This window comes from Butyricimonas sp. BSD2780061689_150309_C8, assembly GCF_015560935.1.
GTDB classification, from domain to species: Bacteria; Bacteroidota; Bacteroidia; order Bacteroidales; family Marinifilaceae; genus Butyricimonas; species Butyricimonas paravirosa.
The window spans coordinates 1-83,734 of record NZ_JADMSV010000027.1 but is presented as its reverse complement, the minus strand read 5'-3'; the positions used below and the strand labels follow the sequence as shown (position 1 = coordinate 83,734).

Annotated in this window: 65 protein-coding genes and 1 pseudogene; 37 read left to right on the top strand and 29 right to left on the bottom strand. The window is 41.2% G+C overall.

Features of this window, described 5'->3' with window-relative positions; translation table 11 throughout:
* Nucleotides 1–117: 117 nt before the first annotated feature.
* From I2I33_RS17055 to I2I33_RS17040, 4 genes are all read left to right on the top strand, one after another.
* A complete protein-coding gene (locus I2I33_RS17055) occupies nucleotides 118–732 on the top strand; it encodes a DUF4254 domain-containing protein (protein ID WP_087421041.1) in 615 nt (204 codons plus the stop codon).
* A complete protein-coding gene (locus I2I33_RS17050) occupies nucleotides 729–1,793 on the top strand; it encodes a glycosyltransferase family 9 protein (RefSeq protein WP_087421042.1) in 1,065 nt (354 codons plus the stop codon). The genes I2I33_RS17055 and I2I33_RS17050 overlap by 4 nt, the downstream gene beginning before the upstream one ends.
* A 123-nt stretch (nucleotides 1,794–1,916) precedes the next feature.
* On the top strand, nucleotides 1,917–3,260 hold the full coding sequence (locus I2I33_RS17045) for a Gfo/Idh/MocA family oxidoreductase (protein ID WP_087421043.1): 1,344 nt from the start codon (nucleotides 1,917–1,919) through the stop codon (nucleotides 3,258–3,260).
* 9 nt (nucleotides 3,261–3,269) lie between these two features.
* Nucleotides 3,270–3,992, top strand: coding sequence for an SDR family NAD(P)-dependent oxidoreductase (locus tag I2I33_RS17040; RefSeq protein ID WP_087421044.1), 723 nt, complete (start codon nucleotides 3,270–3,272; stop codon nucleotides 3,990–3,992).
* Between the two features lie 30 nt (nucleotides 3,993–4,022).
* Here I2I33_RS17040 and I2I33_RS17035 read toward each other — a convergent pair whose 3' ends face one another.
* Nucleotides 4,023–5,108: a CDP-glycerol glycerophosphotransferase family protein gene (locus I2I33_RS17035; protein ID WP_140402584.1), complete on the bottom strand. Its 1,086-nt coding sequence runs from the start codon at nucleotides 5,106–5,108 to the stop codon at nucleotides 4,023–4,025.
* Nucleotides 5,109–5,349: 241 nt separating this feature from the next.
* Between I2I33_RS17035 and I2I33_RS17030 the strand changes: the two genes are divergently transcribed.
* The 4 genes from I2I33_RS17030 (at nucleotide 5,350) to I2I33_RS17015 (ending at nucleotide 9,754) form a co-directional block, all read left to right on the top strand.
* The gene (locus I2I33_RS17030) at nucleotides 5,350–6,153 is read left to right on the top strand and encodes a glycosyltransferase family 2 protein (protein WP_087421308.1); all 804 of its coding nucleotides are present in this window, start codon (nucleotides 5,350–5,352) and stop codon (nucleotides 6,151–6,153) included.
* Nucleotides 6,153–7,061, top strand: a complete 909-nt coding sequence (locus I2I33_RS17025) for an SP_1767 family glycosyltransferase (protein WP_087421046.1) — start codon at nucleotides 6,153–6,155, stop codon at nucleotides 7,059–7,061. Before I2I33_RS17030 ends, I2I33_RS17025 begins: the two co-directional genes overlap by 1 nt.
* The gene (locus I2I33_RS17020) at nucleotides 7,055–8,353 is read left to right on the top strand and encodes an O-antigen ligase family protein (RefSeq protein WP_087421047.1); all 1,299 of its coding nucleotides are present in this window, start codon (nucleotides 7,055–7,057) and stop codon (nucleotides 8,351–8,353) included. The genes I2I33_RS17025 and I2I33_RS17020 overlap by 7 nt, the downstream gene beginning before the upstream one ends.
* Before the next feature lie 81 nt (nucleotides 8,354–8,434).
* Complete coding sequence (locus I2I33_RS17015) at nucleotides 8,435–9,754, top strand: O-antigen ligase family protein (RefSeq protein WP_229128358.1); 1,320 nt, start codon at nucleotides 8,435–8,437, stop codon at nucleotides 9,752–9,754.
* A 507-nt stretch (nucleotides 9,755–10,261) separates the two neighbouring features.
* Here I2I33_RS17015 and I2I33_RS17010 read toward each other — a convergent pair.
* The 12 genes from I2I33_RS17010 to I2I33_RS16955 all read right to left on the bottom strand — a co-directional run bounded on the left by I2I33_RS17010 (nucleotide 10,262) and on the right by I2I33_RS16955 (nucleotide 21,229).
* On the bottom strand, nucleotides 10,262–11,689 hold the full coding sequence (locus tag I2I33_RS17010) for a capsule assembly Wzi family protein (RefSeq protein WP_229128357.1): 1,428 nt from the start codon (nucleotides 11,687–11,689) through the stop codon (nucleotides 10,262–10,264).
* 21 nt (nucleotides 11,690–11,710) lie between these two features.
* Nucleotides 11,711–12,412 carry a 2-C-methyl-D-erythritol 4-phosphate cytidylyltransferase gene (gene ispD, locus I2I33_RS17005; RefSeq protein WP_087421049.1) on the bottom strand — a complete coding sequence of 234 codons (702 nt, stop codon included), beginning with the start codon at nucleotides 12,410–12,412 and terminating at the stop codon, nucleotides 11,711–11,713.
* 24 nt (nucleotides 12,413–12,436) lie between these two features.
* Nucleotides 12,437–14,647: a GH92 family glycosyl hydrolase gene (locus I2I33_RS17000; RefSeq protein ID WP_087421050.1), complete on the bottom strand. Its 2,211-nt coding sequence runs from the start codon at nucleotides 14,645–14,647 to the stop codon at nucleotides 12,437–12,439.
* A 10-nt stretch (nucleotides 14,648–14,657) separates the two neighbouring features.
* Nucleotides 14,658–15,611, bottom strand: a complete 954-nt coding sequence (locus I2I33_RS16995) for an ROK family protein (protein ID WP_087421051.1) — start codon at nucleotides 15,609–15,611, stop codon at nucleotides 14,658–14,660.
* Between the two features lie 276 nt (nucleotides 15,612–15,887).
* A complete protein-coding gene (locus I2I33_RS16990; RefSeq protein ID WP_087421052.1) occupies nucleotides 15,888–16,595 on the bottom strand; it encodes a tRNA1(Val) (adenine(37)-N6)-methyltransferase in 708 nt (235 codons plus the stop codon).
* A 111-nt stretch (nucleotides 16,596–16,706) separates the two neighbouring features.
* Entirely contained in the window at nucleotides 16,707–17,117 is a 411-nt protein-coding gene (locus I2I33_RS16985; RefSeq protein ID WP_087421053.1) for a DUF5606 domain-containing protein, read from the bottom strand.
* A 108-nt stretch (nucleotides 17,118–17,225) separates the two neighbouring features.
* On the bottom strand, nucleotides 17,226–17,960 hold the full coding sequence (locus I2I33_RS16980) for a TerB family tellurite resistance protein (RefSeq protein WP_087421054.1): 735 nt from the start codon (nucleotides 17,958–17,960) through the stop codon (nucleotides 17,226–17,228).
* A 1-nt stretch (nucleotide 17,961) separates the two neighbouring features.
* The gene (coaE, locus tag I2I33_RS16975) at nucleotides 17,962–18,561 is read right to left on the bottom strand and encodes a dephospho-CoA kinase (protein ID WP_087421055.1); all 600 of its coding nucleotides are present in this window, start codon (nucleotides 18,559–18,561) and stop codon (nucleotides 17,962–17,964) included.
* A 4-nt stretch (nucleotides 18,562–18,565) separates the two neighbouring features.
* On the bottom strand, nucleotides 18,566–19,555 hold the full coding sequence (locus tag I2I33_RS16970) for a YbbR-like domain-containing protein (protein ID WP_140402585.1): 990 nt from the start codon (nucleotides 19,553–19,555) through the stop codon (nucleotides 18,566–18,568).
* Between the two features lie 95 nt (nucleotides 19,556–19,650).
* Complete coding sequence (gene yajC / locus I2I33_RS16965) at nucleotides 19,651–19,971, bottom strand: preprotein translocase subunit YajC (RefSeq protein WP_027202744.1); 321 nt, start codon at nucleotides 19,969–19,971, stop codon at nucleotides 19,651–19,653.
* A gap of 12 nt (nucleotides 19,972–19,983) precedes the next feature.
* Nucleotides 19,984–20,421 carry a DUF1573 domain-containing protein gene (locus I2I33_RS16960; RefSeq protein WP_087421056.1) on the bottom strand — a complete coding sequence of 146 codons (438 nt, stop codon included), beginning with the start codon at nucleotides 20,419–20,421 and terminating at the stop codon, nucleotides 19,984–19,986.
* Between the two features lie 37 nt (nucleotides 20,422–20,458).
* A complete protein-coding gene (locus tag I2I33_RS16955; RefSeq protein ID WP_087421311.1) occupies nucleotides 20,459–21,229 on the bottom strand; it encodes an AMP nucleosidase in 771 nt (256 codons plus the stop codon).
* Between the two features lie 107 nt (nucleotides 21,230–21,336).
* On the opposite strand from I2I33_RS16955, the gene I2I33_RS16950 reads away from it, so the two are divergent.
* Both I2I33_RS16950 and I2I33_RS16945 read left to right on the top strand, forming a co-directional pair.
* Nucleotides 21,337–22,596: an S-adenosylmethionine:tRNA ribosyltransferase-isomerase gene (locus I2I33_RS16950; protein ID WP_087421057.1), complete on the top strand. Its 1,260-nt coding sequence runs from the start codon at nucleotides 21,337–21,339 to the stop codon at nucleotides 22,594–22,596.
* Nucleotides 22,597–22,600: 4 nt separating this feature from the next.
* Nucleotides 22,601–23,044: a type I restriction enzyme HsdR N-terminal domain-containing protein gene (locus tag I2I33_RS16945; protein ID WP_087421058.1), complete on the top strand. Its 444-nt coding sequence runs from the start codon at nucleotides 22,601–22,603 to the stop codon at nucleotides 23,042–23,044.
* A gap of 720 nt (nucleotides 23,045–23,764) precedes the next feature.
* Here I2I33_RS16945 and meaB read toward each other — a convergent pair.
* From meaB to ppdK, 8 genes and pseudogenes are all read right to left on the bottom strand, one after another.
* Nucleotides 23,765–24,877 carry a methylmalonyl Co-A mutase-associated GTPase MeaB gene (meaB, locus tag I2I33_RS16940; protein WP_087421059.1) on the bottom strand — a complete coding sequence of 371 codons (1,113 nt, stop codon included), beginning with the start codon at nucleotides 24,875–24,877 and terminating at the stop codon, nucleotides 23,765–23,767.
* 202 nt (nucleotides 24,878–25,079) lie between these two features.
* Nucleotides 25,080–25,346 (bottom strand): annotated as a pseudogene (locus I2I33_RS16935) (HU family DNA-binding protein); the annotation flags it as partial.
* 11 nt (nucleotides 25,347–25,357) lie between these two features.
* A complete protein-coding gene (locus tag I2I33_RS16930; RefSeq protein WP_229128356.1) occupies nucleotides 25,358–28,180 on the bottom strand; it encodes a fimbrial protein in 2,823 nt (940 codons plus the stop codon).
* A 9-nt stretch (nucleotides 28,181–28,189) separates the two neighbouring features.
* Nucleotides 28,190–29,242: a fimbrillin family protein gene (locus I2I33_RS16925; RefSeq protein ID WP_087421061.1), complete on the bottom strand. Its 1,053-nt coding sequence runs from the start codon at nucleotides 29,240–29,242 to the stop codon at nucleotides 28,190–28,192.
* Between the two features lie 101 nt (nucleotides 29,243–29,343).
* Entirely contained in the window at nucleotides 29,344–30,432 is a 1,089-nt protein-coding gene (locus I2I33_RS16920) for a fimbrillin family protein (RefSeq protein ID WP_087421062.1), read from the bottom strand.
* Nucleotides 30,433–30,465: 33 nt separating this feature from the next.
* Nucleotides 30,466–31,476, bottom strand: coding sequence for a DUF5119 domain-containing protein (locus I2I33_RS16915; protein WP_087421063.1), 1,011 nt, complete (start codon nucleotides 31,474–31,476; stop codon nucleotides 30,466–30,468).
* Nucleotides 31,473–32,672, bottom strand: coding sequence for a DUF3575 domain-containing protein (locus I2I33_RS16910; RefSeq protein WP_162613769.1), 1,200 nt, complete (start codon nucleotides 32,670–32,672; stop codon nucleotides 31,473–31,475). The genes I2I33_RS16915 and I2I33_RS16910 overlap by 4 nt, the downstream gene beginning before the upstream one ends.
* A gap of 653 nt (nucleotides 32,673–33,325) precedes the next feature.
* Nucleotides 33,326–36,058 carry a pyruvate, phosphate dikinase gene (gene ppdK, locus I2I33_RS16905; protein WP_087421065.1) on the bottom strand — a complete coding sequence of 911 codons (2,733 nt, stop codon included), beginning with the start codon at nucleotides 36,056–36,058 and terminating at the stop codon, nucleotides 33,326–33,328.
* 267 nt (nucleotides 36,059–36,325) lie between these two features.
* Between ppdK and I2I33_RS16900 the strand changes: the two genes are divergently transcribed.
* The 6 genes from I2I33_RS16900 (at nucleotide 36,326) to I2I33_RS16875 (ending at nucleotide 42,601) form a co-directional block, all read left to right on the top strand.
* Nucleotides 36,326–37,264 (top strand): TIGR01212 family radical SAM protein, encoded by a 939-nt coding sequence (locus I2I33_RS16900; RefSeq protein WP_087421066.1) that lies wholly within the window; start codon nucleotides 36,326–36,328, stop codon nucleotides 37,262–37,264.
* A 287-nt stretch (nucleotides 37,265–37,551) separates the two neighbouring features.
* Nucleotides 37,552–38,043: a prolyl-tRNA synthetase associated domain-containing protein gene (locus tag I2I33_RS16895; RefSeq protein WP_087421068.1), complete on the top strand. Its 492-nt coding sequence runs from the start codon at nucleotides 37,552–37,554 to the stop codon at nucleotides 38,041–38,043.
* A gap of 48 nt (nucleotides 38,044–38,091) precedes the next feature.
* Nucleotides 38,092–38,751, top strand: coding sequence for an aspartate kinase (locus I2I33_RS16890; protein ID WP_087421069.1), 660 nt, complete (start codon nucleotides 38,092–38,094; stop codon nucleotides 38,749–38,751).
* Nucleotides 38,752–38,913: 162 nt separating this feature from the next.
* Entirely contained in the window at nucleotides 38,914–40,239 is a 1,326-nt protein-coding gene (gene ffh, locus I2I33_RS16885; protein ID WP_087421070.1) for a signal recognition particle protein, read from the top strand.
* 163 nt (nucleotides 40,240–40,402) lie between these two features.
* Entirely contained in the window at nucleotides 40,403–41,278 is an 876-nt protein-coding gene (gene folD / locus I2I33_RS16880; protein ID WP_087421071.1) for a bifunctional methylenetetrahydrofolate dehydrogenase/methenyltetrahydrofolate cyclohydrolase FolD, read from the top strand.
* Between the two features lie 90 nt (nucleotides 41,279–41,368).
* A complete protein-coding gene (locus tag I2I33_RS16875) occupies nucleotides 41,369–42,601 on the top strand; it encodes a nucleoside recognition domain-containing protein (RefSeq protein WP_087421072.1) in 1,233 nt (410 codons plus the stop codon).
* Here I2I33_RS16875 and I2I33_RS16870 read toward each other — a convergent pair.
* Nucleotides 42,561–43,127, bottom strand: coding sequence for a DUF4251 domain-containing protein (locus I2I33_RS16870; RefSeq protein WP_087421073.1), 567 nt, complete (start codon nucleotides 43,125–43,127; stop codon nucleotides 42,561–42,563). The genes I2I33_RS16875 and I2I33_RS16870 overlap by 41 nt on opposite strands.
* A 125-nt stretch (nucleotides 43,128–43,252) precedes the next feature.
* Here I2I33_RS16870 and I2I33_RS16865 point away from each other — a divergent pair, with 125 nt between their 5' ends.
* The 3 genes from I2I33_RS16865 to I2I33_RS16855 all read left to right on the top strand — a co-directional run bounded on the left by I2I33_RS16865 (nucleotide 43,253) and on the right by I2I33_RS16855 (nucleotide 46,012).
* Entirely contained in the window at nucleotides 43,253–43,609 is a 357-nt protein-coding gene (locus tag I2I33_RS16865; RefSeq protein ID WP_087421074.1) for a BlaI/MecI/CopY family transcriptional regulator, read from the top strand.
* 12 nt (nucleotides 43,610–43,621) lie between these two features.
* Nucleotides 43,622–45,160 (top strand): M56 family metallopeptidase, encoded by a 1,539-nt coding sequence (locus I2I33_RS16860; RefSeq protein ID WP_087421075.1) that lies wholly within the window; start codon nucleotides 43,622–43,624, stop codon nucleotides 45,158–45,160.
* Nucleotides 45,161–45,379: 219 nt separating this feature from the next.
* Entirely contained in the window at nucleotides 45,380–46,012 is a 633-nt protein-coding gene (locus I2I33_RS16855; RefSeq protein WP_195666857.1) for an energy transducer TonB, read from the top strand.
* A gap of 51 nt (nucleotides 46,013–46,063) precedes the next feature.
* Here I2I33_RS16855 and I2I33_RS16850 read toward each other — a convergent pair whose 3' ends face one another.
* From I2I33_RS16850 to I2I33_RS16840, 3 genes are read right to left on the bottom strand one after another with little or no spacing between them, the layout of a single operon-like run.
* Nucleotides 46,064–47,335 (bottom strand): M16 family metallopeptidase, encoded by a 1,272-nt coding sequence (locus I2I33_RS16850; RefSeq protein ID WP_087421077.1) that lies wholly within the window; start codon nucleotides 47,333–47,335, stop codon nucleotides 46,064–46,066.
* 11 nt (nucleotides 47,336–47,346) lie between these two features.
* A complete protein-coding gene (locus I2I33_RS16845; protein ID WP_087421078.1) occupies nucleotides 47,347–48,588 on the bottom strand; it encodes a M16 family metallopeptidase in 1,242 nt (413 codons plus the stop codon).
* A gap of 16 nt (nucleotides 48,589–48,604) precedes the next feature.
* Complete coding sequence (locus tag I2I33_RS16840; RefSeq protein WP_087421079.1) at nucleotides 48,605–49,552, bottom strand: NAD(P)H-dependent flavin oxidoreductase; 948 nt, start codon at nucleotides 49,550–49,552, stop codon at nucleotides 48,605–48,607.
* A 438-nt stretch (nucleotides 49,553–49,990) separates the two neighbouring features.
* Here I2I33_RS16840 and I2I33_RS16835 point away from each other — a divergent pair, with 438 nt between their 5' ends.
* Nucleotides 49,991–51,643 carry an MFS transporter gene (locus tag I2I33_RS16835; protein WP_087421080.1) on the top strand — a complete coding sequence of 551 codons (1,653 nt, stop codon included), beginning with the start codon at nucleotides 49,991–49,993 and terminating at the stop codon, nucleotides 51,641–51,643.
* 81 nt (nucleotides 51,644–51,724) lie between these two features.
* On the opposite strand, the gene I2I33_RS16830 is transcribed toward I2I33_RS16835, so the two are convergent.
* The 3 genes from I2I33_RS16830 to I2I33_RS16820 are packed head-to-tail and all read right to left on the bottom strand — an operon-like array spanning nucleotide 51,725 to nucleotide 54,143.
* Complete coding sequence (locus I2I33_RS16830; RefSeq protein WP_087421081.1) at nucleotides 51,725–52,672, bottom strand: glycosyltransferase family 2 protein; 948 nt, start codon at nucleotides 52,670–52,672, stop codon at nucleotides 51,725–51,727.
* Between the two features lie 2 nt (nucleotides 52,673–52,674).
* A complete protein-coding gene (locus I2I33_RS16825; RefSeq protein ID WP_087421082.1) occupies nucleotides 52,675–53,211 on the bottom strand; it encodes a DUF4199 domain-containing protein in 537 nt (178 codons plus the stop codon).
* A 14-nt stretch (nucleotides 53,212–53,225) separates the two neighbouring features.
* A complete protein-coding gene (locus tag I2I33_RS16820; RefSeq protein ID WP_087421083.1) occupies nucleotides 53,226–54,143 on the bottom strand; it encodes a glucosaminidase domain-containing protein in 918 nt (305 codons plus the stop codon).
* 50 nt (nucleotides 54,144–54,193) lie between these two features.
* Here I2I33_RS16820 and cdd point away from each other — a divergent pair, with 50 nt between their 5' ends.
* The 12 genes from cdd (at nucleotide 54,194) to I2I33_RS16760 (ending at nucleotide 74,165) form a co-directional block, all read left to right on the top strand.
* Nucleotides 54,194–54,658, top strand: a complete 465-nt coding sequence (gene cdd / locus I2I33_RS16815; RefSeq protein WP_229128355.1) for a cytidine deaminase — start codon at nucleotides 54,194–54,196, stop codon at nucleotides 54,656–54,658.
* A gap of 708 nt (nucleotides 54,659–55,366) precedes the next feature.
* Complete coding sequence (locus tag I2I33_RS16810; RefSeq protein WP_162613770.1) at nucleotides 55,367–55,927, top strand: RNA polymerase sigma factor; 561 nt, start codon at nucleotides 55,367–55,369, stop codon at nucleotides 55,925–55,927.
* A gap of 47 nt (nucleotides 55,928–55,974) precedes the next feature.
* Complete coding sequence (locus I2I33_RS16805; RefSeq protein WP_162613771.1) at nucleotides 55,975–57,123, top strand: FecR family protein; 1,149 nt, start codon at nucleotides 55,975–55,977, stop codon at nucleotides 57,121–57,123.
* A 105-nt stretch (nucleotides 57,124–57,228) separates the two neighbouring features.
* The gene (locus I2I33_RS16800; protein WP_087421087.1) at nucleotides 57,229–60,612 is read left to right on the top strand and encodes a SusC/RagA family TonB-linked outer membrane protein; all 3,384 of its coding nucleotides are present in this window, start codon (nucleotides 57,229–57,231) and stop codon (nucleotides 60,610–60,612) included.
* 10 nt (nucleotides 60,613–60,622) lie between these two features.
* Nucleotides 60,623–62,080 carry a RagB/SusD family nutrient uptake outer membrane protein gene (locus I2I33_RS16795; RefSeq protein ID WP_162613772.1) on the top strand — a complete coding sequence of 486 codons (1,458 nt, stop codon included), beginning with the start codon at nucleotides 60,623–60,625 and terminating at the stop codon, nucleotides 62,078–62,080.
* A 31-nt stretch (nucleotides 62,081–62,111) separates the two neighbouring features.
* Nucleotides 62,112–62,819 (top strand): DUF4843 domain-containing protein, encoded by a 708-nt coding sequence (locus I2I33_RS16790; RefSeq protein WP_162613773.1) that lies wholly within the window; start codon nucleotides 62,112–62,114, stop codon nucleotides 62,817–62,819.
* Nucleotides 62,820–62,830: 11 nt separating this feature from the next.
* Nucleotides 62,831–64,354, top strand: coding sequence for a PKD-like family lipoprotein (locus I2I33_RS16785; protein WP_162613774.1), 1,524 nt, complete (start codon nucleotides 62,831–62,833; stop codon nucleotides 64,352–64,354).
* 1 nt (nucleotide 64,355) lies between these two features.
* Nucleotides 64,356–66,332 carry an MGH1-like glycoside hydrolase domain-containing protein gene (locus tag I2I33_RS16780; RefSeq protein ID WP_087421091.1) on the top strand — a complete coding sequence of 659 codons (1,977 nt, stop codon included), beginning with the start codon at nucleotides 64,356–64,358 and terminating at the stop codon, nucleotides 66,330–66,332.
* 6 nt (nucleotides 66,333–66,338) lie between these two features.
* Nucleotides 66,339–69,431, top strand: coding sequence for a glycoside hydrolase family 2 TIM barrel-domain containing protein (locus tag I2I33_RS16775; protein ID WP_195666856.1), 3,093 nt, complete (start codon nucleotides 66,339–66,341; stop codon nucleotides 69,429–69,431).
* A gap of 11 nt (nucleotides 69,432–69,442) precedes the next feature.
* Nucleotides 69,443–70,909: a M20/M25/M40 family metallo-hydrolase gene (locus I2I33_RS16770; RefSeq protein WP_087421093.1), complete on the top strand. Its 1,467-nt coding sequence runs from the start codon at nucleotides 69,443–69,445 to the stop codon at nucleotides 70,907–70,909.
* Between the two features lie 26 nt (nucleotides 70,910–70,935).
* A complete protein-coding gene (locus I2I33_RS16765; RefSeq protein WP_087421094.1) occupies nucleotides 70,936–71,865 on the top strand; it encodes an ABC transporter ATP-binding protein in 930 nt (309 codons plus the stop codon).
* A gap of 11 nt (nucleotides 71,866–71,876) precedes the next feature.
* The gene (locus I2I33_RS16760; RefSeq protein ID WP_087421095.1) at nucleotides 71,877–74,165 is read left to right on the top strand and encodes a Gldg family protein; all 2,289 of its coding nucleotides are present in this window, start codon (nucleotides 71,877–71,879) and stop codon (nucleotides 74,163–74,165) included.
* Nucleotides 74,166–74,205: 40 nt separating this feature from the next.
* Here the strand turns inward: I2I33_RS16760 and I2I33_RS16755 are convergent, their stop codons facing one another.
* Complete coding sequence (locus I2I33_RS16755; protein WP_087421096.1) at nucleotides 74,206–75,255, bottom strand: alcohol dehydrogenase; 1,050 nt, start codon at nucleotides 75,253–75,255, stop codon at nucleotides 74,206–74,208.
* A 186-nt stretch (nucleotides 75,256–75,441) separates the two neighbouring features.
* Here I2I33_RS16755 and I2I33_RS16750 point away from each other — a divergent pair, with 186 nt between their 5' ends.
* The 5 genes from I2I33_RS16750 (at nucleotide 75,442) to I2I33_RS16730 (ending at nucleotide 82,562) form a co-directional block, all read left to right on the top strand.
* Complete coding sequence (locus I2I33_RS16750; protein ID WP_087421097.1) at nucleotides 75,442–76,059, top strand: hypothetical protein; 618 nt, start codon at nucleotides 75,442–75,444, stop codon at nucleotides 76,057–76,059.
* On the top strand, nucleotides 76,056–76,844 hold the full coding sequence (locus tag I2I33_RS16745) for a nucleotidyl transferase AbiEii/AbiGii toxin family protein (RefSeq protein ID WP_087421098.1): 789 nt from the start codon (nucleotides 76,056–76,058) through the stop codon (nucleotides 76,842–76,844). The genes I2I33_RS16750 and I2I33_RS16745 overlap by 4 nt, the downstream gene beginning before the upstream one ends.
* 696 nt (nucleotides 76,845–77,540) lie before the next feature.
* The gene (gene dndC / locus I2I33_RS16740) at nucleotides 77,541–78,875 is read left to right on the top strand and encodes a DNA phosphorothioation system sulfurtransferase DndC (RefSeq protein ID WP_087421099.1); all 1,335 of its coding nucleotides are present in this window, start codon (nucleotides 77,541–77,543) and stop codon (nucleotides 78,873–78,875) included.
* On the top strand, nucleotides 78,875–80,992 hold the full coding sequence (dndD, locus tag I2I33_RS16735; RefSeq protein ID WP_087421100.1) for a DNA sulfur modification protein DndD: 2,118 nt from the start codon (nucleotides 78,875–78,877) through the stop codon (nucleotides 80,990–80,992). Before dndC ends, dndD begins: the two co-directional genes overlap by 1 nt.
* The gene (locus I2I33_RS16730) at nucleotides 80,982–82,562 is read left to right on the top strand and encodes a DndE family protein (protein ID WP_087421101.1); all 1,581 of its coding nucleotides are present in this window, start codon (nucleotides 80,982–80,984) and stop codon (nucleotides 82,560–82,562) included. The genes dndD and I2I33_RS16730 overlap by 11 nt, the downstream gene beginning before the upstream one ends.
* The last annotated feature ends 1,172 nt before the right edge of the window (nucleotides 82,563–83,734 follow it).

The window sequence follows — 83,734 nt, the reverse complement described above, 5'->3', positions numbered from 1 at the left end:
AATAATGCTGCGTATCTCCCTGAAAGCCCAATAGTTTACATTATTCTTCCTAAATCCATCCGAAATCGGGCGAGTTTGTTTATTTTTGTAATAATAATTGGATTGAAAAAGGGTATTATGTTATTTGCAGAATTATGCTATCGTATTTTTGAGGAGAGTACTTTATGTTATCATGTACAAGATTGTGTTGATGCTGGCATGGAGAATCCATACGAGTATAAATCAATAGAATATTATTTGTTTCTCAAAAATTGGGTAGATGCAGTCCAGTGGCATTTGGAGGATGTCATTCGGGATCCGGATATAGAACCCGTGAAAGCGTTGGAAATCAAACGACGTATAGATCGGTTGAATCAACGTCGGACGGATTTGGTCGAATTGCTGGATGGATATTTCTGGGATAAATATAAAAACGTGAGAATCTTATCTTGCGCTACCGTGAACACGGAGAGTCCGGCATGGGCGATAGACCGGTTATCTATTTTGTGTTTGAAAATTTATCACATGGAACAGGAGGTGCAGCGTAGAGAGGTTGCTCAAGTACATGTAAAGGAGTGTGATGATAAGCTAAGCGTGTTGCTGGAACAGAAAAGAGATTTAATACTCGCGATCAATCAACTTTTGGAAGATATAGAAACGGGACGTAAATACATGAAAGTCTACAAACAGATGAAAATGTATAACGATCCGGAATTGAATCCCGTATTATATAGAAAAGGGCAAGGATTATGAGTGTAAAAAAAGTATTGGTGATTCGCTTTAGGAGAATAGGAGATGCGGTACTGTCAGTCGTGATCTGTAGCTCTATTCGAAAAAGTTTTCCGGAGGCGGAGATTCATTACGTGTTGAATGATCATATTGCTCCTTTGTTTGAAAATCATCCGGATATAGATAAAATTATCACCTTTTCGGATGAAGAAAATAATCATTTCTTTAAATACTTGCGAAAAGTCCGGCAGTTGATGAAAACGGAACGTTATGACGTGATCATCGATACTCGTGCCACGATAAAAACTTTATGGTTCAGTGCCTTTTCTTTAAGAACGAAATATCGTATCGGAACATCTAAATTTTATAATCATTTTTTTCATAATTACCGGGTGCGTAATCACGTGAATGATGACTTGGACGAAGTTGTGCGAAATTTGTTATTGTTACAGCCCTTGGAGCGAGAAGGGAAGTTGGTAATGACCACTGATTTCCGGTTGTACGTGACAGAACAGGAAACGGCAGAATTCAAGAGCTACATGGAACAAAAGGGAATTAATTTTTCCCGCTTTATCGTGGTATGTACTCCTTTTACCAGAGTGGCGAGGAAGGCTTGGGATATGGAGAAAATGAAGGAGATATTGTCTCGTATCATTCAGCGTTATGATGCCCAGTTGATTTTTAATTATTCTCGGGAAGAAAAGGCTGCGGCCTTGGCATTGTACGAGGATATGGGGAAAGACGAGCATATTTTTATTGATATAGAGGCCGATTCGTTACGGAAATTGGTATCCATGCTGGAAACAGCCGATTTCTTTTTTGGAAATGAAGGTGGCCCCCGGCATATCGCGCAGGCGTGTCACTTGCCGGGGCTGGCTATTTACCCGCCTTGGGTTGAACTGCCTAGATGGCTGCCTTCCAATGATCCGCGTTATCAGAGCGTGAGTTCTTTTGATATGTTTCCCGGGCAGGTAATCGAGGGAAGAACGGAAAAGGAGTTGTTCGATTTACTTACCGTGGAATACGTGTGGGAACGTCTGCAACCCATGATGGATGAGGTGTTTATTAATTGCGCTTTTGAATAAGTGGCGTGTACTATAAATTCATCGCGAAAATGTCGGTAAGACGATAAATTTCTTTAATTTTGTTTTCGATAGATGGGGTGGTAGAATTTAACAGGTATTGGAAAGAATACTAAAGATGATTTTATGAGTAAGGTTATAACATACGGCACTTATGATGTTTTGCATCAAGGTCACATAAATTTATTGAAACGGGCGAAAGAACTAGGTGATTATCTTATTGTAGGTGTGACGTCTGATCGTTTTGATCGGGAGCGGGGTAAACTCAATGTCAAAAATAATGTCTTGGAGCGTGTGGAGGCTGTCAGAAAAACAGGTTATGCCGATGAGATTATTATTGAAGATTACGTGGGGCAAAAGATAGATGATATACAAAAATATAATATAGATATTTTTACTGTCGGTTCCGACTGGGTGGGTAAATTCGATTATTTGAATGAATTTTGTAAAGTGGTGTACTTGCCTCGTACGGAAGGAGTGTCATCAACCCAAATAAGAAATGAATCTCAACAGATCGTGCAGCTGGGGGTTGTGGGAAGTGGACGAATTGCAAACAGGTTTATTCCTGAAGCGGGATTCGTGAATGGCATTTCCATTACGGCTGTTTATAATCCCATGCGAGAAGAGGCTTTGCAGTTTTGTGAAAGATTTGGCGTGACGAATTACGATTCGTATGAAGGTTTTCTAAGTGCGATTGATGCCGTGTATATTGCATCACCTCATCTCACGCATTATGAATATATAAAAATGGCATTGATGGCCGGTAAGCATGTTTTGTGTGAAATCCCAATGGTCTTGAGCGGGGAGGAGGCCAAAGAACTCTACACGCTGGCTGAAGAAAAGCGCTTGGTATTGCTTGAAGCATCTAAAACAGCCTTCTGCCCGGCATGGAATCATTTACTCACGCTTGTGAAAAGTGGGGTGATCGGGGAAGTGGTTGATGTCAAGGCTTCTTTGTCAAAACTCGTGCCCAATAACGTCAGAGAGATGGATGTTAATCAGGCTGGTGGTAGTGTTACAGAACTAGCCCCATTCCCTTTGATGGCTATCGTGAAGTTGCTTGGCAAGGATTATTTAGGGATGCATTTCTTTTCAAAAATGCAGGATGGGGTGGATATTTTCACGAAAGGTGAAATCGTTTATGGGAACGCAGTTGCTTCCATCACGCTGGGTTTGGGAGTGAAAACTGAAGGCAACTTGGTCATTTCGGGTACAAAAGGATACGTGCTTGTTCCATCCCCTTGGTGGTTGACGAATTATTTCGAGGTGAGATACGAGGATCAGAATTTGAATAAGAAATATTTTTATACTTATCAGGGTGACGGGTTACGTTATGAGATTCAGGAGTTCGTGACGATGGTGTTGAGCGGGCGGACAAGTAGCTACAAATTGAATCATAATGAATCAATCACGATCGCCAAGATTATTGGTAGTTACCGTGATTCGAATAATACAACATATTTAAAATAGGATTGTAGTATGAAGTATGCAGTTGTAACGGGAGGTACGAAAGGTATCGGGTTGGGGATTGTAAAAGTATTGTTAGAAAGAGGTTTTCACGTGTTTACGAATTACGCTCGTGATAAAGAATCGGCAGAACGGGTGGGACAAGAGTTAGAACAATGGAAGGAGCGTTTGAGTATTGTTCAAGCCGATCAAAGTGATAAGGAGTCTTTTACACGATTTGTTCAATTCGTGAAGTCTAAGGCCGAGTCCATAAGTTGTATTGTTTGTAACGCGGGGATGACCATACGGAAATCTAACATGGAAATTACGGATGAGCAATGGGAACAAGTGATGCAAGTGGCTGTTAATTCTCACTTTTATTTGATCCGGGATTGTTATGAAATGATCGAGCCTGATTCCCGGATCATTTTCATAGGCTCAATGATGGGAGTATTGCCTCATGGAACATCGTTGCCTTACGGTGTTTCTAAAGCGGCAGTTCATGCTCTTGCAAAGAATCTAGTTAAGGAATTTGAGGGAACGGGAACCACCGTTAACGCTATTGCTCCCGGCTTTGTTGAAACCGAGTGGCAAAAGAATAAGCCCCAAAACATTCGGGAAAATATTTATGGTAAGACAGCAATAAAAAGATTTGCAGCCGTTGATGAAATTGCAAACGCTGTTGCTTTTTGTCTGGATAATCAATTTGTAAATGGCTCCGTTATCGAGGTTAGTGGAGGCTATTGTTTTAAATAAATAATAAGGGGCTGAATTTGCCCCTTGTTTTTATGCTTTTATGCTATTGTTTAGCTCTAGTAATTTGTCAACGATCCTTGGTGATACTTTTCCATCCACCGCACCCATGACATAGTGGATCAATTCTTCTCGTTTGGCCTTGTTTTTATCCGTTCCGGCAAGGGCCTCTTGTGCATTTTTCACCATATTTTGATACCTTTTTGGGGTGTCCGCCACTTCCCATAGATAGAAATTTTCCGTGTCTAATCGCTTTCTCGCTTTGTGAGGAAATAAGCGATCATGCAATCTGTATCTCAAAAACATATTGACAATAGCCGGTTTGCCTATTCCGGCAAACTCGAATACGGCACTTGACATATCGGAAATCATTAAATCGGAAGCGTTTAAAAATGGCAGAATATCTGTTTCGTTAAAGTGGGCTAGGTACACGTTCGGGTATTTGGCCCACGTTTCTAGACGATGTAAATCTCTCCGGTATCTTTTCCGTAAAAATAGATGAGAGTGTGGTTTTAAAATGATATTATATTCGGCAAAGTCTTCCGGGAATTTCTTACCCATTTTCAAGATGGATGACGGGTAAAAAGTGGGAGCGTACAGTATGGTTTTTTTGTTTATGTCTAAATGACAGCTTTGGAGAAATTTGATACGATCTTCTTCTGTTAATTGAAAGTAATTATCCAGTTTAGAATATCCGGATATATAATAGATTGATTTTTTCTCCGGGAAGAGTTCGAGTAACCTGTCTTCCATGAATTTCCCATCCAAGAAACGTAAATCGACATCATTCAGATCCGGCGCATAATTGACTGTTTTCCCGCCCCACGTGCCGTGCATGATGAGGGCAGATTTTTTGAATGAGGTCGAAATGTGACGCGGGGCATTCCCGAAAACCATGATATTACACTCCCGGTGCTCTTCATCAAGACAATACGTGAATCCCTTTTCTTGGCAATACTTGATGGATTCTTCCCGTTGATTCAATTCATCCCTTCCCCTGTTTTTAGGGATAATGATGACGTATGATATGTTTCGTTTAATGATTTCTTTGATGACGGGTTCGAAGTGAGGGATATAATATAGTTTCTCAAGATAAAAGCCGATCGTGTAATTTTCCATACGTAATTGTTGGTATATCTTTTCTCCTTTGATTTCGTGTTGAAAACGATCAAAAAACGATCGTTTATTGATAGACAAAATTAGGGAATAACAATGATAAATGCAAATGAATAAGGGCCTATTATCTGTCTTGATAGCTAGATTGTTGTGCGTTTTCTTGATAAAAGACAAATGTTAAAAGATTGAATGTTAAAAAACGATCGTTTTTTATAATATTATAATGGTTATAATGCAAATGTCAATGATGAAAATATCGCTTATTATATCCACGTATAATCGACCCAGTGCGTTGAAATTGTGCTTGGAAAGCGTTAAGCGGCAAAATCGGTTACCTGATGAAGTTATTATTGGGGATGATGGTTCCGGGGATGAAACCGCAGCTTTAATTCGTGAATTTCAAAAAGATTTTCCTGTACCGTTATTACATGTGTGGCAGGAAGATAAAGGATTTCGTGTCGGGAAAATACGGAATAAATGTATTGCAAAAGCCAAGTACGATTATATCGTACAAGTGGATGGCGACATGGTTTTGCATTCAAGTTTTATAACGGATCATCTTTCGTGTGCTCGTAGGGGATATTATATAAAAGGGGGCCGGGTGAATATAACTAGAATGGAGACAGAACGATTATGTAATCGTGAATATACCCCGTTAGGATTTTTTACATGGGGCTTGACGAGAAGGGAAAATGCGATTCACTGTCTATTTTTGGCCAAGTGCTTGGCTCCGTATCGTAAAACTCGTCCGGGATTAGGATGTAATACTTCTTTTTGGCGGAAAGATGCTTTGCGAATCAATGGCTATGATGAATATTACGTTGGATGGGGTGGGGAAGATTATGATTTCAGCGTGCGTTTGTTGAACGTGGGTTGTAAAAAAATAGCATTAAAATTTGCCGCCATTGGGTTTCATTTGTGGCATGAAGATAAATACATGGAGAATCGGAAAAAGAATTTTGATTATTACAATGAGAAGGTCGAGCAAAAAGCGACATGGTGCGAAAATGGGATCGATCAATATTTAAAAGATAATAACGAAATGTGATGAAAAGCATTTTTTATTACATGGAGTGTTATATCCGTCTTTTGAAATACAGACGACGTTTCTATAAAAAACAAAAGGCGTTAGGGTTTATTCCAGATATAAGGTCAACCGACGAGACATTGGATAAAATATTACGGGAGCATTGTTCTGTCAGTCGATTTGGGGATGGAGAGTTCAATCTTTTACGTCAGAAAGGGAATGGATTTTGCGCTTTTAATCAATCCTTGGCCGAAAGATTACAAGAAGTGCTAACGGCACCCCTTCCCTGTCATATTGTTTGTTTACCTTATGCGCTTGTTTCACGAGAAAACTTGAACTTGCGTACGAAAGTTTTCTGGTTATCTTATTTTATAAAAGCGTACGATGTTTTCATTCGCTATCTGAAATCGGGATACGTGTATTACGATGCCTCGTTTACTCGATTTTATTTTGCGTACAAGGATAAACGTGTATGTGAGGGGTATTTGGAAAAGATACGACAAATATGGTTTGATCAGGATATTCTCTTGATAGAGGGTGAATATAGTCGTTTGGGAGTAAATAATGATCTTTTTATTCACGCTCGTTCATTGAAACGGATTTTATGTCCCGCGAAAGATGCTTTTGAGAGATATGTTGATATAATGTGTGCCGCTCGAAAATATGGAAGTAATAAATTGATTCTTGTTGCTTTGGGGCAAACGGCAACCGTGTTGAGCTATGATTTGGCTAAATTAGGTTATTGGGCGATTGATATAGGGCATGTTGATATTGAATACGAGTGGTTTTTACGGGGTGCGAAAGATAAACTTCCGGTAGCCGGGAAGTATGTTAATGAGGCAAAAGGTGATGTTTTTCGTGAAAAGAAAATCCAGGATGAAAATTACGAGAAAACGATTGTAGAACGCATTTCCGGTTTATCATGTTAAAAATGTTCGTGCGGGAGAAAACGTGGAGATTATTATTCCTGCTTGTCGGTTTTTTGTCGGGAGGCCTTGGAATATTATATGGGATGACTTTTCATTATATTCTTTTGAGCATGGTGTTGTTTTACGCCATCTTGGATTGGGATTCATGTGTGGAGCGGTTACATGCAGGACGAAAATATATATTGGTGTTCATCGGTTATTTCCTGTATTTAGTTCTACAAACGTTTTTCTTATTTTGGGATTCCGGTATAGAAGGAAATGCGCATTATGGCATATTCGAGACGACACTGCTTAATTTTGTTTTGGTACCCGTGTATGTTGCCATGTTAAAAGGATGGTTGACGGTTCCTTTACTGAAACGTTTCCTGTTTTTATTTTGTGCGGGGTGCGTGTTATTGAATGGGTATATCGTGTTCGATTTATTGGCAGGAGAAGCATTCTCGAATGCTCAGGAAGCTTTAGGGCGTTTATACATAAATCGTTTTGGCGAGAATAAAACCTCTCTCTTGGGAGGAAATTTATTGCTGGAACCACAAGTTTTTTACATCGTTTTGGCGGCGCTGGTTTCGTACGGGTTGATTTTTTGGAGTGGTCGGAAGCGTGTGAAGTTGGCGTGTGGCATCATGTTTCTGTTGTTACTATTATTCTTGTCATTCACCGTGTCGAAAGCCGGTATTTTGGCCTTTTCTCTCGGTTTTATAGTAATGAATATATGTTTTATGAAACAAAACGCATGGAAGTTTTGTTGGGTATTTTCTGTTTGTGTATTGTGCATAGGTTTTATGTTGTTTGCATCAGATAGTTTTGAACAGAAATATAAAGAGAGGGTGGACGAAGTTTTAACCGAAGTTATGAATGTCAGGCAAGGCATTTATGACGGGAGTACGATTGCGCCTAGAATTGGGTTTGTTCGGGAAACTTACAGGCATGCTAACGAATTTGCAGTTTGTGGGTTAGGAGTTTATGCTAAGGAGCGGGTGAAGATCTGGTTGCGGGATTCGGATGCGGGGCTTGGAGAATTTAGGAACGTGCATAATACATTTTTACATTATTGGATACAGGGTGGCATTTTAGGGATCAGTTTGGTCGTGTTTCTTTGGGGTGTACCGCTCTACTGCATGGTGAAAAATCGGAAATATTCTTATCTGATAATTTCCCTTGTGGTCGTTGTTGTCATCACGAATAGCACCTGTATTTTATTGGATTTGAATAATTCGAGATTGATAATTGTGTTATTGTCTTCCATGTTTTATTTTCATGGGGATGTTTTTTATGAATTAGAAAAAAGTTGATTGTGTCCCAAATAGATTTTTCCCGTATTTGATAATCAAGTGAATATCAAATCATGTATATTTGTGCCATAATTGAAGATTATGGATCAAATGGTAAGGTTTCAGAAGTATTTTTTTCTTGCGACAGGTTTCTTGTTGGGAAGTTTAATCCCCTTGTTTGGCAATGCGTTTAATTTTATACTCATTGTTTTCATGTTTGTGCAGATTGGCATGAATCGAAAGGAAGTATTGGCAAACTTGCGGCAAGAGCGAAAATATTTGTGGGCGATGATTATTTTCTTGGGTTATTTTTCCTTGCACACGATGATTGTGTTGTTGAAAGGGAATCCTGTTGCGGAACCAAGTTACGGTACATTCGAAATCTTGATCTTGAATTTTATACTTGTTCCCGTGTATGTTACAACTTTCAGGAGCTGGCTAACACCTGAATTATTACGACGATTTCTAACTTATTTTTGTATAGGATGTTTCTGCATAAATGTTTATATCTTTTTTGCTTTAACCGGGACAAAATTATTTTCAGATCCGGTAGGGACGTTAAATTTGATATACAATACGCGATTTGGAGAAAATCGATTCGTGTTAGGGGATAAGTTCTGGTTAGAGATTCAGGCATTAATGCTCGCCGTGTCGGCACTTATATCTTATTTCTTGATCATCAAGGAAAGACAAAATGGAAAGAAAATCATGTTCATATTTTTGTTTTTGGCCTTGCTTGTTTTTCTTTCATTTACCGTTACCAAATCTGCTATTATAGGATTTTTGGCTGGATTTTTTGTGCTTAATATTTACTTGTTTAAAAGGTCCTGGGTAAAAGTACGTTATAAACTAGCAACGGTTATATTGATCGTTTTATGTGGCTTTGTCTTGTTGGATAACGTCGCCATGTATGAAGCAAGGATGCAAGAGGTCAGGGAGGAAATCGAGAATGTTAGGAGGGGGGAGTTCTCGGGGGGAACTATCGTTCCCCGGGTTGCATTTATTCGGGAGAGTTTTAAGCATTTTGATGAATTTGGTCTGTGGGGATTGGGGGTTTCTACGAAACATCGTATAAAAGCATGGTTCGATGCCTCTGACATGAATATTGCTCGCTATAAAAATGTCGGTAATATTTTTCTACAGTATTGGGTTACAGGTGGAATACCGGGCTTGGCTTTTGTACTTTTTTTATTTGTCGCACCGGTTTACAGGATGATCCGGAAGAAAAAGATTTCTTATTTGATTATAGGCATATTGCTCCCATTTTTTGCGGTGAGTAATACATGCGTTACCCTCTCTTGGGCCAATTCCAGGTTGTTCATGTTACTCTTTCTGGCTATGTTTTGCTTTTACGGTGATCTTTTCGCCCGACTTGAAGAGTTTTCGGAGGATGAACCTGCTTTTGACAAGAGTTCGATATAACTCACCGTGTTTTTATTGAATTTGCATTAGGTCGTTTATTCGTTACCTTAAAATACCCCTAATCTCGTGTTTCTACATTTACAGGTTTAGAAATTTTCAATAAAAAATAGGTTTGAATTAATGTGAAATATTGTTATTGAGATGTTATGATGTTGGCATCATATGGTGAGCCGCTCCCATTCCGCTCCCATTCCTCCTCTATTCCGCCCCTATTGTAATAATGAAATATTAAATTAAAATAGTAGTTGTTAATGTAGGGGATAAGTCTATTATAACAATTTAGATATAGGATAATAATTTCATCAGATGGAAATTTTATCAGAATGCTCACTTTACTGGGACAAATCATCGCATACTCAAATCACTCGCTAGCGAGGTTGAGTCTTCGGGATAAAAATGTGAGATCGAAGGGACAAAAGGGAAACTTCCCTCCAAACGGGATTATAACGTGAGTTTAATACCCTAAAATGGGGCGAAGGAAAAACAATTACTTGTGTCGAACTTGTATTATTTAATAAGTTTACCCTTGCGACTAAGTTTAATCGTGAATCCGAAATTATCTTTAAACAGATCTCCTAAATCGCCGTAGATACCTGTTTCCACGGCAAACGGTAAGTTTTTGAATGGCAATGTTACTTCCAATGCTCCGGAGAATTGATTCTTTTTCATGGGACTTCCGTAAATACCGTAGTTCCTGGAATAGGAAAGCATGAGTTTATAGGGAGTGGTTTGCCACGCCATACCTTTCATCCCGATGTGGTGGGCTATAACCCGGTTGTTAATGATTCGGGTGATACCTCCGGAAAGACCGGGCGTCATGAACGGGCTACCGATAACTCTCTCGTATAAAGTCCATCCACTTCTGTATTCGCCATTGTTGAAATAGTTGTCGCATCCGCCAAGTATTTTTCGGCCATAGAAGTGACTGTTCGGGTCTTGTTTCTCCATTTCTTCCGGGGTGGCGGGACGGTCATGCCGGGAGCCGGATTGGTATTTCGTGTAATAGAATTCATAAATAACGTCCGTGATCCATTGATCCTTTTTCTTGGAACCATAATAAAAACAATAAGTTCCATCCGGGAAAGAGCGAAAATCCGTACCCGAACCATCTTCAAAAGGGATGTCGTGGTAGAAAGATAAAATATAGTTGTCTGCCAAATAATTAATGGTCAAATGTTCCCTTCCCAGGTGATTTCCTAACGCATTGATCGAATCGCTTACACTGGCCCCGGTTCCTCCTTCTTTGGCACAAATGATTCGGATATAATCCTTGAATGATGAAGGTTGTTTGCCTCTGTCGGGAGAGGTTCCTGCCCATTGAGCCCAATGTTCAAGGCCGACAATGATTTCCCAGCGTTGATGAGGCTTTATTTTTAAGAAAGCTGATTTGTTGTGTAAACGGGTGTCTTCCACGTAACGATCGTCAATCATCATGTAGTCTGCCCAGTTGAATTTAATAGATAAAACTCCTTTGGTACAGGGAACTTTCATGTATTCACTATTCAAATTATATCCCGGGAAAGTTCGGGAGTTTCCGGAACGGATGAAATTTCCGTTCGTAGAGGAAATACCGTTATATTCTTCCTTGGGATGAATCATTCCGAGGTCTAGGCGAAGATTCCGCCAGCGTGCGCTCGCGTAAAGCTGGTCTAAAATAACGTTGTTGTCCGGACGGGATAAAAATCCCGCGGCAGAAACTCCATAAGCGAATTGAATTTTATGGCGATCCGTGAAATCTGAGAAAAGACCTACTTCCAGTAAGGCTCCGTTGCCGTTGGGAATTAAACCATGTTTGTTGTTTATTGCCCAAAAGGGTAATGTATTCTGGTATGCCACGAATCCTGTAAGTGAAGTTTTGTAGTCAACACTTCGTTCTTGTCCCTGCGAGTAAAAAAATAGTAGGGACATCAAGATGGATAATGCTGTTTTTTTCATTTCGCTGTTTTACGCACGTCGTTATTTTTGCTGGGACAAAAGTAACTTTTCTATGATAGAAATATCTTCTTTGTAAGTTAATTTAATATTAAATGGTAAACCTTTGGTTATTTTAATGTGAATCTCCGGCATATATCGTTTAACAACCCCACAATCGTCCGTGCTGAAAAATTCGGGGTCCGTCAGCGCCTTGTTATAGGCTGCTGTTAAGATGTCAGAATGAAATCCCTGAGGGGTCTGAACCTGAAAGAGTGTGGAGCGATCCGGGATGTTGTTCACGAATTGGCGAGAGGTATCGCTTTGTAATATCGTGTCGGTTGAAGGTATTGCTGTGGTGCAGGCTTTGTGGTTTTCGAGTGTTTCAATGACACTATCTATGATTTGCGACGTGACTAGCAGGCGAACGGCATCATGGATGATTAAATTACATTTCTCTTCTTTATACACGTTTAAGGCGGCGAGAGTAGAGTGATAGCGTTCTTTGCCCCCCGGGACAATGTGTTTCACTTTTTGAAATCCTTCAAGGCGAACAATTTCTTCCGTTTCCTTGATGTAATCTCTGTGTACGACAATGATAATTTCATCAATGCGTTCATGTTTTTCGAATATGTGAAGCGTGTGTGCCAATACAGTTTTCCCGGCAATTACGATGAATTGTTTGGGTAACTCGCTTCCTAGCCTTCGTCCGGAACCTCCGGCTAGAATTACTCCGATATTTTTCATTCTCTTGATCCTGTTTTTAACCTTTTATTTTTGAGGAATTTCAGATGTTAACACGAATTCCAATTCTCCGCCGTTCATGATCTCGTCATGAGTAATCCAAGTACGATTGAGTTCGTCTCCATTTAGCAAGACTTCCTTCACATAGATATACTGATCATTTTCCCGGTTTGCTTTAATGACAAATTTACGGTCTTGTCCCAGCTTGATGGTTACTTTCTTAAACATGGGTGTTCCCAGTTGATATTTACCGTCACTAGGGTTCACGGGATAGAAACCCATGGCAGAGAAAACATACCATGCAGACATTTGCCCGCAATCTTCATTGCCACAAAGTCCGTCGGGACGATCCGTGTAGAGTTCCCGTCTGATTTTATCCACGTAATATTGTGTTTTGTTGGGCGTATCCGTGTAATTGAACAGGTAAGCCACGTGGTGAGAGGGTTCGTTCCCTTGGGCGTACTGCCCGATCAACCCGCTAATGTCGGGAGAAACATTGTCCCCCTCGATGGTTGAGGGTAGGGTGAACAGGCTGTCCAGTTTGTTGGCGAAAGCGGCTTTTCCCCCGTGTAACGCGATAAGTCCCTCCACGTCATGTGGTACAAACCACGAATATTGCCACGCGTTTCCTTCGGTGTAATCATCATCCCTGTGGGCCGAGGCGAAGGGGGAAAAAGGCGTTTTCCACTTCCCGTCGGAAAGCTTTGCCCGCATGAACCCGGTAGAGGAATCGAACACGTTTTTATAGTTCTTAGAGGCTTCCGTGAAATAGAGGTAGTCATCTTCTTTATTCAAAGCTTTGGCCATTTGAGCCATACACCAGTCATCGTAGGCATATTCGAGGGTTTTGGAAACAGATTCTTTTTCGAGGTCACAGGGAATATAGTTATAAGTTCTGAATAGTCCCAGTCCATTTCCTTGGGATAGAGACGTTTCTTTCATGGCCTCGTAGGCTTTTTCAACATCGAAATCCCGAATGCCTTTCAAGTAAGCCTCCGTGATGATGGGGATGGCGTGATTCCCGATCATGCAATGACTCTCGTTGCCCATCAGTTCCCAGTTCGGGAGCAAGCCGTGAGCCTCGTAATGGCGAATGAATGATTTTATCATGTCATTTACCCTGTTCTTCTGGGTGATCGTGAATAGGGGATGAGCGGCACGGAAGGTGTCCCACAATGAAAATACGGTGTATTGATTTGCTTTACCCACACTATGAATTTCTCCATCCGGTCCTTTGTAATTCCCGTGTGCGTCAGAGAAAAGATAGGGAGCCAGGTAGGCATGGTACAATGCCGTGTAAAAAACTCTCATTTCTTCTTTGCTGGCACCTTCCGCTTTAATCTTGGATAATGTTCGTTTCCATCGTTGTTTTGCCTCCCGTTTCACTTTGTCAAAACTCCAATGAGAAAGTTCTTTGTCTAGGTTTGCGGCGGCCCCCTCGCAGTTTGCGGAGGAAAGGCTTACTTTCACGAGGACCTTATTGGTGGTTGTTCCGAAATCGATGAATGCGTATCCTTGATTGGAAACCAGTTTCTGCCCGTTCTTTAATAATTTCAGCGTGTCATTTCCAGCCCAGACATCAACATCTTGAGAGAATTCCATGAAAAAGTAAACGTTATGTTCTTTTGCCCATCCGGTTGACTTCCGGTACCCTTGTATGGTCCGGTTATTGATTTTCTTGATCGAGGTCATCACGGTCCGGTCCCAGTTACGTGCGGTTGTTAGGTCGAGAGTTAATCCGTAAACCGAGTTGGTCGGGTATTGATAGGAGTGCATCCCGCAACGAGAGGTTACCGTTAACTCGGTCTTAATCCCGTTGTCGAAGGTCACGCTATAATATCCCGGTTCTGCCGTTTCATTGGCATGAGAGAATTTGGCATATCCTTTCGTGATAAAATCAATTGCTTTTTCTCCTGCTTGCGGGCGGGTCGTGACAGGCAACAGGCGAATGTCCTGTAAGTCCCCGATACCTGTTCCGCTCAAGTGCGAATGGGAAAACGAGGATATAATGCTATCGCTGTAATGATAACCGGAACACCACTCCCAGCCACTTCTTGGATTATCCGGACTAAGTTGGATACCACCAAACGGGACGGTCGCCCCCGGGAAACAATGTCCCTGACCGGCAGTGCCGATGAATGGATCAACAAAATCCGTTACTCGAGTTTCTTTTTCTCTTTGGCAAGATGTCAAAAGGCCGATAAAACAAAGCAGGAGTAGAAGGAGTCGTGTTCTCATGGTGTTTAGTCTAATTGTTTAATTCAGTCCATACAAGTGCGGATGCTCCATAAATGGCGGCATTCGTGGGAAGAGACGAACGAAGTATTTTGATTTTTTGTTTAAATATATATAGCATATTGGCTTCCATTTGTTCCTGTGTGGTTTTGAAAAGCCATTCGCCCGCGTTGGCAACCCCTCCTTGAAGGAATATCGCTTCCGGGCTGATAATGGCTACTAGGTTAGCCAAGGCTTTACCCAGTTGCTCGCCCGTGATCCGGAAGGCCTCCAAGGCGATCGGGTCTCCTTTTTGTGCCGCGTCATATACTTTTTTGGCCGTGATTTCCGTGTAAGGAATATCTCTTAATGCGCTAGGCGTATTTTCCAAGGCGAGTAATTCGCAGGCGGTGCGCTTTATTCCGGTGGCAGAGGCGTATGTTTCCAAGCACCCCCGACGTCCGCAATTGCAGTATCTATCCCCACCACAAACTAGTGTGTGGCCTACTTCACCTGCCAGCCCGTCATGCCCGTACACTAATTTCCCGTTTATCACGATGCCACTTCCCAAGCCTGTTCCCAGCGTGATCACGACGAAGTCTTTCATCCCTTTTGCCCCGCCGTACACCATTTCACCGATAGCGGCTGCTTTCGCGTCATTCGTGATAAAAGCGGGTACGCCAAATTGTTTGGTCAGAAGTTCTACCATCGGGATGGTCCCTTTCCAAGATAAGTTTGCCGCGTTTTCGATGGTTCCGTTGAAGTAGTTCCCGTTGGGAGCGCCAACCCCGATTCCAACAAGTTGTACGTCTAAGTTGTCCAGTTCTTTCTTCACTGTTTTGTACAGGTCCTGAACAAAATCTTGTGGCGTGTTATATGCAGTTGTGGGTAATGAGCCATTTGCCAGACAGTTACCGCTTTTATCAATGATGCCGAATGCGATATTGGTTCCTCCAATATCAATACCTAGTGAGACAGTTGTTTGCATAATAATATATAAATTTGACAACAAAAATAATTGCAACCTAATGCGTGGTTAAAAGTAATAAAAAAAAATAAGAGACCGATGGGGCGATCTCTTATTTAATTACTAACTACTAACCTAAACATACAAACTTATGAAAAAAAACTGTGTCTTCTATCTGTTTTCTACATTACAAAGATAGGGGGTATTCCTATATTCGATAGTTAATAGATCGTTAATCTTTTCTGTAAGGAGATTTAAATCCTGATGAAGATGTGGAACGGGATAAACCTTCGGGAATCAGAGTTTCAAGTAAAAATCTTTGGTGAGGTTCGCGTAACTCTCGTGAAGTATATGTCTCTCTATTTCAAGAGTTATTGAATCTTCTACGAAGTGTTTTTTTACTTTCGAGAGTTCGATGAGTTGACGTTTTGGTGCCTTGTCGGGAGTGGGGTAAACTGTTGATAATTTGTTAACAAACCATTTTTCCCCCTGGGTTAATTCTATAAAATGTTTGGCTTCGTTAACAGGTAGTATGACACAAAGTTTGCCTTCCGGTAAGAGTAAATTGTCGCTAACTTGGAGAAGATCCTCGTGTGATAATGTTTCGCAATGCCGGGCTAGAGTGCGATTGAGTTCCGGGTTTTTAGTAGAATTGATAAAGAAAGGCGGGTTGCAAACAATGATGTCGTATTTATACGGGGGAGCAAATGCTTGCACTTCACCTTGAAAAAGATGGATACGTTCCCGCCACGAAGTACTGTTTGCGTTCTCCCGTGCCTGTTCAAAAGCTGCCGGATCAATTTCAATAGCATCAATAATTAATTCGGGATTGCGTTGTGCTGCCATGATGGCTATAAGTCCGGTTCCCGTACCGATATCAAGCAAACGTCGTGCATGGGTTACATCAGTCCACGCTCCCAAAAGGACACCATCCGTGCCGACTTTCATGGCACATCTTTCTTGCCGAATGGTGAATTGTTTGAATTGAAAATAGTCGTTTGCCATGACGGGATAATGGGTTTGTAAAGTTTGAAAGTTTATTAGGTTTATAAAGTCTCACTATGTTGGTAGAGATATAACTTTATAAACCTTACAAACTTTATGGACTTTATAAACTTATTCTTCTTTCTTTTCTTCTTCCGGTTCGTCGAAGTTCAGAAGGTTCTTGTCTAATAATAAGTTATACCATTGGATCATTTTCCGCATGTCTGAAACGTAAACGCGATCCGCATCATATTCCGGGATGACAGATTCTATATAATTCGTGATAACGGCGGATGATTCTTTGTGATTAATAGCCGGTTTACCCTCTTCTTTTTCATACATACGTTTGAACACGGTTTTCAGAGGCATGTCTTCATCTTCCGTGTAAATTGAAATATCTTCGAGGGCGATAATTTTAGCATTAGAATATGCAGGAAAGCGTTTCCCGTCAAGTAATGATTCTACAATCAAGGCGTTTGCGGTGTTATTGATTAATTTGAATAACCCGGGTTTTCCTGATATGGATAAAATTTCTTTCAACATATTGCTTTCTTTTTGTGTTTTGTTATTGGTGGGCAAAAGTACGAATCAATGTTTAAAAGTAAAAGCAATGAAATATTTATTTTTTTAATTTCAATCCACTCTACCCGACTAATTGATGCCCCGTTGTTTTTTGATTTTCTCGTAAGCCTCGTTGATGGCCATGAATTTTTTCTCGGCAGCCTTACGAATATCTTCTCCCATGTATCCGACTTTGTCCGGGTGGTTTTCGATAGCCATTTTCCGGTAAGCTTTTTTCACTTCTTCGTCGGTGGCGGAGGAACTGATGCCTAGGATACTATAAGCAGAATCCAAATCGTCATAGTACATGGCTTTGATTGACTGGTACGTGGTTGAATCAATTCCCAGTAAATTAGCTATTTTATCCAGCAGGGAAATTTCGTGTTTACATACCGTTCCGTCGGCTTTGGCCAGTCCGAACAGGAAATATAATAATTGTGTACGGGAATAGACGTTCATGTTCATGCGGATCTGGGTACAAACTTGATCCACCTCGATGTCTTTGTTCAATAGGTCCTTGATAATCGTCAAGGCCTCTCGCTCTCCTTCCAGCCCGAAATTATCCCGGAAAAATTTTTTCACGTAGTCCAGTTCGTTGCGGGTCACTTTTCCGTCGGCTTTCATCAAGGCCGTTGCCAAGACGACAAGGCTCAGCAAAAAGTCACCTCTTCCCGTGGGGCGGGTACCCGGATCGTTCGCCGGGCCAGATGTTACAATTGTTGCCGTGTCGAATGTGGAACCGATGAAATAACCGAACAGGGCTCCGATGGGACCTCCCATGACAAAACCTAAACCTGCTCCTATCCATTTTCCGTATTTTGCCATATTATGCTTGTTTTGAATGAATATTGTTTAATTGATGAATGATGGAAAGGATTTGTTTTATTACCTTGTCATCATTATTGTTGTAAATTACGAAATTCGATTTCGATTGTTTTATTTCATCGGGCATTTGATTGTTGATACGTTCAATCACTTTCTCCCGGGTGGTAGCGTCTCTTGAGATCACCCGTTCCACGCGGGTTTCTAAGTTTGTCGAGATTAGAATAATGTAATCAAAAAGGTGTTCGAGTTTTGCTTCGAACAGAATGGCCGATTCGAAGAACAGAAACGGGCGTCGTTGTGCCGAACTCCACGTCATGAAATCCCGTGTTACGGCAGGATGAACAATGCCATTTACTTGCTTGATTGCCTCTTTATCATTGAATATGATTGTTGCCAACCGTTTTTTATCCAGGTTTCCGTCGGGCTGGTAAATGTCTTTGCCAAATAGCTCGGTTAAATGTCTCTTGATTTCTTCATCCCGGTTGATTAGCTCGGATGCCTTGGAGTCACTAATATACACGGGGTACCCCAATGTCTCGATAATTTTAGCTATCGTGGATTTTCCACTTCCGATGCCTCCTGTCAAACCAATTTTTAACATGGGATTATTTTTTCTTTTCGATAAGATACTCGACGGTTTCCGGGGTGAATACCAAGTCTTTTATGTGACGGGGAGATCGCTCGATCTGGATTTTCAAGGATGCCGGGTTGTTCTTGATTTGGTTGTAATCCACGTAGAAAGAGAAACTGGTGTCGGAAACTACTTCATAGCGGCTTAATCCCACGTCAAACGTCACGTCAATGGAGTGAGGGAACAGGCGGATCAAAAGTGAGTCCGGGAGATTTTTAACGACGAGGGGTACTGTTTTTTTAGATTCCGTGAATCGCTCCACTTCGACCTTGACTTTCGCATCATTTCCATTGATCTGGGTCCCGTAGATTTCCTCAAACGATACGGTTTTGGTCACGTCTTTCGAGAGGTTTTTTAAAGAGATCGGTTCCGTGTACACCGCTTTTAGCGTGTCAAGAATGGAGGCCGGTCCACTGATGTCCATGTAATCGGGGGTAACGGAAATATCGTTTTTCAACATGTACTGCCGTTTCAACGTGTAATCGACCCGGGGAATTACCGGAACTCTTTTACTTTCGAACCGGGAGAACTGAAACGTGATACTTTCCGGTTTAATGGAGATTAGCTGGATGTCCGTGTTTAACTGGGCGCTGATCCGGTCTTTTATCTCTGACGTGTTTACCGTGTATTCCAACTGGTCTTTTTTGTCTAGTAATGAGTTCACGTTAAGCACGATCGGTAGAAAAGAGGTGCTGATGCTGTAACGCAGTAAGGCGAAACCGTGAGCCTTTATGGCCAACGTCATCTCTTTGGGTGGTTCGGAAACGAGTAGTTTCCCTTTAGGGAAATCCGTGTATTTTATCGGGTAGGTGATTTCCGTGGTATATTCTTTATTCAACGCGTTTAAAAACCATAGCACTGTCGCGATGATAACGCATATCCCGTACGTGACTACATTACGTTTGATGTGTAATTCATGGGATGCACCGAAATAACTGAATATTTTACCGATAAGACCACGCATATAACGAAAAGTTTATAATGTTTGTAAAGTTTTTAAGGTTCATAAAGTTCGTCTTGTTACCTTGTGAACTTTATGAACCTTATGAACTTTATAAACTATTTGCTAGCCGGAACGTCCGTCATGTCTTTCACGATGGCTTCCTTGCTTACTTTTAATCTGGCTTGACTTTCTACTTCAATGATAACGGTAAAGTCGTTGATCTCGACAATTTTTCCGAAGATTCCCCCGGTTGTCATGACTTTGTCGCCTTTCTTCAATTCATCCCGGTATTTTTTCAATTCTTTTTGTCTTTTCATCTGGGGTCTGATCATGAAGAACCAGAATACAACGACAATAAGAATAAGGGGTAAGAATTGCATGAAAGCGTTACCTTGTGTAGCAGTTTGTTGTAATGTTAACATGAAAATTGTGTTCATAAATTTACTTTTTTATTTATTCTTGATATTTGCGATTATTTTTAGTTCAATCACTTTTTCCGGAACGTTTGCAAAGATATTAATTACTTTGTATTGTTTACCATATCTGCCCGAAGAGTTAAATTCAACCTCGATTTTTCCTTCTCCTCCCGGCGGGATCGGTTTTTTGTCATACTTGGGGGTCGTGCAGCCACAACTGGCCTCCACGTTTAGAATAACAAGACTTTTGGTCCCCGTGTTTTTGAAACGGAACGTGTGCGTGACGATTTCTCCTTCTTGCAGGTCGCCAAAGTTGAATGATTTTTGCGGGAATTCAATTTTGGCAATCGTGTTAGAATCATTCACGCTGGTCGGGGTGTTTACTTCCTGTTCGTTTTGTTTTTTACTTTTGCTGTCACATGAGCAGGCGAGCATGATCCCTAAAAAGATGTAAAGTAGTCCCTTCAGCATATGTAATTAATTTGACAACGAAAATACGACATAATATTTAAAAAATAAGATGCCTCATAGAATAATTTTTATCCTTGATGTATTGCATGGTTTCAATGCCTATATCGAGATGTTGCCGGACGAAATTTTGCGTGACGATTTTGTCTGATTCAGACGTTTTTATGCCGTCGGAAATCATGGGCCTGTCTGATATTAGCAGTAAGGCTCCCGTCGGTATACGGTTGGCGAACCCGACGGTGAAAATCGTGGCGGTTTCCATGTCCACGGCCAGCGCCCGTGTTTTTATCAAGTATTCTTTGAAATTCTCGTCGAATTCCCATACTCGTCGGTTGGTGGTGTACACCACTCCCGTGTAATATTGCCTGTCATGATTCGTGATTATTTTTGAACAGGCTTTCTGAACGCTGAAAGAGGGTAAGGAAGGGACTTCTTTCGGCATGTAGTCGTTGGATGTACCCTCGCCTTTAATGGCGGCAATGGGAAGGATGTAGTCCCCCTCGTGGTGTTTGGCTTTCAGTCCCCCGCATTTCCCGATAAATAGCACGGCTTCCGGTTCTATGGCGGAAAGCAAGTCCAGGACGGTGGCGGCGTTGGCGCTACCCATCCCGAAGTTAATCATGGTGATCCCGTCGTGCGAAACGTTGGGCATATTTTTATTCTCACCGATGATAGGAGCATTGTATTTTTCAGCGAACAAGTCCAGGTAGTAATCAAAGTTAGTCAGGATGATGTGTTTTGAAAAATCTTCCAAGGCCCGGCCCGTGTACCGGGGCAGCCAATCCTCCACTATATCTTTTTTTGTTTTCATGCTCATAATATGTCGGTTGGGAAATTTGAGAATGGAGTATCCCATTTCCTTTTTTTTCGTTATTTATCATTACTTTTGCAGCCTTAAAAGTAAGATATTATTGCCGAATGACAAAAAAAATAGCGATCGAAAATTCTCGTGAAATGGTAGAAAAGCTAAAAGAAATTAGGATCGAGGATTACACGTATGATTTGCCCGACGAACGGATTGCCAAGTTTCCACTGGAAAATCGGGAGGCGTCGAAGTTGTTGATTTATGATGAGGGTAGGATTGACGAGAGGCATTTTTACGAGGTACCGGAAATTCTTGATGCCGGGAAGATGTTGGTGTTTAACAACACGAAGGTGATCTATGCCCGGATTCTTTTTCAGAAGGTCACGGGAGCCGTGATCGAGGTTTTCTGTTTGGAACCTTACCAGCCTTCGGACTACGTGCAGAGCTTTGCCGCTTACGGGAAGTGCGAGTGGAAATGTATGGTCGGAAATCTGAAGAAATGGAAAGAGGGAACGATTTTTTGTCATTACCGGTTTGAGGGAAAAGAGTATCAGTTGGCTGCGACACGGAAACTTCGAGAAGAGAATGATGTTATCGTGGAATTTACCTGGGATGCCCCGGCCAGTTTCAGTGAAGTGCTGGAGTGTTGTGGGCGTATCCCGATCCCGCCATACTTGAACCGGGAGTCGGAAGAGGATGACAAGATTCGCTATCAAACGGTGTATTCCAAGAACGAAGGATCGGTGGCAGCCCCGACGGCCGGGTTGCATTTCAGCATCCCCGTGTTGAAAGCCTTGCGGGAAAAAGGGATAACGATCGAGGAACTGACCTTGCACGTGGGGGCCGGGACTTTCCGTCCCGTGAAAAGCGAGACGATCGGGGGACACGATATGCACACGGAACATATTTCCGTTCGACGGGAAGTCGTGGAGCATCTGTGTACTCACCCGGAAAATATAATTGCCGTGGGAACGACATCCGTCCGTACGCTGGAAAGCCTTTATTGGATGGGAGTGAAACGAATTTTGGGAGATGAGGATTTCAGTTCTCTGGGACAGTGGGAGGCTTACGACTTGCCTTCCGGTTACTCGTTGAAAGAGTCTATGACTGCCTTGCTGGGGTGGTTCGATGAACGAGATGCCGAATTGTTGAAGGCTAAGACCACGATTATTATTGTTCCCGGCTATTCGTACCGTGTGATCACGGCGATGTTTACTAATTTCCATCAGCCTCAGAGTACGTTATTATTATTGGTTGCGGCGGCTATCGGGGAAGATTGGCACAAAGTGTATGATTACGCCTTGGCTCATGATTTTCGTTTTTTGAGTTATGGTGATAGTAGTTTGTTGAAAGTAAGAAAAGATAAAAAGTGATCGCGTGAAAAGTTTGAACTTACCTCCTTTCGAGTACAAGGTGAAAAAGCAGAACGGGCAGATCTGGATATTTGATATGATCCGGAAAAGGTACGTCGTGTTGACTCCGGAAGAGTGGGTAAGGCAGCATTTCATTCATTTTCTGATCGAGAGTAAAGGTTATCCTGCCCAGTTGATTGCCGTCGAGAAAGAGATTCAAGTGTGCGGTATGAGGAGGCGTTTCGATCTGGTATGTTATGACCGGCAGGCGAACCCTTACTTGATCGTGGAGTGTAAAGCGCCTTCCGTGGCGTTGTCGCAAGTCGTCTTCGATCAGGCATTCCAGTATAATCTGTCCATTGCAGCTCGTTTTATCGCGATAACGAACGGGTGCTTGCATTTTTGCGGGGAGATCTCCGGGGATGGAAAATTTCAAATGTTAGCCGAAATTCCGAATTTTTGCGGGTAAACAGGATTTTTGTTTAAAAGAATTGAACATGTCCCCGGCATCGCCTAAGCGATGCCGATGGGAATGTAACATGTTCTTTCACATATAATTTGCAACCATAGAGGCGGACTCTGAATTTCTAAAGGCTACATTAATCCTTCTATATCATTAAACCAACGTTTAATGCCACTCAAATATAAACAAATTTCGCCAAATTCTCACAAATCATTTCTTTTTTTTGAATCTGTGTATCAACAATTCACAGGTTATTAAAAAATTATTATATTTGTTAGGTATGGATGAAATGAATTTTTATTAAACGTTCGTTTAATGATTCTTCTACAAAGGAATATTTGACGCTTGTACTTATCTTAAAACTGTATTTTCGGAATATGTGTTGGTATGTCCTAACATAAATCAATACTTTTATCGGGGTTTAGAATAGATAAAAGTTTGAAATTGTCTCTATGTTGACCTATTGTTGTCTTGTTTCGTGCGGATGTGTCCTATGTTACTTTTACTAATCATCTGTTAAAATGGCGGCGATAATCGGGCGATTAGGCGGCGACAATCGGGCGATGGCGCCTAATTACCTGCCAACAGTCGCCCAACAGTCAGGTAATTTACATGGAAAGCCCTGTGAGAAACTGTACTCAGGTTATATAAAACCAGAACGGGAGATCATCCAAAGGTGATTTCGGATATTCTCCCGTTCCGAGTAGGTTGGAAGTATTTTTACGATTATAGTTTCGTATCTTCCTTGAAATAGTTGTCTAACAAGCGGAAGGCCGCAGCAAAAGAACTTTCCTCGTTATGCTGCACTTTTTCTTCTGCCTCTTTTATTTGTTCTTTCTGGCTCTGGTAGAAACGATTCCTCAGTTGTTCGTCAATGGTTTCGTACATCCAGTACTTGGCTTGTTCGCTGCGACGGATGTCGAAATATTTGCTTTGTTGGGTTTCGCTGCAATAGTGCAGTATGTTTTCCCATATTTCCTTGATCCCGGTTTTCTCGTAAGCGGAGCAGGTCATGACCTTCGGTTCCACGCCTGATTCGTGAGGGGGGAAGAGGTGAAGAGCATTTTGCAACTGAACTTTAGCAAGTTCGGCACGGGTGATGTTGTTACCGTCAGCCTTGTTAATGATAATACTGTCGGCCATTTCCATGATGCCTCGCTTGATGCCTTGCAATTCATCCCCGGCTCCGGCAATTTGTACCAGCAGGAAGAAATCGACCATCGAATGTACGGCAGTTTCACTTTGACCGACCCCGACGGTTTCAATCAAGGTAATGTCAAATCCGGCAGCCTCGCAGAGCAACATGGCCTCTCTCGTTTTGCGGGCAACGCCGCCCAGCGAGCCGGCCGATGGGGAAGGGCGGATGTAGGCGTGTGGATCACAGGCTAACTCTTCCATACGGGTTTTATCTCCAAGAATACTCCCTTTTGAACGTTCACTACTCGGGTCGATGGCAAGCACGGCAATTTTATGTCCTTGTCCGGTAAGGAATTTCCCGAACGCCTCGATGAAAGTACTTTTCCCGGCCCCGGGTACTCCCGTGATCCCGATACGGACGGATTTACCCGTGTTCGGGAGGCAACGGTTGATTACTTCCTGTGCCATGGCTTGGTGGTCAACGCGGGCGCTTTCCACGAGGGTAATGGCTTGGCTTAAAATGTTAATGTCCCCGCGAAGAATACCTGCCACGTACTCGTCCGCGGTAAGCGTCTTTTTCCTCAGATGCTTCAATCTTTCTGCGATGGCCGGGTTCACGGGATCCGGCTGTTCGATACCCTTGTTGACGGCCAGTCCTTCATAACAAGCTTCGTTTTCAGGATGTTCTATATTTTGTTGCATAGCGTTTTAAATTAATCTTCGACAAAGATAGAGTTAATGTGGGGAAGTTACAAGTAAAAAATCGTGGTTTCAGGGTGAGTCTTATCCCGGAAAGTTTATTGTATGCAGGAGCGATGAATAACGAGGAAGGCGAGATCCATCGCGGAATCTCGCCTCGGTATTCAGGGAATCTTGATGAAAAGAGTCCCCTTTCTGGTTGCATTTATTTTCTTTTTTGTAACGTTGGTTTAAATTTTATCACTTTCCGGGAATCAAGGTGTCGTCGTTCTTTCGAGTACACGTTGTAACTTATTCGCGGGCCTCGCTCTTGGGTATAAAAGGAACCGAATCCCATGAACGTCACCCGTCCCCCGGCGAGTATAACCTCGGAAATGCAGTCGATCGTAGCTTGTAGCGTCGTGTGAACGTCCTTTTTCTTGAATCCGGTGCGCTCTGCGATAAGTGCTGTAAGTTCTCGTTTATTCATATATACTTTTTTTACTAATTAATGTCTCTTACACAGCGGACTCCGCCACGGTCTTCGTCTTTGTGATTAATCAAGTAATATACCGATCCTTCATTTTCAACGGAAAAACCAACGCGTTCGCCACCGGCTGTGTTAAAGCTGAAACTACTTCTGGAAAAATGGTTCTTCAAGGGCCAAGAGGTCGCGTTTCTTGGCATCCTAGAGTACATTAATGCCAGTTCTCTTTGATTGGGAACCCTCCATCCTTTGGGGCATACCGGATTTGTTCCTCCGGGTTGAGAGCGGTCGTTGACCGCCTTCCAGGTTAACCCGTTTCCGTATGTATCGGCATGTATTTCAAAAGCGTTCCAAGGTTTGTTGTACCCGCGAACGTCTCGTTCGTTGTGATTGGGCAACTCTTCTACGGTACTGAAACCTCGTATCGATTTGGGATCTAGTTTTGTTAAGGTGATGGTTCTGTTTGCGGCATCATACGTGACGAAATCTTCTGGATGGTCATTTTCGCTTGCATTTTTGGCTAATCCCAGATTCCTGACACACCTGTAGTACACCTTGGTCGAGGCGAAGGGGCCGGCCCCACTTAAAGAACCGACGGTTGAACCTTCCGAGGACCACAATATCTCGGGATTGTCCCTGTAAGTATAAGGATCCCAATTAGTACCCCATCCTTGGCGGTCTTTATCTAGTACGGTGCTGCTGGCGTACCATTGTTTGTTTATTTCCCACGTGCTGAATTTGTATAGTCGGGATTGCGAGTCAAAGGAGTTTTCTCCGATCCACAAGTCCGAGAGTTGATTGATACTGGCCAAGTACCATTGAACTTCCTCCTTGTCGATTTGCCCGTTTCCGTTCATGTCGCGATTAAGGCGCAAGCATTTGTATTTTGCCGCTTCATACGAATCTCGCATTTCCCACGTCGCGGGCTCTATGTAGTCGTCCCAATGCATGGTTTCGTTTCCAATCCACATGTTGATAGAATTTTTTCGACCGTTATTGAGATCGTTATACGTGCGATTCGTTCTAGTTCTTCCTGTTTCAAACAGGAGAAGAGTTTCATCCTGTATGGCCTCGGAACCCCATGCGGTAAAGTTTTCATCCAAGTTCTTGTTATACATGGTTTGTATGGATGATTGCCTGATGGAGTACAATGCGGTGGATTTGGTACTCATCTGGTCTTGGCTGTATTGAAGATTGGATAGAATATTGAGTACTCTTTCCTGTGTGTTGACGAATTTTTTCCAAAGCCCGTTTTCCACGGTTTCAGATGTGTTTTCCGGGTTCACGTCATAGTAATACTCTTTAAGATAGGTGGTAAATATGATTTTGTCTCCACTATCAAATAAATGGTTGCTTTGTGATGCGGAATACCTGCGTTTACATTCCTTCAAAATGCTGACGAGTTGTTTGATGTTTAGCATTTTCTGTGTTCCCCTGTTTATATCGTTCATGTAACGATCCAGGGGGTGTTGGTAGTTCGGATCATTGAATTCGGCATCCGTGTAAACACCATCATCTCCTTGGTAGGTTACAAAAGTTTCGGTATAAAAATTTCTACTTTTTGTGTTAATGTTGAAATATATCCAGTCATAGTCTTTGGGATTTTCATTTTCTGCTCCATTGGAGAATGGGGTGTAAACGTTCCAAGTCAAGCTCTCGTCGATATTCTTTTGCTCGAAAGTTGTCGTGAAAATTTCATTGTGGGCATCGAATCTTTTAATTCGTTCGGCGACAACAATATCTCCCTCGCTTCCGGGTGAGGGTTCTTCGCCTGTTGTTGATTCAACCTCGACGATGATGTCATCCACGCTATTGATGGTTACCGTGTAAGTATAAAAATGATTTCTGAGGCTGTTGTAATCGTTCACGCCATTCACTCCTCCGAGGTGAATGGTGTAAGTTACGTCTGCTGAAATTTCTTGTCCTCCGGCGATGCTATAAAAAACATTTCCTTTTAATTTCACGTAGGTCGCCCGTTGATCTGCGTACCGGTAAGCCCCGTTTGTCACGCTTCCGTCTGCGTTAGATGTTTTTTCTTGTTTTTCTCGTAGGGCATATTGATTGCGATACTCCCCCTCCGCGGGTATTGTTTCCTTGGGGTTTATTTTGTTTTCGGGTATGTAGAACGCGAACGTGATGGCGTTCGTGGTGGAGATTTCAAAGTTATTCCACTCGCTGTTAAAGTAATTCTCAAATTCAAATTGTCCTTGTGTGGTGTTCGGTAACACGCTTACTGCTCGCGGTATAGCCACGATCTGCCACTCGCGAGGGGTGAATGTTACGCCTTCTTTCGTTTGCACGTTGAAACGTACTTTCGCGTCGGTTCGTGTCAATGGGATGTCGATCGTGTTATTTTGGTTTGCTATTAACTCGGCTCCTTCTTTCATCCCGCTCATCAGAAACTGGATTCCTCTCTCGATGTATTTTCCCTGCATGTGCGATGTCAGTGCCAGCAAATCGGCTTTCGAGGTGACGGCATCCAGCTTCGTGTCGTTCAGGTCGTGAATCGTCGTGTTGATGTTCGCGATAACAGCTATGGTCTTGCCGTTCCCGGCGGGAATGTTCTCCACCTTGGTCGTGTAAGTCTTTGATTGGTGTATGTTGTTGTAAAATTGTCCGAACACCTTGCTCCCGTCTTGATTGAAAACGAACACGTAAGCGTTGCTTATTATTTGTTCATCCTCGTCACTTGACACGGTGCGTGACAGCGTGTTGTCTGAAGAGTTGAAACTCAATGTTAATGTTGCATTCCCGCTATTTTCATGGTCCCCGAGTTTATCATCTTGACAGGCGGCTAGGGTAAGAATCAAGGCATATGCGATGTATATATATCTTTTCATAGTTTTCTGTTATTTAAATTCGGGTACGTTAATTGCTTGTTGCTGCCATGACTCTACCGTGCAGGTTAATGTTAAGTCTGCCAAAGTGGAAACTAGTATATTTATCGAGTAGCGTTGCCCGGCGATCAAAGTACTTATTATCCGGTTTAGTGGGACTGTTATCGTTTGGGTCTGAATATTTCCTGTTACTTGGTATTCCACGGTGACTTTAATCTCGTCTGTTTCATCAATCGCTTGTGGCAATAGCATCAAGAATGCGTTGTCGGTGCTGATTGACTGGTATGTGTTCGTGATTGTTTTCAAGTTCACGTCCTCTAGTAGTCCGTTGTTGATGGTCAGCAAATAGGGTTTGTCCGAGGCATCTCCTGCCATTGTCCAAGAAAATGTTCCCGGGGTGTTGCTGACGTCGTAAGAGAGTGTCGCTTTGTTCTTGAAATTCCCGAGGGTGATGGAGGTTACTTTCACCGGGAAATCGCAAGCGTCTGTCATCTTGGCATTGAACACGATGCACGAGAGGGCGTGTCGGAATGTTAATGGTAACTTACCGTCGGCGTTCCTCGATGTTTTCGTTTGGTTGAGTAGGGGAACGGATACGAGTAAATCTCGCTGGGTAATCACGTCATCCGGTACCGTGTAGGTTAGTTGGGGATACCCCGCTGTGGAGGAGGTGGAACTTAAAGAGGTGTACGGATCTCCTTGGTTTGCGTAAGGGGAATAGGCGAAAAATGACAGGTTCCCATTATTAGTCCAGAACATGAGAGGCTCGTAAGTCCATGTGCCACTTGTCTTTTTCACGCGGGTGTTACACATGAAATTCGGGGTGCTAGTCCCCGGGATAAAAGCGTCGGCCGTGTAGTAGGCGTATACACCGAAATCTAGCATATCGTCGTTTCCCGTTTCGCTTCCCCGGGCTTGGTCTGTCTGGATGAAGGATTCGTGAAATGGCGTGGCAATAAAATCTATTTTATCACCGTCGTTGGCAGGTTCCGGGTCGTTTTTGTCGCACGATGTGAACGCGATCAATAGGGCTGCCGACAGTAAAATGTATTCTTTTCTTTTCATCGTTTGACTTTTTTGAGGTTTTATTAGTACCCGCGGACAGACGTTCAACCGCCCGCGAGTGAGCCGTTAGGCCATGTTTAAGGTTGCGTGAAGCGCAAGGGCTATTTTACTTCGATGGTACCACCATTAACAGCTTGCCACTCTTCTACTTCCGTTTCGAATTCGATCGGATCCAAAATGCCTCCTGTTGCGCCGATGTTTAAGTTGTAAGTGATCTTTTGATTTCTTTCCCACGTTCTTTCGGGAATACCGACTGGTACAGGAGCATAGTCATCTTTGCTACCTTTTAGATAAATTTTTGTACCATCTGCAAGTTTTTGGTATATCTTGCAACTGATCGTCAGGTAATTACCATTTTCTACATTTGCTGCATTTGCTGTTAAGGTTTGTGGCAATAGCATTAATGCCTTGTCTGCGCTTCCGATCGGGGTGAATGTTTGAGCGTCATTCTCTACTTTATAACCTGCTTCCTCAATGGCAGGGGATGTAACCGTGTATTCGGTTAATGCAACATCAGGGTTCAAAGTCCATGTTTCTGTCGAAGATGCAAAAGTTCCCGTGTTTTTCAGATTGTGAATTTGAATCCCGTTCTCCTCAACATCCACGAACAGGTTTGTGGCACTTGTCCCGATTGCAAAATGCACCTGAGTCAAGGCGTGTTTGAATGGCATGGTTACGCTGTTTTTGTCACTAGGTTTTGTTTGATTTGTGGCAACAGCGTACATTAAGTCCACTTGGTCGGCTTCTTCGGCTGGAACGGTATAGTTCAACGTTAAACCGGTCGTGGCGAAAGTTTTCGCCGTGATAGCTTTATTCCCGTACGGGGAATAGGCGTAAAAATTAAGCAATTCGCCATTCACAGGCCAGTAAGCTTGATCGCTTGTTTGGGCGTAAGTCCATTTCGTCCCGTCAGATACGATTTGAATGCCCTCGGTAGTCGTTCCCATGTAAGGACTTGCATTTGGGGTTTCACCTGCTCCCGTCTTGATAAATGCCGTTACTCCAAAGGCGTTGTCTTTCGTTAAAAATTCGTTATTGTTATCTACCGGGTTTCCTCTGGAGATGTTCTTGTAAGTGGAGAACCCGATCAGGTTACCCTCCTTGTTGATTTCTGAATCAACTACGTCGTTTTTTGCGCAACCGGCAAGCATGGCAGCAGCGGTTAGCATGTACAATAGATTCTTTTTCATGATCAGTAAATTAAAATGAATAATTCATTATTTTTAAATTGGCAATTCCGCTTCAATTTCTTCCCATTCTTCAATCTCGGGGTGGAAAACCCCGTCACCGTTACCGATGGCTTCCGGGAGAGTCACCTCGGCCCGGATTTTGTGGACGGTTTGTACCCCGTCATGTGAAGTTTCAATTAAATCTTTCACGTTAAGGGAAACCGTGTGGGTTTCTCCGTTCACGAGGATGAAATTCATAACGAGTTGGTGATCATTGAGGCATTTCCCGTTTGCTTTTTCCGGACCAAACGAGATGAGTTGCTTCGTGATCGTGGCGAGTTTATAGTTGTCCGGGTCTACCCGTTTGTTGTTCAGCACGAACTCGTGTGTGATACCATGCCCGAACTTTATCGCTTTTTCCATGTTTTCGCTTTCACACATGGCCGTCAGGTGGGAACGTGGGGCCCCGGCAGCTGACGTGATGTTCATCACTTTTACCTCAATGTCGATTAATTCTGTTTGTCGTTCCGGGGTGACTTCGATCGTTTGGCTGACCTCGTGTTCTCCGGTAGCCGGCTTTTCCTTGTAATAGTGAATATCTTTCGGGGTAATCTCGATCGCCTTGACGAGTGCTCTGGCTAGGATGTCGCATGCTGTCAAGTAGGAATTATTATCTTCTGCTTTTGATAATAGATTCGCGTACTTCGGCTCTTTATTGGCCGAAATGACAGCGTTGAACGTGTGTAGGTTTTCGATACCGGTAAAGTCAATGCTTGCTAATTCCTCTTCCGTGTTGTTTATCACCATGATGTCATATTTACCCGGGTAAAGGGGAATATCAATCGTGTTAGGGTCGCTGCTGATCAAACATTCACAGACAGCTTTTCCGCTTTCGTTGTCGAACACGTAGGCTGAGGTACCGTTCGGTTCTAATTGTGAGGGTTCCCAATTGATATTCAGGCGTACAAATCCTTGTTCTTCCGTGGCGTAAAACAGATTGTCCCTGTCGCATGAAGAGCAGGCAAGTGTGAAACAAAGAGTTGCGATATAAATTATGTTTTTCATTTCACACCTCCTTCTTTTTTTACTGTTTTTTTATTTAATAACCAAACGAGGGAAACTTTTGCGAACGTTGGACCAAACCATTGTTTCCTCTCTACTTTCCACGGGAACCTGAAAACTTTTATGTCCCCGTACATCGTGTCGTTCACTTTATCATACTCTTTCGTGTCCCTTTGTAAATAACCCACGCCGAGGCTATACTCCATGTGGAAATGCTTGCCGATCTTGTGAGCGTAAGCGGCTTGAAGACCTGCATCAAAGAAGTCGCCTTGTTCCCCGTCTTTATCGAAAAGTTGTAGATCGTATTTCCCCACTCCGCCGTAAAGGCCAATGTTCCATCCCGTGAGAACTTCTTTTGCGTCACGATCCCCGAGCCAGTATTTCACGCTGGCGTGTCCCGATAGTAATTGCATGGTCCAGTCGGCACGTGATGCTTTCCACCACGGGAATATTCCTTCTGCAGCCACGGACCATTGTTTACCGATGGGAATTTCTATTTCTAGGTTCACGGCCGAAAGCACGTCGTAGAGAAGGTTCGTTTTCATGGCGAATAACGGTTTCGAGATGATTAGCGGGATGACCGGAGTCTCCGGTTCCGATTTTTGTGGAGGGATAATCTTCTCTTCTTTCTTCGGTTCCTCCTTCTTTTCTTCCTTGACAGGCTCCCGCTTATAGTAGATCACGCAGACAGCACCCGTGCGTAATTGTGGTAAGAAGTTTTTCCTGATATAACGCCATGATTCCCCGTTCGCTAGAGTCTTGATCAACCATTCCTTGGCTCCGTTCTCACGATCGGAATTTATGATGTTAATTAATCTTTCCCGGTGCGGGATGTTTTTATCCGTTTCGATCATACGTTTGAAATCAACCCAGTTCTCACCGGTGTATCGTGCATAGACAAGCTCTTTTTTGATCTCGGGATATTTCCCCGTGATATAAGCTTTGACACTTTCGGCTCTTTTCCTCGATAACTCCAGGTTGTATGCTTCCTTGCCATCAGGAGAAGAGGAGGCCACGATGGTAATGGAGTCGAGATTAGGTATGATTAATTCATTTTTGATTAACTCATCCAGTTTCTTCAAAGATTCATTGTTTCCCATGTACGTGCTATCTAAAATAGCCCCGTCAATTTTAAAATAGAGGACAATGTTGTTTGTCGAGTCTGTCTTGTGTTGATGTTCCTGAGCCCGAACACGCATTATGCTTCCAGTTAAAAGCATTATTAAAATAAGAATGATTGCATACACCTTCATGATTTGTAATATTTCTGATTTATTGTCAATATCAAAAAATGATCATTTAATGATGTTAATTTGTTTAACAATTTTTATATAATACAAAAACCATATAACTATATAATTATCAGTTACAAAAAAGTAATTTCAAAAAAAACGTTATATGATTAAATATTGTATTTTTGTTGTCGGAATAAATGATCGTTTTTTGATATTTTCAAAAATATTGCTATTATGCTGTTTTTATATTGTTTAACTAGCTTCTTTATGTCGATAATTTGCCTACTGTTCTCACCCGATATTATTTATTTTATATGTAAATAATATGTAAAATGTTAATATTGTTATTTAGAATGAATTTAACAAGTAGAATTGAGATGTAAATATATGTATCAATATATTTATTGTATTTTTAATCTAAAAAATGGCTCTATGCGTTAGTGGGTGATGAATTTGTGTCGTGAATGAATAACATATTTTTACCATTTACTGGAAAGAGAAATAGCTTTCGGGGGAGATCGCACGAAAAATTTAGGAGAAGAATGTGTAGAATCAAACATGAAAAAAGGAGCTGTCTCCTTAAAAAACAGCTCCTCGTTTATTTATTAAAAATTGTCTTATTTGTTGGTGTGCATGATAGCAGCCTGCGCGGCAGCCAAACGTGCGATAGGCACACGGAACGGTGAACATGAAACGTAGTCCATACCCACTTTGTCACAGAAGATCACGGAAGAAGGTTCTCCACCATGTTCTCCACAGATTCCGAGTTTCAACTTGCTGTTGGCTGAACGTCCTTTTTGGGCTCCCATTTGAACTAATTGTCCCACGCCTTCTTGATCCAATACGGCGAACGGATCGGTTTTCAAGATACCTTTCTTGATATATTCCGGTAAGAATTTACCAGCGTCATCGCGAGAATATCCGAAAGTCATCTGGGTTAAGTCGTTCGTACCGAAAGAGAAGAATTCTGCAACTTCTGCAATTTGGTCTGCGGTTAACGCAGCACGAGGAATTTCAATCATGGTTCCTACCATGTAATCTACTTTCACGCCCTTTTCTGCAAATACCACGTCAGCAGTGCAACGGATGATGTTCGCTTGTTGTCTTAATTCTTTCACGGTACCTACCAACGGAACCATGATTTCCGGCTTCGGGTTAAAGCCTTTCAGCTTCAAGTTACAAGCAGCTTCAATGATTGCACGGGCTTGCATTTCGGTGATTTCCGGGTAAGTGATTCCTAAACGGCAACCGCGGTGACCTAACATCGGGTTGAATTCGTGTAACGCATCCACTTTTTCTTTGACAACTTCTACTGAAATACCCATTTTTTCAGCCATGTATTTTTGAGATTCCGGCTCGTTCGGGGTAAATTCATGTAATGGCGGGTCTAACAAACGGATGGTAACTCCGAATCCGTCCATAGCCTCAAGGATTCCCTCGAAGTCACTTCTTTGCATCGGGAGGATTTTTGACAAAGCGATACGGCGTTGTTCAACGGTATCAGACAGGATCATTTCACGCATGGCGTCAATACGGTCGCCTTCGAAGAACATGTGCTCCGTGCGGCAAAGACCAACACCCTTGGCTCCGAAATCACGTGCTACTTTGGCATCACGAGGTGTGTCTGCATTGGTTCTCACGTACATGCGAGTATGTTTCTCGGCCAAATCCATGATAGTTCTGAAGTCATGGTCCAGTGACGCCTCGGTGGTGGCTACTTTACCCAAGTAAACTTCTCCGGTAGAACCGTTCAAAGAAATCCAGTCGCCTTCATTGATGGTAACACCTTTCACGGTAAAGGTACGTTTGTGGTAATCAACAACGATTTCTCCGGCTCCGGAAACACAGCATTTACCCATACCGCGGGCAACAACAGCCGCGTGAGAGGTCATACCCCCGCGTGCGGTGAGGATACCTTCGGAAACGTTCATTCCGCGTAAATCTTCGGGAGAAGTTTCCAAACGAACTAATATTACTTGCTCGCCTCTGTTTTTCCATTCTTCCGCCTCGTCAGCAAAGAATACGACACGTCCGCAAGCGGCTCCCGGGGATGCCGGTAAACCTTTGGTTAATACTTTTGCTTTGGATTGTGATTCTTTGTCGAATACCGGGTGAAGTAATTCATCCAGTTTAGCCGCTTCCAAGCGAAGTATAGCGGTTTCTTCATTGATCATGCCTTGTTCGAGCATGTCAACCGCCATTTTTACCATAGCCGTACCGGTACGTTTTCCGTTACGGGTTTGCAACATCCATAATTTACCGTCTTGGATGGTAAATTCAAGGTCTTGCATATCGTGGAAATAGTCTTCCAATTTTTGTTGAACGGCATTTAATTCTGCGTAGGCGGCTGGCATGGATTCTTCCAGTGAAGGATATTTAGCGGCACGCTCTTCTTCTGAAATATTCTGCATTTTAGCCCAGCGGCGAGATCCCTCGATGGTAATCTCCTGCGGGGTGCGGATTCCGGCAACAACGTCCTCTCCTTGCGCGTTGATCAGGTATTCTCCGTTGAAAATATCTTCACCGGTAGCGGCATCACGCGTGAAAGCAACTCCGGTTGCGGAATTGTTACCCATGTTTCCGTAAACCATAGCTTGAACATTCACCGCTGTTCCCCATTCTTCCGGGATTTGATTCAACTGGCGGTACAGAACGGCGCGCTCCGTCATCCATGAATCGAACACGGCGCAGATGGCTCCCCATAATTGCTCCCACGGGCAGGTCGGGAAATCTTTACCGGTTTTGGTTTTAACGACAATTTTGAAACGACGAACAAGTTCTTGCAGGTCTTCAGCCGAGAATTCTGTGTCGTTAGAAATATTTTTTTCTGCTTTTAATTTGTCGATTTCAACTTCGAACGGGTTGTGTTCGCCTTTTCCGGCTGCAACGCCCATCACGACATCTCCATACATTTGTACGAAACGACGATATGAATCCCATGCAAATCTGGCGTTACCTGATTTTTCGGCCACGATTTTAACGGCATCATCATTCATTCCCAAGTTTAACACTGTATCCATCATACCCGGCATGGACACCCTGGCTCCGGAACGCACGGAAACTAAAAGAGGGAAGGCCTCTCCTTTTGATCCGAATTTGGCATTCATTAACTTTTCTGTAGCTGCAATGCCAGCTTTAACGTCATTCTCAATTAGTTTTACGACAGCGTCTTTTCCTTCTTGATTATAAAGGGTACAAACTTCTGTTGTAATAGTAAAACCAGCAGGAACAGGAACTCCGATGAGATTCATTTCGGCAAGATTGGCGCCTTTACCGCCTAGCAGGTTTTTCATGTCTGCTTTTCCTTCTGCTTTTCCGTCACCAAAGGTGTAAACGTACTTCGTACTCATAATTCTGTTAGATTTTTGCGTTTACCTCCTGACATTCAGGAGTGATTGTTTATAGATCATTCTTTTCTCAAAATTTCATCTTAGGGATGCAAAGATAATTTTTTTTCTTGAATATATAAATAGGGAAAAATAGTTAAAATCTACGCAAACGTATGAAATAGGTAACTTTCCGGTAAAAATGAGGGTACTCATAAAAAATTAGTGATCTTTGTTAAATTCTAAACAGATAAATATTTATTTTTGCGACCTGTTAATATTTTGTTCCAGATGAAATTTAAACCCGGTAAAAAACGATATAATGACTATCCGACTTTTTTTAAAACTCTTTTCGAGGAAAGAGTACAAAAGTTGTCGATAGATGGAGGATTCACTTGTCCTAACCGGGATGGGAGTAAGGGTGTGGGGGGATGTTCGTTTTGTAATAACGAGAGTTTTAACCCCGATTATTGTCGAGCGGTGCGGGGAATTACGGAACAGATCGATGAAGGTATCCGTTTCTTTGCCCGGAAGTATAAGGGACAAAGATATTTGGCTTATTTTCAGGCGTATTCGAACACGTATGCGCCGTTAGACGTGTTGAAGTTACGTTATGAAGAGGCTTTGGCTCATCCGATGATTTCGGGATTGGTGGTCGGGACGCGACCGGATGTGGTGAGCGAGGAGGTTTTGGATTATCTGGAGAAATTGGCAAGGCGGTATTATGTCTGCGTGGAATACGGGGTGGAGTCCGTGAATGATACTGTTTTACGTCAGGTAAACCGGGGACATGATTTTGCCGTTGCAGAACAGACTATCCAGGCAACAGCGGGACGTGGAATAACGATTGGTGCGCATTTGATTTTCGGGTTACCGGGGGAAAGTCGTGAATCTATGTTGGAGGGGGCTATTCGTTTGTGTGAATTGCCAATTCAAGTATTAAAACTTCACCAGTTGCAAATCGTGAAAGGGACTCGATTGGCGGAACAATACTTGGAAAATCCGGCACTCTTTCGTCTTTACACGTTGGATGAGTATCTGAATTTCGTTGTGGAAGTTATCGAACGTATCCGGCCCGATGTTTACTTGGAACGTTTCGTGAATCAATCACCTCCCGAATATTTAATCGCTCCACAATGGGGAATTAAAAATTTCGAGTTCACGGCGAAATTGGATAAACGTTTGGAAGAATTGGATACGTGGCAGGGAAGGTTGAAGGATAAAAGTTAAAGGTTAAAAACTAAAAGTTTAAATGAAGTTTATGGTTTCGGGTAATGTAGAATTTGAAATTTAGAATTTAGAATGAAAGGACTACCCCCACCGGCTCCCCCTTACACAGGGGGAGAGACAGACGCAAGAAGGTGTTTCAATGTAGCAATGCAGCGAGTCCTCCCCCTGTGCAAGGGGGAGTTAGAGGGGGTAGTTGGAAAGGTAAAAAAGATAAAAGTAGGAAATCAAGAAGTGTTGGCCTTGTGTGGCTGGAATCTAAAATCATAAAATCAAAAATTAATTAATACATGGTAGGACAGGAGAAAGTATATGAAACGTTGGCAGCTCTGGGGATAGAGTTTGAATATACGGAACATCCGGCTGCACCGACGATCGAGATTGCCAGACAATATTGGAAAAATCTGGATAGTACACATTGCAAGAACTTGTTTTTCAGAAATCACAAGGGGAATCGTCATTATTTGGTAATTCTTCAATGTGATCATGATATGGCTATCCATGATATGGAAAAAATGTTGAAGCAGGGTAAGTTAAGTTTTGCCTCTGAAGCTCGAATGGAAAAATACCTGGGATTGCATCCCGGATCTGTAAGTCCTTTCGGCTTACTGAATGACGTGGAACACCACGTGTACGTGTTCTTGGATAAACATCTGCAAGAAGCGAAAAGATTATCATTCCATCCGAATGACAACCACGCTTCGTTAGCCATAAAAACGGAGGATTTCATCCGTTACATGGATTACGTGGGAAACGCTTACGAGTGGATCGAACTATATTAATAATGAGAGAAATAATTTTCAATTTTCAACTTTCAATTTTCAATTAACATGATCAGTGTAGCCCAGGCAGTGGAAGGAATCGTAAAGCATAAACCTTATTTGTCGGAATCTTTGGCGGCAGGGATTATCAATATCTCGGCTTTAGCCCGACAGATACAGGAAGAAGTGGAGAAATTATTGGGGAAGCCAGTAAATGCAGGTGCAATCGTGATGGCGTTGAATCGGTTAGCTCCTTATTTACAAGTGCGGGAACAGGTACAATTAAACAAGTTGCTGAATAACATGGGGGATATTATCCTGAGGAGTAACTTGTGTGATTACACGTTTAAAAATTCGAATACTCTGATGGATTGCCATATCCGGGTACTGAAATCCATTGCACGAAGAGATGAGGTCTTCTACACGATGGTGCAGGGGGTTTTCGAGACCAACCTTGTCGTGAGTGAAATCATGGAAGGGATGGTGGATGAACATTTCAAGGAGGAACAGTGTATTTTCAAAAAGAATGGTTTGTCGTCCGTTACGTTGAAGCTCCCTAAAGGAAATATATTGCAACCCGGTTTCTATTATTGCATAATGAAGGAGTTATCTTGGGAGGGGATCAACTTGACGGAGGTTATTTCTTCCACCAACGAGTTTACCGTTGTGGTAGATAATTCGTTAATAGACAAGACGTTTGTGGTGTTGAAGAACATCAGTCGGAAATAGTAAAAAGAAGAGTGTCGCAAAATTGAAAAGTGAAAATGTATGTTTTCGGGTAAAATTATTAATTTTGCGGGGAATGAATTAATTAAGAGTTATAATAGCGAATTTTGAAGATTAGATGCGAGTGCATTGTAATTTCAATTTTCGAATTTCAATTGATAAATTATGTTTGAGAATCTATCGGAGAGGTTAGAAAAATCGTTTAAGATTTTAAAAGGACAGGGAAAGATCACCGAGATCAACGTGGCCGAAACGCTTAAAGAGGTGAGACGTTCATTGTTGGATGCCGACGTAAACTATAAGATCGCGAAAGAGTTTACCAACACGGTAAAAGAAAAGGCATTGGGAATGAACGTGCTGACTGCCGTGAAACCGGGTCAGATGATGGTGAAGATTGTTCACGATGAATTGATCCAGTTGATGGGAGGGACCCATGTCGATATTAATATAAAAGGTAATCCGGCTGTTATCTTGATGTCGGGTCTGCAAGGTTCCGGTAAAACAACATTTTCTGGTAAACTGGCTAATTTACTGAAGACAAAGCGGGGAAAACATCCTTTGTTAGTAGCTTGTGACGTTTACCGTCCGGCAGCTATCGAGCAGTTAAAAGTGCTTGGGGAGCAAATCGGGGTACCCGTGTATAGCGAGGAAGGAAACAATGATCCTGTGAAAATTGCCTTGAATGCCGTGAAAGAGGCCCGGGCTACAGGTAAAGATGTCGTGATTGTCGATACCGCGGGACGTTTGGCTATTGACGAGCAGATGATGAATGAAATTGCTGCCATCAAGAAAGCAATCGATCCGGAAGAGACCCTTTTCGTGGTGGATGCCATGACCGGACAGGATGCCGTGAACACGGCGAAGGAATTTAACGATCGTCTGAACTTTGATGGTGTGATCCTGACCAAGCTGGATGGTGATACTCGTGGTGGAGCGGCATTGTCTATTCGTACCGTGGTGAGTAAGCCGATTAAATTTGTCGGTACGGGTGAAAAACTGGAGGCTCTTGATGTGTTCCATCCCGAACGTATGGCTGACCGTATCTTGGGTATGGGTGATATTGTTTCTTTGGTTGAAAAAGCTCAGGAGCAATTTGACGCGGAGGAGGCGAAGAAGTTACAGAAAAAGATCGCCAAGAATCAGTTTAATTTTAACGACTTCTTGAGCCAGATTCAGCAGATCAAGAAGATGGGTAACATAAAAGATCTGGCATCCATGATCCCGGGTGTGGGTAAAGCATTGAAAGATGTGGATATTGATGATGATGCGTTTAAAGGAGTTGAGGCTATCATTTACTCGATGACCCCGGAAGAGCGGGAGAATCCGGAACTAATCAACGGTTCTCGTCGTAAACGTATTGCATCCGGTAGCGGTACCACTATTCAAGATGTAAATCGCTTGTTGAAACAGTTCGATGAATCCAAAAAGATGATGCGAATGTTATCCAAGGGCGGTAAGATGATGGGGAATGCCCCGATGAAGAGACGCTAAAGATTTTAGATTTTAAATTTTAGATTTTAGATTTAATCCTTTTATCAGGTTTGAATTTGAGGTTTAAGATTTAAAATCAAATAGATAAAATTGTGATTTTAGATTTTACGTGAATGTTCATGTGAAATTTAAAATTTGAAATCTAAAATTTAAAATTGATTAGATGGAAATTATTGACGGTAAAAAAATTTCAGCACAGGTAAAGCAAGAGCTTGCAGATGAAATCGCTGCTTTCGTGGCAGAAGGGAAAAAGGTTCCGCATTTGGTTGCTGTACTTGTAGGAAATGACGGGGCTAGCGAAACGTACGTTGCTAGTAAAGTGAAGGCCTGTCAGGCGGTAGGGATGAAAAGTTCAGAATTGCGTTATGGTGATGACATCACTGAAGAGCAGTTGTTGGCAGTCATTGATAAGTTGAACGAGGACCCCGATGTAGATGGGTTTATTGTGCAGTTACCTCTCCCGAAACATATTTCCGAAGAGAAAGTTTTGAACCGTATTCATCCGGATAAGGATGTGGATGGTTTCCATCCTTGTAACGTGGGCCGCATGGTGTTAGGATTACCGACTTATTTACCGGCAACCCCGGCAGGTATCGTGGAACTGCTGACCCGTTATAATATTCCGACAGAAGGCAAACATTGTGTTGTTGTCGGAAGAAGTAATATCGTGGGAACACCTATGGCAGTGTTAATGTCCCGGAAAGCCAAAAATGCCAATTGTACCGTTACTTTATGTCATAGCAGAACGGCGAATTTGAAAGATATTACTCGGCAGGCGGATATTTTGATCGTGGCGATTGGTGTTCCGCACTTCCTGAAAGAAGATATGGTGAAAGAAGGTGCTGTTGTGGTGGATGTCGGGATTCATCGTATTCCTTCGGAAACAGCAAAGAATGGTTGGAAATTAGTAGGAGATGTGGATTATGACCACGTGGCTCCTAAATGTTCATATATTACTCCGGTTCCCGGTGGTGTGGGACCGATGACCATCGTGACTTTGTTGCAAAACACGATAAAAGCTTGTAAAGCAAAACATTAAATAATTGAAAGTTGAGAATTGAAAATTGAAAATGAAAGATGATTTCTTTTTTTAATTTTCAATTTTCAATTTTGCATTTTCAATTGATCTATGGTTCTCAATTATATCTGGATTTTCTTTTTTGGTGCGGCATTTATCGTGGCGCTTTGTAAATTGATCTTCATGGGTGATACAGAAGTTTTTTCTGCCATCGTGAAGGCCACCTTTGATATGTCAAAAACGGGGTTTGAAATCTCGCTAGGTTTAACGGGTGTATTAACTCTGTGGATGGGAATCATGAAAATTGGAGAGCGGGGAGGGGCTGTGAAAGTGATGTCATGGTTGATTAGTCCTTTTTTCCGGAAGTTGTTTCCGGAATTACCACCGGATAGTCCGGCATACGGTTCAATTATGATGAATATCGCGGCGAATATGCTTGGGCTGGATAATGCCGCAACTCCCGTGGGACTGAAAGCGATGCAACAAATGCAGGAGGTGAATCCTCATAAAGATCGGGCTTCCAATGCGCAGATTATGTTTCTGGTGCTGAATACTTCCGGTTTGACGATTATCCCGGTTTCCGTTATGGTGTATCGGGCTCAAATGGGGGCAGCGAATCCGGCGGATATATTTATTCCGATATTATTGGCTACTTACGTGTCCACGTTAGCCGGCCTGATTGCGGTGGCGGTGTACCAGCGCTTGAACCTGTTTAACCGGGTTGTTATGGCTTATTTGATTGGAGGAACCTTGGCCGTGGGTGGTTTAATCTGGTATTTTTCCGGGTTGGACAAGGAAACGATCACAACGATTTCCACGGTAGCTAGTAACGTTATTCTTTTCTCGATCATCACAGCTTTTATTGCCATGGGGGCTTGGCGTAAAATAAATGTGTACGATGCGTTTATTGATGGCGCAAAAGAGGGTTTTTCCATTGCAGTAAAAATCATTCCGTATTTAGTGGCGATTCTTGTGGCTGTCGGGGTGTTTCGGGCAGCGGGAGCGATGGATATGTTGATGAGTGGATTGGAACGTTTGTGTCTGGCTTGTGGATTAGATGCTGATTTTATACCGGCCTTGCCTACGGCCTTGATGAAACCGCTTAGTGGAAGTGGGGCGCGCGGGCTGATGATTGACACCATGAACACGTTCGGGGCAGACTCTTTCGCCGGGCGATTGGCGTCAACTTTCCAAGGGGCTACAGATACGACATTTTATATTATCGCCGTGTATTTTGGTGCAGTGGGGATTAAAAATACACGTTACGCAATACCTTGTGGATTGATTGCCGATTTTGCGGGTATCATTGCTGCTTTGGTGATGGCTTATATCTTTTTTGCATAGTAGAATCTAAGGGTGTTATTTGCCCGACATAACTGATCGGAGCTCGCTTACGGTCACTAAAATATAAATAGCAAGTTCCGTCATATTGAATATCCATGTTCAGATAACAAATATCTTGGTTGGAGCGAACGGTTATTTGATAGGCAATAGCTTTCTTTTTTCCGTCTTGATAAATTTTTACCGTGCGACTGAATAATACCGTGTTGAAAGAAACTGAATCTAAGTGTGAATTTGATGTCCATGTAGCTCTGCCGAAATAAGGAAGTTGTGTCGTTACCAGGGAGTCATTTATGCTTAGATAACAATTTTGTGGGTTAATGTCAATGTTGGCACCCGCCCCCGGTGGTGTGAAAAGTGTTTGTACGGTAGGGGTCGCAATGTAGAACTTAACAGTGAATTGATCACTATTCACCAGTGCCAGTGTTTTCTGAAACTCTTTTTCGAAACGAATTTCTTTTTTATTCTGAGCCTGACCTATTGTAAAGAACAGTATTCCAATCAAAAAGATGAATGTAATTCTTTTCATATTTCCCTTTTTTGAGTACTATACGTGGGTAGATTGAAAATGTTATAAATATATTTTCTACGAAAAGCTTGTATTGTTACGAAATTTTCGTAGATTTGCGAAAGAATCGTAAATAAATAGTTCGTATGGAAAAATTGACACATCAGGAAGAAGAGGTAATGTTGATCATCTGGCAGGTGAAAAGTGGCGTGATAAAAGATTTTTTGAATCGGATGGAAGAACCGAGGCCGCCTTACACGACGGTCGCTTCTATCGTGAAGAACTTGGAGAAAAAAGGATTCCTGACCAGTAAGAAGCATGGAAATATTTACGAGTATATTCCCGTCATGGATGAAAGTGAATATAAAACGAAATTTATGTCCGGGGTGGTACGTAATTATTTTGAAAATTCTTACAAGGAGATGGTGACGTTCTTTGCTAAAGAACAAAAGATTTCGGCAAAAGATCTCGAAGAGATCATAAAGCTAATAGAGAAACAATAAAATGTACAAGCCATGATTACCAATGCGACATTGATCTATTTGATAAAGGTAAATATTGCGCTAGTCGTGTTTTATCTTTTTTATCGGCTATTATTCAGTCGGGATACATTTTTTACTTTCCGAAGAGTTTGTTTGTTAATGAGCCTTGCCTTGGCCTGTTTGTATCCAATGGTCTTGTTTTCTTTTGGAGAAGATCAAAAAGTAGTTATTCACCATGCGATTGCCCAATATGCGAGTAATCTTTTACCGGAAGTGACTGTTGGAATGGCTCCGGCACCCGTGGAAATAAATATGTTTGACATATTGTGCTTGGGATATTCAACTGTTGTGGTCTTTTTATTGGGACGGATCGTGATCCAGATATTTTCGATCCTTCGGTTCGTGAAAAAGCGGAATAGAGCAGTTTGTTTGTCAACACCGATTATTTTGTTAAAAGGTGAAGTTGCTCCTTTTTCTTTTTTCAAGTGGATATTCATCAATCCTTCATTGTATGAATCGGATGATTTACAAGAAATTATGATGCATGAAAAAACTCATGCAGATCAGTATCATTCTTTGGACGTGATGGTATCCGAATTATTATGTGCATTGTTTTGGATCAATCCGGCAATGTGGTTATTAAAAGGGGAGATTCGTCGTAATTTGGAATTTCTGGCTGATAAGCGGGTTGTATACTCCGGTGTTGATCGGAAAGCTTATCAATATCATCTCCTTCGTCTTTCTCGTCCTTCGGCTGCAGCTCAAATAGTAAATAAATTTAATGTGACACCATTAAAAAAGCGTATTATGATGATGAATAAAAAAAGAACTTCGAAAATGGAATTGCTCAAGTATGCACTGCTATTTCCGGTTGTTGCGTTATTAGTATTGTCTAGTAACGTGCAGGCGATTGTGCATCAGGGAGATTATCGGGATACGGTGATTCTGGTCGATAAAGGCAAGTTGATTGTATCCGGAACTGTTGTTGACCAGTATAACAGAGCCTTGCGCGGGGTTACCGTGTTGATTAAGAATACTGCGGAAGGAACCCATACCGGATGGGATGGCAAGTTTATGTTGGCAGTTGATAAGGGGGCTGAACTTGTTTTTTCTCATGCTGGTAAAAAGAATATATTGGTTCCAGTGAAAGTTGGTGATCGGATGCGTGTAAGTATGTTGGATGACACCAGTCGGCCGGTGGTGAGAGAACCTGAATATGAGGGCTCGGATAACGATATATTTCAAGTGGTTGAAGATATGCCACAATTTCCTGGTGGAAGTGTTCAAAGATATGTAGCTCAACATATAAAGTATCCGAAGGAAGCGGCGGAGAAGAATATTCAGGGAAAAGTATTTGTTCAATTTGTTATTTCGAAGACAGGAAAAGTTACTGATGTGAAAGTTGCTCGTGCCGTACATCCTTTATTGGATGCGGAGGCTATAAGAGTTGTACAAGAAATGCCGAATTGGAAACCGGGAACGCAAAGAGGAAAAGCCGTGAGGGTTTCATATACAGTTCCCATTAATTTTCAATTACAAGAACCTGTATTGAAAGAAACCGAAAAGAAATAGACTTCGTGTTATAATGCATGGAAATGAATCCCCTCTTTCGCATAATATATGATGTGAAAGAGGGGATTTGTAAAATAATTTCAATATCTTTGAAAATATCATAGGTGTTAAAAATAACTACGGAGTGTCGTGTCATGCTTGTTTCCCAATCCGTGGTCAAGTAGGTAATAATTATTAAAAAGACTCGTTATGATTACAAAGAGGAAAAAAAAATTGAAAATGAAGTGGGATTGGTGTATCCCGTTTTTTTCTATGTTGGGAATATTACTTTTTACTACTTGCCTGCAAGCTGCGGAATCTCGGGGTGGAGATAGGGATTCAGTAAAGTTTATGGTGAAAGGTACCGTGGTGGATAAAAGTGGTCAACCTTTGGAGGGTGTCAGTATTTTTGTAACAAAATCAGACAAACGTATATTTACCGGGAAGGACGGGAAATTCTCGTTGATGGTTAATAAAGGGGCAAGACTTGTAATTTATCTTCAGGGTAAGGTGACGAAAGAGGTGAGGGCGGATGTCAAAAAAGAGATGCGAGTGGTTATGCTTAACGAGATGTATATGGAAGAGAGGATGCCCTATTTGCTGGGCGAGGATGTGATGCAATATGTAGTCAGGAACATAAAATATCCGAAAGATGCGTTGGAAATGAAAGTTCAGGGTAAGGTGTTTGTACAATTTATTGTTGAAAAAGATGGAAGTTTGTCGAATGTGAGAGTAATACGTCCTGTTTACCCTTCTTTGGATGAAGAAGCATGTCGGGTGATTAGGGGTATGTCACAATGGAGTCCCGGAATTCAAAAAGGTAAGCCAGTACGGGTTTCTTATACCCTTCCTATAAATTTTAGTTTGCGTTAAGAGAGAAGGGTTATCCGAAAAGTTTTAGCGGATAACCCCTTTCTTTATTTTTCAATTCTTTCCCGCTGTCACGATATACATATCATCCACGTTCAAATATTTTTGAGCCAGACGCATAATGTCTTCGGGGGTGCAAGAACGGATCTTGTCGATAGCCCAGAGATAGAACGTGTTATCTTGTCCGTAATTGAGTTTGTGTTTCAAGGCATCGGACTGGGAGAAAACACCGTCTAGTTCTCGTAACAACTCCCCGTTAAAATAACTCTTTACGAGACTTAATTCTTCTTCGGGAACGAGTTCTTCTTGCAGGCGGCGAATCTCTTTTATACATTCAGCTATTGTTGCCTCCATTGCGTCGGCATTGACATCCGTTGCGATCATCCAGTGAGCGGCTTGCGGCATGGTAACGTTGTATGAGCCGATGCCATAGGTGTACCCTTTTTCTTCCCGGATGTTCGACATCAGGCGGGAGCCGAAATAGCCACCGAGTACCATGTTCAAAAGCTGGAAATACGTGTAGTCTTCGTCCAGTAACATGACTCCGCTTTTCCCGATACGGATACTGGTTTGTACGACATCGGGTTTGGATATATGGTATTTACCGGGGCCGCTCGGTTGTATTGAGTAGGTCTTGTCTGGTGGCAGGGGGGTACTGCTCATGGGCGAAAAGGCTTGGCTTACTTCTTGTAAAACCGTATCGCTGACATTCCCGCAAAGCATGATTCTGCATTGTGATGCCTGCACTCTTTCCCGGTAGAAATCGTGTAATAATTCCGGAGTCACTTGGTCGAAATTTTCCAGTGTGAAGTAATTTGCATAAGGGTGTTCCTTCCCGTACATACGGTATATGAATTCCATCCGAGCAAGGTAAGATGTCTTTTCTATATTTACCAGATGTTGCTGTTTTCGGTTACGGATATACGTTTCCAGTTCTTTTTGCGGGAATGTACTTTCAAGTGTCATTTCTGCCAGCATACGAATGGTTTGTGGGGCGTATTTATTAAGCGAAATTAGGCTTAATTCAGCTTTGTGCATACCGCAATTGAAATCCACGTATGCTCCATGATAATCAAACAACTCTGCAATTTCGGCAGAGGTATGTTGACGGGTTCCCTCGTTGAGCATGTTAATCATGCTTGATGCGATAACCGGACGGGATTGGTTGTAAATCCCGGCTGAGAGTACCACGTCCATCTTGAAAACCTCTTGATTGGGATCGTGAAGGTACACGATTTCGATTCCATTGGGAAGCGTGATTTGTTGATGCCCCCACAGCGATGGACGGGAGATTTCAGTGATGGACGGTTCTATATTTCTATTCATAAAAGTAACAATTATTTGTCTTTAAGATACCACAAGGTAGAGCAATTCTGTGCGGAGAATAATTCTCGGGCGGTCTGTTTTATCGAATCAAGAGATACTTCTGCGTAGCGGGTACACTCCGAATTAATCAGGTTAATATCTCCCAGATAGTCAAAAAATGCCAAGTTGGCTGATTTCCCTTGATAATTGATCTCGCTGTAAGAGATTCGGGCTTCAGTTTTGTTGATTACCTTTTGGAGTTCTCGTTCTGAAATCGGGTCTTCGATAAAACGATCAATCTCGTTTTGAATGGCGGCTTCCGCTTCTTCTATCGCTACTCCTTCCGAGAGTTTTCCGGAGAAAATGAATAATCCCGGATCCATGTCCCCGGTGATATAAGCGTCAACTTCCGAGAATAATTTCCCGTTTTTAATGAGGTTGATGTACAAGCGGGAGGATTGACCGTTGGATAATATGTCCGAGATCGTGTCGCACGTGTAGAAATTATCCGATCGGCGGTCGCCCATGTGGTATACTTTATAGATTGCATCTGCCGGAACTTTGTTATGCTCGCATACGAGGCGACGCTCTTCGGTTTGTTGCGGTTCCATGGGTAATGCTTTTCTCTTATAACGGGCGGGAGGAATGTCCCCGAACCATTTTTTCACGAGTTCAAGGGCTTTCTCGTCGGTAATATTACCGCTGATACTTAGTATGGCATTATCCGGGGCATAGAAACGATGAAAGAAGTCTTCCACCTCTTCCAGAGATGCCCCTGCGATATGGTCAATGTTTTTCCCGATAGTAGGCCACTGGTACGGATGTACCTTATAGGCTAAAGGACGTAATTTCAACCAAATGTCCCCGTAAGGATTATTGAAGTAGCGCTGTTTGAATTCTTCAATGACCACGTTACGTTGAACATCAAGTGATTTTTGGGAGAAATCGAGTGCCAGCATCCGGTCTGATTCCAGCCACAAGGCCGTTTCGATATTGGGGGCCGGGATCGTGATGTAATAATTTGTGTAGTCGTTATTCGTGAATGCATTACTATCCCCGCCCGCTTTCTGAACGTGATAATCGTAATCAGCGATGTGTTTGGAGCCCCCGAACATTAAATGTTCAAAAAGATGGGCAAAGCCCGTGCGATTGGAATCTTCGTCCCGGGCACCTACTTTATAAAGGATGTTCACGGATACAAATGGAGTACTGGTATCCGTGTTACAGATCATTGTTAAGCCATTGTCTAGTGTGTGGCGTGTAAATTTTATCATAAATGTAAATTCATTTTCATAGTTTCAGATCGCCCAATTTGCTTGTTGTTTTGTTGAAATCAGCGATAATATCTTCCATAATTTCAGCCACGCTTTCTTCTTTGTGCAACATGGATGCGATTTGTCCGATTTCTAACTCACCTTCCGTCATGTCACCTTCGAAGATTCCTTTCTTAGCCCGTCCTTTACCTAAAAGTTCAGTTAATTGGGCGGCCTCTGCTCCGGCGTCTTCCAGTGCTTTTACCTGATTGAAGAAGTCGTTTTTAATCAGACGGGTGGGGGCGAGTTTTTTCAATGCCAGCATGGTGCCACCTTCTTCCGTGTCAAATACCCGTTGTTTGAATGTCGGATGGGCGGAAGATTCTGCGGCAACGGCAAAACGGGTTCCGATTTGTACCCCTTCCGCTCCGAGAGTCATGGCGGCTGCCACGGATTTTCCAGAGGATATTCCCCCTGCGGCAATAACGGGTAGGGAGCAGGATTCCACAACATTGGGAATCAAGGTGAGCGTGGTCGTTTCTTCCCGTCCGTTATGTCCCCCGGCTTCAAAACCTTCAGCGACAACTGCATCTACTCCTGCCTCTTCACATTTCTTTGCGAACAGGGCACTACTGATCACGTGTACCACGGTGATACCATGCGACTTTAACAGGGGAGTCCATTTTTTCGGGCTTCCGGCAGAGGTGAAAACAATTTTAACGCCTTCTTGAATAATTATATCCATAAGCCGGTCAATTTCCGGATAAAGTAACGGGACATTGATCCCCCACGGTTTATCCGTGGCCTCTTTCATTTTCCGGATATGTTCCACCAGCATTTCCGGGTGCATGGAACCGGCGCCCAGTAATCCTAATCCCCCGTTATTGCTTACTGCGGAAGCTAGCCGCCATCCGCTACACCATACCATACCCCCTTGAATAATCGGGTATTTTATATTGAAAAGTTTTGTTATTCTATTTTTCATGATGTATAAATAAAATCGTTTGTAATCATCTCTTGTAAAAAATTAGCTATAAGGATGTCCTCTAGCTATAAAATCACTCTTCAGGAAAGACGTGACATTAAACAAAGATAGAGAAAAATGCTGCTGTTGAAAAGTATTTTTCTTTAAAATTGTTCACTGCGGATAGCAAAAGGCTTTCATTAGGCCCTAAAGTTTCCGGACACTCGTTTTTTGAACGATAGATTATTTCTTGATATTCAGTAATTCCGGGCTGAAATCCGGCAATTTCCTTTTATTTTGGATTTCCCGTATTTTTAAAGAATAACAATGATTCTCTATTAAAAATAAATACTATTTTTGTTGCAAAATAAATTATTTACTTAGATGTGAAGAGGTAAAGGTGCGTGGTTATAGGAAAACATTGTTTATTTTCTTCATTTCTATAAAAAATAAATTCAAATGACAGAAAAGCTTACTCTAAGAGACAATGCAGCCGTTCGGTGGGCCGCTTTATTGTTGCTGGCATTAGCCATGTTTTGTTCATATATATTTATGGACATTTTATCACCGATTAAAGATTTGATGCAGTCAGAACGTGGTTGGGATTCATTGGCATTTGGAACAATGCAAGGTTCTGAAACATTCTTGAATGTATTTGTATTCTTTTTAATTTTTGCCGGTATCATTCTGGATAAAATGGGTGTTCGTTTCACTGCTCTTTTATCAGGTGGGGTAATGTTAATCGGTGCGGTTATTAAATGGTATGCTGTTGCAGAAGGTTTCAAGGGAAGCGGGTTGGAAGCATGGTTTACGAACAATTTGAATTACATCCCGGGTTTTGATGAGTTGGGAATCTCCCCGTTCTACCAGGGAATGCCGGCATCTGCTAAACTGGCTGCAGTTGGTTTCATGATCTTCGGCTGTGGTGTGGAAATGGCTGGTATCACGGTTTCTCGCGGTATTGTAAAATGGTTTAAGGGACGTGAAATCGCTTTGGCAATGGGGTCCGAAATGGCATTAGCACGTTTGGGGGTTGCTACTTGTATGATTTTCTCTCCGTTCTTCGCCAAACTTGGTGGACAGGTTGACGTTTCTCGTTCAGTCGCTTTTGGCGTGGTGTTATTGATGATCGCGTTGATCATGTTCATTGTTTATTTCTTCATGGATAAGAAATTGGATGCACAGACCGGAGAGGCTGAAGAAAAAGATGAGCCCTTTAAAATTAAAGATATTGGGAAAATCCTGTCAAGTGGAGGTTTCTGGTTGGTTGCATTACTTTGTGTATTGTATTACTCGGCTATTTTCCCGTTCCAGAAATATGCAGTTAACATGCTACAATGTAATTTGACATTTACTCCTCCTGCCGAAGGTTCTTTCTGGGCTGGGAATACTGTGACAATTATTCAATATTGTATCATGCTGGTTGTTGCAGCTACTGCATTTGCATTTAATTTTACAAGCAAGAAGGCATTGAAAACTTTGTTGTTAGCTATCTCTGTAATAGGTTTGATTATATTCTGCTACATGGGTTATATGCGTCAGTCGGCAGAGACTATTTTTGCCGTATTCCCGTTGTTGGCAGTGGGTATCACGCCGATACTTGGTAAAGTGGTTGACAATAAAGGTAAGGCTGCTACCATGTTGATGTTCGGTTCAATCTTGTTGATCGTGTGTCACTTGACCTTTGCATTTATCTTACCTCTGTTTAAAGGTAGTGCAATCGGAGGTGTTTTGATTGCATACGTGACCATTTTAATTCTGGGAGCATCGTTCTCGCTGGTTCCGGCTTCATTATGGCCGAGTGTTCCGAAGTTGGTTGATCAGAGAGTGATCGGTTCTGCTTATGCATTGATATTCTGGATTCAAAATATCGGTTTGTGGCTTTTCCCGTTATTGATCGGTAAAGTGTTGGATAACACAAATCCTCAAGTTGTAAATGACTTGAAGAATCACGTGATCACCCCGGAACAAGCTGCTGTTTCCTATAATTATACGTGGCCTCTTGTCATGTTGGCTTGCTTGGGTGTTGCCGCTTTGATTATCGGTATAATCCTGAAACGTGTTGATAAGGTGAAAGGTCTCGGTTTGGAATTACCGAACGTTCAACAGTAAGAAGAAAATTGATTGTATTCATATTGAAAATGTCCACTTCAAACGAGGTGGACATTTTTAATTTAGAATATATCTTGTGGTTTATATTTTTTTCTCGATCCTGTACACGTTCCGATCGCTGGCACTTCGGGAAACTAATTCTGCCAAGAAACCGGCCAAGAAAAGTTGAGAACCGATGATCATGCAGGTCAGAGCGATATAGAAGTAAGGATTGTTTGTTACCAGAGGGGCTCTTAGGTTATGGGCCACGGCGATCAGTTTTTCAATACCGATCCAAGCGGCGGCACAAAATCCGATAATAAATAACAGCGTTCCCAGTGCACCGAATAAGTGCATGGGTTTTTTAGCGAACCGGGTAATAAAAGTTACGGAAAGTAGGTCGAGAAAACCGTTAATAAACCGGTTAAGTCCGAATTTCGTTACCCCGTATTTTCGGGCTTGATGATGAACCACCTTTTCCCCGATCCGGGTGAATCCGGCCTGTTTGGCCAAAATCGGGATGTAGCGGTGCATCTCCCCGTACACTTCGATATTCTTCACTACCGTGTTTTTATAAGCCTTTAATCCGCAATTAAAGTCATGTAACTTTATGCCGGAGAACTTCCGGGCAGTAGCGTTGAAAAGCTTTGTCGGGAGTGTTTTGGTTATCGGGTCATATCTTTTCTTTTTCCAGCCGGAAATCAAGTCATAATCTTCTTCCGTGATCATGCGGTAGAGTTCCGGAATCTCGTCCGGGCTATCTTGTAAATCTGCATCCATGGTGATTACCACGTCTCCTTGTGCATCCTCGAAACCACAATGTAACGCAGCCGATTTCCCATAATTACGGCGGAATTTAATGCCACGTACATGATCGTCTTTAGCAGACAGTTGTTCGATCACTTTCCATGACTTGTCGTTACTCCCGTCATCTACCATAATAATTTCGTAGGTAAAATTGTTCGCAACCATGACTCTCTCGATCCATGCGGAAAGTTCTGGCAAGGATTCTTCTTCATTATATAACGGTACGACTACTGAAATATCCATGTTTAAAATTCTTGCGGGTTAAACGGTAATTTACTTCTTCTGACCAACCCGGCTATAAATAGCGAGAAGGCTGCTCCCACGATGATTCTATTGAATAGTTCCCCGAAAGCGATACTGGCGGGAACAAAATATACATCAACATTTTCTTCGAGCATTTTGAAGAGCGGGGAGTTCTGACCGGTAATTTTCAGTGTGTTTATTGTCACATTTTTGAATTCGGTCAGTAAGTCCGCGTTGAACGTGTATAAAAAGAACACGTACACGGCATAGCATAACGAGGCGATGCAAAGGATAAAAATGCCTGTTTTCAGTGCTTTCCCGTAAGAAATGACGCCTGCCAACTGTTCATCCCTGTATTTCCGGACACCGATGAATATCCCGAAAATGGTTAGCATCATGATGATGTTGTGGAATTGTGCGTTTACCACGATTCCTTTTCCTGCCAGGATAAATAACAAAGATGCGAAAATGAAGGTGCCCCCGATCAGGCACCCGAATATTGAATTCTGTTTTAAGAATAGCTCGTTATTTTTTTCCATTTAATTTTTCTCCTTTAGTATAATTGGGCGGGCCCTCTTAACGAGATCATTTCACCGACCTGAGGTTGCTCGCCGTTCTCCATGTAATTATATTGCAACAATTTGGCGAGCTTGATTCCATATATCTGGGAGATCATGTACATGGTGTCTCCGGCTTTCGTTTTATGAAACGTGTAACCTTTTGGGGCTTTGTTCTTTTTCTTTGCCAAGAACACGTGCATTCCTGTACGGATCGAAAGTTCGTTTTTATCGTTGTATTTTAGTAATTTCTTCAACGGAATGTTGAAATACTGGGCGATATTTTCAAACGTGTCCCCTTCTTTCACTTTCACGGAAGGAATTCGATTGATATATACCACCCTGCTCTGGTAGTTTTTGCTTTCGCTGAGTTTGTAGTTTAATTCATTGGGTATCGGACGGACTTTTTTTGCCGGGCGATCGAATTGATATAACTCTTCTTCCTCGATAATTTTAATGAGTTTTTGTGCGTAATCGGAGGCGGTTGCATATCCTGCTTTTTTCAAGCCTTTGGCCCAGCCTTTATAATCTGTTTTTGGCAGGTCGAATAGGAAGGCGTAGCGGGGGCGGGTGAGTAAGAATTCACTGTGATCTACCCATGATTCTTCCGGATTCCTGTATTTTCGGAAACATTCGTTTCGTTTATCATCGTCCATGGTAAAACTGGCCCCGTTCCAGTTATGGCATTTGATACCGAAATGGTTGTTGGCGTTGACCGCCAGTTTGGATGTTCCGCATCCGGATTCCAACATCCCTTGTGCCAGCTTGATACTGGCGGGGATTCCCGTACGATCCATCTCTTCGATGGCAATACTTTTATATTTTTTGATGAACGCTTTGCGACTGTCCGTAGAAGCTCCACATATGTTAACACATATAAAACTCAAAAATAAAATAACGTAAATCTTGCTCATAGTTTCCGATAATGTTTTATATTGGCGGTAAAATTACGAAAAAAAATAGAATGGAGAAAGCGGAATTGAAGATTGATTACACGGTGTACCGGGAATCTTACCCGGAAGGGTACGAGGACTTGTGTCGTGCAGCCTTGGATGTCACGAAAAATGCGTATTGCGTGTATTCCGGTTTTGCCGTGGGGGCCGCCGTGCTGATGAATAACGGAGAGGTCGTTTGTGGTACCAATCAGGAGAATGTTGCTTATCCTTCCGGGTTGTGTGCCGAGCGGACCGCATTATTTTATGCTTGTTCTACGTATCCGGAGGCGGGGATCAAGGCAATTGCCATTGCAGCCCGGGATCATGGCGTGGAAGTGGAGGACAATGTTACCCCGTGCGGGGCTTGTCGTCAGGTGATGGCCGAGATTGTTCAACGCTATAAAGCGGATTTTGACGTTATCATGATAGGTAAAAAAAGAACCATCTTGATCAAGGCCAGCCAGTTATTACCTTTTTCGTTTGTTATGCCTTAAAATGCTTTCCCGAAGAGAATGAAATATTGGTTTGATTAAACCAGAATTAGGTGTAATACAGTTGTAATCTAATAGAGAACAGTACCCTTTTTCGTTGATCATTCAGAGATCAACCGTTGATGCGCCTGTCGCTGTTATCTGAGTTCTGTTTAAGCTCTGGGGAGTCTTCGAAAGAGGGGTAGCTTTTCGGTTAAATCTCTTCTTGTTCTCGGATAGATTTGTTGAACTTTACTGGTTATTATCTGTTGTTCAATACATTGCTTTACATTTATTCGTTTTGTATTCGTTATATCATTGTTGAAGTGAAAACAATAACATAACGAAACAATGAAGGGACGGGTGTAAGCGTAAGGGTGGTGGAAAAAAGGAAGAAATATAGTCTATTTTTTATAAGTTTTGAATAATACTTTTTTGAAGTTGATGTGACTTATTCAAAGAAAGATGTAGAACGGACGAAATTGTTTACGGAAGGCATGGAATAATAAAATATTATTACTTTTGTGATTATTAAACGATCGTTTAATAATTTAAGATTTTGATATTAGCTATTATTTCCTTTATCTCTTGTTATCACGCAATTACGCTTTTTCTAATCCATTCATATCACCACATCATTAAACGATCGTCTTTTGATATAGTATGTGGGGATTTAAAAAAGATGTGATTCTTTCGTAGGAAAGATTTTTTGGAATATATAATATGCCCATTATGATGGTGGAAGATAAGGATGTAGAAGGATTACGGCGGGGGGATAGAGTTTGTTTTGAGAATATATTTAATCGGTATTCTCCGGATTTGTATGTGGTTGCTTATCGTATCACGGGAAATAAGGCGGTAGCGGAAGATGTTGTCCAGGATTTTTTCGTGAAGTTGTGGATGAACCGGGAAAAAGTGCTGATATATAAATCCTTCCGTTATTATTGTTTTTCTGCAATACATTATGCCTCCTTAAATGCGACACGGACAAAATATAGGGATACGGAATTATCTGAAGAATTAGAGGATCCGTCTTGTGTGGAGTATGAAATGGAACGAGCGGAGTTGTGCGAAAAAATTCATCTGGCAATTGATTCTTTGCCGGAAAAATGTAAAGCTATTTTTGTGGATGCCTGTATCGAGGAATGTAGCTATGTTGAGGTGGCTCAAAAGTATGATCTATCGGTAAATACAGTAAAAGTGCAAGTAAGTAAAGCGTACCGGATTTTACGGGAAAAATTGACGAAAGAGCAATTTTTTATTTTTTTGTTGATTTTTTTGAAATCCGAGTAATACTTTTTTCAAGTTGATGTGACTTGTTAATGAAAGGTTATTTGAATATGGAAGAGTACAGATCAAATATGAATATTCTAAAAGAGGTTTTACGAGGGAAACGTCCTCATGATGACGTGGAGTTCGTGGCTTGGCTGAAAGAATCCGAGGAGCATCAGAAATGTTACGAGGAAGCACTGCAACAGGCTGCAAGCGATTTGAGGATAAAAAAATCGTTTAATCGACAACTTATATGGAACCGGGTGTTGGATGAGACTCGGAAAAAAGAACGAGTACGAGTTTTGCGACGTTCTTTCATGCGTTATGCCGCTGTGTTATTACCGTTCGTGGCTTTGTTTGCTTGGTGGCTACTGAAGACGGGAGATGTGGAGTCAAGCGTGGAGGTTACTGCTAATGAGGGTGGTATTATGTTGTTTCTTTCTAACGGGGAGCGGGTGAACATTAGTCAGTTCGATTCGACTGGAGTTCTGGAAAAGAACGGGATGAAAATTAGGATGACGGAGAAAAGGGATCAAATCGTGTACGAGAATCATGATGACATTTCCAAGGAATTAATTTATAATACATTGAGTGTTCCCGCCCGTGCAGAATATTGTCTGACCCTAGAAGATGGTACAAAGGTGTGGTTGGCGGCAACCTCCCGGTTAAAGTATCCGGTTAATTTTGTGGGAACTTCTCGGGAAGTGTATTTGGAAGGTGAAGCGTTTTTTGACGTGGCGAGGGATACGTCAAAACCTTTTATAGTGAATTGTGCCACTTTTTCGGTGAAAGCCTTGGGGACATCTTTTGATGTAAGTTGCTATAATGATGATGAATTTGGTTTGGCGACTCTTGCCTCGGGAAAGATTGAAGTAGCCCTTGGGGATCAGAAAAAAATATTGAGTCCCGGGGAGCAAGCCTTGATTAAAGAACAATCCTTATCAGTGAAAGAGGTGAATATTTTGCCTTATACGTCTTGGATGGAAGATCGGCTTTACTTTTTTAATGAAAAACTGGAGTCGATTATGAAACGGATGGCTCGTTGGTATGGAATTGAGGTGTGTTATGCGGACCTGGGCATTCGGGAATTACACTTTACAGGGAATGTGCCCAAGTATACCGATATTGAAAAAGTATTTGATATACTGGAGTTCGCTACCCATTTGGATTTTTCTTTAGAAAAAGGTAAAGTACTCATTTCCCGATCGAAGAAATAAGGAATTTTTGAGTAAATAATGTGTGATATTGAACGTGAAAATGTTCAATAATGGGAATACTATATACTAATGTTTTTTAATCATATAAATTAAAACCAATAACTTATGATGAAAAAAGTTGTGATTCAATCGCGGAAATTCTTGTTTATTTTCGTGACTCTGTTGCTGGCTTACGGGACCATGCTAAGGGAAGAGGTTTCAGCCCAAACGCAACAAATGAGTGTTAAGTTTGAAAATATGTCTCTTTTGGATGCCTTGGGACATTTAAGCAAACAAACGGGTGGAAAGATATTATACAATCATGAGCGGATTGATAAATCCGTGAGGATTAATGTCGTATTGACGAACAAAGCTCTTCCTGATATCCTGAATAAATGTTTGCAAGGGACAAAGTACATGTACAAGGAAGTAGATGGGGTATATGTTATTTCCGAGAAAGAAGAGGTGGTTGTTCAAGAAAAGAAGGAGATTGTGGTGAAAGGAAATGTAAAGGATGAGAGGGGTGAGCCCATGCCGGGTGCCACGATTATATTGAAAGGTACGACGATCGGTATAACCTCTAATGAGACGGGAGATTTTACATTACTTCTGCCTGCTAAAGACTCGTTGATATTACTTGTTTCCTTTATCGGTTATGAAACACAGGAGATAAAAGTACAAGGCGACAAGAAACTGAATATACGGATGAAGATCGAAACAAGTGCTTTGGAAGATGTGGTCGTTACAGGATATGCCAATATTGATAAAAAGAGCTTTACCGGAAATGCTGTTAGCGTGAGCAAAGAGGAATTACTGAAAGTTTCCAAGTCAAATGTGATTCAAGCATTACAGGTTTTTGACCCTTCCTTTAGAATTAGGGAGAATAATAAATGGGGATCAGATCCGAATGCATTGCCAGAGGTGAATATCCGGGGTACTTCCAGTACGGGAGTGAAGGCGTTGGATGCCGATCCGCTGGATAAATCGAATTTGAAGAATAACTCAAATCTGCCGACGTTTATTATGGACGGTTTCGAAATTACAGCGGAAAAGTTGTATGATTTTGATCCCAATAGAATTCAGAATATTACAATATTGAAGGATGCTGCTGCAACTGCGATTTACGGTTCTCGTGCTGCCAATGGGGTGGTGGTCATTACAACCGTGGCTCCGAAAGCCGGACAGTTGTCTGTAACGTATAGTTTGACCGGAAAAGTTTCTACTCCTGATTTGAGTGATTATAATTTAATGAATGCCAGAGAATTGTTGGATACAGAAATTGCGGCAGGTTTTTATGAGGCAGAGACTTTTCCCGAATTGTATTCTAAGCGGGAGGAATTGTTAGCTAAGGAGGCGAATATAGCGCGGGGAGTGAATACTTATTGGTTGTCGCAACCTTTACGTACAGAATTCAACACGCAGCATAGTTTGTACATGGAAGGAGGGGCTCAAGGTTTACGATATGGGATTGATTTTAGTTATCGGAATGATAAAGGGGTGATGAAAGAATCTTTCCGAAAGAGAATAGGGGGAGGATTTTCTATTAATTATCAAGTTAAAGGTTTGTCGGTGCGAAATTATATCTCTTATAGCGTGATGAATTCAGAGGATTCTCCATACGGTTCTTTTTCTAGTTATGCATCAGCATTGCCTTATGATCGTTATAAAGATGAAAATGGGGTAATTGCCCAAAATTTGCCTCAATGGCATAATAGATCCGGGATGACGACTGAGGATTTGGGACGGGTAAATCCATTGTACGAGTCAACTTTGAATAATTTCAGTGGATCAAAGTATGAGGAGTTAATTGATAACTTTGGTGTGAATTGGATGTTTGCCGAGCATTTTCAGTTAAAGGGTGATTTTAGTGTGACCCGCCGTTTTTCTACGACAGAACGTTTCGTTGATCCAAAGTCTTTACAAAATAAGAATGAATCATTGTCTGTAAATAATATGTCTTCTGGCTCGTATAATTTAAGTAAGAGTGAAGAACTTAGTTGGAATACCAATATTTTGTTTGCATATAATCAAATGGTGAATAGGCATAATATAAATTTGACTGCCGGGTTGAATATTATGGCAAATAAGAGTGAGGGGACTTCTAGTCAATATAAAGGTTTCCCGTCCGGCTCGTTGAACTCTATTAATTATGCAGAGGAAATATATGAAAAGCCGACTGCTAATGAGCGTTTGAGTAGAATGGTTGGTTTTTTGGCTGGATTGAATTACACGTATAATAATATTTATTTGTTGGATGCTTCTTGTCGTTTTGACGGTTCTTCAGATTTTGGTAAAGATAAAAAGTTTGCTCCTTTCTGGTCGGCCGGACTCGGTATTAATATTCATAATTATGAATTCATGAAACAACAAGGTGTGTTGTCAACTTTAAAATTGCGGGCATCATACGGGGCCACGGGTAAAGTGAATTTTCCCCCGTATGTAGCGAAAACAACCTATGAAGTCTTAACAGATCAATGGTATCGTACGGGATTTGGTGCATTACTGAAAGCATTGGGTAATCCGGCTTTATCTTGGGAGAAAACGAAAACTTTTGATGCTGGATTCCAATTAGGTTTTATGCATGACCGTTTGTTTATCACGGGAAGTTGGTATCACAAGAAAACGACAGGTTTGATTACCACGGTAGCTATTCCGACATCTTCAGGATTCAATGATTACTATGATAATATGGGTAATGTTTTGAATAAAGGTATTGAGTTGGATGTGAAGTACGAGATTGTAAGACGTCAGGATTGGAATTTCTCTGTCTATGGAAATATGTCTCATAATAAAAACGAGATATTAGCGATTTCGGAGGCATTAAAACGGTATAATGACCGGGTAAATCAGTATTACCAACGAAGTTCGAATTTGAAATCGTCTTCGGAAATTTTAACAAAATACGAAGAAGGAGGTTCTAATACGGCCAAATATGGAATGAAATCTTTAGGAATTGATCCGGCAAATGGTAAAGAGATGTTTTTAAAGAAAGATGGGACGATTACTTATACTTGGTCTGGAGACGAGATGGTGATTATCGGTGATACGGAACCGGATGCTCAGGGAGCTTTCGGATTTAATGTGCGTTATAAGAATTTGTCATTGTTCGCTTCGTTTATGTATAAGTTTGGTGGCGATGCCTATAATTCTACTTTGGTGACGAAGGTTGAGAATGCTAAGATTTACGAGGAAAATGTGGATAAACGTGTTTTGAAACAAAGATGGCAGAAACCAGGAGATAACGCTAAATATAAGGATATTAGAAATCAAGATGGGTACACAAAACCGACATCTCGTTTTATGCAGAAGGATAACGAGCTTAGTTTGAATTCTATTACATTAGGTTATGATTTGGATTCTAAATTCTTACGAAAATATAAATTTGGTTTGGTTCGTTTTGAATTAGGTGCAAATGAATTGTTCCGAATCTCAACGATCAAGCAAGAGCGGGGAACGGAGTTTCCTTATGCCCATTCATATAATTTCTCTATTAAAATTAATTTTAATTAATGCGATGAGTATGAAAAACAAAATATTGTTACTATTGTTTTTACCGCTATTGTCTGGATGCAATGGCTGGTTGAATGTCACTCCGCAATCGGAAGTTGATGAAGAAGATCTTTTTGCAGACGGGGAAGGGTATCGTAATTCGTTGAACGGCGTTTATTCCCGGATTTCGGAATCGGATATGTATGCTCAACAATTGACTTGGGGGTTTATGGATGTGCTGGCTCAATATTATAATTTTGACAAGATGAATCAATATGGAGCTTATCCTAAAGCTTACAAAGGTGATTACGATAATAATGAGGTCAAAGGGATTTTAGAGAATATTTGGCAGGGGGCTTACAAGTCAATAGCAAATTGTAATAATTTGATTCAGAATATAGATAAGGAGGATGTTACAAAATTTTTGGGGCGTGAGGGAGAAAAGAATATGGTGAAGGGAGAAGCTTTGGCTTTACGGGCTTTTTTGCACTTTGATTTATTACGCTTGTTTGCTCCCGTGGCTGTTGAATTAAATGGGGATAAAACGGGATACGTGCCTGTTAATGATGATAACGAGTATCTTCCTTATTGTGAAACTCATCCTGCAGTGTTCCAGAAACGGGAGAATGTGCAAGATTATTTGGACAAAGTTATTCGGGATTTAAAAGATGCCAAAACTTTATTGGCCACGTTTGATACAGTTTCTTCTGTGAGAAAAGATCAATTAAGAACAACTAATCGTTTATTGGGAACTGCAGGAGCGGTAGAGGATTTATTCTATTGTTTCCGGGGGTTCCGGATGAATTACTATGCGGCAACCGCAATGTTGGCTCGTGTATATAATTATAAAGGCGAGCTACAATTAGCAGCAGAACAAGCTCAGGAAGTGATAGATAACGGGTCTTTTCCGGTTAAGGGAGATTATGCTAAGCCCAAGCAATATGAGGATGTTATATTTGCATTGAGTAATCGGAAATTGACAGAACTTTTTGAGGCTTACTATACCGGAACCAATAAGGTGTTATGCGTGTCGAACACGGCGCTAAATAAGATATTGGGATCCGATACTTATGATTATCGTGGGTATTATCATATGCAAAATTTGGATGGAGCGAATAAAGTGAGTAAAAAGTATCTTCCTGTAAGTTCTGATCAAGGAACGATCCCTAATGAAATCATTCCGATTATTCGTACAAGTGAGATGCAGTATATTGCGGGAGAGTATTATGCCTCTATTAAAGATTATGCGACGGCAGCTTCTCGTATTACGGTGGTAAAGCAGGCATCGGGTGCCTATACCCCGGTAACGGTACAAAGTCTTGAGGATTACCATAAAACATGGATAAATGATGCTTACCGTACGTTTATCGGTGAAGGACAGTTATTTTTCTTGTATAAGAAGTTGGGGACAGAATTTTATTCGGGAATGAAGGATGGGGCGTTTGTTTTCGAAATTCCGGATAGTGAAGATGTAACTTTAAATCAATAGAAAAATAATGGTCACCAAAAATATAAAGATTATGAAAGGACAGTTTCTCTTTTTATTCCTTCTTTTGGCCGTTTTCGGATGTAAGGAAGATGAGTTCGATACATATAGTAGTGTTAATTATTTGAGTTTTTATAATAATCCGGCTACGGATAGCATCGTGGAAACCTTCTTCTTTCATCAGGGGAAGGATGCGATTGAAGTTTCCGTGAAATTTAATTTGGGAGGCCAGTTATTGACCGAGGATTGCCCGATCAAGTTGTGTGTGGTGGATTCTTTGTCGGGATTGTTGAAAGATGGGAAGGTGGTATCTCCGCTTTCAGATGCGGATTTTGCATTTCCGGATGAGATGGTTTTTCATAAAGGTGTGAATGTCGATTCGGTGTTTGTAGTATTGAAGAAAACGGCTCAATTGGAGGATGCTTATTGTCGGGTTGTATTACAAATTGAACCGAGTGAATTTTTTGAAGTAGGTGAAACTGTTTATAGCCAAGCAAAGATATACTTTACTTCAGCGATTTCAATTCCAGGATGGTGGGACGAGACGGTTAATAAATATTATTTAGGTGGATTTACTCCTAAGAAATACGAGATTTTTTGTCGGGAAGTGGGTGTGACTGATCTGACGGGTGTTGAGGAAAAATATATACGGGAGTATGCCTTGAAGTTTAAGCGTTATTTGGAGGCTCATCCGGAATACGAGGATGATGGAACTAGAATAACAGTGACAGTAATCGGTTAATAATGAATGTTATGAAAAAGATATTGATATTGTGTCTTGTGATGGCTTGGAGCATAACAGGATGTTACGAAGATAAAGGTGATTATGATTATCGCAATTTGGCAGAGGGTACAATCGGAAATGTAAATGGATCATACCATGTGTCTGTTGGAGATACGTTGATTATTGAGCCGGAGATCGTATTCGATTTGGAAACGAAAGTTGGGTTAAAGTACGAATGGTCCGTGGAGCTTGATTCTGTGTTTTCCCGGGAGAAAAATATAGAATATATTATTCCCCTGGATGCTCCGGAGCAGATGAAATGGGTGTTGCAGGTAACTGATACATTGAGTGGATTAACTTTTATGACCCAGACGATGGTAAGGGTTAGTTCACTTTATTCCGATGGTTTTTTGATTTTATCAGAAAAAAATGGTGTGTCATCATTAAGTTTTTTAAAAAGAGTGAAAGGGGAGTGGGCTCGGTGTATCTATGATATTTATGAAGGTATTGAAGGCGTTTCTTTGGATGGGAAACCTGTACAGATTCATCTGCATGATTTAGGAAATCAGACAGACGAACATATTATGCTATTGCAGGATGATTTTTATAAATGTCTTGACTTGGATGGTGCGAATTTGGAAAAATCTTTGGAATTGTCGAAAGAATTTCAGGTGATCCCGGAGAACGTGAGACCTAAGCAAGTATTCTTTGATGATTGGTATAGTTTTTTGCTGGCCGAGGACGGACGGGTATTCGGGCGTAAGAATTTTAGTTCAGAAGCTTTCCATACGGGATATTTTTCGCAATATCCGATGGTGTATATGGAACCTAATGTTGTGGGTGAAGAGGTTGCTCATCAATTGAATGCAGATCGTTTCGTGTATGATATGAATACAGAAAATGGGTACGTGTTCGTGTATGAAAAAGAGAGAAAACGATTCTTGTATATCCGGGGGGCTTCCAGCTATGGAACTATTGGAGAGCCGAAATGTGCTGGTTATCCGAATGGATTTATTCCCATGGATAACTTGGGTAATAATGAGTTAATAGCAACAAGCGGGTATTGGTGGAATGACTATTATATTCCGGCTGGTGGGTTGTATAATATCATCAAGCGTGCGGATGGAACTTACGTGGGACAAATGTTGTTAACGGATGACCCTGAAGATATTGTGGCAGAGTCTCAACGGGAATTTAAGGGGGATATGATGAATGACAATATTTTATTGTTGATTCCGGATAATGGTAGAGGCCGGGGATTTGGTTGTCCGTATGCTTTCATTGCTTCCGGTAATGTTTTGTATTATTTTGGAAAAGATGCGGAGGGTGAGATTGTGCCGGAACGGTATTATAGTTTTCCGGCAGAAATTAAGGCGATGGAGGATGAATTCTATGCTAATGAATATTTGTGTGTTGGATTGGCTAATGGTGAAGTTTACCTCTTGAAGATTAATTCAGAGGGATTTGCGTCGGACGAGGCGGGACGTTTGGTCATGAAGATGGATCAAAATGTTGGTATGGTAAAACAGATTATTCATAAAGCAGCGGAATAGTATGAAATATATATGGCTTTTTGTAATCCTTCTGTGCGGGTGTGCAGGACAATCGTTTTTAAATGTACAAGCTGACTATCGTAATGTACTGAATATATCTAACTGGCCTCAAGGCATCAGAGAAGGAGTTTCTCTTTTCTCCGATTTTGGGGCATGGCATGGATTTGCCTTTATTCCGGATAGTGTCGGAATGGCAGGAGGTTTTTCCGGTCCCATGTCTATGGCATCCAATTATGCCGTGGGCTCTTATACTGCGGTTGCATCAGTGGTTGTTGACGGAGTATTACAGGAAGTTACGAATGCTATTGTTGAAAAAAGTTATTTTCCGGGTCGGATGATTCAGTCCTTTACCTGGGAGACTCTAACCTTGACACTGGAGATTGTTTTTGTAAACAATCGGACTTCTTTGTTGCGGACTCGGGTCCGCAACACGGGAGGTCCCAAAGAGGTTAAGATTATTTATGAGGGGAGCTTTTTTACTCAATATTTCCAAGGTCAGGTTATTGACGGGCGGACGGTGTATTTGGAGTTTCCCGCAACGAAATGTTGTTTTGAAATAGAAGCGGGTGAAGGTTGTCATGCGGTAGTTCGGGATGGAAAGTACCGTTTTGAAACAGAGGTGAGTAAATTCGGGCGAGGAGAGGAACGGGAGGATATGTTTGTTTATTCTGCCTATTTTAATGATGAACCGGAACACGTGAAACATCCGGTATTGGAGGGAAATCCCTTCGAGGAGAGTGAACCATTTTTTGAAATGGCTGCTCAACGATGGGAGCGTTATATTGAAAAGTTGTTTGAGAATAAGTCGGAATTATTTACTGATTTGAAATACAGAAGAGTAGCAGTCAAGTGTTTGATGACGTTGATGGCGAATTGGCGGAGTGCGGCACACGATTTACTGCATGATGGCGGCTATCCTTCCTATTGGGGGTTCAGTACGGGATTCTGGTCTTGGGATTCTTGGAAGATTGCTGCGGCGATCGGGCATTGGGAGCCGGAGTTAGCCAAAGATCATGTTCGGGCTTTGTTTGATTACCAAACGGAAGAAGGTATGATTCCGGATTTTGTCAGCCGAATAAAGTATATTAATAATTTGCGGGACACGAAACCCCCTCTGGCTTCATGGGCCGTGGAGGAAATTTATGATGCGGATGGGGATTTGGCTTTTGTCGAGGAGATGTTTGATCGGTTGTTGAGATATCATAATTGGTGGTATGCTTATCGGGATGTTGATCAGAACGGACTGTGTGAGTACGGGGCAACGGACGGGACTTTGCAGGCTGCGGCTTGGGAAAGCGGGATGGATAATGCCGTGCGTTTTGATAGTACGGAGATGTTAAAGGGTGAGTTACCGAAAGCTTGGTCAATGAGCCAGGAAAGTGTGGATTTGAATACTTACTTGTATGATGAAAAGATGACGCTTGCCCGCTTTGCCCGCTTGCTAAACCGGGACGAGCTTGCTAACCAGTTGGAAAAAGATGCGGGTATTCTGGCCGACAGGATTCGACAAATCATGTTCGATGATGAGAATGGATATTTCTTTGATGTTCGGTTAAAATCACACGCTCTTATTCCGGTTTACGGACCGGAGGGTTGGTTACCTCTTTGGGCCGGAGTAGCAAACCAAAAACAAGCGGATCAGGTGAGAAATATTATGATGGATGTGAATCGGTTCAATTCCTTTGTGCCTTTGGGAACCTTGGATCTAAGTCATCCCCGCCTGGAACCAGAACGAGGTTATTGGAGGGGACCGGTTTGGTTGGATCAGGCGTATTTCGGTATTCGGGGGTTGAGAAATTACGGGTATGATAAAGAGGCGAATGAATTGACATTAAAAATATTAAATAATTGCCAGGGGCTGTTGGGGGATCAGCCTGTTCATGAAAATTATAACCCCTTGACCGGAGAGACCTTGAATGCTCCGCATTTTGGTTGGTCTTCAGCACATTTGTTATTAATGATGTTTGAATATAAATAGTTAATTATGAGGTGTTTGTTGTTCGTTTTTATGCTGATGGCATTGTCAGCAGGGGCGCAGAATGACTGGGAAAATCTGGATGTTCTTCAGAGAAACCGTATGCGTAGCCATGCTTTCTATATCCCGTTTGATAATCGGGAACAGGCATTGGTATGGGATGTGGAAAATTCCTCTCGTTATCTTTCTTTGAACGGGGTATGGAAATTCAAGTGGGTGAGTAAGCCGGCAGACCGTCCAATGGATTTTTACAAGGTTGGGTACGATGTTCGTAAATGGGATAATATCGAGGTTCCTTCTAATTGGGAATTAAAAGGCTACGGAGTACCGATTTACGTGGAAACAGGATTCGGTTTTAAAGCCAAGTGGCCGAATGTGGACCCGGAGAACGATCCGGTTGGTTCTTACAAGAGGACATTCCGTGTACCCGATGATTGGATTGGGAACAAGATTGTGTTACATTTCGGGGCTGTGAGTTCTGCTTTTTACGTGTGGGTAAACGGTCAATTGGTTGGCTATTCTCAAGATTCGAAAACTCCGGCGGAATTTGATGTAACTTCTTATGTACGGAAAGGAAAGAATGAAATTGCCGTGCAGGTTTTCCGTTGGTGTGATGGTACTTACGTGGAGGATCAGGATTTCTGGCGTTTTTCCGGTATCCAGCGGGATGTATTTCTTTATGCCCGTCCCCGTTCAAATGTATATGATTTTCAGCTTGCAACGGATTTGGATGCTGATTACCGGGATGCTTTGTTGCGTCTGAATATGGAATTGGAAAACCGGGGAGAAAAGTATGATGTAGCCTTGACGTTGAATGACAGACAGGGTAATACGATATTTTCAGAAGTGATTACTTCCGGAAAGAAGGAGGGTATGGATACGGTTTGTATTGAAAAGAAGATTTTGAATCCGTTGAAATGGACGGCAGAGACGCCTAATCTATATGATTTGATCATCGAGACCCGTGTTGAGGAGCGGGGGCGTAAAGTGGTCCGGGAGGTATTAACCCAAGCGGTAGGTTTCCGTAAATCAGAGATTAAGGGAGGGCAATTGCTGGTAAACGGGCAACCTGTTTTGTTGAAAGGGGTGAATCGTCATGAACATGATCCTAAAAAGGGACATGTGGTGGATCGGGAATCGATGTTGACGGATATTCGCTTGATGAAAGAGATGAATGTAAATAGTGTGCGTACGGCTCACTATCCCAATGATCCTCTTTGGTATCGGTTGTGCGATGAATATGGTTTGTATGTCGTTGATGAGGCGAATGTTGAAAGTCATGGAATAGGTTATGATCCCCGGGAGTCTCTGGCGAACAGACCGGAATGGACGCATGTCTTTATTGATCGTACGGAACGGATGTTCCAAAGAGATAAAAATCATGCTTGTATTATAGCTTGGTCGCTGGGAAACGAATCTGGGTCCGGAATTAATTTCTTGGCAACCTATAAATGGTTGAAGGCGCATGATTTGTCACAGCGTCCGATTCATTCTGAGGATGCCGGAAAGAAAGAGTTTACGGATATTTATTGTCCGATGTATAAACAGATTGATGTTCTGATTAATCATGTGTTGTCTCGGCCAGATAAACCTTTGATTTTGTGTGAGTATGCTCACGCAATGGGAAATAGTGTCGGGGGACTGAAGGAGTATTGGGATGTGATTCGGAAATATCCTTATTTGCAAGGGGGACATATATGGGATTGGGTTGACCAAGGTATCGAACAAGTGGATAGTAATGGAGTGAAATATTGGGCCTATGGGGGAGATTTCGGAGGTCCGGAAATTCCTTCCGGCAATAACTTTTGTTTGAATGGCATAGTTCGGGCTGACCGCTCATGGAGCCCTGCGGCATGGGAGGTGAAAAAGGTATATCAAGATGTGGCATTTCGCTTGTTGGATTATAACCGGGGCATCGTGGAGATTTTTAATGAGTTGTTTTTTAAATCTTTGGAGCATACGGATCTGAAATGGGAATTGTTGAAGGATGGAATTGTCGTGAACTCCGGTACGGTACCTAATTTAAAGGTGATGCCACAGGAAACATGTTTATTGGAATTGCCATTCCCGAAACTTGAAGACCGTGGTGCAGAATATTGCGTGAACGTGTACGCTATTGCTAATGAAGATTATTCCTTGATCAAGAAAGGGCATGTGTTGGCCGCAGAACAGTTTGTATTACCGTGTTTGGATAAACTACCTGCTTTCGCAGAGAATGGAGAGGTTAAAGTGGTTGAGAACGGGAATCGGGTTTCTGTGCAAGGACGAGATGTCATGCTTGAGTTTGATCGAGAAACGGGTAAATTGATTTCGTATCAGATAAACAACAAAGAGATTCTAGTGAATGGTCTGAAAGCTAATTTCTGGCGGCCGGGAACGGATAATGATTTTGGTAGTGAGTATATTATCCCGGAATGTATCGGTTGGAAAGGGGCTGCTTCACAAGCGAAATTGGTGAATTTCGACGTGAAACAACAAGGAAAATTCGTGGAGATTCGAACTAATTTCGAATTGGAGAAAATGAATACGACATATCAGTTGTGTTATCGTTTGAATGGGGCGGGAGAGATGGAAGTCCGCTATCATGTGGATGCCCGGAATTGTACTTCGGAATTGATTCCCCGGGTAGGACTGACTTGGCAGCTTGTTCCTGATTTTACCCGTGTAGAGTGGTATGGCCGGGGACCGCAGGAAAATTACATAGACCGTTGTTCAGGGGCTTTTGTCGGACGGTATGAATGTCCGGTGGAAGATTGGTATGTACCTTATGCTCGTCCTCAAGAGAATGGTAATCGTACGGATATTCGCCGGATGAGGCTTGAGGGCGATGATTTGGGTTTGGAGGTGATCGGGGATGTTCCTTTCGGATCATCTGTTTACCGGTTCTCCAATAATGTACTGGATGAACCGGGTGCCGAAAAGACACAGCGTCATTTAAATGAAGTGAAAGAGGAAAATTTGATTACCTGGAATATTGATTGGCGGCAAATGGGTGTTGGTGGGGATACGACTTGGAGTTTGCGGGCAGTGACTCATCCGCAGTACTTGATTTTGCCGGGGATATATGATTTCACTTTCCGGGTATTACCTGTTAAAATGTAAATAGTTCGAGTATGAGATATTGGATTTTGATTTTATTGGTCGGTTGGTGTTGTTCGGTGAAAGCCCAACATGAAAAGATGTCTAAGGAGATAATGGATGTGTTTCACTCCATTTCAAGTGATGAAATCATGGAATATGTGCATGAATTATGCAAGGAAGAATATAACGGACGGCTTGCCGGAACGGGAGAATATATGAAATGTGCTTTTTGGTGCGCGGAACAATTGTGCGATTTCGGGTTAGAACCCGCGGGGGATGATGGTTCTTATTTACAACATTTTCGGATGCCTACGACGAGTTTGATCGATTGTAGATTGAAAAAAGTGGGAAATGAACAAGAGTATGTCTTCCCGCGGGATTTTTATCCGGGCATGAACTCTGATTCGGGGAAGGTGGAAAATGCAGAAGTGGTGTATGCCGGGTATGGAATCACGGCCCCGGAATACGGGTATGATGATTACGAGGGGATAGATGTAAAGGGAAAGATTGTGATCATTGAACGGGGTATACCATATCGGGATAAGGATGAGAAAAAACGTTTTGATCTTTATATGCGCTATGCTTCCGAGAGTTATAAATTACCTCAGGCTTTAAAGAAAGGTGCGGCAGCGGTGTTGTTGGTTGGAAAACTGGCACACACGGGAATTGCTTTTTCGAAAGGGATGATTTATACTCACGTGGATCCTTCCATGGTGGATGAATTGGTTGCAAAAGCCGGGTATACGCGGGATGGGTTAAAAAAACAGATCAGTGAGAAACAAAAGCCCTGTTCTTTTAATACCGGATGTCGTTTGAATATGGATGTTGTGACTCGTCACTATCCTTATGCGACCACCTGTAACGTGATTGGTGTGATCAAGGGCGTGGATACGACTTCTTCCATTGTATTGGGTGCACACCTCGATCATTTGGGTAACAATGGACTAATGTTTCCCGGTGCTTTGGATAATGCTTCGGGGGTTGCTTTACAGTTAGCCGTAGCGAAGGCTTTGGTTGCTAGTGGAATCAAACCGGAGAAGAATATCGTGTTCGCTTTTTTCGGGGCGGAGGAAAGAGGTATTAAAGGAGCAATTCATTATTTGAATCATCCTACGTTTCCGCTGGACAAAACCATGTGTATGCTGAACATTGATATGGTTGGAAATGGAAATGGTTTATCGGTTTGGGGGGCTGAAAGCTTTCCTGCAGTGGCAAAAATATTTGCTCAGGTGAACGATCGATGGTTACATCGGGAATTTGAGGTAACTCCTTATGAGCGGGCCGTGAGTTATTCTCAGGCGGATGGTGATGAATTTTCTAAACGGGGAATTCCGGCCTTATATATAGCCACGACCGAGGAGTTGAAACCTATGTATTATCATGATCCGAGAGATCGGGCTGAAACATTGACTCCTGAAATTATGGAGGATGCAGCCAGAATGTTGTTTCTGGCATTACCGGAGATTGTAAAAATCAAAGGTGTTTTGAGAGAAAAATAGACGTGTAAATTATAAAATTTAAATGTATGGATGTCGCTATTGTAAAAGTAGAAAATCTTTATCATCGCTATAGTTCCCAGTGGGCTATACAGGATATTAGTTTTGAGATTAACCAGACAGGAGTCCTTGGGTTATTGGGCTCGAATGGAGCCGGGAAATCGACCACGATGAATATCATGTGTGGCGTGTTGAAACAGACGAAGGGAGAAGTGTATATTAATGGTGTGAGTTTGCGGGATAATCCTGTGGAGGCGAAGAAGCATATCGGTTTCTTGCCGCAGAAACCTCCCTTGCATATGGATTTGAATGTGGATGAGTATTTAACGCATTGTGCTTATTTGCGTTCCGTGGATCCCAAAAATATAAAAGCTGCCGTGGAGAAGGCGAAGGATAAATGTGGGATTATGCATTTCAGCAAGCGTTTGGTGCGTAATCTTTCTGGGGGATATCAGCAACGTTTAGGAATAGCACAGGCTATAGTGCATGATCCGAAATTCGTGGTGTTGGATGAACCGACAAACGGGTTGGACCCCAACCAGATCGTGGAAATCCGGAATTTGGTAAAGGAGATTGCCGAGGATCGGGCCGTGATGCTTTCCACGCATATTTTACCGGAGGTGCAAATGACTTGTGATCAGATTCGGATGATTGAGTCCGGGCATATGGTGTTTGCGGGGACGATGGATGAATTTAATAATTACATCAAACCGGATTCGTTAGTTGTGCTAATGGATGCTCCGCCAAGTGAAAACGAACTGCGAGCCATTCCGGGAATCGTAAGCGTGGAAAATTTGACAAACAAGCGTTTCCGTTTACACTTTGACACAATGGATGCTATTTCGGAAAGAGTGATCGAAGCGAGCGTGGCTAACGGATGGCATTTACAAGAGATCAACATGGAAAAGAGTTCCTTGGATGTGATCTTTGCTAAATTATCGGGTAAAAAAATCAATTAATATAGAAGCTTATGAGAAAAATATATAGAATAGCAAGAACGGAATTACAAACCTTGTTCTATTCCCCTATAGCCTGGTTAATTCTTATCGTGTTCGCCTTCCAGACTTGTATGGTTTTCGTGCAGGAAATGGAAGGATATGTGAGGTCTCAAGCCCTTGGTTATGGTGTGTATAGTGTTACTTCCCGCCTGTACGCAAGCTGGACGGGTGTATTCTCGAATGTCCAGAATTACCTGTATCTTTATATGCCATTGCTGACCATGGGGTTGATGAGCCGGGAGTTGAGTAGTGGTTCGATTAAATTATTGTATTCTTCCCCAGTCACGAGTTGGCAGATTATTCTGGGAAAATATTTAGCTATGGTGATTTATGGTTTATTGCTGATCGGTATATTATGCGTGATGGTCATCTTTAACTTGTTCACGATAGAGAATATGGATTGCGGACTGGTCTTTACCGGGTTGCTGGGAATATACTTGTTGATTTGTGCTTATGCGGCTATCGGGTTATTCATGTCTTGCTTGACGTCCTATCAAGTGGTTGCTGCTATTGGAACTTTAGCCTTGTTGGCCGCTTTGAATTTCGTGGGTGGTATGTGGCAAGGTATAGATTTGATCCGTGATATCACGTATTGGCTCTCTATCGCCGGACGTGCGGATGAGTTGATTGGTGGTCTAATTTGTAGTGAGGATGTGTTGTATTTTATCATTGTAATTGCTGTATTCTTAGGCTTTAGTATCATTAAATTACAATCTGGTAAACAACGGACAACTTGGTACATGGTATTCAGTAAGTATGTGGGTGTATTTTTTGTTGCGATTGTCTTGGGCTATCTCAGTTCTCGTCCGATGTTGAAATTTTTCCATGATTCTACAGCGACGAAAATAAAGACGTTGACTAAAAGTAGTCAGGATATCATGAGTAAGATGACGGGTGATCTGACGATAACAACTTATGTGAATCTGTTGGATGATAATTGCTGGTCAGGCCTTCCGGCTAGTCGGAATAGTGATAAAGGTCGTTTTGCTCAATATCTCCGTTTTAAGCCGGACATTAAAATGAAGTATGTATATTACTATGACAAAGCTTATAATCCTACTTTGGAACAACGTTATCCGGGATTGAGTGATGAGGAGATTGCCAAGAAAATGTGTGAAACGATGGGTGTGAATATTAATATGTTCATGAAACCGGAAGAGTTCCGAAAAATTATGGATTTGTCTGACGAGTATAATCGTTTTATTCGTGTATTGGAAAGAGGAAGTGGGGAAAAAACATTCCTGAGAGTGTACGAGGATAACCAAAAACACCCACATGAACGGGAGATTTCTGCCGCCATGAAACGTTTGGTAATGGATTTACCTAAGGTCGGTTTCGTGCAAGGACACGAGATGCGTGATATATGGAAGACCGGAGATCTTGATTATTTCAATTTTGCTCATAATAAGATATTCCGTTATTCTTTGTTGAATCAAGGTTTTGATGTTACGTCATTAACTTTGGATCAAGATGTTCCGGAAGATATTAACGTGTTAGTTATTGCTGAAATGAAAACCCCGTTCTCGGAAGAAGAGATGGAGAGATTGAATAAATATGTTGCCAGGGGAGGGAACCTGTTGATTGCCGGTGATGCGGGAAGACAAGAAATTATGAATCCGGTGGTGGCTCCGTTCGGAGTGAAGTTCTTGCCTGGTCGTTTGGTACAATCAGGAGAGCATGTTGCTAATTTGATTGTAGGGAATGTGACGAGAGAAAGTTGTGAGCTGAACTATATGTTTAGTGATATGTTCCGTGTTTACAGCGTGACTATGCCGGACGCGGTTGCTTTGGAATGTGATACAACGCAAGGATTTACCGTAACCCCTCTTTTGGTGACAAAGAATAAGGGCAGTTGGATTGAATATAAGACAACCGATTTTATAGATGATAAAGCAGAGTTAAATCCGGAAGACGGGGAGGTGGAACAGGCGAATCTAACTGCTGTTGCTTTGAATCGGAAAATGGGAAATAAGGATCAGAAAATAATTATTTTGGGGGATGCCGATTGTATTAGTAATGGTGAAATTAGCCGGCAGAGATCAAATATTATGGCTTCCAACTATTCCTTTATTAACGCAATGTTCTTCTGGCTTTCAGATAATGAGGTGCCCATTGATGTGCGTCGTCAGCCTGCGAAAGATAATAGCGTGGCTTTGAGTATGGATGCGATGGCTGTTGCGAAAGTTGGATTCTTGGGGGTGTTGCCGATATTATTGTTAATTTGTAGTGTATTTATTTGGGTGAGAAGAAGAGGAAAATAGGGATAAATATTTAAAGACATGTAAGGTTCATCCGGTAAAATTAAACTACCGGATGAACTTTTGTTATAGCAACCTTGATCACTCCGTCAAGTTTATTTTCGAATATGCGATAGGCTTCTTCGATTTCGTTTAATGGAAAACGGTGTGTGATGAGTGGGGTAGTATCAATTTTGCCCTCTTCTATCAGGTGAAGAATTTCGGCACAATCACAACCATCTACCCCTCCGGTTTTGAACGTGAGATTTTTGCCATACATATTGGGTAACGGTAAAAGTTGCGGTTTGTCGTAGAGGGCAACTACGGTTACAATAGCGTTGGGGCGGGCGCATTCCCATGCCATATGGAAAGTAGTATCGCTTCCGGCAACTTCTAGTACGACATCGGCCCCACCATGATCGCTATGCTCAAGGACGAATTTTTGGCATGTTTCCGGTTCTGTTATCAATACATCGGGATAGTGTTTCCGGACGAACTGAATCCTTTCGGGGGATTTTTCACAGACAATAATTCGTTTCGGATTCTTCAACATTACACAAAGTAGCGTGCATATTCCGGTTGGTCCGGCACCAATGATCAATACAGTATCGTCTTCCGTGATTTCAGAAATACGTGCAGCCCAAAAGCCGGTGGCAAGTACGTCACCCACGAAAAGAGCTTGTTCGTCACTAACCGTATCGGGAATACGGTTTAGTCCGCTATCGGCATAGGGGACACGTACATATTCGGCTTGTCCCCCGTCAATGCGGCATCCCAAAGCCCAGCCGCCATGGGGATCAGTACAATTGTTTACGAATCCTTTTTGGCAAAAGAAGCACTCTCCGCAAAAGGTTTCCACGTTAACGGTTACTCGGTCTCCGGGTTTTACGGTCGTCACGTCAGCTCCTGTTTGTTCTACAATACCCACCATTTCATGCCCGACGGTAATTCCTTGTACAGCACGGGGGACACTTCCGTGTTTGATATGTAAATCGCTGGTGCAGATGCTACTTAGTGTGACACGCACGATAGCATCTCGTGAATCTTCTATCTGGGGAATTGGCTTCTTTTGAAGCTTGAAATTTCCTTTGCTAATGTAGGTGTATGCTAACATAGGGGCGTAGATATATATTTAAATATAGCAATTAATAAAAAGCGTTTTTTATCGGGTTTCAAATATAAGGTATAAATCTCAAAAGAGAACTTCGAGAGTTCTGAATTAGGAGAAAAAAGCTAGTTTTATCTAGTTTTATTTCTGAAATGCATTATATTTGTAGCATAATGGAAACAAAATAAAAGAATGACCTTTTTAGAATTTAAGAATCAACTATTCGATTTAGCATGTTTCAATATCTATCAGGTATATGCATGGCAACCGGATTTTGACCGCAATAATCTTACCCGTTGGGTGAAAAAAGGGTATCTTGTCCGTTTACGGCAAGGATATTTTGCTTTTTCTGAATACAAGAGTAAGCTGGATTATTCCCTTTATTTTGCTAATCGGATTTACCGGCCCTCTTATATTAGTCTACATACAGCATTAGCGTTTTACGGGATGATACCGGAAGCAGTAGTGCAAATTACCAGTGTGACATCACTAAAAACTGTCTCGTTTAATAACGACTTTGGTGAATACTCCTATAAAAATCTCAAAGAGAATCTAATGTTCGGGTATGAATTAAAGCCAGTGGCAGATAATCGTACCATGCAGTTTGCTACACCTGAAAAAGCATTGCTTGATTTACTGTATCTTTATCCATTCTATGATAACGAGCAGGAATTAGAGGAGTTGCGTTTGGATGAAGATTATCTACATGATGATTTAAATAAGGATTTATTGGTGGACTATTGTGGCAAGTTTCAAAACAAGGCACTTGACCGTCGGATAAAATTACTTTTTAAGACTTATGATTTATGATACAAATAGAGCAGATAAGAAATTATTTTCCAGTTCAGATTCGTGGAAATTCAAGTTTCGATAAGTATATGTTGAAAGAGTATTTGCAGTTGATGATTTTAGATTACCTTTCTTCTACTCCAACCATTCAAAAGATGGTTTTTATCGGGGGAACAAACCTGCGTTTAGTCAAAGGGATCGATCGGTTCTCCGAAGACCTGGATTTTGATTGTAAAGAATTATCGAAAGAAGAGTTTGTTGAAATGACAAATGGGGTAATCCGGTTTTTGGAGCGTTCAGGGTTAAGGGTCGAAGCGAAAGATAAAGAAAATCCGAAGTTAACAGCATTTAGGCGTAATATCTATTTCCCGGAACTCTTGTTCGATTTAGGATTGAGTGGACACAAGGAAGAACGTTTTTTAATAAAGGTCGAGAGCCAAGATCAACAAGTTAATTATTCCCCGGTTGTTACAAATATCAAGGGGTGTGGATTCTTTTTTCCGTTTCCTGTTCCTTCTGATGGTGTATTATGCAGTATGAAAATTGCAGCTATGGTAGCTCGTGCTAAAGGTCGTGATTTTTATGACCTGATGTTTTTGCTTTCACAAGCAAAACCGGATTACAATTTTCTATCACAACGTTGTGGAATACATAATTTGCAAGAATTTAAGCAAGCGACGGTCGAATTGCTAAAAACAGTTGATTTGAAGAAGAAACAAAAGGATTTTGAACATTTACTTTTCAACAAAGTGAATAGTGAGAAGATCTTAAGATTTGGAGAATTTGTGGATTCTCTGACAGAATAATTATGTGAGGATGATATTTGTCTTTTGCCCCTAAAATTACATACTAAATCGTATTAGGAAAATCGGTTTTTTGAATTTTGTTTCTATGATGCAGTAAATATAGTGCGTTTCGGAAATAAAATATAGAGGGATAAAGCAAGGATAATAGGAAAATATACGGGTGTTTGTTTTATGCCGATGATTTTGAGGTGATATGTAGGTCAATCTATCATCAAATGAATAGAAATTATGATGATTTGCATATTATGTTGTGTATGAAATGTATAAGCATAAGTGAAATTTTCTTGTGATAATTGAATTTGATTTTGTTACATTAATGAGTTGTTATTGGATCGTGCTGTTTTTAGATGTTTCTTGGGGAAAGTCTCAAAACTCACCTTGATGTATTCTTGTAGATGTGTTAAAAGATAAGTACAAATTATTTGTTTGGTGTTGATGTGAATTGGGATGTGTTGGTAAAGTATTATCTTTATGTTGTTGTGTTTTTATTCTTTAAGATGCTATTTTTGATTAGAATTACTGGTGTTTATAATAAACATAAATGAAATATGTGAGCAAAAAAATTATTTTTACTTTTCTTCACCTAAGTCATTTTTTATATTATTTTTGTAAGAAATTGAAAGGCGTTAATTTGGTTAAGATTACTTTAATGTTAACGTATCTAAATTGAGGAAAAAGATTTCAAGTATTTGAATTATGTCTCAACGAATAAAGCATATTATATCGGAGTTAAAAGACCAATATTTAATTGAGGATTCACTACGCCCTTGGATAATCGGCTTTAGTGGTGGTAAGGATTCTACTGTGTTATTGCAATTGGTTTGGTATGCATTAATGGATATTCCCGTAGATAAGAGAAAACGTCCAATTCATGTAGTTTGTAATGATACTTTGGTCGAAAATCCTATTATTCAAAATTATGTAAATGGAGTGTTGAAAAAGATTGCAGATGCTGCGGTCGAGCAAGGTTTACCTGTTTTCGTTGAGAGTACAATACCACGTTTAGAAGATACTTTTTGGGTGAATGTTATTGGGCGTGGGTATCCAGTTCCTAATAATGCATTTCGTTGGTGTACGGATAAGATGAAGATTAAACCTACGTCACGATTTATAATAGAACAAGTTGCTGAAAATGGGGAAGCCATTATTTTAATAGGGACAAGAAGTTCGGAGAGTGCAACGAGGGCAAGATCTATAAAAAAACATGAGATTAGGGGAAAACGCTTAACAAAACATCCTCATCATCCTAATACGTTTGTCTACTCTCCGATTAAAGATTTGTTTTTGGAGGAAGTTTGGTATATCATTAATACAATGACGTCTCCGTGGGGGGCTGATAATTCTAAATTATTTCAAATTTACTTTGATGCAAGTGCTGATGATTATGAATGTCCAACAATGGTTACAGATAAAAGTCATAGTTCTTGTGGGCAAAGTCGATTTGGATGTTGGACATGTACGGTGGTGAAAGAGGATAAATCATTGACGGCTCAAGTTGCAAAAGGACAAATGTGGTTACAACCACTGCTTGCATTGCGTACAAGTATGTTTGATGAAAGGAATGTATCTGAAAATCGACTTCCTGTTCGAAGAAATGGACAAGCAGCTGTAAATGATGAAGGTATGAATCAAGGTAATTATACTCCCGAGTATCGAGCTAGATTATTGGAACAATTACTAACAGCTCAACGAGAGATGCAAATTGAGAAACCTGAGATCGAGTTGATAACCAATCAGGAATTAATTGCAATTCAAGTGATTTGGCATAAGGATCTAATTTTTTCAAATAGAGTTTCAGAAATTTACAATAAGGTTTATGATAAGACATTAGATATGAAGAGGGATACCGAAAAAATCCAAAGAGAAATAGATTTGCTTAAATCTGTTTGTGATGACCAACCATCAGATTTTGACTTAATTCAGGAGCTCTTAATAATGCAAAAAAACAAGGCATTATTGAACCGGAAACGTGGGTTAAAGGATGATATGGAGAGAGTTATTGAAAAATATTTAGATAAAGAAACCGTATAATGTATATTAAAGAGATACAACTGAATAATTTCAGAATATACAAAGGGTTGAATACAATCTCTTTGCTTCCTTCTGAGGATAAAAATATAATTGTTGTTAGCGGGAAGAACGGGTATGGTAAGACTACTTTTCTCATGTCGTTGGTTTGGTGTTTGTATGGCAAACAAATGGAAAAAGTAGATGAATTGTATGAAAAAGAAATACGAGATAAAGGAAATTATACCAAGTATATTGCTAATAGCCTTAATCGAAAAGCCTATGAGGAAGGAGAAATGGAGTTTTCTGTTTCAATAACGTTTTCAAAAGTGAAAATTCCAGATATCACTTGTAATGAAGTTACAATAAAACGTTCGTATAATGTTGTGTCAAGTACTTCGGATAAAGTAGAAGTGTTAATTGATGGTTATCCTAATGAATTGATTGAAGACCTGACAAAAGAGAATCAGAAGGGAGAAGAAATTTTCATTCGTGATTTTATTTTGCCTATTGAAATTGCTAAATTTTTCTTTTTTGATGCAGAAAAGATCGTGTCTTTGGCTGAAGTTAATTCGAATAGTCAGCGGAGACAACTTAGCAGAGCATACTCGGAGGTACTTGGTATTCAAAAATATGAAGATTTGAAGGCAAACCTTGAAGAAAAGCAGGATGAATATCGCCGTCGGTCAGCAAAACCGGAAGAACAGGAGGAGCTGAATCAACTTCACACGGATATTGCAAATACAAGTATTGAGATTGAAAAATATCAAGATCGGATTGATGATTTGAAACATGAACGAAATCAGAAAGAGAAAGAAGCCGAAGATATTCAACGAAAGTTAATTCGTGAGGGAGATAAGATGACTTTGGAAGAATTAAATTTGCTAAAAGAAGAACAGGCAAAACTAGAGCAACAAAAAAATGAAATTCAAGAAAAATTGAAAGATTTGTTGGATATAATACCTTTTGCTCTTGCTGGTGAAACATTAGCGGGTATTTCTGAACAATTAAATAATGAACGAGATTTATCTGAACAGAAATATCGGCAAGATGATGTTAATGAAAAAATTGATCAGATACGACAGGATATTGAGGTAGAACGCATTAATATGCGTTATGTGATTGATGTAAATATACGAGATTTTTACGAAGCGCAGATAAAAAAACTCGTGAGAAAATATTTCTATTCTGACTTGAAGGAAATTCCAGAAAGTTTGAGAGTCTTACATGATCTTTCAAATGTAGAAGCAAATGAATTTAATCAGTTGCTCAATACGATTAAGCATAGTTTTAAAGATACCTTTTCACAAATGAATGCAGAATATTCTTTTGTGAAAAATCAACTTGACTCCATTACAAGAAAAATACGTGATGCAGAAAAAAGTGCTGAAGATGAATATATTGCTGCATTACGTGATTCAAAAGAACGTTTGGATAAACGTATTATATCCATTGAGAACGAGATAGAGTCTATTGTTTTGAAAATAGGTGAGTTAGGGAATCAAAATAAGACTTACAAACAACGTCAGGAAATTTTGAGAAAAAAGATAGATGAATCTAGTGTTTATTCAGAAAAAGAGCAGAAAACAAAGCAACTCATTAATCGTTTACAAAGATTCGTTAATTTGTTTAAAGAAGAAAAGAAGAAGTCATTAGGTGAAAAGATGCTTATTTCTCTTGATACGTTTCTGCATAAAAAGAATTTTATTAAAAAGGTTGATGTGGATATCAGTATGTCTGGTGATGACATTGATATTGTCCTTTTTAATGGTAACAATAGAATCATTGATAAAAGTTCGTTATCTATGGGGGAGCGCCAAATGTACGCATCTGCCTTGTTAAGTTCTTTAGTGGATGAATCTGAAATTGAATTTCCTGTTTTTATTGACAGTCCAATGCAGAAATTTGATGAAGAACATGCTGAAAACATTATTCGCTATTTTTATCCTAATGTATCCAAGCAAGTTGTCATTTTTCCTCTTATAAATAAGGAACTTACAGCGAAAGAGTATAATGTCCTTCAACCTAAAGTATGCAAAGCATTCTTAATAAGGAATACATCTACTGATAGTTCTGAATTTCAAGAAACAACACCTGAGCAATTTATAACCACTTACAACGATTTATACAATGCAAATTAATATAAGAACATCTGAGAGGAATCAAGACGTTGTGCGGAGGCTAACAACTAAGTTACCCTATGGTACAAAAGAAAATGTTATTGCTAGAATTGCATTAGGTTATTCGTTGCAAACTGGTAAAAAGTTCCAAACTGCGGATTTTAATCTTTACGATTCCAAAGGAAAAGAGTATAAAGATCATATTTTATTTGACGCAAAATATCGTGATTTTTTTATTGCGTTGATTTGTCAATATTATGGACTTTATAAGACAGATGATAATATACCTAAGTATATCAAACTTCATATTGATCATGGCTTAGAGTTGATGGATTCGATCTTCCAAGATAATTATAACTATACATTTTTTGATTTTTTAGTGGAGTATATAGAAAAAGGGACTTTAGCTTTGACGGATTTGAATGTTTCATTGGATGCTGTAAGAAATAACCATCAGCATATAGAGAAGTCTTTTTATGCTAATCCTATTAAGATTCAAGTTGGAAAGAATTTAATAAATGAAAATGAGTCATTATATCTGAATTTGAACGATACTAAACTGTATAATAACTGCCATATTGCAGTAGCAGGGAATTCTGGAACTGGGAAAACCCAGTTCGCTTTAGAGTTTTTATCGCAGATTTATGAGCAATCAAATGGACATGTCAATTTTATATATCTTGACTTTAAAGGTTTAAAGCAAGATGATATAAAGCGAATGGATAAGTTTTTTCAGGATACTAGGACTAATTTTGTAGATGTTCCTCAAACTCCTTTCCCCGTGAATCCGTTGACATTTATCGACAATATCAACGAGGTTAATAAAACTATGGGGATTGATAAATTCGTGGATATCGTTTGTAAGTATTCAAATCTTGGGATCAAGCAGAAAGGAAAGCTAAGGGAAGCTACTTATAATACCTTTATTGAGCAAAAAGGTGGTCTATATCCAACATTAGAACAAATAAATGAGCGATTGCAAGAGCTTATTGGAGATAAAAAGGACACTCTAACAGAAATTATGGATGAATTAAGTCGGTATAAAATTTTTATAGATGATCCTAAAAATGAGTCAAACTTTTTAAATTCGAATGTATACTTGTCCCTTTCTGGTGATTTGTCTAATTCTGTACGCTTTACCTCTCTATTCCTTATTATTAATTATCTGTATAATACCTTTATGAATATGGATAATAGCCCAGTAGAGAATAATGTTAAGGCTTTGCGTTACGTGCTTCTTATTGATGAGGCTCACGTTCTGTTTAAGGAAAAGAAGTATCAAGATATACTAGAAAAATTGTTGAGAGAGATTCGGTCAAAAGGGGTTTCTGTGGTTTTACTCTCGCAAGGTATTGATGAATATAATCAACCCAATTTTGACTTTTCCAGTATGTGTGAGATTGCTTTTCTGCTGGATATTAAGGATAAGAATATAAAATCAATGGAGAAGTTCCTTGGAATGTCAGGGGATGGAAGTAAAAAAATTGCTCGTAGTATGGAAAAAATACAAGCAGGACAAGCTATTAGTAATATTAAAGAATATAATAAGGGAGATTTGTTTGAAATTAAGCAATTTAAAGACAGAAAATAAGTGTATTTATACACTATTTTACCTCCATTTTGTGTAAAGTAGTGTATAAATACTCTTGTATTTTCAGATACATAAATGGTAGATTTAAACAGAAGACTTTCTAAGAAGAAATCATTGCTTTTATTGCTCCTCATGTCTATTCCTGATTTTTTGAGCTTCGATCCATCATATGTTTCTTTTTCTAATTTTTTTATTTTACTTGTTTTATATTGTGATTCTAGTCGAATTTCGATAATGTTGTTTATAAGATGATTTATTGTGTGGGGCAAGTTACATCTAAAATATCTCTATTGGTGTTTACTCGATATTTACTTAAGGCATAATAAATTTCATAATATTGCTATCCAGCAATATTTACAACTATAAAATAATAAAGAAATATTTGCTTTCTGTAAAAATGTTTATATATTTGCAATGCATAACATACTCAGAGGTGGGGAATCCTGCCACAGTGTAGCAGGCATTTTTTTTGCCTGTTAACTCCATACGGCGGTTCCGTACCCCCGTGTGGAGTGTTAATGCACCCACAGCCTCTGAGTGGTGTTATGCAACGGGACAGACGGAACCGTTTTTTTTCGTCCTAATCTTTAAACAAAAAGGCTTATGGGAGGGAATCGTAATTGTATCTTTGCGTGTAAAAGGGGAAGTTCGGCTTCGATAATTCTTTTGATTTTTAGTCTTAAAGGGATGGTATAAAGGTATCATCATGTGTTTGTAACGAGGTCGGCGTAAAGAACATTCGTGTTGTGAGTCGGGAATGTTCAGATCTTTGTATTTCTTCATCAGTTTTTATAGAATCTTTGTTTTGAATGACAAGGAGGTAATTTGTTATGCCATAATTGGCATGACACAATAGAGTGGAGTGGTTGTAGTTTTAGTTAAAAGAAAAGAATAAAATGGAATAAAGGACATGAAACACGGTGCGCAAAGCGACTGAAAAATGAAAGGGGGGTGTATTCTATGCCTGAGAAACGTTGAATATCACCCCCTTGTGTAAATCAATTTTATAAATTAATTAACAATCAAAGTTATGAAAAAAACTTATGACAGGAAAGTTTTTAAACGAAAGTTACTGTTGGATCGAGGGACGGTAACCGTGACAATCCGGTTATTTATGATTTTATTGTTGGGCTTCCCGCTATTGACGAGGGCCGGGACGGTGGATTCCACCC

Coding starts and splice junctions, on each gene's coding strand:
- I2I33_RS17055 (WP_087421041.1), top strand. CDS start 118: ATGTTATTTGCAGAATTATGCTATCGTATTTTTGAGGAGAGTACTTTA.
- I2I33_RS17050 (WP_087421042.1), top strand. CDS start 729: ATGAGTGTAAAAAAAGTATTGGTGATTCGCTTTAGGAGAATAGGAGAT.
- I2I33_RS17045 (WP_087421043.1), top strand. CDS start 1,917: ATGAGTAAGGTTATAACATACGGCACTTATGATGTTTTGCATCAAGGT.
- I2I33_RS17040 (WP_087421044.1), top strand. CDS start 3,270: ATGAAGTATGCAGTTGTAACGGGAGGTACGAAAGGTATCGGGTTGGGG.
- I2I33_RS17035 (WP_140402584.1), bottom strand. CDS start 5,108: ATGGAAAATTACACGATCGGCTTTTATCTTGAGAAACTATATTATATC.
- I2I33_RS17030 (WP_087421308.1), top strand. CDS start 5,350: ATGATGAAAATATCGCTTATTATATCCACGTATAATCGACCCAGTGCG.
- I2I33_RS17025 (WP_087421046.1), top strand. CDS start 6,153: ATGAAAAGCATTTTTTATTACATGGAGTGTTATATCCGTCTTTTGAAA.
- I2I33_RS17020 (WP_087421047.1), top strand. CDS start 7,055: ATGTTAAAAATGTTCGTGCGGGAGAAAACGTGGAGATTATTATTCCTG.
- I2I33_RS17015 (WP_229128358.1), top strand. CDS start 8,435: ATGGATCAAATGGTAAGGTTTCAGAAGTATTTTTTTCTTGCGACAGGT.
- I2I33_RS17010 (WP_229128357.1), bottom strand. CDS start 11,689: ATGAAAAAAACAGCATTATCCATCTTGATGTCCCTACTATTTTTTTAC.
- ispD (WP_087421049.1), bottom strand. CDS start 12,412: ATGAAAAATATCGGAGTAATTCTAGCCGGAGGTTCCGGACGAAGGCTA.
- I2I33_RS17000 (WP_087421050.1), bottom strand. CDS start 14,647: ATGAGAACACGACTCCTTCTACTCCTGCTTTGTTTTATCGGCCTTTTG.
- I2I33_RS16995 (WP_087421051.1), bottom strand. CDS start 15,611: ATGCAAACAACTGTCTCACTAGGTATTGATATTGGAGGAACCAATATC.
- I2I33_RS16990 (WP_087421052.1), bottom strand. CDS start 16,595: ATGGCAAACGACTATTTTCAATTCAAACAATTCACCATTCGGCAAGAA.
- I2I33_RS16985 (WP_087421053.1), bottom strand. CDS start 17,117: ATGTTGAAAGAAATTTTATCCATATCAGGAAAACCCGGGTTATTCAAA.
- I2I33_RS16980 (WP_087421054.1), bottom strand. CDS start 17,960: ATGGCAAAATACGGAAAATGGATAGGAGCAGGTTTAGGTTTTGTCATG.
- coaE (WP_087421055.1), bottom strand. CDS start 18,561: ATGTTAAAAATTGGTTTGACAGGAGGCATCGGAAGTGGAAAATCCACG.
- I2I33_RS16970 (WP_140402585.1), bottom strand. CDS start 19,555: ATGCGTGGTCTTATCGGTAAAATATTCAGTTATTTCGGTGCATCCCAT.
- yajC (WP_027202744.1), bottom strand. CDS start 19,971: ATGAACACAATTTTCATGTTAACATTACAACAAACTGCTACACAAGGT.
- I2I33_RS16960 (WP_087421056.1), bottom strand. CDS start 20,421: ATGCTGAAGGGACTACTTTACATCTTTTTAGGGATCATGCTCGCCTGC.
- I2I33_RS16955 (WP_087421311.1), bottom strand. CDS start 21,229: ATGAAAACAAAAAAAGATATAGTGGAGGATTGGCTGCCCCGGTACACG.
- I2I33_RS16950 (WP_087421057.1), top strand. CDS start 21,337: ATGACAAAAAAAATAGCGATCGAAAATTCTCGTGAAATGGTAGAAAAG.
- meaB (WP_087421059.1), bottom strand. CDS start 24,877: ATGCAACAAAATATAGAACATCCTGAAAACGAAGCTTGTTATGAAGGA.
- I2I33_RS16930 (WP_229128356.1), bottom strand. CDS start 28,180: ATGAAAAGATATATATACATCGCATATGCCTTGATTCTTACCCTAGCC.
- I2I33_RS16925 (WP_087421061.1), bottom strand. CDS start 29,242: ATGAAAAGAAAAGAATACATTTTACTGTCGGCAGCCCTATTGATCGCG.
- I2I33_RS16920 (WP_087421062.1), bottom strand. CDS start 30,432: ATGAAAAAGAATCTATTGTACATGCTAACCGCTGCTGCCATGCTTGCC.
- I2I33_RS16915 (WP_087421063.1), bottom strand. CDS start 31,476: ATGAAAAACATAATTTATATCGCAACTCTTTGTTTCACACTTGCCTGC.
- I2I33_RS16910 (WP_162613769.1), bottom strand. CDS start 32,672: ATGCGTGTTCGGGCTCAGGAACATCAACACAAGACAGACTCGACAAAC.
- ppdK (WP_087421065.1), bottom strand. CDS start 36,058: ATGAGTACGAAGTACGTTTACACCTTTGGTGACGGAAAAGCAGAAGGA.
- I2I33_RS16900 (WP_087421066.1), top strand. CDS start 36,326: ATGAAATTTAAACCCGGTAAAAAACGATATAATGACTATCCGACTTTT.
- I2I33_RS16895 (WP_087421068.1), top strand. CDS start 37,552: ATGGTAGGACAGGAGAAAGTATATGAAACGTTGGCAGCTCTGGGGATA.
- I2I33_RS16890 (WP_087421069.1), top strand. CDS start 38,092: ATGATCAGTGTAGCCCAGGCAGTGGAAGGAATCGTAAAGCATAAACCT.
- ffh (WP_087421070.1), top strand. CDS start 38,914: ATGTTTGAGAATCTATCGGAGAGGTTAGAAAAATCGTTTAAGATTTTA.
- folD (WP_087421071.1), top strand. CDS start 40,403: ATGGAAATTATTGACGGTAAAAAAATTTCAGCACAGGTAAAGCAAGAG.
- I2I33_RS16875 (WP_087421072.1), top strand. CDS start 41,369: ATGGTTCTCAATTATATCTGGATTTTCTTTTTTGGTGCGGCATTTATC.
- I2I33_RS16870 (WP_087421073.1), bottom strand. CDS start 43,127: ATGAAAAGAATTACATTCATCTTTTTGATTGGAATACTGTTCTTTACA.
- I2I33_RS16865 (WP_087421074.1), top strand. CDS start 43,253: ATGGAAAAATTGACACATCAGGAAGAAGAGGTAATGTTGATCATCTGG.
- I2I33_RS16860 (WP_087421075.1), top strand. CDS start 43,622: ATGATTACCAATGCGACATTGATCTATTTGATAAAGGTAAATATTGCG.
- I2I33_RS16855 (WP_195666857.1), top strand. CDS start 45,380: ATGAAGTGGGATTGGTGTATCCCGTTTTTTTCTATGTTGGGAATATTA.
- I2I33_RS16850 (WP_087421077.1), bottom strand. CDS start 47,335: ATGAATAGAAATATAGAACCGTCCATCACTGAAATCTCCCGTCCATCG.
- I2I33_RS16845 (WP_087421078.1), bottom strand. CDS start 48,588: ATGATAAAATTTACACGCCACACACTAGACAATGGCTTAACAATGATC.
- I2I33_RS16840 (WP_087421079.1), bottom strand. CDS start 49,552: ATGAAAAATAGAATAACAAAACTTTTCAATATAAAATACCCGATTATT.
- I2I33_RS16835 (WP_087421080.1), top strand. CDS start 49,991: ATGACAGAAAAGCTTACTCTAAGAGACAATGCAGCCGTTCGGTGGGCC.
- I2I33_RS16830 (WP_087421081.1), bottom strand. CDS start 52,672: ATGGATATTTCAGTAGTCGTACCGTTATATAATGAAGAAGAATCCTTG.
- I2I33_RS16825 (WP_087421082.1), bottom strand. CDS start 53,211: ATGGAAAAAAATAACGAGCTATTCTTAAAACAGAATTCAATATTCGGG.
- I2I33_RS16820 (WP_087421083.1), bottom strand. CDS start 54,143: ATGAGCAAGATTTACGTTATTTTATTTTTGAGTTTTATATGTGTTAAC.
- cdd (WP_229128355.1), top strand. CDS start 54,194: ATGGAGAAAGCGGAATTGAAGATTGATTACACGGTGTACCGGGAATCT.
- I2I33_RS16810 (WP_162613770.1), top strand. CDS start 55,367: ATGATGGTGGAAGATAAGGATGTAGAAGGATTACGGCGGGGGGATAGA.
- I2I33_RS16805 (WP_162613771.1), top strand. CDS start 55,975: ATGGAAGAGTACAGATCAAATATGAATATTCTAAAAGAGGTTTTACGA.
- I2I33_RS16800 (WP_087421087.1), top strand. CDS start 57,229: ATGATGAAAAAAGTTGTGATTCAATCGCGGAAATTCTTGTTTATTTTC.
- I2I33_RS16795 (WP_162613772.1), top strand. CDS start 60,623: ATGAAAAACAAAATATTGTTACTATTGTTTTTACCGCTATTGTCTGGA.
- I2I33_RS16790 (WP_162613773.1), top strand. CDS start 62,112: ATGAAAGGACAGTTTCTCTTTTTATTCCTTCTTTTGGCCGTTTTCGGA.
- I2I33_RS16785 (WP_162613774.1), top strand. CDS start 62,831: ATGAAAAAGATATTGATATTGTGTCTTGTGATGGCTTGGAGCATAACA.
- I2I33_RS16780 (WP_087421091.1), top strand. CDS start 64,356: ATGAAATATATATGGCTTTTTGTAATCCTTCTGTGCGGGTGTGCAGGA.
- I2I33_RS16775 (WP_195666856.1), top strand. CDS start 66,339: ATGAGGTGTTTGTTGTTCGTTTTTATGCTGATGGCATTGTCAGCAGGG.
- I2I33_RS16770 (WP_087421093.1), top strand. CDS start 69,443: ATGAGATATTGGATTTTGATTTTATTGGTCGGTTGGTGTTGTTCGGTG.
- I2I33_RS16765 (WP_087421094.1), top strand. CDS start 70,936: ATGGATGTCGCTATTGTAAAAGTAGAAAATCTTTATCATCGCTATAGT.
- I2I33_RS16760 (WP_087421095.1), top strand. CDS start 71,877: ATGAGAAAAATATATAGAATAGCAAGAACGGAATTACAAACCTTGTTC.
- I2I33_RS16755 (WP_087421096.1), bottom strand. CDS start 75,255: ATGTTAGCATACACCTACATTAGCAAAGGAAATTTCAAGCTTCAAAAG.
- I2I33_RS16750 (WP_087421097.1), top strand. CDS start 75,442: ATGACCTTTTTAGAATTTAAGAATCAACTATTCGATTTAGCATGTTTC.
- I2I33_RS16745 (WP_087421098.1), top strand. CDS start 76,056: ATGATACAAATAGAGCAGATAAGAAATTATTTTCCAGTTCAGATTCGT.
- dndC (WP_087421099.1), top strand. CDS start 77,541: ATGTCTCAACGAATAAAGCATATTATATCGGAGTTAAAAGACCAATAT.
- dndD (WP_087421100.1), top strand. CDS start 78,875: ATGTATATTAAAGAGATACAACTGAATAATTTCAGAATATACAAAGGG.
- I2I33_RS16730 (WP_087421101.1), top strand. CDS start 80,982: ATGCAAATTAATATAAGAACATCTGAGAGGAATCAAGACGTTGTGCGG.